General features: G+C 64.9%; 83 protein-coding genes and 9 pseudogenes (2 of these 92 running past the window's edge). 48 read left to right on the top strand and 44 right to left on the bottom strand.

Annotation, left to right across the window (positions count from 1 at the left end):
- The 4 genes from JVH1_RS02975 to JVH1_RS02960 all read right to left on the bottom strand — a co-directional run.
- Positions 1–258: the start of an FHA domain-containing protein gene (locus tag JVH1_RS02975; protein ID WP_009479841.1), read on the bottom strand. 672 nt of this gene lie to the left of the window's left edge; 258 of the gene's 930 nt are visible here — the first part of the coding sequence; it begins with the start codon at positions 256–258; the stop codon falls past the left edge of the window.
- 57 nt (positions 259–315) lie between these two features.
- On the bottom strand, positions 316–1,086 hold the full coding sequence (locus JVH1_RS02970; RefSeq protein WP_009479842.1) for a glycosyltransferase: 771 nt from the start codon (positions 1,084–1,086) through the stop codon (positions 316–318).
- Positions 1,087–1,214: 128 nt separating this feature from the next.
- Positions 1,215–1,910: an aquaporin gene (locus tag JVH1_RS02965; protein WP_009479843.1), complete on the bottom strand. Its 696-nt coding sequence runs from the start codon at positions 1,908–1,910 to the stop codon at positions 1,215–1,217.
- A gap of 241 nt (positions 1,911–2,151) precedes the next feature.
- On the bottom strand, positions 2,152–2,790 hold the full coding sequence (locus tag JVH1_RS02960; RefSeq protein WP_009479844.1) for an HD domain-containing protein: 639 nt from the start codon (positions 2,788–2,790) through the stop codon (positions 2,152–2,154).
- A gap of 273 nt (positions 2,791–3,063) precedes the next feature.
- On the opposite strand from JVH1_RS02960, the gene JVH1_RS02955 reads away from it, so the two are divergent.
- Complete coding sequence (locus JVH1_RS02955; RefSeq protein ID WP_043782326.1) at positions 3,064–3,558, top strand: cupin domain-containing protein; 495 nt, start codon at positions 3,064–3,066, stop codon at positions 3,556–3,558.
- Positions 3,559–3,594: 36 nt separating this feature from the next.
- Here JVH1_RS02955 and JVH1_RS02950 read toward each other — a convergent pair whose 3' ends face one another.
- The 3 genes from JVH1_RS02950 to JVH1_RS02940 form a co-directional block, all read right to left on the bottom strand.
- Entirely contained in the window at positions 3,595–4,086 is a 492-nt protein-coding gene (locus tag JVH1_RS02950) for a Dps family protein (RefSeq protein WP_009479846.1), read from the bottom strand.
- Positions 4,087–4,314: 228 nt separating this feature from the next.
- Positions 4,315–5,769 (bottom strand): catalase, encoded by a 1,455-nt coding sequence (locus JVH1_RS02945; RefSeq protein ID WP_009479847.1) that lies wholly within the window; start codon positions 5,767–5,769, stop codon positions 4,315–4,317.
- A gap of 61 nt (positions 5,770–5,830) precedes the next feature.
- Positions 5,831–6,484, bottom strand: a complete 654-nt coding sequence (locus JVH1_RS02940; protein ID WP_009479848.1) for an MIP/aquaporin family protein — start codon at positions 6,482–6,484, stop codon at positions 5,831–5,833.
- 676 nt (positions 6,485–7,160) lie between these two features.
- On the opposite strand from JVH1_RS02940, the gene JVH1_RS02935 reads away from it, so the two are divergent.
- Positions 7,161–8,063: an NAD(P)-dependent oxidoreductase gene (locus JVH1_RS02935; protein ID WP_009479850.1), complete on the top strand. Its 903-nt coding sequence runs from the start codon at positions 7,161–7,163 to the stop codon at positions 8,061–8,063.
- A 7-nt stretch (positions 8,064–8,070) separates the two neighbouring features.
- Positions 8,071–9,002, top strand: a pseudogene (locus tag JVH1_RS02930) (LysR family transcriptional regulator).
- Between the two features lie 8 nt (positions 9,003–9,010).
- Here the strand turns inward: JVH1_RS02930 and JVH1_RS02925 are convergent.
- Positions 9,011–10,597 (bottom strand): annotated as a pseudogene (locus JVH1_RS02925) (FadD7 family fatty acid--CoA ligase).
- A 333-nt stretch (positions 10,598–10,930) separates the two neighbouring features.
- Here JVH1_RS02925 and JVH1_RS02920 point away from each other — a divergent pair.
- Both JVH1_RS02920 and JVH1_RS02915 read left to right on the top strand, forming a co-directional pair.
- A pseudogene (locus JVH1_RS02920) lies at positions 10,931–11,749 on the top strand (YoaK family protein).
- 198 nt (positions 11,750–11,947) lie between these two features.
- Positions 11,948–13,570, top strand: coding sequence for a protein kinase (locus JVH1_RS02915; protein ID WP_009479856.1), 1,623 nt, complete (start codon positions 11,948–11,950; stop codon positions 13,568–13,570).
- Here the strand turns inward: JVH1_RS02915 and JVH1_RS02910 are convergent.
- The gene (locus tag JVH1_RS02910) at positions 13,548–13,979 is read right to left on the bottom strand and encodes a response regulator transcription factor (protein WP_043782331.1); all 432 of its coding nucleotides are present in this window, start codon (positions 13,977–13,979) and stop codon (positions 13,548–13,550) included. The two genes, JVH1_RS02915 and JVH1_RS02910, sit on opposite strands and share 23 nt — an antisense overlap.
- A gap of 263 nt (positions 13,980–14,242) precedes the next feature.
- Between JVH1_RS02910 and JVH1_RS02905 the strand changes: the two are divergent.
- The 5 genes and pseudogenes from JVH1_RS02905 (at position 14,243) to JVH1_RS02885 (ending at position 18,621) form a co-directional block, all read left to right on the top strand.
- A pseudogene (locus JVH1_RS02905) lies at positions 14,243–15,218 on the top strand (aldo/keto reductase).
- Positions 15,218–16,138 (top strand): NAD(P)-dependent oxidoreductase, encoded by a 921-nt coding sequence (locus tag JVH1_RS02900; protein ID WP_051033807.1) that lies wholly within the window; start codon positions 15,218–15,220, stop codon positions 16,136–16,138. The pseudogene JVH1_RS02905 and the gene JVH1_RS02900 overlap by 1 nt, the downstream one beginning before the upstream one ends.
- Positions 16,135–16,875: a VIT family protein gene (locus JVH1_RS02895; protein WP_043782334.1), complete on the top strand. Its 741-nt coding sequence runs from the start codon at positions 16,135–16,137 to the stop codon at positions 16,873–16,875. The genes JVH1_RS02900 and JVH1_RS02895 overlap by 4 nt, the downstream gene beginning before the upstream one ends.
- A 349-nt stretch (positions 16,876–17,224) precedes the next feature.
- Positions 17,225–17,431 (top strand): annotated as a pseudogene (locus JVH1_RS02890) (DUF4118 domain-containing protein); the annotation flags it as partial.
- Positions 17,432–17,736: 305 nt separating this feature from the next.
- On the top strand, positions 17,737–18,621 hold the full coding sequence (locus JVH1_RS02885) for a GAF domain-containing sensor histidine kinase (RefSeq protein ID WP_237735307.1): 885 nt from the start codon (positions 17,737–17,739) through the stop codon (positions 18,619–18,621).
- Between the two features lie 171 nt (positions 18,622–18,792).
- Here the strand turns inward: JVH1_RS02885 and JVH1_RS02880 are convergent, their stop codons facing one another.
- The 3 genes from JVH1_RS02880 to JVH1_RS02870 all read right to left on the bottom strand — a co-directional run bounded on the left by JVH1_RS02880 (position 18,793) and on the right by JVH1_RS02870 (position 20,934).
- On the bottom strand, positions 18,793–19,044 hold the full coding sequence (locus JVH1_RS02880) for a hypothetical protein (RefSeq protein WP_009479865.1): 252 nt from the start codon (positions 19,042–19,044) through the stop codon (positions 18,793–18,795).
- A gap of 470 nt (positions 19,045–19,514) precedes the next feature.
- Positions 19,515–20,078 (bottom strand): CoA transferase, encoded by a 564-nt coding sequence (locus JVH1_RS02875; RefSeq protein ID WP_009479867.1) that lies wholly within the window; start codon positions 20,076–20,078, stop codon positions 19,515–19,517.
- 94 nt (positions 20,079–20,172) lie between these two features.
- Entirely contained in the window at positions 20,173–20,934 is a 762-nt protein-coding gene (locus tag JVH1_RS02870) for an alpha/beta fold hydrolase (protein ID WP_043782337.1), read from the bottom strand.
- A 329-nt stretch (positions 20,935–21,263) separates the two neighbouring features.
- Between JVH1_RS02870 and JVH1_RS02865 the strand changes: the two are divergent.
- Positions 21,264–21,974, top strand: a pseudogene (locus tag JVH1_RS02865) (helix-turn-helix domain-containing protein); the annotation flags it as partial.
- Here JVH1_RS02865 and JVH1_RS02860 read toward each other — a convergent pair.
- A complete protein-coding gene (locus tag JVH1_RS02860; RefSeq protein ID WP_009479870.1) occupies positions 21,887–22,657 on the bottom strand; it encodes an SDR family NAD(P)-dependent oxidoreductase in 771 nt (256 codons plus the stop codon). The pseudogene JVH1_RS02865 and the gene JVH1_RS02860 sit on opposite strands and share 88 nt — an antisense overlap.
- Positions 22,658–22,899: 242 nt before the next feature.
- Positions 22,900–23,397, bottom strand: a complete 498-nt coding sequence (locus JVH1_RS02855; protein WP_371113084.1) for a nuclear transport factor 2 family protein — start codon at positions 23,395–23,397, stop codon at positions 22,900–22,902.
- A gap of 439 nt (positions 23,398–23,836) precedes the next feature.
- Here JVH1_RS02855 and JVH1_RS02850 point away from each other — a divergent pair, with 439 nt between their 5' ends.
- On the top strand, positions 23,837–24,052 hold the full coding sequence (locus JVH1_RS02850) for a hypothetical protein (protein WP_192817882.1): 216 nt from the start codon (positions 23,837–23,839) through the stop codon (positions 24,050–24,052).
- Positions 24,053–24,456: 404 nt separating this feature from the next.
- Here JVH1_RS02850 and JVH1_RS02845 read toward each other — a convergent pair whose 3' ends face one another.
- Positions 24,457–25,386 carry an aldo/keto reductase family oxidoreductase gene (locus JVH1_RS02845; protein ID WP_009479875.1) on the bottom strand — a complete coding sequence of 310 codons (930 nt, stop codon included), beginning with the start codon at positions 25,384–25,386 and terminating at the stop codon, positions 24,457–24,459.
- 61 nt (positions 25,387–25,447) lie between these two features.
- Here JVH1_RS02845 and JVH1_RS02840 point away from each other — a divergent pair, with 61 nt between their 5' ends.
- Complete coding sequence (locus tag JVH1_RS02840) at positions 25,448–26,044, top strand: hypothetical protein (RefSeq protein ID WP_009479876.1); 597 nt, start codon at positions 25,448–25,450, stop codon at positions 26,042–26,044.
- Between the two features lie 211 nt (positions 26,045–26,255).
- Here the strand turns inward: JVH1_RS02840 and JVH1_RS02835 are convergent, their stop codons facing one another.
- The 4 genes from JVH1_RS02835 to pabB form a co-directional block, all read right to left on the bottom strand.
- Positions 26,256–26,606: a hypothetical protein gene (locus JVH1_RS02835; protein ID WP_009479877.1), complete on the bottom strand. Its 351-nt coding sequence runs from the start codon at positions 26,604–26,606 to the stop codon at positions 26,256–26,258.
- Positions 26,600–26,854 carry an RES domain-containing protein gene (locus tag JVH1_RS02830; RefSeq protein WP_009479878.1) on the bottom strand — a complete coding sequence of 85 codons (255 nt, stop codon included), beginning with the start codon at positions 26,852–26,854 and terminating at the stop codon, positions 26,600–26,602. The genes JVH1_RS02835 and JVH1_RS02830 overlap by 7 nt, the downstream gene beginning before the upstream one ends.
- A gap of 320 nt (positions 26,855–27,174) precedes the next feature.
- Positions 27,175–46,851, bottom strand: coding sequence for a non-ribosomal peptide synthase/polyketide synthase (locus JVH1_RS02825; RefSeq protein ID WP_371112935.1), 19,677 nt, complete (start codon positions 46,849–46,851; stop codon positions 27,175–27,177).
- Position 46,852: 1 nt separating this feature from the next.
- The gene (gene pabB, locus JVH1_RS02820; protein WP_009479883.1) at positions 46,853–49,735 is read right to left on the bottom strand and encodes an aminodeoxychorismate synthase component I; all 2,883 of its coding nucleotides are present in this window, start codon (positions 49,733–49,735) and stop codon (positions 46,853–46,855) included.
- Positions 49,736–50,620: 885 nt separating this feature from the next.
- Here pabB and JVH1_RS02815 point away from each other — a divergent pair.
- Positions 50,621–50,839 (top strand): hypothetical protein, encoded by a 219-nt coding sequence (locus JVH1_RS02815; RefSeq protein ID WP_016885015.1) that lies wholly within the window; start codon positions 50,621–50,623, stop codon positions 50,837–50,839.
- A gap of 627 nt (positions 50,840–51,466) precedes the next feature.
- On the opposite strand, the gene JVH1_RS02810 is transcribed toward JVH1_RS02815, so the two are convergent.
- Entirely contained in the window at positions 51,467–53,173 is a 1,707-nt protein-coding gene (locus JVH1_RS02810) for a DEAD/DEAH box helicase (protein ID WP_009479886.1), read from the bottom strand.
- 706 nt (positions 53,174–53,879) lie between these two features.
- On the opposite strand from JVH1_RS02810, the gene JVH1_RS02805 reads away from it, so the two are divergent.
- Positions 53,880–54,662 (top strand): hypothetical protein, encoded by a 783-nt coding sequence (locus JVH1_RS02805; protein WP_043782446.1) that lies wholly within the window; start codon positions 53,880–53,882, stop codon positions 54,660–54,662.
- 533 nt (positions 54,663–55,195) lie between these two features.
- Here the strand turns inward: JVH1_RS02805 and JVH1_RS02800 are convergent.
- A complete protein-coding gene (locus JVH1_RS02800) occupies positions 55,196–55,864 on the bottom strand; it encodes an MFS transporter (RefSeq protein WP_009479890.1) in 669 nt (222 codons plus the stop codon).
- A 24-nt stretch (positions 55,865–55,888) separates the two neighbouring features.
- On the opposite strand from JVH1_RS02800, the gene JVH1_RS02795 reads away from it, so the two are divergent.
- The 4 genes from JVH1_RS02795 (at position 55,889) to JVH1_RS02780 (ending at position 59,582) form a co-directional block, all read left to right on the top strand.
- On the top strand, positions 55,889–56,821 hold the full coding sequence (locus JVH1_RS02795; protein WP_371112934.1) for a zinc-binding dehydrogenase: 933 nt from the start codon (positions 55,889–55,891) through the stop codon (positions 56,819–56,821).
- Positions 56,818–57,324, top strand: a complete 507-nt coding sequence (locus JVH1_RS02790) for a hypothetical protein (RefSeq protein WP_009479892.1) — start codon at positions 56,818–56,820, stop codon at positions 57,322–57,324. Before JVH1_RS02795 ends, JVH1_RS02790 begins: the two co-directional genes overlap by 4 nt.
- A gap of 2 nt (positions 57,325–57,326) precedes the next feature.
- Complete coding sequence (locus JVH1_RS02785) at positions 57,327–58,304, top strand: PDR/VanB family oxidoreductase (RefSeq protein ID WP_009479893.1); 978 nt, start codon at positions 57,327–57,329, stop codon at positions 58,302–58,304.
- Positions 58,305–59,297: 993 nt separating this feature from the next.
- Complete coding sequence (locus JVH1_RS02780; protein WP_009479895.1) at positions 59,298–59,582, top strand: YciI family protein; 285 nt, start codon at positions 59,298–59,300, stop codon at positions 59,580–59,582.
- A 226-nt stretch (positions 59,583–59,808) separates the two neighbouring features.
- On the opposite strand, the gene JVH1_RS02775 is transcribed toward JVH1_RS02780, so the two are convergent.
- Positions 59,809–60,051 carry a transposase gene (locus JVH1_RS02775; RefSeq protein ID WP_009479896.1) on the bottom strand — a complete coding sequence of 81 codons (243 nt, stop codon included), beginning with the start codon at positions 60,049–60,051 and terminating at the stop codon, positions 59,809–59,811.
- A gap of 1,077 nt (positions 60,052–61,128) precedes the next feature.
- Between JVH1_RS02775 and JVH1_RS02770 the strand changes: the two genes are divergently transcribed.
- The 4 genes and pseudogenes from JVH1_RS02770 to JVH1_RS02755 form a co-directional block, all read left to right on the top strand.
- Complete coding sequence (locus tag JVH1_RS02770) at positions 61,129–62,598, top strand: aldehyde dehydrogenase family protein (RefSeq protein WP_043782403.1); 1,470 nt, start codon at positions 61,129–61,131, stop codon at positions 62,596–62,598.
- 105 nt (positions 62,599–62,703) lie between these two features.
- Positions 62,704–64,320, top strand: a complete 1,617-nt coding sequence (locus tag JVH1_RS02765; protein ID WP_009479898.1) for an NAD(P)/FAD-dependent oxidoreductase — start codon at positions 62,704–62,706, stop codon at positions 64,318–64,320.
- Positions 64,321–64,365: 45 nt separating this feature from the next.
- Positions 64,366–65,271 (top strand): alpha/beta hydrolase, encoded by a 906-nt coding sequence (locus JVH1_RS02760; protein ID WP_009479899.1) that lies wholly within the window; start codon positions 64,366–64,368, stop codon positions 65,269–65,271.
- A gap of 173 nt (positions 65,272–65,444) precedes the next feature.
- Positions 65,445–65,876: pseudogene (locus JVH1_RS02755) on the top strand (enoyl-CoA hydratase-related protein); the annotation flags it as partial.
- A gap of 111 nt (positions 65,877–65,987) precedes the next feature.
- Here JVH1_RS02755 and JVH1_RS02750 read toward each other — a convergent pair.
- Genes JVH1_RS02750 through JVH1_RS02735 form a run of 4 tightly spaced genes read right to left on the bottom strand, consistent with a single transcriptional unit; the run spans position 65,988 to position 68,675 of the window.
- On the bottom strand, positions 65,988–67,016 hold the full coding sequence (locus tag JVH1_RS02750; RefSeq protein WP_009479901.1) for an acyl-CoA dehydrogenase family protein: 1,029 nt from the start codon (positions 67,014–67,016) through the stop codon (positions 65,988–65,990).
- Positions 67,016–68,161: an acyl-CoA dehydrogenase family protein gene (locus tag JVH1_RS02745; RefSeq protein ID WP_009479902.1), complete on the bottom strand. Its 1,146-nt coding sequence runs from the start codon at positions 68,159–68,161 to the stop codon at positions 67,016–67,018. The genes JVH1_RS02750 and JVH1_RS02745 overlap by 1 nt, the downstream gene beginning before the upstream one ends.
- A 14-nt stretch (positions 68,162–68,175) precedes the next feature.
- Entirely contained in the window at positions 68,176–68,505 is a 330-nt protein-coding gene (locus tag JVH1_RS02740; RefSeq protein ID WP_237735316.1) for a CoA transferase, read from the bottom strand.
- Positions 68,394–68,675 (bottom strand): hypothetical protein, encoded by a 282-nt coding sequence (locus JVH1_RS02735; protein WP_237735312.1) that lies wholly within the window; start codon positions 68,673–68,675, stop codon positions 68,394–68,396. Before JVH1_RS02735 ends, JVH1_RS02740 begins: the two co-directional genes overlap by 112 nt.
- Between JVH1_RS02735 and JVH1_RS02730 the strand changes: the two genes are divergently transcribed.
- The 3 genes from JVH1_RS02730 (at position 68,635) to JVH1_RS02720 (ending at position 70,171) form a co-directional block, all read left to right on the top strand.
- Positions 68,635–68,934, top strand: coding sequence for a hypothetical protein (locus JVH1_RS02730; RefSeq protein WP_237735317.1), 300 nt, complete (start codon positions 68,635–68,637; stop codon positions 68,932–68,934). The two genes, JVH1_RS02735 and JVH1_RS02730, sit on opposite strands and share 41 nt — an antisense overlap.
- 164 nt (positions 68,935–69,098) lie before the next feature.
- Complete coding sequence (locus tag JVH1_RS02725; protein ID WP_371112933.1) at positions 69,099–69,266, top strand: hypothetical protein; 168 nt, start codon at positions 69,099–69,101, stop codon at positions 69,264–69,266.
- 149 nt (positions 69,267–69,415) lie between these two features.
- On the top strand, positions 69,416–70,171 hold the full coding sequence (locus tag JVH1_RS02720) for an IclR family transcriptional regulator (RefSeq protein WP_011598510.1): 756 nt from the start codon (positions 69,416–69,418) through the stop codon (positions 70,169–70,171).
- A gap of 24 nt (positions 70,172–70,195) precedes the next feature.
- On the opposite strand, the gene JVH1_RS02715 is transcribed toward JVH1_RS02720, so the two are convergent.
- Positions 70,196–71,128, bottom strand: coding sequence for an alpha/beta hydrolase (locus JVH1_RS02715; RefSeq protein WP_009479906.1), 933 nt, complete (start codon positions 71,126–71,128; stop codon positions 70,196–70,198).
- 211 nt (positions 71,129–71,339) lie between these two features.
- On the opposite strand from JVH1_RS02715, the gene JVH1_RS02710 reads away from it, so the two are divergent.
- The 3 genes from JVH1_RS02710 to nudC all read left to right on the top strand — a co-directional run bounded on the left by JVH1_RS02710 (position 71,340) and on the right by nudC (position 73,457).
- Entirely contained in the window at positions 71,340–72,080 is a 741-nt protein-coding gene (locus JVH1_RS02710) for an alpha/beta fold hydrolase (RefSeq protein ID WP_009479907.1), read from the top strand.
- Positions 72,081–72,154: 74 nt separating this feature from the next.
- Positions 72,155–72,457 (top strand): Dabb family protein, encoded by a 303-nt coding sequence (locus JVH1_RS02705; RefSeq protein ID WP_005568216.1) that lies wholly within the window; start codon positions 72,155–72,157, stop codon positions 72,455–72,457.
- Between the two features lie 73 nt (positions 72,458–72,530).
- Complete coding sequence (gene nudC, locus JVH1_RS02700; RefSeq protein WP_009479908.1) at positions 72,531–73,457, top strand: NAD(+) diphosphatase; 927 nt, start codon at positions 72,531–72,533, stop codon at positions 73,455–73,457.
- 40 nt (positions 73,458–73,497) lie between these two features.
- Here the strand turns inward: nudC and JVH1_RS02695 are convergent, their stop codons facing one another.
- Together JVH1_RS02695 and JVH1_RS02690 are read right to left on the bottom strand one after the other, a co-directional pair.
- A complete protein-coding gene (locus JVH1_RS02695) occupies positions 73,498–75,144 on the bottom strand; it encodes a sigma-54-dependent Fis family transcriptional regulator (protein WP_371112932.1) in 1,647 nt (548 codons plus the stop codon).
- Between the two features lie 270 nt (positions 75,145–75,414).
- Positions 75,415–77,061, bottom strand: coding sequence for a long-chain fatty acid--CoA ligase (locus JVH1_RS02690; protein WP_009479910.1), 1,647 nt, complete (start codon positions 77,059–77,061; stop codon positions 75,415–75,417).
- A gap of 259 nt (positions 77,062–77,320) precedes the next feature.
- Here JVH1_RS02690 and JVH1_RS02685 point away from each other — a divergent pair, with 259 nt between their 5' ends.
- From JVH1_RS02685 to JVH1_RS02675, 3 genes are all read left to right on the top strand, one after another.
- Positions 77,321–78,220: an SMP-30/gluconolactonase/LRE family protein gene (locus JVH1_RS02685; RefSeq protein WP_009479911.1), complete on the top strand. Its 900-nt coding sequence runs from the start codon at positions 77,321–77,323 to the stop codon at positions 78,218–78,220.
- Positions 78,221–78,302: 82 nt separating this feature from the next.
- Positions 78,303–79,289 carry a nitronate monooxygenase family protein gene (locus JVH1_RS02680; RefSeq protein WP_009479912.1) on the top strand — a complete coding sequence of 329 codons (987 nt, stop codon included), beginning with the start codon at positions 78,303–78,305 and terminating at the stop codon, positions 79,287–79,289.
- Complete coding sequence (locus tag JVH1_RS02675) at positions 79,286–80,185, top strand: crotonase/enoyl-CoA hydratase family protein (protein WP_009479913.1); 900 nt, start codon at positions 79,286–79,288, stop codon at positions 80,183–80,185. The genes JVH1_RS02680 and JVH1_RS02675 overlap by 4 nt, the downstream gene beginning before the upstream one ends.
- Before the next feature lie 707 nt (positions 80,186–80,892).
- On the opposite strand, the gene JVH1_RS02670 is transcribed toward JVH1_RS02675, so the two are convergent.
- Positions 80,893–81,141 (bottom strand): acyl-CoA dehydrogenase, encoded by a 249-nt coding sequence (locus JVH1_RS02670; RefSeq protein WP_009479914.1) that lies wholly within the window; start codon positions 81,139–81,141, stop codon positions 80,893–80,895.
- Positions 81,142–81,550: 409 nt separating this feature from the next.
- Here JVH1_RS02670 and JVH1_RS02665 point away from each other — a divergent pair, with 409 nt between their 5' ends.
- A complete protein-coding gene (locus JVH1_RS02665) occupies positions 81,551–83,188 on the top strand; it encodes an NAD(P)/FAD-dependent oxidoreductase (protein WP_009479916.1) in 1,638 nt (545 codons plus the stop codon).
- A 346-nt stretch (positions 83,189–83,534) separates the two neighbouring features.
- Here the strand turns inward: JVH1_RS02665 and JVH1_RS02660 are convergent.
- From JVH1_RS02660 to JVH1_RS02630, 7 genes and pseudogenes are all read right to left on the bottom strand, one after another.
- Positions 83,535–83,870: pseudogene (locus JVH1_RS02660) on the bottom strand (hypothetical protein); the annotation flags it as partial.
- 55 nt (positions 83,871–83,925) lie between these two features.
- Positions 83,926–84,467, bottom strand: a pseudogene (locus JVH1_RS02655) (3-hydroxyacyl-CoA dehydrogenase family protein).
- Between the two features lie 264 nt (positions 84,468–84,731).
- The gene (gene fgd / locus JVH1_RS02650; RefSeq protein WP_009479921.1) at positions 84,732–85,745 is read right to left on the bottom strand and encodes a glucose-6-phosphate dehydrogenase (coenzyme-F420); all 1,014 of its coding nucleotides are present in this window, start codon (positions 85,743–85,745) and stop codon (positions 84,732–84,734) included.
- A 40-nt stretch (positions 85,746–85,785) separates the two neighbouring features.
- Positions 85,786–86,787, bottom strand: coding sequence for a class II fructose-bisphosphatase (gene glpX / locus JVH1_RS02645; protein WP_043782413.1), 1,002 nt, complete (start codon positions 86,785–86,787; stop codon positions 85,786–85,788).
- Positions 86,784–87,734 (bottom strand): phosphogluconate dehydrogenase (NAD(+)-dependent, decarboxylating), encoded by a 951-nt coding sequence (gene gnd / locus JVH1_RS02640; protein WP_272943950.1) that lies wholly within the window; start codon positions 87,732–87,734, stop codon positions 86,784–86,786. The genes glpX and gnd overlap by 4 nt, the downstream gene beginning before the upstream one ends.
- A gap of 56 nt (positions 87,735–87,790) precedes the next feature.
- On the bottom strand, positions 87,791–89,221 hold the full coding sequence (locus tag JVH1_RS02635; RefSeq protein WP_009479924.1) for an aldehyde dehydrogenase family protein: 1,431 nt from the start codon (positions 89,219–89,221) through the stop codon (positions 87,791–87,793).
- 82 nt (positions 89,222–89,303) lie between these two features.
- Positions 89,304–90,770, bottom strand: a complete 1,467-nt coding sequence (locus JVH1_RS02630; RefSeq protein ID WP_009479925.1) for an aldehyde dehydrogenase — start codon at positions 90,768–90,770, stop codon at positions 89,304–89,306.
- A gap of 283 nt (positions 90,771–91,053) precedes the next feature.
- Between JVH1_RS02630 and tal the strand changes: the two genes are divergently transcribed.
- The 8 genes from tal (at position 91,054) to JVH1_RS02590 (ending at position 98,734) form a co-directional block, all read left to right on the top strand.
- On the top strand, positions 91,054–92,331 hold the full coding sequence (gene tal / locus JVH1_RS02625) for a transaldolase (RefSeq protein WP_009479927.1): 1,278 nt from the start codon (positions 91,054–91,056) through the stop codon (positions 92,329–92,331).
- A gap of 7 nt (positions 92,332–92,338) precedes the next feature.
- Positions 92,339–93,982 carry a glucose-6-phosphate isomerase gene (gene pgi, locus JVH1_RS02620; RefSeq protein WP_371113083.1) on the top strand — a complete coding sequence of 548 codons (1,644 nt, stop codon included), beginning with the start codon at positions 92,339–92,341 and terminating at the stop codon, positions 93,980–93,982.
- A gap of 356 nt (positions 93,983–94,338) precedes the next feature.
- On the top strand, positions 94,339–94,794 hold the full coding sequence (locus JVH1_RS02615) for a hypothetical protein (protein ID WP_009479929.1): 456 nt from the start codon (positions 94,339–94,341) through the stop codon (positions 94,792–94,794).
- A gap of 7 nt (positions 94,795–94,801) precedes the next feature.
- Positions 94,802–95,326: a pyridoxamine 5'-phosphate oxidase family protein gene (locus JVH1_RS02610; RefSeq protein WP_009479930.1), complete on the top strand. Its 525-nt coding sequence runs from the start codon at positions 94,802–94,804 to the stop codon at positions 95,324–95,326.
- Between the two features lie 143 nt (positions 95,327–95,469).
- The gene (locus JVH1_RS02605; RefSeq protein ID WP_009479931.1) at positions 95,470–96,282 is read left to right on the top strand and encodes a glutamine amidotransferase; all 813 of its coding nucleotides are present in this window, start codon (positions 95,470–95,472) and stop codon (positions 96,280–96,282) included.
- A 7-nt stretch (positions 96,283–96,289) separates the two neighbouring features.
- Positions 96,290–97,321: a LacI family DNA-binding transcriptional regulator gene (locus tag JVH1_RS02600; protein WP_237735314.1), complete on the top strand. Its 1,032-nt coding sequence runs from the start codon at positions 96,290–96,292 to the stop codon at positions 97,319–97,321.
- A complete protein-coding gene (locus JVH1_RS02595) occupies positions 97,318–98,268 on the top strand; it encodes a PfkB family carbohydrate kinase (RefSeq protein WP_051033810.1) in 951 nt (316 codons plus the stop codon). Before JVH1_RS02600 ends, JVH1_RS02595 begins: the two co-directional genes overlap by 4 nt.
- A gap of 76 nt (positions 98,269–98,344) precedes the next feature.
- Positions 98,345–98,734 (top strand): nuclear transport factor 2 family protein, encoded by a 390-nt coding sequence (locus JVH1_RS02590; protein ID WP_009479934.1) that lies wholly within the window; start codon positions 98,345–98,347, stop codon positions 98,732–98,734.
- Between the two features lie 633 nt (positions 98,735–99,367).
- Here the strand turns inward: JVH1_RS02590 and JVH1_RS02585 are convergent.
- The gene (locus tag JVH1_RS02585) at positions 99,368–99,610 is read right to left on the bottom strand and encodes a hypothetical protein (RefSeq protein ID WP_192817884.1); all 243 of its coding nucleotides are present in this window, start codon (positions 99,608–99,610) and stop codon (positions 99,368–99,370) included.
- On the opposite strand from JVH1_RS02585, the gene JVH1_RS02580 reads away from it, so the two are divergent.
- The 7 genes from JVH1_RS02580 (at position 99,548) to JVH1_RS02550 (ending at position 108,523) form a co-directional block, all read left to right on the top strand.
- Positions 99,548–101,005 (top strand): nicotinate phosphoribosyltransferase, encoded by a 1,458-nt coding sequence (locus JVH1_RS02580; protein WP_009479936.1) that lies wholly within the window; start codon positions 99,548–99,550, stop codon positions 101,003–101,005. The genes JVH1_RS02585 and JVH1_RS02580 overlap by 63 nt on opposite strands.
- 95 nt (positions 101,006–101,100) lie before the next feature.
- Positions 101,101–101,721, top strand: a complete 621-nt coding sequence (locus JVH1_RS02575) for an HAD family phosphatase (protein ID WP_009479937.1) — start codon at positions 101,101–101,103, stop codon at positions 101,719–101,721.
- A 151-nt stretch (positions 101,722–101,872) separates the two neighbouring features.
- Positions 101,873–102,850 carry a ribose-phosphate pyrophosphokinase gene (locus tag JVH1_RS02570; protein ID WP_009479938.1) on the top strand — a complete coding sequence of 326 codons (978 nt, stop codon included), beginning with the start codon at positions 101,873–101,875 and terminating at the stop codon, positions 102,848–102,850.
- Between the two features lie 75 nt (positions 102,851–102,925).
- Complete coding sequence (cofH, locus tag JVH1_RS02565) at positions 102,926–105,397, top strand: 5-amino-6-(D-ribitylamino)uracil--L-tyrosine 4-hydroxyphenyl transferase CofH (RefSeq protein WP_043782422.1); 2,472 nt, start codon at positions 102,926–102,928, stop codon at positions 105,395–105,397.
- Positions 105,394–106,200, top strand: coding sequence for a 6-phosphogluconolactonase (gene pgl / locus JVH1_RS02560; RefSeq protein ID WP_009479940.1), 807 nt, complete (start codon positions 105,394–105,396; stop codon positions 106,198–106,200). The genes cofH and pgl overlap by 4 nt, the downstream gene beginning before the upstream one ends.
- A 41-nt stretch (positions 106,201–106,241) precedes the next feature.
- Complete coding sequence (gene cofC, locus JVH1_RS02555; RefSeq protein ID WP_083849901.1) at positions 106,242–107,150, top strand: 2-phospho-L-lactate guanylyltransferase; 909 nt, start codon at positions 106,242–106,244, stop codon at positions 107,148–107,150.
- On the top strand, positions 107,147–108,523 hold the full coding sequence (locus JVH1_RS02550) for a coenzyme F420-0:L-glutamate ligase (protein WP_051033811.1): 1,377 nt from the start codon (positions 107,147–107,149) through the stop codon (positions 108,521–108,523). The genes cofC and JVH1_RS02550 overlap by 4 nt, the downstream gene beginning before the upstream one ends.
- Before the next feature lie 68 nt (positions 108,524–108,591).
- Here the strand turns inward: JVH1_RS02550 and JVH1_RS02545 are convergent, their stop codons facing one another.
- From JVH1_RS02545 to JVH1_RS02520, 6 genes are all read right to left on the bottom strand, one after another.
- Positions 108,592–109,548: a nucleoside hydrolase gene (locus tag JVH1_RS02545; RefSeq protein ID WP_009479942.1), complete on the bottom strand. Its 957-nt coding sequence runs from the start codon at positions 109,546–109,548 to the stop codon at positions 108,592–108,594.
- 478 nt (positions 109,549–110,026) lie between these two features.
- Entirely contained in the window at positions 110,027–111,346 is a 1,320-nt protein-coding gene (locus JVH1_RS02540; RefSeq protein ID WP_009479943.1) for an MFS transporter, read from the bottom strand.
- A 122-nt stretch (positions 111,347–111,468) separates the two neighbouring features.
- The gene (locus tag JVH1_RS02535) at positions 111,469–112,107 is read right to left on the bottom strand and encodes a response regulator transcription factor (protein ID WP_007296717.1); all 639 of its coding nucleotides are present in this window, start codon (positions 112,105–112,107) and stop codon (positions 111,469–111,471) included.
- Positions 112,104–113,285 carry a GAF domain-containing sensor histidine kinase gene (locus JVH1_RS02530; protein WP_009479944.1) on the bottom strand — a complete coding sequence of 394 codons (1,182 nt, stop codon included), beginning with the start codon at positions 113,283–113,285 and terminating at the stop codon, positions 112,104–112,106. Before JVH1_RS02530 ends, JVH1_RS02535 begins: the two co-directional genes overlap by 4 nt.
- A gap of 58 nt (positions 113,286–113,343) precedes the next feature.
- Entirely contained in the window at positions 113,344–114,465 is a 1,122-nt protein-coding gene (locus JVH1_RS02525; RefSeq protein ID WP_009479945.1) for a glycoside hydrolase family 88 protein, read from the bottom strand.
- Positions 114,462–115,343, bottom strand: partial view of a zinc-binding dehydrogenase gene (locus JVH1_RS02520; protein WP_009479946.1) — the 3' portion only. Its footprint extends 285 nt past the window's final position; 882 of the gene's 1,167 nt are visible here — the last part of the coding sequence; its start codon lies beyond the right edge, outside the window; its stop codon occupies positions 114,462–114,464. The genes JVH1_RS02525 and JVH1_RS02520 overlap by 4 nt, the downstream gene beginning before the upstream one ends.

Here is a 115,343-nt window from a genome sequence, read left to right as displayed (position 1 = left end):
CCGTCTCCGTCCGTCCAGCCGTTCGCCGTTGACGAAGGTGCCGTTGCGGGACAATCCGTCGTCGACGACCGACCAGTGTGTGCCGATCCACTCGATGGCCGCGTGCAGCCGGGAGACCGTACGGTCCCAGGTCAACGCGAGGTCGGATCGGTGAGAGCGCCCTACCGTCACCCGCCGAATGTCGGCAGACAATGGCAGTTCTCGCTCATGCCCTTCCCCGTCGGTGTAGCAGAGGCGGGCTCCGTCAATGCGGTTCATCAGTACCCCGCTCGGCGGTGGCTGAGTCCGGCCGCTTCATTCCTCCGCTCCTGTCCGCTACGCCCGGCCGTTTCCATGGTCGAAGGTTCGCCGCCTCATGTCCTGACAGTGGTGCCGGTGGGCGACCTCCCGGGCACGAGCGGCCATGCCGTCACGGAGCGCGGGTGCGGTGAGGACCCGCAGTATCGCCTCGGTCATCCCATACACATCCCCGCGCCGGTACACCAGTCCCGCGCTGGTGGGTACGACCAGTCCTACGGTGTCCGGATGCTCGGGAGTGACCACCGCCCGGCCGGCGGCTAACACCTCCAACAGTCTCGTCGCGCCCGACGTGGTGCTGGGCACCACGAGATCGGCGGCAGCGAGCAATTCCGGCCAGCGTTGCCCGGATGAGTCCTCTACCAGGTGCAGCCCATTCCCTGAATTGTGGGGGATGGCCCGATCGATGGCGCCGCACCTCGATCCGGTCCCGACGAGGACGAGTTGTGCCTCGCATTGCCGCCGGACCCTGGTGAATGCGGCGGCCAACTGCTCGGCGTGTACATGGTCGTCGAATGGGCCGACCGCGACGATGGTCGGGAGGTCCGCGAGCCCGACCAGCGACCGCGCGGCCTTCGGATCCAGCGGCGAGGGCCGTCGCTGTTTTCCCGGTGGGACGGTGGTGACCGGTCCCCGAGGTGTGTGGTCACCGATTACCGCGGTCAGCTCCGCGGTCGCTGCAGTGACGCCGGCGGCGGTGACGACACGGGTCCGGTCGGGTGGACGATCGTCGCACCGCACCGGAATGCTGGCCTCGGTGGTTGTGGGATCGGGTTGCGTGGTGGTCATCGCCCTGCCTCCTGTGGTGGGTCGAGCCCCGGGCGTGTTCAGTGCGCCGGGCGTGGTGTGGACACTGCACGGCTCTGTCATCCGGCGAGGTACGGCGGCGTGCGGAACGTCTGGGTTTGGTTCGATGTTCATCGGTCGGTGATGGTTCTCAGTTCGGGTTGGCCGGGGCCGCGGTGCCGAAGGCGAGACCCGTTCCTGTGATGGGCAGACAGCGCAGAATCATGTGTCGGCGGGTTGAGTGTGATGAGGGCGAATCCGGCGGCGGTGCCTGCGCCGGCACCGACGGCGACCGCGGGGTGGAATGCGCCACCGGGGATGGCGCCGACCGCGAACGCGCCCGCCACCACGGTGACCCCGATCGCCAGGCCGGACAACGAGTTGTCTGGCTGAGTGCGGGTGGCTACTTCGAGCACGAGGCAGCAGAGGGCGAAGATGAATACCAGTTCCACCACCGACGCGGTCGCCGGTGTGTGACCGGTCATGGTCATCGCCGCCACCGCGAGCAGGCCGGCGCCGATCTGTGCGAGCCAGTAGCCGGCGGCATCGCGCAGGCCGATGCGGTGACGCGCCAGCGCCATCATCGTCGCGGCTGGGTTGTAGTGGCGGGCGGAACGGTGCCCCCAGGTGTAGATCATTATCATCAGGACCGCGCCGAGGGCCAGTGGGGGAAGTGGGTTGCCGCTGCCCTCGGCGGCGCGGACGGCGAACACCAGGAACAGTGTGCCGATCGACTCGACCGCATGTCCGATACTCGGCCGTGGGGCCGGGGCCGCGGCGGCCTCTTCGCCGGTGCTGCCCTCGGTGGACTGTCGAGGTGGGATCATGTCCGCACTCCTGCAATTGCTTTCGGGACTCTAAGAATCGCCGTACGGGGGGCCGATGTCGTCACCGCTGATGCCCATCTTCGCTACCGGCCAGCCCCATCCCTCGTGTACCTGCTGGCTGCCACCGCCCCGGTCCACGCGATCGGCACCGGCATGGTGCGCAGCGCCCGCTGGACCGCAGCGCACCGAGCGGCCGGAACGAGTCACACCCGTGGCACCGGTTCTTCTCGCCGGGATCGACCTATTCGGTCCAGCTCGAGTCTTGGACTACCTCGACGAAATCGATGTGGCGGTAGCCCGGAACGAAGTGCTCGAGAACATCTGCGTTGACGGTGCCGAAGGTACTGTCCGGGCGATGTTTGAAGCCGTCGGTGAAGGCCTGAAGGATCTCCCGCTTGAAGTTGGGCCGCGGGTGCGCCCGAGTGACCTCCGCGATGAGTTCCTCGGGTAGGTCGTCTCGTCCGATTCCGAGGACGTCGGTCTCCACTCCCGCGGTGACCAGCGCAATCTCCGGCTCGAGCCGGTACGGCACTTCCGGGGTGGTGTGCAGTGCGATCGCCTCCCACACCTTGCGGACGTCGGCTGCGCCGATGCCGTGTGCTGTGAGGAACCGCTCCGCTTCGTCGGCACCGTCGAGTTCGAATCGCTGGGTGTGGCCGCGGAACTTCTCTGTCAGGCCGAGATCGTGGAACATCGCACCCACGTACAGTAATTCGGGATCGGCTGTGCGCCCGAGCCGCTGGCCCTGGAGCGATCCGAACAGGAAGACGCGACGCGAATGGTGAAAGAGCAGCGCCGACGCCGTTTCCCGCACCAGTTCGGTAGCTTCGTTCGCCAGGGGCGAATCGGGAATTGCGATGCCGGCGATTACTTCGGTCATGACGACCTCCTGGGTTTGTTGGTATCAGTTCTTCTGGTGTGGCCCGGCGGGCGCTGCCGGTTTCCGGCCATACTGTCTACAGATCTGGGCCACGCACTACTGTTCTCAGGTGCGGTGATCGCCGACGGGACGCGGATCTGGCACGATCCTCGTGACTCAGCGGCCGGCGTATCGAGAACGCTGTGGTCCGCTCTAGGTGGGGGTTGTCCGGCGTGCCGCGGCGGGTAAACTCGTAACGGCTTCATCTTTCGTGGACGCGTGAGGTCGAGGATCATGAGCAGCGGTGACGAGTTCCATCCGGATTTGCAGTCGACGAGCGACGAGTACGCCCGTTCGTCGCTGCGTACACGGGTCCACCACGTCAAGGCTTCTGAGCTGAGTTCCGGGACGGCCCAGACCGCGGGAATGCAGAGGTTCGCCGCGATCAGTGGCCGCTCGGTCGGGTCGGAGAAGATCTGGATGGGGGAGACCGTGGTGTCGCCGGAGACGGTGTCGGACAACCACCATCATGGGGAGTCCGAAACGGCGATCTTCGTGCGAAGCGGGCATCCGCAGTTCGTGTTCCACGACGGCGTCGGGGAAGTGCGGATCGCCACGAGTCCCGGCGACTACATCTTCGTCCCGCCGTATGTTCCGCATCGCGAAGAGAATCCGGATTCCGACACTCCCGCGGTGATCGTGATCGCACGTAGCACTCAAGAAGCCATCGTGGTCAATCTTCCTGAACTGTACGCACTTACGGAATCGAAATTCCCGAACACCCTCTGATGTATTCGATCTCCCACCCATCATCGGTTGACCACCTCAGATCTTCCGGTTCTCGGATTTGAGCATCCACGCGGCCTTCTCCAGGTCGTTGACGATGCTGTGCAGCAGGTCGGCGCTGGAGGGATCGGCGGCGTCGACCTCGTCGTGGACCAAGCGGATGGTGTCGACCGCGCCGTAGATCCGGGAGGTGACGAGGTCGACCGCGTCGGTGGTGCTGAGGTCGGCCGGCGGTAGGGCGGGCAGTGTCGTGGACGCTGTGACGGTGTCGGATCGTCCGTCGGGGACCGCATCGAGGGCGCGCATGCGTTCGGCGATGGTGTCGCTTGCTTCGCGTGCGGTGTCGACGATTTCGTCGAGTTGGAGGTGCAGATCGCGGAAGTTGGTGCCGACGAGATTCCAGTGGGCCTGTTTGCCCTGCAGGTGCAGTTCGATGAGATCTACGAGGATCTTCTGCAGGTTCTGCGGCAGGCTGGGCGGGGCACTGAACTCGCGGACCTCAGTGTCGGGCCGGCGGTGTGACGTGGTCATGGTATTTCCTTTCTTCGGGTGCAGCTGTCTGATGCGGCGGTGCACCATGTTTTTGGTTGAAATCTGCGCCGGCGACTGATTCGTGGGCGCTGGTGTTCTGGCGCGGCTCGGTACGATCGCGTCCCGCGCCAGGGCTTGTGGTGGGGTGGACACTTGCTTGGTGGGTCGGCACTCGGGCGGCGGGTGATCTGTGGTGACGACGCCGCTCCGTTGTCGGTCCGATCGGGGCTATTTTCCGCGGACGCCCTTCTGGACCCGGTCGCCCAGGTCCTGGTCGACGTTGCGCCAATACTCGAAGGCGCGTTGCAGGACCTGCTCGGTGACGCCGTCCTGGAGGTGTCCGACGATGTTGTTCACCAGTCGCTCTCGCTCGGCGTCGTCGAAGACGTCTCGGACGAGGGTGCCGGCTTGTCCCCAGTCGTCGTCCTCGGCGCGGAGGGTGTAGGCGGTGCGGACCATGTCGCCGTCGGTGTGCCAGCCCGCGGGTTCACCGTACCGCTCGGTGTCGGCTTTCGGTCCGCCCTTGGAGTTCGGCGCGTATACCGGGTCCGAGACGGTGTGATACCGCATTGCGCCGTCCTTGCTGTAACTGTGTACGGGCGTGGTGGGTGCGTTCACTGGCAGTTGGTTGTAGTTCGCGCCGATCCGGGCCCGGTGCGCGTCGGGGTAGGCGAACATCCGGCCCAGCAGCATCTTGTCGGGGCTCGCCCCGATGCCGGGAACGAGGTTGCTGGGTTCGACGGCCAACTGCTCGATCTGGGAGTGGTAGTCGGTCGGGTTTCGGTCGAGGGTCATCCGGCCGACGTCGATGAGCGGGTAGTCGGCGTGCGGCCACACCTTGGTCAGGTCGAACGGGTTGAACCGGTAGGTCTTGGCGTCCTCGAACGGCATGACCTGCACCTTCAGTGTCCAGCGGGGGTGATCGCCCCGCTCGATCGCTTCGAACAGGTCGCGGGTGTGATAGTCCCCGTCTGTGGAGGCCAGTGTGTCGGCCTCGGCCTGCGTGAGGCACTCGACGCCCTGATCGCTGATGAAGTGGTACTTCACCCAGAACCTCTCACCCGCCGCGTTGACCCACATGTACGTGTGAGAGCTGTACCCGTTCATGTGCCGCCAGGTGCGGGGAATCCCGCGGTCACCCATCAGCCAGGTCACCTGGTGCGCCGACTCGGGCGAGAGGGTCCAGAAGTCCCACTGCATGTCGTGGTCGCGCAGGTTGTTGTCGGCGCGGCGCTTCTGGGAGCGGATGAAGTGCTGGAATTTCAGCGGGTCGCGGAGGAAGAACACCGGGGTGTTGTTGCCGACCATGTCGTAGTTGCCCTCGCTGGTGTAGAACTTCAGCGCGAAGCCGCGCGGGTCACGCCAGGTGTCGGGGCTGCCACGCTCGCCGGCCACCGTGGAGAACCTGATCACCAGGTCGGTGGTGACGCCCGGCTGGAACAGTGCGGCCTTGGTGTAGGCGCTGACGTCGTGGATGACCTCGAAGCGGCCGAAGGCGCCGCTGCCCTTGGCATGTGGTTGGCGCTCGGGGACGCGTTCGCGGTTGAACTGCGCGATCTGCTCGATCAGGTAGTGATCGTGCAGCAGGATCGGTCCGTCCGGGCCGACGGTAAGCGAGTGCTCGTCGCTCTCTACCGGGATGCCGGCATCGGTCGTCGTCGGCGTGAATTCTGTGTTGGTCATGGTTCTGTCTTTCGGCTGGTTGTGGATTGGGGAAGCGGGGAGGGCCCCGGTCGCGGGGCGATCATGTGTCGTCGGGGTTGATGGCGAGGAAGGCGGCGCCGGCGGCGGCGCCCGCGACGAGTTGGGCCACCAGGTACACCCACAGGGTCGGCCAGGCGAACATTCCCATCACCGCCGCGCCGAAGGTGACCGCCGGGTTGAACGCGCCACCGGAGATCGCGCCGACCGCGAATGCCCCTGCCACGACGGTGAATCCGATCGCGAGCCCGTAGAAGGAGTTGTTCGGGTGGCTGCGGCTGGTGGCGACGTTGAGCACCACGTAGCACAGGGCGAAGGTGAACAACAGCTCCACCACGAACGCCGCCACCAGGGTGTGACCGGACAGGTGCAGCGTCGCCGAGAGGGTGGCCTGCGCGGGATCGACGACCTCGCGTACCACGACCGCGGCGAGCACACCGGCAGCGAGTTGCGCGACCCAGTATCCGGCGGCATCGCGCAGCCCGATCCGGTGCCGTACCAGCACCGCCAATGTCACGGCAGGGTTGTAGTGCCCACCGGAGACGTGGCCCCCGGCGTAGATCATCACCATCAGGGCCGCACCGATTGCCAGCGGGGCGAACGGGCTGCCGCTGCCGGCGGCAGTCCCCACCGTGAACACCAGAAAGAACGTTCCGATCGCCTCGACCGCGTACTTCGTAATCGGCCGTGGGGCCATGGTCGCTCTGCCGCCCTCCGATGCGGCACGCGTGGGGACTGCGGTGGCTTCTTGGGAGGTGGCCATGTCGGAACTCCTCGAATTACTCTGCGGGACTGTCCGAATTGGCTTTTAGTAAATAGTCCAGGCCCCAACGGGCCCGCCGGTCACCACCCACGGTGGCCGCCGAAGTCGCCGTGCGAATGATTGGCATACGGACGGCCAGGCTCAAAAGGTCCGGACGGCCAGGGCCAGGCCCACGGGAAGCCGGTGTCCGCCACATCCGTGACAGGCCCGGCAGAGCCGGGGACGACTCGGGCCGCCGGCACCGCCCCACCATTGACGGTTGGTGCGGCGGCGGCGGTGCCGGCGCAGAGGGCGGTCAAGGAGGCGATTGCGGCAGCGGCAACCGCCGCGCGGGCAGTGATCCACTTCATCGTTCTCACCTCTCGTATTGATGGTTTGTCACGGAGCGAGATCGGTTGACGTCCGATCGATCGTTCGAGTCAATCGTTCGCCGCACCGGGCGCGACGTCTGCACCGCCAGCAGGACACCTCGGGTGCAGCTAGCAGGAATCCCGATCTTCCAGGTAGCGGCGATCACACGGCTGCGCAGTGTGGGAGAGGCTGGGGCGGTGCGACCGGCGCGGACCGGCGCGCGCGAGAACTCGATACGACAGCGACGCAGGAGGCCGCGATGAACATCGCAGTGTTGGGCATGGGACGGATGGGGCGTGCGCTCGCCGGGAGGCTACTCGAGGGAGGACACCGGGTGACGGTGTGGAACCGCTCGACAGGCAGGGCCGGGGAGATCGTGTCCGCCGGCGCCAGGCAAGGGCAGACCATCACCGACACCGTCGACGGAGTCGATGTCGTGGTCACCATGCTGGCCGACGACGAAGCGGTCAGGACCGTGGCGTTCGGGGAGCTACGGTCGTCGATCGGTGCGCAGACCATCTACGTCGACTGTTCGACGGTGTCACGAAGGCTCAGTGGGGAACTTGCCGAGGTGTTCTCTCCTCGGTACCTCGCCATGCCCGTGGTCGGCAGCCCTGCCGCGGTGAGCGCGGGGCAGGCGACGGTTCTCGTCGGCGGCGATACCGGCGTCGTGGACCGTATGGGCCCGGTGATCTCATCGCTGACCGACAACGTGCGGCGATATGACACGGCGCCGCTGGCCGTCACCGCCAAGCTGGCGACCAACCTGTTGCTGCTCTCGGAGGTGGTCGCCCTGGCCGAGTCGATCGCCGTGGGGCGTTCGGGAGGCCTGCGGGACGACCAGTTGCGGGAGCTGCTCGGCACCAGCCCCCTGGTGGCACCCGGGTCGAAGAATCGGTTCGAGGGTGTGCTGACCGGCTCGCAGGACGGGTGGTGGACCACGGTGCTCGGCGCCAAGGACGCCGGATTGGCGCTTGCCGTCGCCCGTGACGCCGACCTCGAGCTTCCGGCGGCCGCAGTGGTGCGGCACCTCTACGACACAGCGGCATCGTCCGGACTGGAGGACGCCGACATCGCCGCCGTCACCGACCTCTACCGCAGCCCGGTACGCACCACCGCGCCCACGCGATTGGGTGTCAACGGGGCGCGCAGGACGAGGTGATCAGCACATGCTGTTCCGTCAGTTGGAGTACTTCGTGGCGGTGGCGCGCGAAAGACACTTCGCGCGGGCGGCGGACACCTGCTATGTATCGCAACCCGCGCTCTCGCGTCTGTCGCCAAGCTGGAGCGGGAGCTGAACGTCACCCTGATCAACCGGGGACGTGACTATCAGGGACTGACCCCGGAGGGCGAACGACTCGTATCGTGGGCCAAGCGGATCCTCGCCGAGCAGGAGGCGTTCAAGGCAGAGGTTGCTGCTGTGCAATCGGGTATCGCGGGGCGGCTGCGGCTGGGTGCGGAACCCACGGCCTCGACGACCCTGTCGCTTCGCGTGGCCGCGTTCTGCTCGGCGCACCCACTGGCCACAGTGCTGGTTGACTCCCGGGTGTCAACGACAGAGCTGCGTCGCCGATTGCTCGACTTCGCCCTCGACGCTGCGATCGCCCATTTCGCTCCCGAGGACCGGGCGGGCTTGCACGTGGTGCCGTTGTACGAAGAGAGGTATGTCGTGCTGGCCTCCGCCGACCAGCCGATGCCCGAGGGCCCCGACATGACCTGGGCGGAGGCGGCGCAGCTACCGCTGGCATTACTGACGCCCGACATGCGGATTCGTCAGGTTATCGACGGCGCGTTCGCGGAAGCCGGCGTCGGGGTGACCCCGAAGGTGGAGACGGACTCGGTTGCATCCCTCTATGCGCACGTGGGCCTCGGCGGCTGGGCGAGCATCGTGCCGCACACATGGTTGCGGGCCATGCCAGTGATTGGCAGGACAAGAGCCGTCCGCCTGGTCGTCCCTGACGCCCGGGCGCAGATCTCGGTGGCGACCCACGCGGCCACGCCCGGTTCGGTGACGGCCCGGGCGTTCGTAACCGCATTACAGAGCCTGTCGCTGGACGAGTTCTTCGACCAGCCACTGCCGACCGAGTCCCTCGTCAGGTGACCCCTGCGTCAGCGCGCGAACTGGTCCCGTACGGCCCGCCGGTCGAGTCCGCCCTTTGCAGTATGAGGCAGAGCAGGAACGACCTCGACGCGGTCGGGTATTTCGAAGGGGGAGAGCCGATTGCGGCTGTACCGCAGAACCTCCTCCGCCCCGACGCCCCCTGCCCGGGATACGACCACGGCGGCGCCGACACGTTCCCCGTAGATGGCGTCGGGGATGGCGAACACGGCAGCCTCTGTGACAGCGCTACACCCGCCGAGAATGGCCTCGACGTGCTCGGGCGAGATCTTCTCGCCACCGACGAGGTTCTTGATGCGCCCGGTCAGAAACAGGTACCCGTCCTCGTCCAGTGAACCCAGGTCACCCGTGCGAAACCACCCGTCGACGAAACTGTGCGCGGTCTCGACCGGGTCGGCGAGATAACCGCGGGAGACCGTCGGACCGCGCACCCACACCTCGCCCACGGTGCCCGCTGGACACGTGCGCCCGTCGGGGTCGACGACGCGAAGACCCACCCCGGTTGCCCGGCCAACCGATCCGAGCTTCACGCGCCCGCGTCGGGGCAGCGGCTTCGCTGGTCGCCTGGTGCGTGGTTTGGGTCATCCCGTAGGCCGCCAGCACCGGCGCTCCGAACGTGCGCCCCATTGCCTGCGCCGTGGCCGTATTGAGCGGGGCGCTGCAACTGCGCACGAACCTCAACGGCACGACCTGTGGGCCCGGGTACTCACGCGCCGATCGCTGCACAAGAATCTAATGGATGGTGGGAACCGCGGTGAACCACGTGGCGGCTACGGCCGCATGTCGTCCCAGAACGTGCGCGCCGAGAACCGTCCCCGCGCCGGCAGCAGCACACATCCTCCGCTGGCCAAGGAGGCCAGCAGCACCGCGAGCAAACCATGACCATGGAACAACGGCATGACTGCGACCGTCGCGTCTTCGGGTCCCAGCTCGTAGTTCGCGCAGATGCCTCGCACCGAGGCCGCCACGTTGGTGTGCGTCAGCGGGACCATTTTGGCCCGGTTGGTGCTGCCCGACGTGAACAGGACAAGGGCGTCGTGGTCCGAGAGTCCGGATGCCGTCCCCGGAGGGTGCCGCACCACACCCGCGCCGGTTTCGAGGCTGGCCGTCGCGTTCCCGCCGACGGAGATGTCCACACGGAGTTCCCATGTGGGGATGTCGAACTGTGCGACCGGAGCGGCGTCGACGGCGGGTGGACCGGTGAGGATTGCCTGTGCCCCCAGCCCCTCGAGCCGGGCGGACATCTGCGGGCGGGGAATTGTGGGGTCCATCGGAGCGACCACCAGCCCCGCGCGCGCCGCCCCCAGGAGCGAGACGACGAACTCGGCAGTGTTGGCACAGACAAGGCCGACCGCATCTCCTCGGCGCAGTCCTGTGGGGCCCAGGTGCGTGGCCACGTCGTCGACCAAGGCGGCGAGGGCACCATAGGACACGGGTATCCGATCTCCGGTGACCACCAGCGCCCGCGCGTCCGGAGGATCACGCACGTGCTGATCGAGAACATCGAACAGTCCCGAAATCTCCGGGCGCCGATACTGATTCGACTCGCGAACGGTTCCGCTGGACGGATCGGCCATGACAACCACCTCCTTGCATTCTTTCGATGCAGTCGCTACCTGTGAGCCTGCCGGAGCGTGGTGGGCACGTCCAATACGCGCTGGCGAACGTTCGATAACCGGAATTTACCGACGGCTGCCGCCTCGCCGCCCACCACCCTGGGCCTGGATGCGGGCAGGTATGGACAATTCCGGCTGGCCGGAGGCGCGAATGGGCGCCAGCGGTGACGACATGGGGGCGCCGAAACGAGATTCTGCTGTAAGGGCACTCGCGACGACCGGAAGACGAGGACTCCCACGACCCATCGACAGAACGGACAGCGGCGTATTACCAAGACTGCGCGATGTGCAAACGTGCCCACCTACGCTGCGTCGCAACCGATTTGTGCACGATCGGCGACTATCGCACAGGGCATCGAAGCCGAAATAACCGAGAATGGTATCCACTGTCGCGACGTGCTGCTCGTAGCGTTGACAGTCGAGTCGGGAGCGGTCGACGCTATCAGCTATTTCGGCTTGGGAAAGATATTCTCGGCGTTCATGACCGGGAACATGGTGTTCCTGGGGTTCGGAATAGCGAACCTCGAGGGACCCTGCTTGCCTGTCGTTCTCGCGCTGTCGATCTAGGCTGCGGGGGCGTATCCGGGCTGGCGGATCACGGCTTGGCGCTCCCCGGAATCTGGTGAGTGGCCCCGACGTATGTCGGTGTTGTTAGCCGTGGTGGCGATCGCCGAGGCCGGATTCCTCGCCGTGTGGGTTGCCACGGCCGGGCAATCGTCGACTGCCATCACCGATGTTCTCATTGTCCTGTTCTCGTTGGCTATGGGGATCCAGACCGCGGCGGTCCGTTCTCTCGGGGTCCAGGGGGTGTTCACGACAGCCGGGACCTTCACGCTGGTCGCGTTCGCGGAAACTCTCGCAGGGTCGCGGCCGAGGTCCGAGATTCCCCGCCTGGTCGGCGTGCTCGTGAGGTTGGTCGCAGGCGCCATCGGGGGAGGACTGCTCGTCGTGCACGTGCGCAGCTACGCCCCTCTACTGCCGCTCGTGATCACTGTCCTGGTGATCGTGGCGGGGCGGACCATGCAGGCGCCGTCGCGACGCTCGGCTCGCCGCGCGGAACACCGCCGGCAGGAGCGGGTTGTTCTGGCACAATCCCGCCGCGATCCGAGCTGAACAGGGCTGACTTCATGATCGCGGCGGTCAGTTTTGCGTCATACTTGTTCATAGGGCTCTGCCGTCGTGACGGGACTGTCGAGGCCCCTAGCTTTCGTGTGGAACCACGAGGAGTGGAGGGCCGCCCTTCATCGCTTCGAGAGGTGAGTGCATGGGTGCGCGATTGCGAACATGGAGTACGGGGCTTTGAGGTCGCCGATGGCCGAGTTGGATCCACCGGACACTCGGGGTGATCCCGCGCCACCGATCGCGGCGGAACTGGCCGCGGCCGGGTTCGACGATGCGCACGAGGTCGGGCGGGGCGGCTTCGGAACCGTCTACGGGTGCCGGCAGCGCTCACTCGACCGCACCGTGGCCATCAAGGTCCTCACCTGTGCGCCCGACCCGGACAACCTCGAACGATTTCTCCGCGAGCAGCGGGCCATGGGCAAACTGTCCGGACATCCGAATATCGTCAACGTTTTTCAGGTCGGCGTCACCACATCGGGTCTGCCCTACATCGTGATGCAATATCACCCGCACGACTCCCTGGCCGCACTGATCCGCAAAGCGGGCCCACTGCGTTGGCAGGACACCTTGCACCTGGGGGTCAAGATGGCCGGCGCCCTCGAAACGGCGCACCGCCTCGCCACGCTGCACCGCGACATCAAGCCCGCGAACATCCTGCTCACCGACTACGGCGATCCGCAGCTCACCGACTTCGGCATCGCCCGAATCGCCGGCGGCTTCGAGACCACCACGGGCGTCATCACGGGTTCACCCGCGTTCACCGCCCCCGAGGTACTCGAAGGCCAGGCCCCGACTCCAGCGTCGGACGTCTACAGTCTCGGCGCCACGCTCTTCTGCGCCGTCACCGGGCACGCGGCCTTCGAGCGTCGCGTCGGCGAGCAGGTGGTGACCCAATTCCTGCGCGCGACCGACACACCCCATCCGGACCTGGACCGAATACACATTCCCGACGACGTCCGGTCCGCCATCGAGCATGCGATGGCGACCAGTCCTATGGAGCGGCCCGGGACCGCCGCCGAATTCGGGGACGAGCTCAGACAAGCCCAACGCCGCCACGGACTGACCGCCGACGACATGGCCGTGCCCACACACATCGGCGAGGATCATGCCGACGGCGGACACCAGACCGCCCGGTTGGAAGGTGGTGAGAGCCCGGTGACGGCTCGGCCGCGGGTAATCCTGGCCGACGACGACGTTCTGCTCCGCGAAGGCGTGGCCAGCCTGCTCACACGCTCGGGGTTCGACGTCGTGGGGCAGGCCGGCGACGCCGTCCAACTCCTCGATCTGGTACGTGCCACGACGGTTGACCTGGTGGTGGTCGACGTGCGGATGCCTCCGACGCATACCACCGAGGGTCTGGACGCGGCCCGGTTGGTCCGTGAGGAGTTCCCCGAGGTCGGCATCCTGGTCCTGTCGGCGCACGCCGACGTCGAGAATGCGATGGAACTACTGGCCAGTGGCCGCGGGATCGGCTACCTCCTCAAGAGCCGGGTCACCGACGTGGAGGATTTCATCGACACCTTGCAGCGAATTGCCAAGGGGGCATCGGTGATCGACCCGGCACTGGTGCAGGAGTTGGTCTCGGTCCAACGTCGTGATGATCCGCTGGCCGTGCTCAGCGTGCGGGAGCGGGAGGTGTTGGCGTTGATGGCGGAGGGACGTTCCAACGCGGGTATCGCCCGCCGTTTGTGGGTCGCGGAGGGGACCGTCGAGAAGCATGTGCGCAGCATCCTCACGAAGTTGAGCCTGCCGGGGACCGGTGACGATCACCGCCGGGTTCTGGCGGTGGTCACTTTCCTGGAGGCCCGCTGACGCGCACGGCGGGATCGCCGTCGTCGCCGTCTCGGCTCGCGAGCAGGTCATAGATGGCGCCGGCCGACAGAGCGGACTTGGACAGGAATCCCACCACCGGGCTGGCGTCGATCAGGTCGGCGAGGTCCTGTTCGTCGAGGGTGGAGATCAGGATCACCGGTGACGATGCACATCGCCCGACGTGGTGAAACTGCTCGGCGAGTGTGAAGCCGCTCTCCTCGCCGAGGTTGACGTCGACCAGGGTGACGTCCGGTCGCAGTTCCTCGACACCCCGGAGCGCCTCGGCGCTCGTCGACGCCACGCCGACGACGGTGATCCCCTCCTGTTCGAGGAGATTCCGAGCGGCGTCACGGAAACTCGGGCTGTCATCGACGATGAAGCAGCGCAACAGCGTAACTCGCGGAACCATAACGTCAGTGTGCCCCAGCGCGCTACCGGTACACATCCCGGCTAACAGGAATTCTGTGCGGCCACAGCGCAGCACCGACGCATCCGGCCACACCCGATCGGATCCGCCGCCGCCAGAGTCCCCGCCGGGACCAGATTTCAGGCGCTGACGATAGACGTATTCCCGATAGCAGGAAGGGCTGTTTGGGGGCTGGCCGTGGCGACAACTGCTCGCCGGCGCGCAATCGTGGCAGGGACGATGTTCACCGAAACTTGGAGAGTGACATGAAGACCACGACATTGGGACGAAACGGGCTGCACGTCTCACGTATTGCGTTCGGCACCTGGCAGCTCGGCGCTGAATGGGGCCGGTTCGACGAGGATGCGGCGATCGCGGCGATCCACCGTGCCCGCGAGCTGGGGGTCAACTTTTTTCGACACCGCGCAGGCATATGGTTTCGGCGCGTCCGAGCGGATCCTCGGCAAGGCACTTCGCCGTGAACTGAGCACCGAGCGTGACGAGCTCGTGATCGCCACGAAGGGCGGCTTGCGCAGGACCGACTCGGGGCTGGTCCGCGACGCGAGCCCCGACTGGTTGCGGCGGGGGGTGGATGCCAGCCTGACGGCGCTGGGGGTCGATCACATCGACCTCTATCAGGTGCATTGGCCCGACCCGGCGGTGCCGGCGGCGGAGACGGCGGGTGCGCTGGCCGAACTAGTCGCCGAGGGCAAGATCGGGCACGTCGGGGTGTCCAACTATGACACGGCGCAGATGGAGGAGTTCGCGGCGACCCTGCCGGTGGAGACCGTGCAGCCGCCCTACCACCTGTTCCGCCGGGATGTCGAGGCGGAGTTGCTGCCCTATTGCCGTGCCCGCGACATCGGTGTGTTGGTGTACGGGCCGTTGGCGCACGGTTTGCTGACCGGAACGCTCACCGCGGACGCGACGTTCGCCGCTGATGACTGGCGTGGGGCGAGCAGCGTTTTCACCGGCGATACTTATCGGCGCAATCTGGCGACGGTGTCCGCGTTGGAGAGGTTCGCTGCGGCACGGCGCATGACGGTCAGTCAGCTGGCGATTGCCTGGACGTTGGCGAACCAGGCCGTGCACGTCGCGATCGTCGGTGCCCGGCAGGCGGACCATGTCCAGGACAGTCTCGGGGCCACCGAGGTGTGGCTCAGCGATAGGGACCTCGCCGAGATCGACACGATCATGGCGGCGGCAACGCCGGTCGCCGGGCCCTCCCCGGAGGGTATGTGATGAGCGAGATTTCGCGAAATGTCGCAGTGTTGGGCACTGGGACGATGGGTGCCCCGATCGCGCGCAATCTGATCCGCGCTGGTTACCGGGTGAGGGTGTGGAACCGCACCACCGCGAAGGCCGCGGAGTTGGCCGCGGCGGGGGCGCATCTCGCGTCCAGTCCTGCGACCGCCACCGACGGCGCCGACGTGGTGATCACCATGCTCAGCGACGGCGCCGCCGTCGAAGAGGTGATGACCGGCCCTGCGGGCGCGTTGCCCACATTCTCTTCGGATGCGGTGTGGATCCAGATGAGCACCGTCGGCGTCGAATCCTGCACCCGTCTCGTGGACCTCGCGGGCAGGAACGGCGTCGTCTTCGTCGACGCCCCGGTCTCCGGAAGCACCGCCCCGGCCGTGGCGGGGGAGCTGGTCGTCCTCGCCGCGGGCGCACGCCCGGTCCGGTCTCGGGTGGCGCCGATCTTCGAGGTCCTCGGCCGGCGGACTCTGTGGCTCGAGCGTGCCGGTGACGGCAGCCGGCTCAAACTCGCTCTCAACAACTGGCTGGCGGTGCTGGTCGAGGGAATGGCCGAAACCCTCACGCTCAGTGAAGCTCTCGGAATCGCCCCCGAGCGGTTCCTGGATGCCGTAACCGGGGGTCCGATGGCGTCGGACTACGCGATGAGCAAGGGCGCGGCGATGCTCGGAGCCGACTTCACCCCGGGCTTCCCGTTGCGGCTCGCCGTCAAGGACGCCGAACTCGTCTCCTACGCCGCACACCAGCTCGGGGTGGAACTGGCCCTCACTCAGGCGCTGCTGCCACGCTGGCACGATGCTGTCGCCGGGGGACATGGGGACGACGATGTCTCCTCGGCGGTGACCGCCCCCGGCGACCACCACCTCAGCCGCCAGGCGAGGACTGACGGCCGGAGCGTGACGTGACGCCCGCCGAAAACGCCGACTTCCGAGGCGAGGCGACGCATCCTGCGACGGAGCCACACGACCCCCACCTGACGGGCCGCCTGAATTGGCTGCGCGCGGGGGTGCGCGGGGCCAATGACGGGATCGTGTCCACCGCGGGTCTGGTGGTGGGTGTGGCTGCGGCCACGACGGCTACCTCGGCGATCTTCACCGCTGGATTCGCCGGCCTCGTTGCCGGCGCGGTCTCGATGGCGCTCGGCGAGTATGTTTCGGTGAGTGCGCAACGCGACACGCAGCGGGTGCTGTTGCAGCAGGAGCGACGGGAGCTCGAGGAGACCCCCGCTGACGAGCTCGACGAGTTGGCGGGGTTGTACGCGGCGAAGGGACTGAGCGCGCAGACCGCGTGGGAGGTGGCCGAGGAACTCACCGAACACGACGCCTTCGCCGCCCATGTCGATGTGGAGCTCGGCATCGACCCCGACGATCTGCCCAACCCCTGGCAGGCCGCCCTGTCGTCGGCGGTCGCGTTCACCCTCGGTGCGGTGATTCCGTTGATCGCGATTCTGCTGCCCCCGGTCGGCCTCCGTGTCCCCGTGGCGTTCTGTTCGGTGTTGGTCGCGCTCGCGCTGACCGGGACGGTCAGCGCCGTCCTCGGCGGTGCCCGGAAGACGCGCGCGGTGTTGCGCGTGGTGCTCGGTGGAGCGGTCGCGATGGGCGTCACCTACGCCGTCGGTCAGATCGCCGGAACGACACTCTGAGAAGCTGCCAGGTCAGCGCATGTTCCGTCGCCGGTGCTCTTGCCGCCCGCCGCAGGGGTCGACCAATAACGTGTCCCGGCCGGGTTACGATGGAAATCGAGATCGAGGCCTTCGTCGAGGCCCGTCAAAGATCGATGTGAGCTCTGCGGCATGATGCGGAAACGACGGTCACCGGTGCGCGGTGGGCCAGCGAGCACGTCAGGTCCCCCGTCTGCATGTCGAAATGGCGATGTGCGACCTCCATCCGTGCGCACGCGCGTGCTGTCGTGGTTGATGCGTCCGGCCCCCGCGTCTCGCGCTCGGTCTCGCGGTTGCAGCGTCCTTCATTGCGGCGGAGTCACTTCTCGTTATGCTGCTCGAGCAGATCGCCCCCAACGAGGCTTTCGGTGTGGTCTATCTGCTCGGCGTGTTGGTGGTCTCGATGGTGTGGGGACTCGGGCTGGCGATGGTGACCTCGGTTGCCAGCGCCATCGCCTTCGACTACTTCCGCAACTGGCCCGAGGGCTTTCTTGCGGCCGGCGCCCAAAACTGGGTAGCCATTGCCGTGTTTCTGGCCGTTGCACTGTCGGCCAACACCCTGGCCGGGATGGCACGATCGCGTGCCGACCAGCTCCGCGCGCTCGGCGACCAACAAGCGGCGTTGCGGCGGGTGGCGACGCTCGTCGCGCGTGGTGCGACGTCGTCGGAAGTGTTCACGGCGGTGACGGAGGAGCTGGCCCGAGTGCTGGGTGTGTTCAACACAGCCCTGTTCCGCTTCGAACCCGACGGTGAGTCCACCCTCCTCGCGTCGCGCACCGAGCCCGGTGTGCAGAAGACACCGGTCGGCACACGCCATCCGCTCGAGGGCGAAACGTTGTGGCGATGGTGTTCCGCACCGGCCGTGCCGCCCGGATGGACAGCCACGACAATGCTGCCGGTCTGGCCGCCGCGTACATACGCAAGCTGGGCGTCCGGTCAGGGGTCGGAGCGCCGATCGTCGTCGACGGCCACCTGTGGGGCGCGGCCACGGCCGGATCCACGCGACGCGAGCCCCTGCCACCCGACACCGAGCCGCGCATCGCCGACTTCGCGGACCTAGTCGCGACCGCGATCGCAAACGCCGAGACCCGCGCCCAACTCACCGCGTCTCGCGCCCGGATCGTCGCGGCCGCCGACGAGGCACGGCGCCGTCTCGAACGCGATCTGCACGACGGGGCACAACAGCGCCTCGTCTCGCTGGGGCTTGCGCTCCGCACAGTCGAGGCGTCGGTGCCGTCCGAACAGGTCGGGGTCAAGGAGCAGATCTCCGACATCGTGCTGGGTCTGGTGGGAGTTTCGGCTGACCTGCAAGAGATCTCGCGGGGGATTCATCCGGCGATCCTGTCGAAAGGTGGACTCGGCCCGGCGCTCAAGTCGCTGGCACGCCGCTCCGCGGTCCCGGTCGATCTCGACGTGGACCTGGGCCTGGATGCGCGAGCGCCGGAGTCGACTGAAGTGGCCGCGTATTACGTTGTGGCAGAGTCGCTGACGAATGCGGCCAAGCACGCACGCGCGTCCGAAGTTGACCTGCGCGTCAGAACCGCCGGTGGGAACCTCGAGCTCTCGATCCGGGACGACGGAATCGGCGGAGCCGACCCAGCCCAAGGGTCCGGACTCATCGGTCTGCGAGACCGCGTAGAAGCCCTCGGCGGCCAGATAGAGATCACGAGTCACGCCGGAAACGGGACATCGCTTCTCGTTACGATCCCATTATTCGCGGACGAGTAACCGCGAAGTGGTAGACGATCTGGGACGTGTCGCCCCAGTCCGGCGGAGTGGAAGTAGCAGACGGATCAGGAGTCATCTTCGGTCGGTGTTCCCGTGGGAATGGCTGCCGGTGCGGTGACAGCCGGGGTGACCTCGACGATGAGGTGTTTGGTCAATGGCTGGCCGCTCTGCTCACTGCAGTCCGCGATCGCGCCATAGGCCATCGGTTCGGTCAGCCGGCCCCGGTCCTCCGAGCGCAAAATCCGTCCATCCCATCAGTTCGGTCACGGTGTGGCTGGCGAAGAAGTCACGTTCGACCTTCTTGCGGGTCATATCCCGGGTGACGTGTTTGATGCCGTTCTCGCAGAATTCGAGGTGCAGGCCCGTGCGGTCATCGGGCCATGCGTACCCGGGGCAGTCGAAGCCTCCGTTCGCGTGATTCATCCGCTGGATCGCATGTGGGCCGGCAGACGGCTCCCTCGTCTGCGCCAAGACCTTTGCCACGCTGCGAGCCGCTCCCCACCCGGCGGATGGGTGGTGATAGTCCTCCTGGGAGAATTCTCCACCGGCGTTCGGAACGCGCCCCACTGCGGGACGGCCCGGTGCACCCTGCCCGAGTAGGTACCGACGAGATCCTCGCGGACCTCGGGTACGACACGGCCACCATCGCCGAGATGCGCGCCAACCAGGTCGTCTGACCTCGCTGGGCAGCCGTCGAAACCCGTGGGCTGCGGGGAAAAGTTCCTCGCCGGGCTCCGGTGCGTGCAGATACGCGCTAGCCATCACGACCTCGGGCCTGCGAGGCTGAGAGCGTCTGGAAATGATCCCCTCTCGAGGAGCCTCGCGGTTCGGCGACCTCTCCCCGACACTCCCGTGTGCGGTCGGTTCCGGCCGACGCAGCATCCTGTCAAAGGTCATCGGTGCGTCGCCGGTTCGACCGCGGAGGAAGGACATCCCGACGACGGACGACAAGACACCTGATGCCGGTGGTGTTCGCCGAGCAGCGGTGCACCGGTAATCACGGGGGTGAAGTCGGAGAACTTGACCGGGCTCCCGTCGATCAGGTAGCTGCCGCGTTCCTTCTGTTCGACCTCGACGACGGCGCCGCTCTCGCGCAGTGCAGGGTCGTCGGCGATTTCCTGCATGCTGAGCACGGGCGCGCAGGGCACCTCGAAGGTGCGCAGCACGTCGACCGCCTGGTATTTGGTCTTGTCAGCAAGCCATTTCTCGATCTCGTCGAAGATGTCGAAGAGGTGCGGTTGACGGGCGGCGGCGGTGTTGTAGGCGGGGTCGTCGATCCACTCGAGCCTGATGGCCGAGGTGGGTCGCAGGACGGCCGCAGGCTCGACCGGCTCCGCGCCGTCGGTGGTCCGAAGGACCGCAAGCTGGGGGAGGTCGCCGTGAAGTTGGTCGACGAGGTCGAGATCGAGGGGTGGCCCGGTGGGGGTTCGACAACCGTGACAGCACGGCGAGGCCACCGACGATGAGGGCGCTTGGCCGATGAGTGCGCGAACCCTCGATGACAACCTTGGGATAACGGCTGCCATCGCTTCGCCGACGAACACGGCGTTGCTACCAGATACGGGTCTCTCGTCCCACTCCTGCCCAGAAGTCATTGATCGTCGCGGCACCCAGTTGTGGGTCTTGCGTGAACCACCAGTGGCCGAGTCCGTCGAGCTCTGTGATCTCAGCACCAGCGCGCGCGCTTGCGCGGCGACGCTGCTCGTCGCTGGCGTAGGAGTCTTCGGTCGCGATGATTGACAGGCCTGGCCGCGTGGCGGCTCGCTCGAGATTGCGGCCTAGCTCGGCCATGGTCGGCTGGGCGGCGTCGCGGTACAGGCGAAGGATGCACTCGCCCATGGCGGCGTTCTGCCCCTCCGCGACAGGTAAGGCAACGTCTTGGTGCATTCCCTTATTCGCCAGTGCCGCAGCACGTTCGGTGACCGGCGGGTCGATCATCGCCGCTACCGCCTCCTCGCCGGCTCCCGGGGTCGCCCACACCTGCACCCGATCGGGCCACCGGAAATCCTGGTCGAAGAGGCCGATGACGTCGCACACCCAACTGCGCACCAGTTCTGGCCGTGTCATAGCGACGTTTACCACGTGGGCACCACCCCAGTCGTGACCCACCAGGTGGACCGGCCGCCCGAAGCGCTCCAACTCGGTGACCAGCCAACGGCGGTACTCCTCCACCGTCGCCGTAAACCGCGGGGGCACCCGGGCACCGAAACCCGGTGGGGACAGACGTACGACGGGTCCCCGATCGAGGAGCGGAGCCAATCTGTTCCAGACGGCGGCGGTCTCGGGGTTGCCATGGACGAGGCACACAGTCACGCGCTTGCCCTTCCATCAAACTCGAATATCGGTGGCCGCCGACAGCTGAATGACTTTGTTGAAATGGTACCCGGGGCCCCCACCCGGTGGAAGCCACGATGTAGTGAGTGGAGTCGTGCGTGCTATCGGCATCGCTCATACTCCGACGTCCGATACCGGTTCGTCGTCACCACCACCCTGAACCAACCCCACCACGAACGCCGCCGACAGGCTCCGGCGTGCGTTCAGCCACACCACACAAGTGCACGGCGGGAATCAATTCGGATCCCACGGCAATCGGTTCGAGACTGCCGAGCTCATCGAAAACCTGAGGCTCTTCTGACCCTTTGATGGGTGATCTCCGCGAGCCTGATAGACGCAACGCCCTCCCTCACATAGGTTTTGGTTTGCGAAGACAAGACCTAAGGGAGAAGGCGTTGCGCGCTGCCAGAATACTGCAGAAACTGCTGGGAATCGACAGGGCCCGGATAATCGATGTCGCATTCACGGATGACGAACGAGGGCCCGCGATCGTGGTGACCCTCGAGCCACACGCGTCGGTGCGGTCCCGCTGCCCGCATTGTGAACAGCGCTGCCCTGGATACGATCGCCCGAATCGACCTCGACAGTGGCGTCACCTGGATATGGGCGGCATGCGGTGCTTCGTACGAGCTTCGGTATCGAGGATTCGATGCCCCGACCACGGCGTGGTGACCGAGATGGTGCCGTGGGCACGGCCGGCTGCGAACATGACCAGGGCGTTCGACGACAACGTGGCGTGGTTGGCCGCACACAGTCCGGCTACGTCGGTGTGCGAGTATGCCCGAGTGGCGTGGCGATCTGTGACCAGGATCGTCACCCGTGTCGTCGGCGATGCTGTCGGGCGTACTGATCGGCTCCAGGGATTGCGGCGCTTGGGGATCGACGAAATTGCCTACCGGAAAGGTCACCGATACCTCACCGTGGTGGTCGATCATGACACAGGCCGACTCGTATGGGCAGCCGAAGGGCACAACGAGAGCACCTTGAATCGATTCTTCGACGAGTTGGGTGAAGAACGCACAGCTCGTCTGACACACATCAGTGCTGATGCTGCGAAGTGGATCGCCTCGAATGCTCGCAGTCGTGCCGAGGCTCTCTTCTTCGATCCGGAATAGACATGTTGCAGTTGTTCTTTCATGACATAGCCTCGACACAGTTCGCTGTTTCTGTTCTTGAGGATCTTTGCTCGGACTGATATCTGCGCGGGGTTGAGATTCTCGACGTTCTTCAACAATGCCCACCGCAGGTGCCGTCGATCCCGGTCGGTGAATCCCCACAGCCGCGACAACACACGCGACCGCAGTCGGTCCAGAGCCCGCGTCATCCACTGAATAACATGAAACGGATCCATACACCGCTTCACCTGCGGCGCCCTACTGCGCACGGTGAAGAAGGTGTGGGCTTTCTGTGGTGTGTAGTCCTCGAGCGGTGTGTTGGTGAGGGTGTCTGCTGCGGTGTAAGCGAGGTGGTCGAACGTGCCGATCTCGTCGAAGAAGGTGCGCAAGGAGTCGGTCGACGATGCATCCACAGCGAGCCCGACCGCGTTGTCGGGCAACTTCGTCAGTGCGGCTGTGACCGAGTTGGGGTTGCGTGAAGCGACGACAACAGCCGCCCCGGCTTCCGAGGCCGCTTGGGCGACTGCGAGTCCGATGCCGCTGGTGCCGCCGAGGACGACGACACGGCTCGCGGAGTTGAGTGACATCAGGGTTCCTTCTCTCGATCGCTCGATGCTGCTTGGATTTGTTCACCGGCAGAAGCTGCTGCGTTTCGGCTTGATGCGGTCAGTGGATCGGAGGTTTCGAGGCGCAGGCTGGCTGTGCGGGCGGCGTCGGCGGCGAGGACGACCACTTGGCGGGCTTGGTCGGAGAATCTCTCGAACACCACGGACTTTCTCCCCGGGCGTCGCCGCATGACGCGAACCGCTGCAGCTGAAGTCCCTAGTGTTCATTCGGGGTCCTGTGCCGGTGCGTAGGTGGTTATGGGTAGTACGGCAACGCGATGTCGGTCTTGGGGGGGGTGATGGCGTTGTGACCTGGGGTGATGGCATGTACCAGGGTGGCATCTTCCAGTCTGGGTGTTGTGAGGTGGGTGGGGTGGTGCTCGGTGGGGTGGTGTCTGAGGGTGCCCGGGCGGCGGGAGGTCAGTGTGGTGGCCAGCCGAGGGCATCGAAGATGGCGATGGGTCGAGGTAGTCCCGCCAGTGTGTGATTTCGCCTTCGTGGAGCGTGAGTACGGAGATGTATCGGTTGGCGTATCGATGTCCGGTGCCGACCGCGTGGCCTTCGGAGGCGTACTCGAGCACCACGACTCCGGTGGTGGTGTCGTGGTGGACGGTCAGATCGAAGCAGCGGTCGAGAACGAAGGTGGTGCCGTAGGGGCGGTATAGCTCGGCGACTGCGGAGCGGCCCTCGATGTGCCGCGGGTACGCAGGGACGGTTATCACGTAGTCGACGGTGATGTCTTCTGCGAGGAGGTCGAAGAAGTGACCGGGCTCGACCAGTCCGTCCAGTCCCTGTTCGATGATCCGAAAGAACGGTCCTAGTGCGGCGAAGTCCGCGAGGTCGGCAATGGGCGCCTTCACGATGTCAGTCTACTTACACACCGGAGCTGTCGTAGACGCGAATTCGGTGAAGCTGGTGGTGCCACGGCGGTGGCGTAGCGGCTTCCGCGTCAGTCACCGTGCGGTGTCGATCGTGTCCCACCAGCCGCGCCGCGGCGACGACAGCGGTATACCTGTAGCCTCGGGCGGGGTGGGGTGTCTGCCCCAGGTAGGTCCAGTGCCCGTTCTCAGCCGTGGTGCGATGCGGTGTCAGTGACTGTTCGTAGCGGTCACGATGGTTCGGTGACCGGATTCGGGCCGGGAGAGCGCCCTGAAGAGCAGCATGAGCAGTGGCAACCGCGTGCAGAACCAGCATCACCATCGTGACCACGAAACTTTCCGCCGAGCTCAGTCCGCCGGCGTCGCGCGGACCGACCTCGATGGCAGCGATCTCTATGCGCTGATCGGAGCGCTCGCGTGGCTCACTGACCAACCCTCGACGGCGCCACCCGTCGACCATCTCCTAGACGTCATCGCGGACGCGCCCCTCAGGGATTGAACGCGCGGAGTCGGCACTCACATTGGGCCACCGTGAATGGAAGCCTGCGATCCCGGGCCTGACCAGCACCCGGTCGTGCGGAGCGGAGACGCCGCTTGGCTCGATCCCTCTCGTCGGGCCGGATCTGAATGAACCGAAGCGTGTGGCGGTCGTCGCAGATGTGATGGCGGGTCAGCCCAGCACGCGTCCCATCTGTCCAAAGACGGCACTGTTGCGCCCCGACTCTGGCGGAGGCTTCATCACACGAAAACGATGAAAGTCGTGGTTGCACCGAAGATGTACTCGGACGAGTTGCGGGAACGGGCGACGAGGATGGTGAGCGAGGTGCACACATGCAGTACCGGGGCCATCGTCGAGTGCGCGACCTCCCTGCAGTGCTTCCTCCTGCTCGGGCCGGTCGGGGTTCAGGGAAGGGTATGGCCGGCCGCGCGGTAGATCCGATACCACTGTTCGCGGTTGAGTTCGATGTTCGAGCCGGCGGCGGCTTCGGCCACGCGGGACGGGTTGGTCGTTCCGAGTACCACCTGAATGTTGGCCGGGTGCCGGGTAATCCAGGCGGTGGCGATGCCGGTCGGTGTGACTCCATACTCTGTTGCGAGTTCGTCGAGCACGTTGTTCAGTCCTGCGTAGTTCTCGCGGTCTCCGAGGAAGACTCCATCGGAGAATCCTTTCTGGAAAGGGGACCATGCCTGCAAGGTGATGCCGTTGATACGGGCGTAGTCAAGCAGACCGTTGTCTCGGACAACGGACTGATCGAGTCCGCCCATGTTCACGGCGAGCCCTGTGGCGATGAGTGGCGCGTGGGTGACGCTCAGCTGCACCTGGTTAACGACAAGTGGCTGGGTGACTGCGGTTTTCAGGAGTTCGATCTGGCCCGGTGTGTGGTTGGAGACGCCGAAGTTCCGTACTTTGCCCGCCGAATGCAGTGCGTCGAAGGCTGCGGCGACCTCCGCCGGTTCCACGAGCGTGTCTGGTCGGTGCAGCAGGAGCAGATCGAGGTAGTCCGTGCGTAGGGCGGCGAGCGACTTATCAACCTCATGCAGGATGTGCTCCGTAGAGAAGTCGAAGAAGCCGGCACGGATTCCGACCTTGCTCTGAATAATCACTTGCTCGCGTTCGGACGACGAGAACGACACTGTCTCACCGAATCGCCGCTCGCAGGCGTGTAACTCGCTGCCGTATATGTCGGCGTGATCGAATACCGTCACGCCTGCATCGCGCGCGGTCGCGACGAGGGTGTGAATCTGCTCATCGTCGAGCGCCTCGACCCGCATGAAACCAAGGATGATGCTCGAGGCTTGCAGGGTGGTGTTGGGGAGGTCGTACGTCTTCATCTCTGATTCCTTTGCCAGTGGTTTCGGTGGCCGGGGTGCCGCGGCGCGTCGTGGTCGATGAGTGGTTGTTGATGGGAAGATTGCCGGCGACATCGAGGATGTTAGCGAGCGGGTGGCGATGTTCGACATCGACGGCGGTGTGGCGGACCTGTCGGCATTCGCTCACCTCTTGGCCTTCGGTGACTCGGGTGCGAGCCGCCGGCGGGCGTGGCAGAGGTTCTTCGAGCATGTCGGGCAGGCGGCGGTCATTGAGCCGGGCCGGGATGTGGTGGAGGCGGTGGCCGGTCTCGGGTTTGTGCCGGTGTATTCGACGACCCGGCCCATCCCGTACGCGGGGCAGACCCGGCTGTGGCTCGGCGAGTACGGATTTCCACCGGGTCGGGCGTTGCTGTGCCGGGCTCGTGGTGATCATCGGGCGGCGGTCGAGGTCAAGGCCGGTCATTGTCGGGCCGTCGGGTCGTGGTTGTCGGGATTCGTCGACGACCAATCCGAGATCGTGGATTCACGGCGGACAGGTGGTCTGCCGGTACATACCTTCGAAGAATTGTGTGATCTGGGGGTGCGAGAACTTCGGACAGTACTGTCCACGAGGAGTTGGACGTCGACTGGACCGCGGGGCGAGTCGATCACGGTGCCACTCCGGTACTTCGCACCGTAGATTGTCTGCCGGGGTACGGGCGATCGAAGTGAACCGGCGCCGACCCGCAGCGCCCGGGATCGAGCGGTAGTCAGTCGTGGACCGCGTACGGTGCCGCGGCGCTGTCCACGTCCCGGATTTATCAGCCCACCGCCGGGCCACCTCGGTCGTCACCGTGATGTTCGCCGGACACCCCTGCGAGCTTCGAAATCGGCGAAGTGCGCGTAGTCGATCAGGCCGTGGAGGGGAGGGTGGCGTTGTAGTGCGCCAGGATCCGTTCGACGAGAAGTAGACCCGCGGGGCTCTGGAGGTTCACCGAGGCTGCGGCGACGTCGAGAGCCGGATGGGTGGGTTTGCCGGATCGGTGGTGAGCATCCAGGCGAACTGGTCCTCGTTGGGGCGGCACCGATACACGATCCGTTGGCCGAGGGGCCCGCGGCGAAGGGGTTCGGGCCCAGGTCTGGGTGCACAGGTAGTCGGAGGGATCGGGTTTGGTGAGCGTGTCCTGTTCGACCGCGGACAGGTGCGGTCCGTGCAGGGCGATCACGGTGACGTCGATGGTGACGGTGAGCCCGCTCAGCACTCGGCCGGAGATTCGGGCGCGCGGCACCACCAGCCGGTCACGGCGACGTCCCGGCACAGGGTTTCCGCGACCGCCGCCTCGGGTGGGTCCCCGAGGTAGGTGTAGGCGTAGTCACCGGTGAGGCTGTCGAAGCGGGCGCCGCCGGGAACGGTGGACTGCGCGGTCGGATTCACCGCGTTGGCCGCATAGGTTCCGTGGCGGATCCGCCAGAGTTCGGTGCCGCGGGGCAGTTCTCCGATACAGGGCAAGCAGACGGCCGCCGGATTCAGCTCCCGTTGGGGCTCGAGCGTATACGATCTGCTGATGTCGCAGTGGCTTCCCGCGGATGTAAGCGGCTCTGACCATCCGCCGCCCGGCCGAGCGGCCGGTGTGACACTCGGGGTGGTGCGGCTGGACATGGCCGGCTCGGCGTTGGCTTTTGCGGCGAATCGGCTCGGGATCAACCAGGTTCTGGCCTCTTGTACGAGATAGTGGTGGATTTCCCGATCATGGCGCCGGTCATCTGCCGCTCCTGGTGGGCGCGCTAACGAACCCGGCAGAGCTGGCGCTCGCCGATGCCGAACCGCAACTAACCGGCAGGGTCGACGAGGTAGGTGTTGAGAACTCGTGCAATCTCTGCCAAGGCACGTGGCGTGGTCATACGAATATGCGTGGCATCGATGGGATAGTAGTCGATTGAACCAGTTATGTATGGTTTCCAACAACTTTCGGCAACGTCCTGGGTCATCTCGCCAGCTGCGGCGGCGAAGAAAACCATGTCTCCGTCGAACACGGCGGGGCGGTAGTCGGCGACCAACCGTGGCGCGTCATTGAAGGATTCGACGATCCGCTTCACGTGTGATGGCTGGAGAAACTCGAATGCTCCGGTTCGCAGATGAATCAGTTCGGTCGCTTGTTCAGCCGACATGGTTTCTCCCGCGGCATCGAAGTCTTCGGCACCGAATCCAAACAGATCGGCTAGCTCGACCAGGATGTCTTCAACAGTGAATTCCTGGTTTGCAGTCGATTCCGCTTCGCGGAACCGGCAGTCCAACATCGCCAGCATCGAGACCTGCTTCCCGAGAAGGCGGAGTCGTGTGGCTACGGCGTGGGCAATAACTCCGCCCAAGGACCAGCCGAGCAGGTGATACGGCCCATCTGATTGCACGGCCTGGATCTCCCTGACGTATTGCTCCGCCAACTGCTCGATCGAACGGGGATGCGGGTCGTCTTCGACGAGTTCGGGGGATTGCAGCCCGTAGATTCGCCGTCCCGGTTCGGTATATCGAGCCAAACCTGCGTAGCACCAGGCCAATCCGCTAGCCGGGTGTATGCAAAATATCGGGTCGGAATCCCCAGCTGATGTGATCGGGAACAGGACGTCGAATGCCGAAGGTCCGGTCGGCGCGATACGTGTCGACCCGTCGGAGACCGCCTCGACTCTACTGGCGATCGCTTCCACTGTGGAGTCGGTGAAGAGCCACATTACTTGGATCTCGACGCCGAGAGCCTCTCGCAGCCGCGACACCGCTTGTGTGGCGAGCAGCGAGTTGCCTCCCAGGGTGAAGAAGTCGTCGTCGAGTCCGATTCGGTCACGGCCGAGGACGTCGGCGAACACCCAGGCAACGACCCCCTCCACCGCCGTGACCGGCGCCCGGTACTGCGGTGTCGGGAGCACCGGGGTGGGTAGTGCTTGCCGGTCGATCTTGCCGTTGGCGGTCAGCGGTAGTCGGTCGAGGACGGTGATGGGGTCGGGCAGCATGTAGTCGGGGAGGCGGTCGGCGGCGAAGGCGCGGACCCGAGCGGGGTCGAGGTGGGCGCCCGGGGTCGGCACCACGTAGGCCACCAGTTGCTCGGTGACTGGGCCCTTGTGTACGGCGGCGACGGCGTGGGTGATGTCGGGGTGGGTGGTGAGGGTTGCTTCGATTTCGCCGAGTTCGATGCGGTGGCCGCGGATTTTGACTTGGAGGTCGCGGCGGCCGAGGAATTCGAGGGTGCCGTCGGGGTGCCAGCGCACCAGGTCGCCGGTGCGGTACATGCGTTCGCCGGGTGGGCCGTAGGGGTTGGCGACGAACCGTTCGGCGGTCAGTGCGGGCCGGTTGTGGTATCCGCGGGCCAGCTGGACCCCGGCCACATACAACTCGCCCACCAACCCCACCGGTACCGGATGCAAGCGATGATCCAGGACGTAGGCGTGGCAGTTGATCTGCGGTGTGCCGATGGGCACCACCGACTCTTCGTGCTGGGTGCAGCGGTGACAGATGACGCTGACGGTGGTTTCGGTGGGCCCGTACTGGTTCCACACCGTCGCAGGACCGAACTCCGCCAACCGCGCGACCGTCTGCCCGGACAGTGATTCACCGCCGAGGTAGACCACCTTCAACCCATCGAGAGCGTCCGACGACCGGCTCGCCATGAGACTGGTTAGCACCGTCGGCACCGACGCCACGTGAGTGACCTTCTGTGCCCGGATGAGTTCGGCGAGGTAGTCGGGGTCGCGTTGGCCGTCGGGCCCTGCCAACACCACGCATCCGCCGACCTGCAGCGGAGCGAAGAGATCGGGGGTCGACGCGTCGAAGGTCACCGCGTTGCTCTGCAAAAGACGGTCACCGGCACGGTGATCGAACGCCTCGACCACCCACCGCACCTGATTGACGATTGCGGTGTGCGCAACGGCCACCCCCTTCGGGCGGCCGGTCGATCCCGAGGTGAACATCACGTAGGCCGTGTTCTGCAGGCGTAGTGGTGCGCGACGGTCCGCGTCGGTGACCGGCGCCGCGGACAGCGGTGACAGATCGATGGTGTCGAGGTGGAGGACCGGTACCGGGTCGGGCAGATCGACTTGCTCGTCGTGGGTGGTGGTCAGAATGCAGGTGGGTTGTGCCACTGCGAGTATGAAGTGTGTGCGCTCGGCCGGGTGGTGGGGGTCGATGGGCAGATAAGCTGCACCGGCGGTGAGGGTCGCGTAGACGCCGACGACGAAGTCGAGGGAGCGGCGCATCCGCAGTGCCACGATGGTTTCCGGGCCCACTCCCTGGGTGATCAGGTGTCGGGCGAGGCGATTGACGCGTGCATCGAACTCGGCGTAGGACAGTGTTCGGTTTCCGTCCACCACCGCGGGCGCGTCGGGTGTGCGCGCGACCTGCGCACCGAAGATCGACACCAGTGTGTCGGTGGTTGTCGCATGATCGGTGTGGTTCCAGTCCTCGAGGATCAGCTGTTTTTCGGTGGGGTCGAGGATGTCGATGTCGCCGACCGGGCTGTCGGGATCGGCCACCCCTGCCTCGAGGAGCCGGGTGAATCTGTCGGCGAAGCCGCGGATGGTGTCCTCGTCGAACAGGTCCTGCGCGTATGTCAGTGCGGCGGTCAGACCGCGAGCGGCACCATCGCGATCGACGCGTTCGCTCACCATCAGCGTGAGGTCGAACTGGGTGGCGGTGTGGTCGATGTCCTCGACACGGGCGGTCAGCCCCTCCAGTTCGAGCTTCGGGTGCTCCTGGTTCTGGAAGACGAGCATCACCTGGAACAGGGGGTGTCGGGCGGTCGACCGTGCCGGGTTGAGGGCCTGGACCACCCGTTCGAACGGCACGTCGGCGTGCTCGAATGCGGCCAGGTCGGTTTCTCGCACCGTCGTGAGCAGTTGGGTGAAGCTGCTGGCACCGTCGACCGGGGTTCGCAGTACCAGGGTGTTGACGAACATGCCGACCAGGTCGTCGAGGGCCGGGTCGCCGCGGCCGGCGACGGGGGTGCCGATCGCGATATCCCCGGTTCCCGATGTCCGGGCCAGGAACACCGCGAATGCGGTGTGCAGCACCATGAATACCGTCGCGGTGTGTTGTCGTGCGAGTTCGGCTGCCGCGCGGTGGGTGGGCGCGTCGATGGTGAACGTGTGGGTTCGTCCACGGTGGGTGACGGCGGGCGGCGTTCGGTTCCCGGGCAGTTCGAGCTGTTCCGGTTGCCCGTCGAGTGTGGAACGCCAGTAGGTCAGCTGCCGGGCGAGCAACGAGTTCGGGTCGTCGTCGGAGCCGAGTAGTTCGCGTTGCCACAGGGTGTAGTCGGCGTACTGCGCCGCCAGTGGTGGCCACGATGGCGTGTGTCCGCCGGTTCGGGCCGTATAGGCGGCCATGAGATCCCGGGCCAGCGGGGCGATCGAGGAGCCGTCGGCGCAGATGTGGTGCAGCACCACGGCGAGCACGTGCTCGTTTTCGGCCGTCTCGAACAAGGCGGCCCGCACCGGCACCGATGTGGTGACGTCGAACTCGGACGAGGCCATCGACAGCAGTCGCGTGGCGAGCTCGTTCTCGGTCACCGAGGCGGTAGCGAATCCGCCGCTGACCTCGGCCGCCGGGACAACCACTTGGTGCGGGCCGGCCTCGGATTCGGGGTAGATCGTCCGGAGGGTCTCGTGCCGGTCCACGACGTCTGCGATCGCTGCCAGCAGTGCGGCCGTGTCCAATGGTCCCGACAGGCGCACGGCGAATGGAATGTTGTAGACCGGTGAGTGTGGGTCGAACCGGTTGAGGAACCAGATGCGTTGCTGCGCATACGATAGCGGGATGTGTTCGGGTCGGGTCCGCGGAACCAGGGGGGTGTGTGCACCCGCAGCGGCCCGGGACTCGAGCCACGTCGACAGTGCCTGCACCGACGACGCCTCGAACAACACCCGCATCGGTACCCGCGCATCCATTGCTGCACCCAGCCGGGACACCACCTGCGTGGCAAGCAGCGAGTTGCCGCCCAGGATGAAGAAGTCGTCGTCGAGCCCGACGCGGTCGCGATCGAGGACGTCGGCGAACACGCCGGCAACGACCCCCTCCGCCACCGTCACCGGCGCCCGGTACTGCGGCACCGGAAACACCGGTGCCGGCAACGCCCGCCGATCCACCTTCCCACTGGCCGTCAACGGCAAACGATCCAACACCGTAATCGGTGAGGGCACCATGTAGTCGGGGAGGCGGTCCGCGACCAACGCGCGGACACGAGCCGGGTCGAGGCGGGCGCCGTCGCGGGGGACGACGTAGCCGACCAACCGGTCGCCGGTGTGGTGGTCGTGGTGGACTGTCACTGCGGCGTGGGTGATGTCGGGGTGGGTGGTGAGGGTTGCTTCGATTTCGCCGAGTTCGATGCGGTGGCCGCGGATTTTGACTTGGAGGTCGCGGCGGCCGAGGAATTCGAGGGTGCCGTCGGGGTGCCAGCGCACCAGGTCGCCGGTGCGGTACATGCGTTCGCCGGGTGGGCCGTAGGGGTTGGCGACGAACCGTTCGGCGGTCAGTGCGGGCCGGTTGTGGTATCCGCGGGCCAGCTGGACCCCGGCCACATACAACTCGCCCACCAACCCCACCGGTACCGGATGCAAGCGATGATCCAGGACGTAGGCGTGGCAGTTGATCTGCGGTGTGCCGATGGGCACCACCGACTCTTCGTGCTGGGTGCAGCGGTGACAGATGACGCTGACGGTGGTTTCGGTGGGCCCGTACTGGTTCCACACCGTCGCAGGACCGAACTCCGCCAACCGCGCGACCGTCTGCCCGGACAGTGATTCACCGCCGAGGTAGACCACCCGCACGCCGCGGAGGACGTCGGGTGATCGGCTGGCCATCAGGGCGGTCAGTACCGTCGGCACCGACGACATGTGGGTAATCGCTTGGGTGCGGATGAGTTCGGCGAGGTAGTCGGGGTCGCGTTGGCCGTCGGGCCCTGCCAAGACCACGCATCCGCCGACCTGCAGCGGTGCGAAGAGATCGGGGGTCGATGCGTCGAAGGTCACCGCGTTGCTCTGCAGAAGACGGTCACCCAAGCCGTAGTCGAACGCAACCCACTGCACCTCGTTGACGATCGCGCTGTGCGCCACGGTCACCCCCTTCGGCCGGCCGGTCGATCCCGAGGTGAACATCACGTAGGCCGTGTTCTGCAGGCGTAGTGGTGCGCGACGGTCCGCGTCGGTGACCGGCGCCGCGGACAGCGGTGACAGATCGATGGTGTCGAGGTGGAGGACCGGTACCGGGTCGGGCAGATCGACTTGCTCGTCGTGGGTGGTGGTCAGAATGCAGGTGGGTTGTGCCACTGCGAGTATGAAGTGTGTGCGCTCGGCTGGGTGGTGGGGGTCGATGGGCAGATAAGCTGCACCGGCGGTGAGGGTCGCGTAGACGCCGACGACGAAGTCGAGGGAGCGGCGCATCCGCAGTGCCACGATGGTTTCCGGGCCCACTCCCTGGGTGATCAGGTGTCGGGCGAGGCGATTGACGCGTGCATCGAACTCGGCGTAGGACAGTGTTCGGTTTCCGTCCACCACCGCGGGCGCGTCGGGTGTGCGCGCGACCTGCGCACCGAAGATCGACACCAGTGTGTCGGTGGTTGTCGCATGATCGGTGTGGTTCCAGTCCTCGAGGATCAGCTGTTTTTCGGTGGGGTCGAGGATGTCGATGTCGCCGACCGGGCTGCCCGCATCGGCAATGATGGCTCCGAGAACGCGCAGGTATCGGTGCAGCAGGGCCTGGACGTATGGTTCGTCGAACAGATCGTGGAGGTATGTCAGGCTTAGTCGGATTTGGGTGTCGACGGTGATTTTCAGGGCGAGGGGGTAGTGGGTGTTGTCGTTGGCGCTGACACCGGCGAGGGTGATGCCGTCGAGTGCGTCGGCCTGTTCGGTCAGTGTGGCCTGCTCGACGGGATACGACTCGAACACCGTCAGCGTGTCGAAGAGGGTGTCGGTTGTTCCGGCGGATTGCTGAATCTCGGTGAGCCCGAGGTAGAGGTGGTCGAGCAGGTCGGCCTGTTCACGGTGCATCCGCGTCAGCAGTTGGGTGATCGTCTCGTCCGGATCCGCGCGCACCCGGACCGGCACCGTGTTGATGAACAGCCCGATCATCGATTCCACGCCTGCGAGCTGGGGTGGCCGTCCTGACACGGTGCTGCCGAAGACCGTGTCGTCGCGGCCGGTCATCCGCATCATCAGAATTCCCCAGGCCGCCTGCATCACCGTGTTGACGGTGACATCGAGCCGGGCGGCCAACTCGGACAGGGCACGTGTCCTTTGCTCGCCGAGATCGGCGGCTACTTCACCCGCCCGCGAGGAGATCTCTCGGCCCGGGTCGGCCGGGGCGAGCAGAGTCGGGCCGTCGACACCCTCGAGCGCCGCCGCCCACGCCCGCCGCGACGCCGCCTCGTCCTGTTCGGCGCGCCACTCCAGATAACTGCGATACGGACGGGCGGGAGGCAACGCCGACGCCTCGTCGCCGGCGGCATAGAGCGCGAGCAAGTCCGTCATCAGCAGTGGCATCGACCATCCGTCGAGCAGGATGTGGTGGTTGGCGACGACCAGTTCGTACCGGTCCTCAGCTGCCGTGACCAGTGTGAACCGGATCAACGGCGGTGCGGTCATGTCGAAATGCCTGGCCTGGTCCGCGGCCAGCAGTCGCGTCAACGCGTCCGGGCGAGCGGCGTCGTCGACGTCGCGTAGATCGACCTCGCGCCACGGCACCGGCAACTTGTCGAGCACCAGCTGCACGGGTATGCCGTCGGCTCCCCCGACGAACGCCACCCGCAGATTCGGGTGCCGATCCAGTACCGCCTGCGCCGCCGCATGCAACCGTGTGGCGTCCACCCGGCCCGTCAGGGTGAACACGACCTGCATCGAGTACACGTCGACCGACGACGCGGCCAACAGCGCATGGAACAGCAGACCCGACTGCAGCGGCGTCAGGGGCCACACGTCCGTCACCGCCGGATACGCCGCTTCCCAGCGGTCGATGTCCGATTGCCGTGTGGTGACCAACGGTAGATCCGACGGTGTCAGCCCGCCGGCGTCGGGGGTCTGCGCATGGGTGGCGAGCGCGGCGAGCGCAGCACACCATTCTCCCGCCAAGTCCTGCACCTCGGTCCGCCCGATTGCACCCGTCGGGAACGTGAACGTGGCGCCCAGCACCGGACCCTCGCTGCCGTCGGTGACGATCGCATTGATGTCGACGACGCCGTTCGCCGGCATGTCGGCATCTCCCGGAGCGGCGATGTCGCCGAGATGGCCGCACGGTGCCCACTCGGCCCCCGGCACCTCGTTCGGTGAACCACCGCCAGACACCCGGCCCAGGTAGTTGAAGCTGATCTGGCCGACCGGCAGCGACCGCAACTGCTCGGCTGTCTCGTGATTGAGGTAGCGCAGGAGCCCGTAGCCGATTCCCCTGTCCGGTATGGACCTCAGCTGCTCCTTGATCGACTTGACCACCACACCGGCCGCGGCGCCACCGGCGAAGGCCTCGTCGAGGTCGGCGGCCCCGATATCCAGACGCACCGGAAACACTGTGGTGAACCATCCCACCGTCCGAGACAGATCCGCTCCCGCGGCAATCTGCTCCTGACGGCCGTGTCCTTCGAGTTGGATCAGCGTCGAGGATTCGGAGACCTGTCGTGCGCGCCGCCACCGGCAGACGGCCAATGCCAATGCCGCCAGCAGTCCATCCTCGACGCCGCCGTGGAACAGTGTCGGCAAGGTCGTCAGGAGTGATGCCACCGCCGGCGCCGGTACGCTCACCTCGACCCGGTCGAGGGTGGATCCCACATCGATAGCCGCGTTGAACGGGCGGAGGCCCAATACCGGGTCGGGCGCCTGCAGCAGCGTCTGCCACATCGGCAACTCCGCCAGCCGCGCCGGGGCCGACGACTCCTCGACCAACGCGTGCGCCCACCGACGCATCGACGTTCCGGCGGGATCCAACACCGGAGTGTGCCCAGCGGACACCTGCGCCCACGCGGAGGCCAAGTCCGGCAGGATTATCCGCCACGACACCCCGTCGATCACCAGGTGGTGCGCGACGATCAGCAGCCGGCCCGGCCGCTGCGCGGTGCTGCATTCCGACCGGAAATCGAGCCACACGAACTGCACCATCACACCCGTCGTCGGCGCCAACCGCCCCAACGCCGCATCCAATTGCGCCGACGCCAACGCCGCCGCGGCTTCCTCGTCGAGATCGGCGGTGACCTCCACCCGACGAACAAGGCCGTCCACATCGATGGCATCCGACCCACCGACTTCGAGACCCCACCCGCGCTCGTCGCCGACGAGTCGTGAGCGGAAAATGTCGTGGTGATCGAGGACGGCCTCGATCGTCGCCACCAACTCACCGCGCTCAATTCCGGGCGGCAACTCCACCAACATGTGTTGCGAGAATCGACCGAAGCCACCGCCCCGCTCGATCAGCGCCCGCGCGACCGGGGTCAGCGGCATCCACCCGATACCGCCACCCGGCAACTCCTCGAGGGCCACCGGTAGTCCCGAGTCCTCGGGACGCTGCGCGACTTCAGCCAAGCCGCTAACAGTCCTGCGCTCGAAAACATCGCGTGAGGAGAACACCACGCCCCGGGCTTTCGCGCGCGACACCAACTGAATCGCGACGATGCTGTCGCCACCTAGAGCGAAGAACGACTCGTCAACCCCGACGCGGTCGAGCTCGAGGACGTCGGTGAAGACGTCGGCGATGGTCTGTTCGGTGGGGGTGACCGGTGGTCGGAACTGTCGGTTCAACGGTGCTGGTGCGGGGAGTGCTCGCCGGTCGATCTTGCCGTTGGGGGTCAGCGGTAGTCGGTCGAGGACGGTGATGGGGTCGGGCAGCATGTAGTCGGGGAGGCGGTCGGCGGCGAAGGCGCGGACCCGAGCGGGGTCGATTTGGGCGCCCGGGGCCGGCACCACGTAGGCCACCAGTTGTTCGGTGACTGGGCCCTTGTGGACTGTCACTGCGGCGTGGGTGATGTCGGGGTGGGTGGTGAGGGTTGCTTCGATTTCGGCGAGTTCGATGCGGTGGCCGCGGAGTTTGATTTGGAGGTCGCGGCGGCCGAGGAATTCGAGGGTGCCGTCGGGGTGCCAGCGGACGAGGTCGCCGGTGCGGTACATGCGTTGGCCGGGTGGGCCGTAGGGGTTGGCGACGAACCGTTCGGCGGTCAGTGCGGGTCGGTTGTGGTATCCGCGGGCCAGTTGGATCCCGGCGAGGTGTAGTTCTGCGGTCACGCCGGTGGGGACGGGGCGGAGTCGGTCGTCGAGGACGTAGGCGTGGGTGCCGCGGATCGGGCCGCCGATGGTGATGGGGCCGCCGGGGGGCAGTGGTCCGCTGCAGTTGCTCATCACGGTGGTTTCGGTGGGGCCGTAGCCGTTGAAGAAGCGGCGGGGGGTGTGGGTGGGGGAGGTGTCGGTGTGTGTGGTCCAGCGGGTGAGCAGGTCGGGGGTGCAGGCTTCGCCGGCCGAGAGGACGGTGTGCAGGGTGTGGAGGTGGGTGGGGTCGATGGTGGCCAGTGCGGCGGGTGTGATCACGGCGTGGGTGATGTGGTTGGTGTGGAGGAGGTGGGTGAGTTCGTCGCCGCCGAAGACGGTGGGTGGGGCGATGACCATGGTGGCGCCGGCTCCGGCGGCGAGGAGCAGTTCGAAGACCGAGGCGTCGAAGCTCGGTGATGCCACGGCCAGGGTGCGGGAGTGGGGGGTGGTGGTGAATCGTTCGTGTTGTTCGGCGGCGAGGTTGGCCAGCCCCTGGTGGGTGACGACGACGCCTTTGGGGGTGCCGGTGGAGCCGGAGGTGTAGAGCAGGTAGGCGGTGTTGGTGGTGTGCAGGGGTCGGAGTCGGTCGGCGTCGGTGATGGGTCCTGGATCGATGGTGTTGCAGCGGGTTTGGATGTCGGGGGTGTCGATGGCGAGCCACGGCAGTGGTCCGGGCAGGGTGGTGGCGTGCTCGGCGGTGGTCAGCCCGAGTGCGGCTCGGGAGTCCGAGAGCATGTGGGTGATGCGGTCTTTCGGGTAGTTCGGGTCGATGGGGAGGAATGCGGCGCCGGTTTTGGTGGTCGCCCAGACTGCGAGGATCGCGTCGGGGGAGCGGGGGAGTGCGATGGCGACTGTGTTTTCGGTGCCGATGCCTTCGGCGATCAGGATCCGTGCGAGTTGGGAGGATGCGGTGTCGAGTTGTTCGTAGGACAGGTGGTGGTCTCGGTATATCACCGCCGGTGCGGTGCGGTCGTGTGCTGCGGCGGTGGTGAGCAGTTGTGGCAGTGTCGTTGCGGGGTGTTCGGGGCCGCCGGTGCGGTCGAGCAGGTTCCGTCGTTCGTCGGCGTCGAGGATGTCGATGTCGCCGACCGGGCTGTCGGGATCAGCCACCACTGCCTCGAGGAGCCGGGTGAATCTGTCGGCGAAGCCGCGGATGGTGTCCTCGTCGAACAGGTCCTGCGCGTATGTCAGTGCGGCGGTCAGACCGCGAGCGGCACCATCGCGATCGACGCGTTCGCTCACCATCAGCGTGAGGTCGAACTGGGTGGCGGTGTGGTCGATGTCCTCGACACGGGCGGTCAGCCCCTCCAGTTCGAGCTTCGGGTGCTCCTGGTTCTGGAAGACGAGCATCACCTGGAACAGGGGGTGTCGGGCGGTCGACCGTGCCGGGTTGAGGGCCTGGACCACCCGTTCGAACGGCACGTCGGCGTGCTCGAATGCGGCCAGGTCGGTTTCTCGCACCGTCGTGAGCAGTTGGGTGAAGCTGCTGGCACCGTCGACCGGGGTTCGCAGTACCAGGGTGTTGACGAACATGCCGACCAGGTCGTCGAGGGCCGGGTCGCCGCGGCCGGCGACGGGGGTGCCGATCGCGATATCCCCGGTTCCCGATGTCCGGGCCAGGAACACCGCGAATGCGGTGTGCAGCACCATGAATACCGTCGCGGTGTGTTGTCGTGCGAGTTCGGCTGCCGCGCGGTGGGTGGGCGCGTCGATGGTGAACGTGTGGGTTCGTCCACGGTGGGTGACGGCGGGCGGCGTTCGGTTCCCGGGCAGTTCGAGCTGTTCCGGTTGCCCGTCGAGTGTGGAACGCCAGTAGGTCAGCTGCCGGGCGAGCAACGAGTTCGGGTCGTCGTCGGAGCCGAGTAGTTCGCGTTGCCACAGGGTGTAGTCGGCGTACTGCGCCGCCAGTGGTGGCCACGATGGCGTGTGTCCGCCGGTTCGGGCCGTATAGGCGGCCATGAGATCCCGGGCCAGCGGGGCGATCGAGGAGCCGTCGGCGCAGATGTGGTGCAGCACCACGGCGAGCACGTGCTCGTTTTCGGCCGTCTCGAACAAGGCGGCCCGCACCGGCACCGATGTGGTGACGTCGAACTCGGACGAGGCCATCGACAGCAGTCGCGTGGCGAGCTCGTTCTCGGTCACCGAGGCGGTAGCGAATCCGCCGCTGACCTCGGCCGCCGGGACAACCACTTGGTGCGGGCCGGCCTCGGATTCGGGGTAGATCGTCCGGAGGGTCTCGTGCCGGTCCACGACGTCTGCGATCGCTGCCAGCAGTGCGGCCGTGTCCAATGGTCCCGACAGGCGCACGGCGAATGGAATGTTGTAGACCGGTGAGTGTGGGTCGAACCGGTTGAGGAACCAGATGCGTTGCTGCGCATACGATAGCGGGATGTGTTCGGGTCGGGTCCGCGGAACCAGGGGGGTGTGTGCACCCGCAGCGGCCCGGGACTCGAGCCACGTCGACAGTGCCTGCACCGACGACGCCTCGAACAACACCCGCATCGGTACCCGCGCATCCATTGCTGCACCCAGCCGGGACACCACCTGCGTGGCAAGCAGCGAGTTGCCGCCCAGGATGAAGAAGTCGTCGTCGAGCCCGACGCGGTCGCGATCGAGGACGTCGGCGAACACGCCGGCAACGACCCCCTCCGCCACCGTCACCGGCGCCCGGTACTGCGGCACCGGAAACACCGGTGCCGGCAACGCCCGCCGATCCACCTTCCCACTGGCCGTCAACGGCAAACGATCCAACACCGTAATCGGTGAGGGCACCATGTAGTCGGGGAGGCGGTCCGCGACCAACGCGCGGACACGAGCCGGGTCGAGGCGGGCGCCGTCGCGGGGGACGACGTAGCCGACCAACCGGTCGCCGGTGTGGTGGTCGTGGTGGACTGTCACTGCGGCGTGGGTGATGTCGGGGTGGGTGGTGAGGGTTGCTTCGATTTCGCCGAGTTCGATGCGGTGGCCGCGGATTTTGACTTGGAGGTCGCGGCGGCCGAGGAATTCGAGGGTGCCGTCGGGGTGCCAGCGGACGAGGTCGCCGGTGCGGTACATGCGTTGGCCGGGTGGGCCGTAGGGGTTGGCGACGAACCGTTCGGCGGTCAGTGCGGGTCGGTTGTGGTATCCGCGGGCCAGTTGGATCCCGGCGAGGTGTAGTTCTGCGGTCACGCCGGTGGGGACGGGGCGGAGTCGGTCGTCGAGGACGTAGGCGTGGGTGCCGCGGATCGGGCCGCCGATGGTGATGGGGCCGCTGGGGGGCAGTGGTCCGCTGCAGTTGCTCATCACGGTGGTTTCGGTGGGGCCGTAGCCGTTGAAGAAGCGGCGGGGGGTGTGGGTGGGGGAGGTGTCGGTGTGTGTGGTCCAGCGGGTGAGCAGGTCGGGGGTGCAGGCTTCGCCGGCCGAGAGGACGGTGTGCAGGGTGTGGAGGTGGGTGGGGTCGATGGTGGCCAGTGCGGCGGGTGTGATCACGGCGTGGGTGATGTGGTTGGTGTGGAGGAGGTGGGTGAGTTCGTCGCCGCCGAAGACGGTGGGTGGGGCGATGACCATGGTGGCGCCGGCTCCGGCGGCGAGGAGCAGTTCGAAGACCGAGGCGTCGAAGCTCGGTGATGCCACGGCCAGGGTGCGGGAGTGGGGGGTGGTGGTGAATCGTTCGTGTTGTTCGGCGGCGAGGTTGGCCAGCCCCTGGTGGGTGACGACGACGCCTTTGGGGGTGCCGGTGGAGCCGGAGGTGTAGAGCAGGTAGGCGGTGTTGGTGGTGTGCAGGGGTCGGAGTCGGTCGGCGTCGGTGATGGGTCCTGGATCGATGGTGTTGCAGCGGGTTTGGATGTCGGGGGTGTCGATGGCGAGCCACGGCAGTGGTCCGGGCAGGGTGGTGGCGTGCTCGGCGGTGGTCAGCCCGAGTGCGGCTCGGGAGTCCGAGAGCATGTGGGTGATGCGGTCTTTCGGGTAGTTCGGGTCGATGGGGAGGAATGCGGCGCCGGTTTTGGTGGTCGCCCAGACTGCGAGGATCGCGTCGGGGGAGCGGGGGAGTGCGATGGCGACTGTGTTTTCGGTGCCGATGCCTTCGGCGATCAGGATCCGTGCGAGTTGGGAGGATGCGGTGTCGAGTTGTTCGTAGGACAGGTGGTGGTCTCGGTATATCACCGCCGGTGCGGTGCGGTCGTGTGCTGCGGCGGTGGTGAGCAGTTGTGGCAGTGTCGTTGCGGGGTGTTCGGGGCCGCCGGTGCGGTCGAGCAGGTTCCGTCGTTCGTCGGGGTCGAGGATGTCGATGTCGCCGACCGGGCTGCCCGCATCGGCAATGATGGCTCCGAGAACGCGCAGGTATCGGTGCAGCAGGGCCTGGACGTATGGTTCGTCGAACAGATCGTGGAGGTATGTCAGGCTTAGTCGGATTTGGGTGTCGACGGTGATTTTCAGGGCGAGGGGGTAGTGGGTGTTGTCGTTGGCGCTGACACCGGCGAGGGTGATGCCGTCGAGTGCGTCGGCCTGTTCGGTCAGTGTGGCCTGCTCGACGGGATACGACTCGAACACCGTCAGCGTGTCGAAGAGGGTGTCGGTTGTTCCGGCGGATTGCTGAATCTCGGTGAGCCCGAGGTAGAGGTGGTCGAGCAGGTCGGCCTGTTCACGGTGCATCCGCGTCAGCAGTTGGGTGATCGTCTCGTCCGGATCCGCGCGCACCCGGACCGGCACCGTGTTGATGAACAGCCCGATCATCGATTCCACGCCTGCGAGCTGGGGTGGCCGTCCTGACACGGTGCTGCCGAAGACCGTGTCGTCGCGGCCGGTCATCCGCATCATCAGAATTCCCCAGGCCGCCTGCATCACCGTGTTGACGGTGACATCGAGCCGGGCGGCCAACTCGGACAGGGCACGTGTCCTTTGCTCGCCGAGATCGGCGGCTACTTCACCCGCCCGCGAGGAGATCTCTCGGCCCGGGTCGGCCGGGGCGAGCAGAGTCGGGCCGTCGACACCCTCGAGCGCCGCCGCCCACGCCCGCCGCGACGCCGCCTCGTCCTGTTCGGCGCGCCACTCCAGATAACTGCGATACGGACGGGCGGGAGGCAACGCCGACGCCTCGTCGCCGGCGGCATAGAGCGCGAGCAAGTCCGTCATCAGCAGTGGCATCGACCATCCGTCGAGCAGGATGTGGTGGTTGGCGACGACCAGTTCGTACCGGTCCTCAGCTGCCGTGACCAGTGTGAACCGGATCAACGGCGGTGCGGTCATGTCGAAATGCCTGGCCTGGTCCGCGGCCAGCAGTCGCGTCAACGCGTCCGGGCGAGCGGCGTCGTCGACGTCGCGTAGATCGACCTCGCGCCACGGCACCGGCAACTTGTCGAGCACCAGCTGCACGGGTATGCCGTCGGCTCCCCCGACGAACGCCACCCGCAGATTCGGGTGCCGATCCAGTACCGCCTGCGCCGCCGCATGCAACCGTGTGGCGTCCACCCGGCCCGTCAGGGTGAACACGACCTGCATCGAGTACACGTCGACCGACGACGCGGCCAACAGCGCATGGAACAGCAGACCCGACTGCAGCGGCGTCAGGGGCCACACGTCCGTCACCGCCGGATACGCCGCTTCCCAGCGGTCGATGTCCGATTGCCGTGTGGTGACCAACGGTAGATCCGACGGTGTCAGCCCGCCGGCGTCGGGGGTCTGCGCATGGGTGGCGAGCGCGGCGAGCGCAGCACACCATTCTCCCGCCAAGTCCTGCACCTCGGTCCGCCCGATTGCACCCGTCGGGAACGTGAACGTGGCGCCCAGCACCGGACCCTCGCTGCCGTCGGTGACGATCGCATTGATGTCGACGACGCCGTTCGCCGGCATGTCGGCATCTCCCGGAGCGGCGATGTCGCCGAGATGGCCGCACGGTGCCCACTCGGCCCCCGGCACCTCGTTCGGTGAACCACCGCCAGACACCCGGCCCAGGTAGTTGAAGCTGATCTGGCCGACCGGCAGCGACCGCAACTGCTCGGCTGTCTCGTGATTGAGGTAGCGCAGGAGCCCGTAGCCGATTCCCCTGTCCGGTATGGACCTCAGCTGCTCCTTGATCGACTTGACCACCACACCGGCCGCGGCGCCACCGGCGAAGGCCTCGTCGAGGTCGGCGGCCCCGATATCCAGACGCACCGGAAACACTGTGGTGAACCATCCCACCGTCCGAGACAGATCCGCTCCCGCGGCAATCTGCTCCTGACGGCCGTGTCCTTCGAGTTGGATCAGCGTCGAGGATTCGGAGACCTGTCGTGCGCGCCGCCACCGGCAGACGGCCAATGCCAATGCCGCCAGCAGTCCATCCTCGACGCCGCCGTGGAACAGTGTCGGCAAGGTCGTCAGGAGTGATGCCACCGCCGGCGCCGGTACGCTCACCTCGACCCGGTCGAGGGTGGATCCCACATCGATAGCCGCGTTGAACGGGCGGAGGCCCAATACCGGGTCGGGCGCCTGCAGCAGCGTCTGCCACATCGGCAACTCCGCCAGCCGCGCCGGGGCCGACGACTCCTCGACCAACGCGTGCGCCCACCGACGCATCGACGTTCCGGCGGGATCCAACACCGGAGTGTGCCCAGCGGACACCTGCGCCCACGCGGAGGCCAAGTCCGGCAGGATTATCCGCCACGACACCCCGTCGATCACCAGGTGGTGCGCGACGATCAGCAGCCGGCCCGGCCGCTGCGCGGTGCTGCATTCCGACCGGAAATCGAGCCACACGAACTGCACCATCACACCCGTCGTCGGCGCCAACCGCCCCAACGCCGCATCCAATTGCGCCGACGCCAACGCCGCCGCGGCTTCCTCGTCGAGATCGGCGGTGACCTCCACCCGACGAACAAGGCCGTCCACATCGATGGCATCCGACCCACCGACTTCGAGACCCCACCCGCGCTCGTCGCCGACGAGTCGTGAGCGGAAAATGTCGTGGTGATCGAGGACGGCCTCGATCGTCGCCACCAACTCACCGCGCTCAATTCCGGGCGGCAACTCCACCAACATGTGTTGCGAGAATCGACCGAAGCCACCGCCCCGCTCGATCAGCGCCCGCGCGACCGGGGTCAGCGGCATCCACCCGATACCGCCACCCGGCAACTCCTCGAGGGCCACCGGTAGTCCCGAGTCCTCGGGACGCTGCGCGACTTCAGCCAAGCCGCTAACAGTCCTGCGCTCGAAAACATCGCGTGAGGAGAACACCACGCCCCGGGCTTTCGCGCGCGACACCAACTGAATCGCGACGATGCTGTCGCCACCTAGAGCGAAGAACGACTCGTCAACCCCGACGCGGTCGAGCTCGAGGACGTCGGTGAAGACGTCGGCGATGGTCTGTTCGGTGGGGGTGACCGGTGGTCGGAACTGTCGGTTCAACGGTGCTGGTGCGGGGAGTGCTCGCCGGTCGATCTTGCCGTTGGGGGTCAGCGGTAGTCGGTCGAGGACGGTGATGGGGTCGGGCAGCATGTAGTCGGGGAGGCGGTCGGCGGCGAAGGCGCGGACCCGAGCGGGGTCGATTTGGGCGCCCGGGGCCGGCACCACGTAGGCCACCAGTTGTTCGGTGACTGGGCCCTTGTGGACTGTCACTGCGGCGTGGGTGATGTCGGGGTGGGTGGTGAGGGTTGCTTCGATTTCGGCGAGTTCGATGCGGTGGCCGCGGAGTTTGATTTGGAGGTCGCGGCGGCCGAGGAATTCGAGGGTGCCGTCGGGGTGCCAGCGGACGAGGTCGCCGGTGCGGTACATGCGTTGGCCGGGTGGGCCGTAGGGGTTGGCGACGAACCGTTCGGCGGTCAGTGCGGGTCGGTTGTGGTATCCGCGGGCCAGTTGGATCCCGGCGAGGTGTAGTTCTGCGGTCACGCCGGTGGGGACGGGGCGGAGTCGGTCGTCGAGGACGTAGGCGTGGGTGCCGCGGATCGGGCCGCCGATGGTGATGGGGCCGCCGGGGGGCAGTGGTCCGCTGCAGTTGCTCATCACGGTGGTTTCGGTGGGGCCGTAGCCGTTGAAGAAGCGGCGGGGGGTGTGGGTGGGGGAGGTGTCGGTGTGTGTGGTCCAGCGGGTGAGCAGGTCGGGGGTGCAGGCTTCGCCGGCCGAGAGGACGGTGTGCAGGGTGTGGAGGTGGGTGGGGTCGATGGTGGCCAGTGCGGCGGGTGTGATCACGGCGTGGGTGATGTGGTTGGTGTGGAGGAGGTGGGTGAGTTCGTCGCCGCCGAAGACGGTGGGTGGGGCGATGACCATGGTGGCGCCGGCTCCGGCGGCGAGGAGCAGTTCGAAGACCGAGGCGTCGAAGCTCGGTGATGCCACGGCCAGGGTGCGGGAGTGGGGGGTGGTGGTGAATCGTTCGTGTTGTTCGGCGGCGAGGTTGGCCAGCCCCTGGTGGGTGACGACGACGCCTTTGGGGGTGCCGGTGGAGCCGGAGGTGTAGAGCAGGTAGGCGGTGTTGGTGGTGTGCAGGGGTCGGAGTCGGTCGGCGTCGGTGATGGGTCCTGGATCGATGGTGTTGCAGCGGGTTTGGATGTCGGGGGTGTCGATGGCGAGCCACGGCAGTGGTCCGGGCAGGGTGGTGGCGTGCTCGGCGGTGGTCAGCCCGAGTGCGGCTCGGGAGTCCGAGAGCATGTGGGTGATGCGGTCTTTCGGGTAGTTCGGGTCGATGGGGAGGAATGCGGCGCCGGTTTTGGTGGTCGCCCAGACTGCGAGGATCGCGTCGGGGGAGCGGGGGAGTGCGATGGCGACTGTGTTTTCGGTGCCGATGCCTTCGGCGATCAGGATCCGTGCGAGTTGGGAGGATGCGGTGTCGAGTTGTTCGTAGGACAGGTGGTGGTCTCGGTATATCACCGCCGGTGCGGTGCGGTCGTGTGCTGCGGCGGTGGTGAGCAGTTGTGGCAGTGTCGTTGCGGGGTGTTCGGGGCCGCCGGTGCGGTCGAGCAGGTTCCGTCGTTCGTCGGCGTCGAGGATGTCGAGGTCACCGACCCGACTCCCCGCATCGGCAGAAAGGAAGCGGTCGAGAAATAGGAACAAGCGGTGGTGATGACGATCGAGAACGTCGTCGTCGTACAGGCTCGGGTTGGCCTGGAAGTCGATGTGTGTGGTGGTGCCCCCCACGCTCGGGTAGATGTTGACGAAAAGATCGTCGACGAGCCCGGACGTCAACACGTGCAGTCGGCCGAGGTGCGGGCCCAGCCGGATCTCTCGGTCGGCCGGCATGATGTTGAGAGTCGGGCCAAACGAGCGATTGCGGCTGATGTCCCTGCCGAGATCACGGCAGATGTCCTCACGGCGGTACCGCTGCCTCCGCAGCGCCCCGGTCAACTCGAGCTGTGCGGACTTGATCAGGGCCCCGATCGTCGCGTCCGCGCCCACCTCGAGTTGCAACGGCACGACATTGGCCACCATGCCGCCTGACCGCCGCAGCGGTGCGGTCGTTCGGGCCGACACCGGCAGACTGAGTACGATGTCCGATCTGCCTGTCATCCGGCACAGGAAGCCGGCAAGCGCAGCGACCAAGACCGGTGCCGCACTCGAGTTGTGCTTCGAGACGACCGAATCGAGCATTGAGGCTACGTCGGGTGACAAGGCCGCGCTGGCCACTCGCGGATGCGCCTCGACGGGTGCCGACCGCCCGGCCAGGCTCGCAGGCTCCGGCAGTCCCGAGGTCCGTTCCGCCCAATACCGCCGATCCGCTTCGAAGCGATCCGAGTTCCGGTAGGCAGCATCGATTTCAACGATCTGCGCGAGGTCCAGCACGTGGAGCGGCGGGGCCTCGACACCGGCACCTGCGGCCGTATACAACTCGGCAATACGCTGCATCAGCGTCATGGCGCCGTAGCCGTCGAGGGCGATGTGGTGAATGCGTGAGTACCAGTAGTAGTGCCGGTCACCGACCCGGAGTATCGCCGAGACGGCGAGCGCATCGTGGAGGAGGTCTATCGGGGTGCTGAACTCGCGGCGCATCCACTGCTGCGCGGCGACGCTCGGGTCGTCCTCCGCGCGAAAGTCGATTCGCCGGATCCCGCTGTCGGAAGAATCGTCGACCAGTTGATACAGCTCACCGTCGTGATCGACCAGGCGTAAGAACCCGGAACCGAACTCCCTCGCCGCCACGCGGCTGGTCGCCTCGAGCAAATCGATATCCAACTCGCCGAAGACCTCGACGTACTGCGCGATCGTGATCGGGAGCTCGCCGGCCAGTTGCTGGGCGAACCAGATTCCCTTTTGCGCGGCAGATAAACGGCACGCCCCCGACGGAAGGCAGGTCCCCGAGCGCATTTCAACTCCTGGAATCCGTGGCGGGACGGCGTCCACGACTCTTCTCCGATCTTCTCCTTGCGTCAGGAGGTGTGCAAGGGTTGGACTCGGACCCGACCTCGGTGTGCTGGGGCCGCATGGAGGTCCGCGCGCATGTGGTGTAGGCCGCTTCTCCCGCCTGATCGAAATGTGTTGCCACGTTGCCGAATAACTTGTTCCCTTCGAGTAGTGCGAGCACTGTCGTGTAGCGGTCGGGACGATGCTCGACGACGAGGCTGCCGCCCGCGTGCAGGAGCCGGGCCGCCGCAACAATCGTTTGCCGGGCGAGCTTCAGCCCATCTGTGCCACTGACCAAAGCCCGTCGGCAGTACTCGCCGCACTGAGAGGGAAGGTCTTCGTCGTCGGGAATGCACGGTGGACGGGCGAGGACAAGATCGGCCGTTCCGTCGAGGCCGGACAGTAGATTGGGCGTGGTGACGGCGGTTTCGTGAAGCACGATCGGGCTCTCGCCGAGGCGGATCTGACGTTCGATGTTGCGTCGAGCCACGTTCAGGGCCGTCGGATCCGCATCCACGGCGTGTACACCGGCATCGGCTCGGGCATGCGCGATTGCCAGGGCGATTGCTCCCGAACCGGTGCACAGATCCACGACCACTGGAGTCGTGACATGTGAAATATCGGCGAGGGCCTCGGCAAGTACAAGTTCGGTGTTGGCCCTGGGTGCCGGCACACCTGGGCAGACCCACACCTCTACACCGCCCAGTTCGGCCCGCGAGAGTCGTCGCCCAGCCCGATCGATGGTGTCACTCGAGGTCTGCGGACCAACGCTGTGGGCGAGGGCGGGGGACCTGCCGGCGCTGATCGTGAGGGCCCTGCGCATGGCGGCTGCCTTGACCAGGGTCTCGGTGAACTCTTCGTCGGGGTCGGATAATGCGACGATGGCGCCCCCGATCCCGAAGCTCACTGTCCCGTGCCGGGACACCATGGTTCGGATGACGATGCTGAGGTCGGCGGTGCCGTTGATGGACAGCCAGCCGAGGGCGCCCGAGTACACGCCTCGCGGCCCCTCCTCCAGCCGATCGATGATTTCCATGGTGCGTATCTTCGGTGCTCCGGTCATCGAGCCACCCGGGAAGCAGGCGCGCACACACCCGACCGCAGTCGCGTCACTGCGTAGCGTCCCCCGCACCGTTGACACGAGTTGGTGGACCGGTGCGTAGGTTTCGACGTCGAACAATCGTGGTACGTGCACCGAACCGGGAGTGCAGACCCGTGAGAGATCGTTGCGCACGAGGTCGACGATCATGAGGTTCTCGGCCCGGTCTTTCTCGCTCGTCAGCAGGTCCTGGCGGAGCGCGTCGTCCGCCGCAGCGGTTGCACCCCGCGGCCGGGTGCCCTTGATCGGTTTGGACTCCACTACCCGGTCGGCGTCCACGCGCAGAAACCTCTCGGGGGAGGCGCTGAGTATGTCCGCTGCCTCGAACCTCAGGAGTGCTGCGTAGGGCACTGGAGTGATGGATCGGAGGTAGGCGAAGGTTTCGACGGGGTCTATCTCGACATCGATCTGGGCGTGGTTCGTCAAGCACACTTCGTACGTTTCGCCGACCCGAATGTTCTCCAAACAGGTACGGATCTTGTTGAGGTAGGTTTCACGGTTGTGGCGCAGCGTCATGCGCGGGTCTGCCGCCGACCGGATGAGCGGCCGCGCGGGAAGCGCATCGTCGGTCGTGACGGGCAACCGGTTGATCACCTGGGCCGTACGGCGCATCCAGTCGCGGGTTCCGGGTTCGTGGGCCTGCTCGCTGAGCGCCAGCAGGTAGCAGCTGCCGTCGACGTGGTCGATCACGACGGCGCGGTCGGCGAAGACCAGGGCCGCGTCCGGTGTGTCCGCGGAGTGTTGCGCATTGCCGTCGGCTTCGGCCTTCAACTCGTAGCCCAGGTAGCCCACGTAGCCGAGATTGAACGAGAACGGCAGGTCCGGCGATGGCGGCACAGCGCGGGTCCGCAACTGTTCGTCGAGATAGTCGAAGAATCGCACGCGTCGTTTGTCGGCCGGAACGCCGGAACGGTGCACCAGGACGGTGCCGTCCGCAACGTCGTACGTGACGTACTCGGCGCGTGGGCCAGATGCGTCGCCCATGATGGTGAAGCGGGCGTCCGACTCCACTGTGGAGCTGCCATCGAGCCAAAAACTGTTGGGGCCGTCTGCGAACAGGCGCTCATACACCGTCTGTGGGTCGACTCGCCGATCTATCCGTCGTGTTTCCACCACGTATGGCGATAAGGTCCGCGGCCGACGTCGAGGCTTCGGGGCGGATCCCTTCCGGCGAGTCGGGGTGAGGTCACGGAAGTTGGCGAGGAGTTCGTGTCCACGATCGGTGCAGACCGACTCCGGATGAAATTGCACCCCCCACAGGGGGCGCAGGCGGTGCCGTACCCCCATTAGGATCCCGTCGGATGTCCACGCAGTCGGCTCCAGCTCGTCAGGGAGATCTTCGACGGCGAGAGAGTGGTAGCGGACGACCGACAGGGGCGAGGGGAGGCCCGCGAACAATTCTCTTCCGTCGTGGAATACCTCTGAGTTGCGACCGTGCCTCGGCTCTGGTGCCAAGACGACATGTGCACCGAACAGTTGGCATAAACCCTGATAGCCGAGGCACACTCCTAGTGTCGGAAGCCCACCCAGCAGAATGGCCCGCGAGCTGATGCCGAAGTCGCGTTCGCTTGCTGGACGACCGGGCCCCGGAGAGATCACGATATTGTCGAACTCTGTCAGTTCGATCGCACGCCAGTCGACGTCGTTGTGTACCACCGTTGGCGGGCACCCGTTGACCTCGCTGAGGAAGCTGTAGAGGTTGTATGTGAAGGAGTCGTAGTTGTCGATCAACAACGTCTTGGTAAACATCGTTTGCCCGGTTCTCGGCGTGTGAGGGATGCGACACTGCGTTCTCTCTCTCGCCGGTGCATCGACTTGATGAGGTCCCTCGAACTTGTTGCAGGAGCTTTCGTCTGAGCGCGCACCACCCGTGGCGCCCTCCTCCAGGACGGGGAGCTCGTGTGATTCATTGACTGGGGCGAAACGGCCGACGTTGTGCGAATGAGGCGCCAAGCCATGAAGTCCGCCCGTGCCAGCGATGGTGCGGATGGTTTTCACCAAGACCTCTCGACGTGTCGGCCCCGTCGAGAGGTTCCGCCGACCTGAGGAAACTGACTAGCTGCGCCTGAGTGCCGGCGATGCCCGCTGGTGCATTCTTGGTGACGAGCCGGCCGAGGGGCAACTGGTTACTTGGACCGTCGATCCGGTGGGCCTGGTGGACATGATCAATCCTTAGAAGGGCTATTTAGCCTGTCTATCAGCGCAACCCGCCCAGACCCCGACACGCCGCGCGATGCGCGCACTCCACCTTAAGTCACGAAAGTCTGTGGAAACAAGGTCACCCCGTCGGCAGTGGTCCACAGAGCAGGTGGTCGGTTTATACATCGATACGTCACTTTCGCTAAATAATCACCGTCGCGGAATAGCCGTCGACAGCAGCCGCTTCTGTGCTGCCCGCGCTTCTTCGGGCTGCGCCGGAGTGGTGTCCAGCCGACGAAATAGGGGATCGAGGTGGAACCGGGCAGTGGGCGTTCTCGGGTGACTGAGCGGGGATCTCGAGGTGTCGTCGGAGGGCCTCACGCTGCGCTGACCGTGTCCTGCCCCGCCCGCAGATATTCACAGAACGGCTCCCGCGCTTGCCGCCCGATCGGCGGCCGACCCTTGAACACCGTCCACAACACCATTCCTCCAGGAATGTTGAGTCGACCGACTGAATACGCCGTCGGGAAGACGGTCATGCTCAACGCGGCGGAGGCTCGGGCCCGCAGCCGTGATTGGCTCGTCGTGTCCGAGACCGCCACGCCCGGTCTGGGCGACCGGCTCACAGGAGAACACCTCCCGCGGTTGCTGCTCGAGCACGGCGGCAGCGGGGCGCAAAGCGCCGTCGGTCCGGGATCACTGCCGGCGGGGTAGGCGGTACCAACTGGACCACGACCGACACACCGTCTCCCTCGGCGGGGTGGCACAGGCCATCCGTGAGCCGATCGAGGGGACCGGACGCTCGATCGGCGATCAGGACTGCCAGACTGCTGCGAGGCCACGAGTGGGCGCCTATTTCAGGGATGTTGTCCGCCGGGTCCAGTTGCCGTATCCGCCGGAAGATTCATTGCCAGTTTCTACCAGGGGGAATTGGACAAATCGGCAAGGGAGCGCGGGTGGCGCTCAGGTGACCCCGAACGGCGGCGCCAGGTTGACTCCCTCAGCTCACCCGCAGTGCTGACGAGCCGCTTATCGAGGACCGGCGCCGCCCGTGGTGGCGTCGCCGTCCGGACCTGCCCGTCAATCTGCTGACTCGCGGAAAGCGGCCAGCGCTTGCCGACGCGGGTGGTTCGCTGAGTTCCATGCCTTCCACCTATTGCGTCCGTCGGAGCCTGGTGCGCAGACCGTGGGTGTCCCCGTGCTGGTGACGCTGGTGCCGCCGCTGGCGGCGGGCGTGATGCACGGTGCATCACGCCTGGGCGCTGATGCTGACGATCCGTATGCGCCCTGGTGTACATCCGCTCACTTTCGATTGCAGAGATCCCTGGTCAGGCATCATTCCTACTCGAACATGCTTTCGGGAAGCCAGTCTGCGTCGAACAGCCGCGCGAGCTTCCCGAACGCCCCGAGATCGCCATCGACACTGGCTGATGTCACCATGAGCCGATTGATCATGATCCGAGCCGCGTGCTCCTCCACCGTCCCGGCGGCGAACAGGAGTGACCATGAGCAAACCTGCCCGTCGCGGTGCGCACGACCCATCGTTTGGCGTGCGGCAATTCCGGAGTAGCGAGGCTGGTGGAAGAAGCCGATGCGACGTGCCGATGAGGCGCGGGAACCGTCGACCATCAACTCGGACGCCTGCAGATTGATCGCAGATGCGGTGTTGAACACCACCACCGGGTTGTGGCCGCGCTGAAATCTCATGCGTTCCGTCTCGAGATCGCCCCCGCCGAAGATGCGTGAGACGCCAATGCCGTGCTCCTCCAGGAGGTTGGCTACCGGGTCGGCGGCCGTGGTGACCAATTCGACGGCGACGAGTACCTGGTAGCCGCGCTCGACGTGTGCGGCTACCAACTCGGCGGTCTGCGGGGCTCTCAGCATGCCTGCCTTCTGCCGGAACCGCATCAGAGCGGCACGGCCGCGGGCGGTGTCGTTCCCCTGGCGGGCGATCCTCATCGCGCTCCGGAACTCACTCCAGTCCTGGTGGTACGCAGCCCATTGGGTGGCGGTGAAGTCGAGTGGCAAGCCGTCGATCGGTGGCGGCCCCCAGGGCGCGTCGCGATGCACCATGACGGGCGGGTCGCAGTCGGTCATCCACTTCCGGACGCGGGTGACGGCCTGACGCTGCAGCCTCTGAGAATCTTTTGCTTGGTCGTTCCAGTCCCATTTCCCCTTGTCCCACCCGGGAGCCAGGGGAAGTCCATGCTCGACCAGCTTCTTACCGAGATCGGCCCACTCGCCCGGCGGGTCATCGTGCAGTTGCGCGAAAAGCGAAGACAAGTAGGTGTATTCGCCTGGGTGATGACCCGGCGTCGCCGTCACGGTGATCACGAACGGCGCCTTCTCCGGTGATGCGGAGAGGCGGTTGATACGCCGTTGGTACTGGGTGCGCTGGGCCGTGAGGTGCCTGAATTGCTGTGCCTCGTCATTGATGATGAGGGAAAAGGAGTACTTCGGTTGGCCGTTGCGTCCGAGCAACTTCTTCAGCTGGTCCGGGGAGATGATCAGCCACCGATAGCCCCCGTCGCCGAACGCAGCGAGGGCGTCGCGCCACGCGGCGATGGTGATCTGGGCCGGCCGGTCCACGGTGATGAGTACGGTGTCACCGCCCCCTGATTTCAGCGCAGCCTTCGCGCCGATGATCGCGCTGCCGGTCTTGCCTACACCGGGCTCGTCGGCCAACAAGAATCCGCGCTTGCCGTGGTGACAGGCCGTCGCGATCGCCTTCGCGGCGTCCACCTGTTCTGGCCGCGGCGTCTTGTGGAAACCGGTGGCGCCCGGTTGCCGCACGCCGTTGAGGTCCTCTTCGACCCAGCGAGCGTACGAGTACGGTTTCGACGCGTAGACGGCGAGTTCGTCGGGCAATTGAGTGCCGATGTAGGCATACGCTGTGAGCGCTTTGTAGTACTTGGCGCCGGGCGCGGATGCCCGGTAAGGGACATCGAGGATCCAGATCTGCTCCCCGTGCCCCGGGGTGGGTGTCAGCGGCGCGGCGCTGGCTCGTCTGGGACTGGAGCGTCGCTGGGTGGTCTTCCGTGCGGCCATGAGCGTCGGCTATTCCCAGGGCGAATCGACTGCGGCCGGTGTGGCGGCGACGGCTGGCGCCGACGAAACGCGGGCTGTCGCAGGGGGCGCGGGGGCCGATGCAACGGCAGGTCGATGATCTACGTCGATAGTCTCCACAACCTCAGGTTCGGCCGATGGTTCCAGTTCTGTCGACTCTATATTGGTTTGCGGCGCATCCACGAAGTCTGGCGGGTCGATCTCGATCAGCAGTTTCGATGACAATCCGAGGATCATCGCCCGGTCGTAGCACAGCGCGACCGCGAACAGCGCATCGAAAGACCGCCCACGCTGCGCGGGGACCCGCGGCCGCTGCCTTCATCGCGTCCGCGACGGCACACAGCGTATCCCGAGCCGGCTACCGCGTGCGCGCATCGTTGGGTTCGGTTAGGCCACACCGGCGGAGCTGCGCTCCCGCATGGGGAAATCGCGGCCGCCTGGGCCGGCACGGCCGTCACGGGCTGACGGGGTTCCGGACGTCGTGGGCCGTGCCGCTGGGCATCGCTGCCGATGTGCGGCAACGGGATGATCGACGGCATATCACCGCGGTGGTGCCACAGGAGTGCCGGCGAGATTCGCGTCGAGTGTTGTTTGCTCTCGGACGGGAATCGGATCAGTCCTTGTTTGTTATGTGGGTCGGCTACCGTGGGGGTTTGTGACAGCAGGTATTCCGGTGCCGTCGGACAAGATGACGCCCAGCCCCGAGGTTGCGCTCGACTTCGCCCGGGAATGGGTGGAGTTCCTCGATCCCGACAACGCCGAGCACCTCATCGCCGCGGACATGACGTGGCTGCTCTCGCACTGGACTTGCGTGTTCGGCACCCCGGCCTGCCAGGGCATCATCGCGGGCCGTCCCGACGACGGCTGCTGCTCGCACGGCGCGTTCTTCTCCGACGAGGAGGATGTCGAGAGGTTGCACGAGTCGGTGAAGCTGCTCAGACCTGAGGACTGGCAGTTCATGAAGCAGGGTCTCGGGAAGAAGGGGTACATCGAGGAGGACGAGCTCGAGGGCGAGCCCGCGCTGCGTACCCGCCGCTACAAGGGCGCGTGCATCTTCCTCAATCGTCCCGGATTCGAGGGTGGCATCGGGTGCGCGCTGCACTCGATGGCGCTCGAGCGCGGCATCGAGCCGCTCGAGGTGAAGCCGGACGTGTGCTGGCAGCTGCCGATCCGGCGCACCCAGGAATGGGTGGAGCGACCCGACGGTGAGCAGGTCCTGAAGACGACGATCACCGAGTACGACCGCCGCGGCTGGGGTGAGGGCGGCGCGGACCTGGACTGGTACTGCTCCGGCTCGCCGGACGCGCACGTCGGCGCCAAGGCGGTGTGGCAGTCGTATGCGCCGGAGCTCACGGAGTTGCTCGGTGAGGCCGCGTATCGGGAGCTGGCGCGGCTGTGTAAGCGACGCCAAGGTCTCGGCCTGGTCGCCGTGCACCCGGCGACCGCGGTCGCCGAGAAGAAGTCCCGGTAACGATGGGGCGGTCCCGGACGACGTCGACACCGGTCACTGGCCGAACCCCCCATCCGATGTGAGGGTCGGGCCTGTCGCGACGGGCGGGGGTCAGCGCGATCTGTCGGGAACGGTGCTGTGATCCGAGGCGGCCCGGACGGCGCCCCACTCCTGAAGTCGGGCGTGTGCCAGGCGCACACCCTGCTCGGTACCTGAGTACTGAATGCGTCAAAGCCGACGAGATTGAATACCGCAGCCACGGTAAGCAGTTGGGGCAGGCCTGTCCGCCGTTGCATGTGGTGTACTGCAGCGCATTCCTCGGTGTGATCCTTCTTCGGCGCGACAACACGAGTAGTGAAGTGGCAAAGTACGGTTGGCGCTTCTCGTTACCCTGAACCGCGCTCTATCTCGATTGAGAAGGCGAGGATCACGGATTGTTTGGAACGAGAGGGCTGCGGATATCGAAGACATTGCGGGCTTGGATCCGGTTGGTGCATGCAGTACAGGAACACGACCCCCTCCGGCGGGGGGCGGTCGTGTCGTTGGGGTCAGGGTTAGGTGGTCGTGTCAGAAGGTTCCGGCTCTTCGATTGCGCGATTGCCGCCGTCCTCGTTGACGAAGTAGAGGACGGCCGCGCCGATGATCGGTCCGACGGCCAGAGCGGTGAACGCTGCCAGGAACGAGCCGGTGGCAGAGAAGGCTGCGCCGATCGCGAGGGGAACGAGGGTGCTTGCGATCTGCCAGAAGGCGTTGGAGGCGCCGGCGGCGGTACCGGTGACCTCGCTCGAGACCAGGCGGGGAATCATCGCAACGATCAACGGCAGGTATCCGTATCCGACCAGGCCGAGGATGGGTGCCGCGATGAGGAGTGCAGGGACGTTGTCCAGCGTGCCGAAGAAGATCAGGATGACGGCGAATAGCGCGAGAATGACGATTGCGGGCTTTCGGGCGCTGCCTACCCGGTCGCCGAGCATTCCGATGAGGGGTTTGCTGACGACCGCCACGCCCGCGAAGATGGCCACGATGAATCCGGCGGTGGTGCCGGAGACTCCGTGTCCTTTGATGTGGAGGGCGTTAGACCAGGTGACGAATCCGTAGGTGCCCCAGAAGCCGCCGAACCCCGCGAGTGAGAGCAACATCAGGTCACGGTTGGTGGTCAGTGTCTTCCAGGCGGAGGGGCGCTTGCCGTCGCCGGACTGGACTCGCCCACCGTGCTCGGCCATCACGTCGTCGGGACCGTCGTGTCGGTGGGGGAGACCCAGTCGACCGCGTGGGACGTGCGGCCCGGCGACCGGGTCGCGTTGGAGGAATACCTGCCGTGTCTGCGGGAGGCCTGCACGGCGTGCCGCATGGGGGACTACCGCATGTGCCCACACACCGATCTGTTCGCGGGAAAACGGAGAGTGGGCCTTCTCTCGGCGGACGACGGGGCCGGTCTGCACGGCGGCAACGCCGAATACATGCAGCTCAGCGCGAACGGTCTCGTGTATCGCCTACCGGTGGATCTCGACGCGGATCTCGCGGCGTGGACGCAGCCCTTCGCCAACGCACTCGACTGGACGGTTGACGCCGGCGGAGCCACGGAAGGCTCCACAGTCGTCGCCATCGGCCCCGGCTACCACGGCATCGCCGCGATAGCCGCGGCCCGAGCCGTCGGCGCCGCCCACATCGTCGTGATCGGCGTGCCGGACTCGGTCGGCCGACTCGAGATCGCCGAATCACTCGGTGCGGTACCGGTGATCAACAACAACCACAGCCTCCCCGAGCTGATCCTGCGAGCAACCGGCGGCGAGGGAACCGACGTACTACTCGACACCGTCGGACTCGGGGGAGAGGCCGTTGCCGCCGCCGCCCGCGTGCTGCGCAAGCGGGGCCGGCTCGTCATCGGCGGACTGGGCTCGACCCCGGTCTGCGAACTCGATCTCAAATCCCTGGTACGCGGCGCCAACACGATCGTCGGTGTCCGCGGCCGCTCCCCCGATGCGGTCACACGCAGCATCGAACTCCTCGCCGACGGGCGATCAGGCTTGGAAATCGTGCCCTCCGTCGACGTGGACCTGGACCAGGTCGACAACATGCTGGGACGGATGGCCACCGGACAGGGGCCGGTGAGTCCGCACGTCGTCATCCGCCCGCAGCCGCGCCGTAAGACCGATCAGAAACGAGGAACGTTGTCATGAGCGAGATGACACCACGCCGACTGTCCTACATGGCACGAATTATACTGGTGCCCTTAGGTGAATCGGGTCACAGACTCGTCGACCAGATGGCTGCGGCGGGGCTGACCGAGGTGCAGGTAGTCACCGAGCGCGCGCCGAACGAGGTGGCCGTGCGCGACATCAACGCCGACACCACCACCACGCGCCGTATCGACGAGTTGGCTACCGAATCGGACATGGTCATTCTCATCGGCTCGGTACTGCCCCAAGTCCCCGTCGGTTTCGCCACCACGATGGCCGAATCAGCCCGCCAGTCGGGCAACCTGCTCGCCGGCGTACTGGTCGATCAGCAGGACTGGGACAGCCAGCAAGGCGCCGAAGCGGTAGCAGTACTGAGGATGGAACTCGACATGCTGGTGTCCATCACCCAGGTCGATCTCGCCACGGCCTTCGTCGATGTTCTCAAGGGGGGATTCCGCACCGCGGGTGCATACGCGCCAGTTCTCACGACCCCGCGGATCTGAAAATGACACAACAGACCAACCACCTCCTGGTCCGGCAACAACGACTCGAATCCGATGGCGTGTTGTCGCTGACCCTGGAACGACCGGACGGCGCCGCCCTCGGCGAATGGGAGCCCGGAGCACACATCGACATCGTGCTGCCCTCCGGGACCGTTCGGCAGTACAGCCTCTGCGGTGACCCCACCGACAAGACCGCCTACCGGATCGCCGTCCTGAGAGAAGACGAGGGACGCGGTGGGTCGAAGGAAATCCACGACAGTGTCCGGGTGGGGGATCTCCTGGCGGTGCGTGGCCCCCGCAACCACTTCGCCCTCGAGCCCGCACCTCACTACCTCCTGATCGCCGGTGGAATCGGGGTCACTCCCATTCTTTCGATGGCACGGCAACTGTCGCGGGAGAACGCCAGCTGGTCCGCACTCTACGGTGGCCGCAGCCGCGCCACGATGGCATTCGTGGAGAAGTTTTGCGGTCTCGGCGAGGTGAACGTCTCTCCCTCAGACGAATCCGGAAACCTCGACCTGGCAGCCGCCCTGGCCGACGTTCCGTCCGGCACCGCCGTGTACTGCTGCGGCCCCGAAGGCCCATTGCAAGAGGTGGAGTCGGTGTGCGGTCCGGTGCTCGGTGACGAGGCGATTCATTTCGAACGGTTCGGCGCTCCCGTCGTGGGGGCGGACCCTGCCGCGGCAGCCGGAGTCTCGGACAGGCAGTCGCCCACCGAATTCGACGTCGAACTGCGCCGTACCGGCTGCACGTTGAAGGTACCCGCCGACCGCACCCTGCTCGAAGTCGTCCTCGAAGCGAACCCGGACATCCTGTACTCCTGCGAGGACGGCTTCTGCGGGTCCTGCGAAACCCGCGTTCTCGACGGCATTCCCGAACATCACGATTCGATCCTCTCTCAGGCAGATCGTGAGAAGGGCGAGACGATGATGATCTGCGTCGAACGTTCCCGCACAACCACACTGGTACTCGACGCTTGACGTCGAAGGAACCGCGGCGAGGTGAGGGCCGTGGAGTGCGACGGTGGTGAGGGTGTGGGTGACGGTGAGGGCGGTCAGGGGGGGCGGAGGCGGGCACGATCCGGGCGTTGGTGGGTCCAAGGGGAGGTCCCGGCAGATGGATTCGGCGAGCGCCCCGTCGGGGCTGTCGGCGATCTCGAAGCCGTCCCCGACACTCTGATCGACTACCTTCGGGGCCCGGGATCGCCCGGCGCTACGTGCTGATCGGCTGGGACGCCACCGGGAACTGGTGTGCTCGACAGCTGGGCCGCATCCCCCCGAGCGACACAGTCTGCTCACCCCGCCGGTGCCAACGTGGTCGAGTCGCGGCCAACAGGGCTGACGGCACACAGGTTCACTCACTTCGTCAACAAATCACACCGTGACCACCACGCACGCCTTCCCCCTGGAGCCCACACCGATCCATGTGTCCGGCAAGGTCCTCGATGGCCTGCGCGTCCGTCTCACACTGACCCGTCCGCCGCTGGACGAGGGGAATGGGGACTGGTCTTACGGTCTTACCCGAGCCTGTTGATTCTCACCCACGGCTGGCGGTGGACGTTCTGGCACTGGTCAAAGGTGATCGACCCGCTCACCGACCCGGCCGTGTTCGGTGGTGACCCCGCCCGCGTCGATGAACGTGGGACAACAAACTCCGCAGCAGATCAGGGCTGGCGTCGGTGAGGCGATCGGTCAGGAATTGGTGCAAGTCGATAACGTGGACATCGGCCATCGCGTGGTCCTTCCTCGAGTGACTTTGGTAGGTCTTACGAGGAGTCACGCGATGCTGCCTTCATTGGGTTACGACACGATGGTCAGATCCGACTCCGTTTCCTACACCATCTTCATGGAGCAACCAGTGTTGCGAAATGGGACACGAGTCATCTCATCCGTACTTCTACCCTTCTCAGGTGCGCACTCCATGTGCATAGTCGGAGCCGTTTCATGTCCCATCCCCCCGCTTGAGGAGTAACCATGGCCTTGTTCGCAGTGATCTGGTCGTATACCACCGATGCCTCGGTCAAAGAGGCCGCGCATGCCGAACACCTGATTTTCGTCAAGGATGCCGCTGCCCGAGGCGTGCTGCAGGAGGCCGGCGCCTGGGCCGACGGCGCCGGAGCCCTACTGGTGTTCCAAGCGGTCAGCGAGGACGCCTTGCGTTCCCTGCTTGCGGAGGATCCTTACGTCAAGCGGGGCGTCGTCGTAGAGCAGCACATTTACCAATGGAATCCAGTCATCGGCCCTCTCGTCGGCATCTAACGACACTGCGGCACGCTCAGTCCCTAGGGGCTCGTGGTTGAAGTATCTTTACGCTTTGCCATGGTAAGAACTTGGTTGGCGGTGTTGGTTCAGACGAACGGCCCACAGCGGGCGTTCCATCCGTTGATCAAGGCGCGGATCTTGGTGGTCAGGCCCCTTCACGGAGCCGAAGGTCCGCGGTGGATGGCCTGCTGTTCGAATCTTCTGAACCACACCTCCGCAAGGTTCATCCATGAGATGACTTGGGCGTGAAATACACATGAATACGAGGATTTTCGCCAGCCACGCCCGGACTTCGGCCTTCGGCGCGGGCGAGGTGTTTGAGGAAGAGAAGGAACTCCTGATGGCGATGTCGCGGTTTGCGCAGCCCGGTAACCTTGCCGGTGGCGATATCCGGGGCGGCGAACAGGGTGGAGGTGCCGTGCCGGGCGTAGTCGTGGGTGCGCTGCCCGAGCGAGCCGATCCGCATCGACAGGATCGGTGCGGTCCGGCCCAGCGCCCGAATCTGCGATTTCTTCGCCCACGCATCGCGCGCCTGTGCGGCGCGAAAGATGGCACTCTACTTACGCTCTCGACCCGTGCTGTAGTTCCATCCACAGTCACAGCTACCAACCCGTAGCCGTCTCGCTCAACAAATGACGTCGGGACCGGGGCGACGGTCACGCCTGCTTACGAAGGCCGGGTTTGAAGTCTTTGCGGGCAAAACAGATTGGACGTGACTTTCCCATGAGTATGTTACGCAGGTCGTGAGTGGAGCTCAGGTGTGCCGGCGAGATCGCTCGTCTATGCCGTGGAGCCCGATTCGACCATTCACCGGAATCAGTGTGGAACTCAGCGACCGCTCAGTTTATTTGCCCTGTTGGACAGGTCTATTCGGCGCCGGTCAAAGCCGTCGACTCCAAAATTGGGGCGGCGAGATCGACCATCTATACTGCCCACCTCCTCGATCTCGCCAGGTCTCGTCGCGGCTCTACTTCGCTCGACAAAAGCGCATATTGCTTATATAAGTAAATTATTGTGTTTTCAGGATTCGGGTGTCATGCTTGCCCGCAAGGTGTTCCAGGTCACTTGGGGTAGTCATTGCTGGATCGGTTTGTAAGGTGGCCGAGGCGTTGGACGGTCCACTAGCTATCGTCCTCACACGATCCGACGCCCTCCTTACGCCACAGTAGATTTGCGAACTGGGAGCGGATGTCGAGAAGGTCGAGTCGCTGGGCGGACGACGCCAGTCCGGGTGCCGGCTAGAAGCGCCAGGCAGCAGCGAGTTGTGATGCCTGCGATTCTTCAAAAAGTGTTGAGTGCAGGTCGTTTGGGGACAAGTGAGCGATTGTCCCAGTTATTTTGACTACCGTCGCTCTACTGCACTGAGCACGGAAAGTCCGACATCGGCCCGCCCGCGGTGAAACTACAGACTACAGAGTAGTCGAGAAGATTTTCGTACTGGCACGCCTGCCGCGTTGCGCGGAAGGGTGATTCGGCAATTCAAGTCCGCGCCGGGTGGTGAACTTCCAACCATTTCTGCGCCTACACAGATCGGGGAACAAAGATGTCCATAAACGTGGACCACCCAGCGTTGCCGTCAATCGCTGACGGGAGAACGTTGTACATCGCAGGTCGATGGAGTACCACCACCGACACTTTCGAGCGTGTAGATCCCTCTGATCTCCGCCGCGTGACGGGAATCTACGCTTCGGCGACTCCCGGCAATGTCGAGAGTGCGTATGCGGCCGCCGGCCGTGCTCAACCAGCGTGGTCCGAGACGACAGCGATTGAGCGGTCGGACTTTCTTCGTTCTGCCGCTGACCTCTTGGAAAGCCGCGTTCATGACGCTGCCCTGACGATCACCGCGGACATGGGGAAGGCGATCCGCGACGCACGCGCCGAGGTTCTGCGAAGTGTCGCCATTCTCCGCTACTACGCCGGTGAGATCCTGCAGCCCAGTGGAGAGACGTACCCCAGTGCTGATCCACACACGATGCTGATGACGGTAGAGGAGCCGCTCGGCGTCGTCTGTGCAATCACACCGTGGAACTTTCCCTTCGCGCTTCCGGCATGGAAAATCGCGGCGGCAATAGGTTTCGGGAACGCAGTTGTCTGGAAGCCTGCAGAACCGGCCTGCGGATCCGCAGTGTTTCTGACGCGGATCCTCGCAGAAGCCGGGTTGCCCGCGGGGGTCCTCAATCTGGTGACGGGCAGCGGTAGAAAGCTTTCGGCGGCACTCACCGGGAACGCGCGACTCGCAGCCTTGACATTCACCGGTTCGGGTGCAATCGGGTCTCGACTACGTCAGGCTGTCGCCGATCGCAATGTCAAGGTCCAGCTCGAGCTGGGTGGCAAGAACCCGTCCATTGTTCTCGCCGACGCCGATGTCGAGGATGCAGCGCTACAGATCGTGAAGAGCGCGATGCTCCACACGGGACAACGCTGCACAGCGACGAGCCGGGTCTACGTGGACCGCGCCGTCGCTCCCAGACTACGAGAACTGCTGGTGAAGCACGCTGACGCGCTCGTCGTCGGTGATCCGTACGACGAAGCCACCGACATCGGGCCCCTTGCCTCGGTGGAGCAACGTGACACGGTGGCCGGATACCTGCGACTCGCCCGCGAAGAGAACGCCGAGTTCCTTACGGGTAGGGAGTTCGATTCCGACACTTGCTATATCGCACCAACAGTCCTGGCCGGGGTGTCGGAGACGAGCAGGCTCGTCAGGGAGGAGGTCTTCGGGCCAGTCGTGACCGTGCAGGAGGTCGATGGATTCGACGGTGCGCTGAAGGCCGCGAACGACACGGACTACGGCCTGTCCTCTGGAGTGTTCACTAGAGACATTGCGACGGCGATGACCTTCATCCGGCGCACACAATCGGGGTTGGTGCATGTCAATCGCGAGACGAGCAGTGTCGAGCCACATGTGCCGTTCGGTGGCCTCAAAGGCTCGAGCAGCATGAGCAGAGAACAGGGCAAGGCCGCACGTACTTTCTTCACAACCACCAAGACTGCGTATGTCCGCTGGACCTAGAAGCTGCACCGGACGAGCTTTCCCGCAATCAGCTCTTCACTTTCTGCGGCACAGAGCGCAATCGACAAACCCCGAAGTAGCCCTTGGCATCAAGAGGAGGCCAACATGAGCACTGCCGCACCAGCAGTGACCGAAGTACTCGACGTTCTCGTTGTAGGAGCCGGATTCGCCGGATTGTACCAGCTCGAAAATCTGCGGAGTCGAGGCTATTCGGTGAAAGTAGTCGAGGCAGGTGAGGGTCTGGGCGGAATCTGGCACTGGAACCGCTACCCGGGTGCCCGAGTGGACAGCGAAGGTCCCATCTACCAGTTCACGCGCCCCGACCTATGGGATGAATTCGCGTTCTCCGAGCTCTATCCCGGAGGTGACGAACTGCGCCGCTACTTCAAGTACGTCGACACGAAGCTCGATCTGAGCAAGGACATCTACTACAACACCCGAATCATTTCCGCCGAGTTCGACGATACGGCGAACACTTGGACCGTGACCGCAGAGAACGGAAGCAGTTTCGTCTGCAAGTACTTCGTTCTGTGCACCGGATTCGCGGCAAAGCCGATCTTCCCGAAGCTCCCGGGAATGGACAGCTTCACAGGGATCAACCACCACACCGGTCTGTGGCCCGAAGGCGGAATCGAATTCGCAGGAAAGCGAATCGCCATCATCGGTACCGGCGCCAGCGGTGTGCAGGTCGCTCAGGAGGCGTCGAAGAAGGCCGCACAGCTGACCGTCTTCCAGCGCACCCCCGTTCAGGCGCTCCCGATGCGACAGCGCCAGCTCACCGACGAGGACAACGCGAAGATCAAGTTCGATCTGGCGGACAGATTCAGTCGTCGTTCGGCGTCATTCTCCGGCTTCGACTTCGACTTCATACCCAAGTCAGCCCTCGGAGTGAGCGATGAGGAGCGAATCACCACTTATGAGCGACTGTGGGAGTGCGGTTTCGAGTTCTGGCTCGGAACCTACCAAGACGTCTTCGTCGATGATGACGCAAACGACACGGCCTACGAGTTCTGGCGTGACCGGACGCGTGCCCGGATCAAGGACCCGGTCATCGCCGAGAAGCTGGCGCCGACGAAGAAGGCGTACCCCTTCGGCGTGAAGCGTCCCTCGCTGGAGCAGACGTACTACGACATCTTCAACCAGGACAACGTGCGCCTCGTCGATCTGCACGAGGACCCGATCGAGACGATCACGCCCACCGGGCTGAAGACCACATCGGAAGAGCACGAGTTCGACATCATCGTCTATGCAACGGGCTTCGACGCCGTCACCGGTGGCCTGACCGCCATGGACATTCGCGGCACCGACGGTACATTGCTCCGGGACAAGTGGTCGAATGGTGTGCGGGCAAACCTCGGGGTCGCAACGGCAGGATTCCCCAACCTGCTGTTCCTCTACGGACCACTGAGCCCGTCGGGCTTCTGCAACGGGCCCAGCTGCGCCGAGATCCAAGGTGACCTCATCGTCAACACCATCGACTACATGCGGGACAACGGATTGAACCGTATCGAGTCCGAGGCGGACGCGGATGCTGCCTGGTCCGATCACGTCGCCGAGCTGACGGCCGAGGCGCTCTACGACAAAGCCGACTCCTGGTACATGGGTGCCAACGTCCCGGGTAAGCCGCGGCAGTTGCTGAACTACCCCGGTGGTCTTCCCCTCTACCTGGCCAAGTGGGACGAGACCGTGTGTGCGGGATACAAGGGCTTCACGCTTTCCTGAGCAGTCAATTTGCCTCCCTCGAGTAGTGATGAAAGTGAACAACACATGTCCGTGAGCAAAGAATCCCTGTTCCTCAACGACCTGTACGCTTCGTGGCTTACCCGGTCCGAAGGAATGGACCTCGCCAGTCAGCGAGATATGTTCGAAGAGTGGCATCTTCCGACCATCGAACCCATCGACGTCACCTATGAGGAAGTGACAGCCAACGGTGTGCCGGCAACGTGGGCGAAGCCTTTGGGGGCCGCCGAGGACCGCGTGATCGTCTTCACCCACGGTGGCGGGTTCGTGACAGGTTCACGGTTCTCACACCGCAAGCTCGCAGCACACCTCGCCAAACTGGCGGGTGTTCACGCCCTGATCGTGGACTATCGGCTCGCGCCGGAGTACAAGCACCCGGCCCAACTCGAAGACTGCATGGCCGTCCACAAGTGGCTCCGCACGCAGGGTTACAAGGCGGAGTACACGGCGACTGTCGGCGACTCGGCGGGTGCCAATCTCGCGATCTCGACAGCGTTCGAACTCGCGAGCTTGGAACTACCCACTCCTGCTGCCGTCATCACGCTCTCGCCGTGGCTCGATATGGAGATCAAGGGGTTGACGGTCGAATCGAACGACGCGGTCGACGTATTGGCCAAGAGGCCGGTTCTGGAAATGATGCGGGAGATGTTCCTCGCCGAACCCGCAGATGCAACGGACCCGCGCGCGAACCCACTGCTCAACGACTTCACCGACTTCCCTCCGGTGTACGTATCGGTCGGAGGCTATGAGACGCTGCTGGACGACTCACGTCGGTTGGCCGAATTGATCGAGAAGGTGAGCGGCGAGGTCGTGCTCGACGTGGCCGATGAGCAACAGCATGTATTTCACTTCAACGCGGGACGGGCACCCGAAGCGGATCAAGCGTTGAGCCGGATTGCCCAGTGGCTGCGCCCCAAGTTGTGCCTCGCCTGAATTCCGCCCGCGCCGCGTGTGTATCAACGCGAAGGCTCTCGGCGGCAAGAGGTGAACGTGCCCGTCGGCAGCGCTCTACACGGGTCTGGACCGCGCCACCGAGTTCGTTTGCGTGCCGGTCGGGCACCAGTCGAACGATCGATCCGCAGTGAAGACAGGGGAGATACACCCACATGTGCGACCTCCGCATTGCCAGTGGAAAGGCATTCTTTGCAGAGAGCTTCGTCAAGCTGGGAATCATCCCGGGTGACGGTGGCGCGTGGCTGCTGCCCAAGGCCGTCGGGATGGCGCGGGCGGCAGAGATGATCTTGACGGGCGACCGAGTCGACGCGGTCAAGGCACTCGAGTGGGGATTGGTCTCCAGTGTCGTTGCGCCGGACAAGCTGCTCGACGAAGCTCGCGCGCTCGCCGGCCGGGTGGCCGCCAATCCGCCACACTCGGTACGGATGGCCAAGAGGCTCCTCCGCGAGGGACAGCACCAAAGCCTGGACAGTCTCCTCGAATTATCCGCTGCCATGCAGGCGCTGGTTCAGCAGACGACCGATCACACGGAGGCAGTCAACGCCTTCATGGAGAAGAGAACTGCCGCCTTCACCGGCGAGTGACGTGCCCGAGAAACCGAAGAACTCCGTGGATGCGAATTGGATGCTTCCACGGAGTTCTTCTTTCAGGTCTGCTCGCGAAACTGGTGCCCCTTCTGGTGGCGCCTGGGCACTTCAGCGGGTGATGAGGCCCCAGATATTCTCGCAACCTGCTTCGAGAGCGGCGGTAGTCAAGGTGTCGTCCCAGTAGTGGACGGATCCGAATTCCGAGCGCCACGCCAGGGCGGGTTGGGTGAATTCGTGCAGCCTGTGCTCGCGGGTGGTGCCGATCGCACCGTGCACCTGGTGGGCGTTACGGACGACGACCGATGCCGCGTGTCCAGCACACGACCGGGCGACGGCAATGAGGAGTTCGAGGTTCTCACTCGACCACTGCGTGCGGACCGCTTCCGTCAGTGCTGCTTCGGTCGCTGTTCGGGCGAGGGAAGCTTCCGCTGCCATGTCAGCCACCAGGTTCTGAACGGCTTGAAATCTGGCCAGTGGGCGTCCGAATTGCACTCGCTCGGTGGTGTGGGCGACGGAGAGATCGAGGATGCGGTCGAGGGCGGCACACACCTGCAGCGCTCGGATGAGGGCGCCCCGCAGAAAGAGTTGTCGGATCGCCGCGTCCGACACTGGGGTGCCCGACAATGCGATCGTGTCGGCGGAAACGACGTCGCGGGGTTCGTCGGCGAGGTTGGACCCGGAGGTGATGTCGAAGAAGGTTGACTCGAGGTCGGCGACGACGTACGTGTCGTTCTTCCGCCAGACCGTGACGATCTTGTCTGCCTGGGATGCCCACGGCACGCCGCGGGCGACGCCTTTCTCGTCTAGTACGCATGCGGTGAGGCGCGCTTTGTCCATCGGTAGGCCGGCTTCTTCGAGGAGCCAACCGGCGAGCAGGTCGTGTTCGGCGAGAGGAATCCGGACCCTGTGCGATGCCGCGGCGCGCAAGAGTTCCGCGGCCTCGTACCAGCCTCCGCCGCTGCCGCCGGTCTCTTCGCGGCCGGTCAGCCGGACAAGACCCAGTTCGTCGAGTTGTGCCCAGAGGGAGGGATCGCACGTGGCCATCCCGTTCTCGGGCCCGTTTCGTTCCCGGTGAGCGGAAAAGACCGCGGACATCATGTCGGTGAGGTCCGCGTCGACCGTGGTTGGTGCGTGCATCAGCGCATTCCCAATCCCCGCGCGATCACGCCGCGCAGAACTTCGTTGGTGCCGCCCCGCAGAGTAAATCCCGGGCGTTGGACGATGGCGTCCTCGAGCATCGAGGTGTAATGAGTAGCCGAAGATTCATCGGTGAGGAGGTCGGCAAAGTCGGCTATGTCGCCTTCGGTGGACGTCCCGAGGACCTTGACCACGGCTGCGGCGGTGTCGGCGGGCTCGTGGCGCTCGAGTGCGCCCGCCACTGCGGTCGACATCTGGTGCAGACCGGCGATCCGTCCGAAATACCGGCCCAGATTCGAATGCCGCGGCAAGGTTCCCTGCTTCATCTGTTCGGCGGTCTTCGCGAGCAGGACGAACGTCGACAGGAATCGCTCCGGGCCGCTGCGTTCGAAGCTGAGTTCCGAGGTGACCTGCTGCCACCCGTTGTCGATGGTGCCGAAGACCATCTCGTCCTCGACGAGGACCTCGTCGAGGAGGACCTCGTTGAAGTGGTGCTGCCCGTTCATCGACACGATCGGCCGGATGTCGACTCCGGGGGCGTGCAGATCAACGATGAACTGGCTGAGGCCATCGTGTCGATGTGCCGGATCGAGTTGGGCGGTGCGAGCAAGGCAGATGAACGCGTCAGCGCGATGAGCACCTGAGGTCCAGACCTTGGCTCCGGTAATAGACCACCCTCCGTCCACTCGGGTGGCCTTTGTGCGCACACTGGCCAAGTCGGATCCGGAATCCGGCTCGCTCATACCGATACCGAAATAGCATTCTCCGCGCGTGATCGCCGGCAAGAACTTGTGCTTCTGGACCTCGGTGCCGTACTTCAGCAGCGACGGGACGATCTGCCGGTCGGCGATCCAGTGGGCGGCGACGGGGGCGCCAGCGGCGAGCAGCTCTTCGGTGACGACGAACCGTTCGAGGTGGCGGCGATCGTGGCCGCCGTACTCGGCCGGCACGGTCATGCCCAGCCATCCGCGGGCGGCCAATGCACGTGTGAAGTCTTCGTCCCAGCCAGTCAACCACGAGTCGATCTGTCGGCCGATCTTGCCTTCGCTGAGCTGCTCGGCAAGAAACTCACGGACTTCGGTCCGCAAGTCGTCCATGGCGTGTGGGTCACTGGAGACCGGGGGCACCAATCTGAGGTTGGTCATGATGTTTCTTCCATTCAGGAGGAGGTGGCCTGAGGCGACGTCGCCGTCACGACGGATGTATCGGCCAGCGCATGGACGCGGTCGGCGGAGTAACCGAGATCTTCGAGGATCGTGAAGGTGTCCTCTCCAAGCAAGGGAGCGTGTCGGCTGAACGAAATCGGTGTGCGCGACATCGCGAACGGAGTGCGGGTGGCGTAATACTTGCCTTCGGTGGGATGTTCACGCTTGGTGATCAATCCCTGGTCGAGGACGTAGGCGTTCTCGTGTGCGTGTGCGTGTGCGTGTGCGTGTGCGTGGGCGAGATCGAGTAGGTCGGACGCGGGAATTCCCTGTGTCTGACACAAGTCCAACCATTCCCGCGTGGTCCGGCTCGGGACGGCCTCACGGATCGCCGAGAGAGTTCGCCCATGTGGGTGTGGCGGTCGTTCACCGAGGCGTAGCGGGGGTTGTTCACCAGATCGGCGCGGCCGGCGATGATGAAGAAGTCGTTCCAGTTCTTCGCCGAGTTCGGCATGATGCAGATCCAGCCGTCCGCCGTCTGGTGCGGGACTCGTTCCGGTGTCAGCACGCGCGCCCATCCGAAGTTCACCGAAGTGCTCGACGAGATTGAAGCCGATCATCGCGTCGACCATCGGCACGTCGACCTCCTGGCCGAGGCCGGTGTGATTCTTCTCCATCGCGGCGGCGAGGACGGCGATGACGATGTAGAGCCCGACGACCTTGTCGGCGATGACGTATGGGGCATAACGAGGGTCTCCGAGAGTCGCTCGTAGGTGATGCCCAACTTCTGCCGGGAGCGCGGCCGTAGATTCGTCACCAACACATCCGCGTTGCGCACCAGATCGTCGAGGATCTCACGGCCCTCCGCGGAGGCGAGGTCGATCGCGTTGCTGCGCTTGTTGCGCTGAAGGTTGAGTGTCAGAGCGCTCATACCTTCATGGCGGCGGGCACCTATATCTCGGCTCATGTCACCGTCGAGGCTCTCGACCTTGATGACGTCTGCGCCCATGTCGGCGAGGGTTGCGGTGGCGAAGGGGCCCATGATCACGGTAGTCAGATCGATGACGCGCAGACCATGAAGAGCGCCGGGTGTGAGTTCCACTGAAACCTCTTTCACTGCGACAGGAAGCACTTCAAGGACTATGTCAGCCTGAGCGGGTTTCCGCAATAAAGGAGTGTTTTACAGATATAAGTAAGATAGAGTAGGTGGTGACCACTCGGATGGAGCAGTGCCCGTAGGGAGAATGTGCCGTGATGCAATCAGATGACGCCCTGAATGTTCGAGGCCGCAGTCGCCATCGAACCGTGGACCGCATTGCTGCGATTCTCGAGCTCGTAGCCCGATCCCGCACCGGACTCACCTTGAGTGGGATGGCCAAAGAGCTTGACGCGCCGATCAGCTCGACGCAAGGTCTCGTCAACGGCCTCGTTGCGACGGGTTATCTCGAGGAGCACGAGCGACGGTACTCGCTCGGCAGTGCCCCGTATCTACTCAACCGCCTCGCAGGGCGGCAGCCCGTCTCGACGGTCACGCACGCCGACCTCGAAGACGTCCACGCGAGTTCCGGCTTGACGACCGTGCTGTCGATCGCCGTCGGTCCGAACATCTTCTACGTCGACTACTGCTCTTCCGACCCACGGTTCGCGTACCTCGCCGAGAATTACGTGAGGCGATCGCTCATCCGTACCTCCGGCGGCTGGATACTGCTTGCCGGGATGGAGAAGCGCGACCTCTGGGCGTACATCCAAACTCTGCCCGACGAGGATCGCGACACTGTCGAGCGGTTCTTCGCTGCCCTACCGGAGATCGAACAGACCGGAATCTGCGCCTCCCCCAACGAGTCGACCGACGGCGACGGTGTCTCGATCGCGGTTCGTGAGAACGGCAAGACCGTCGCCGCCGTCGGTGTCATCGCACCACACACCGTGATCACGAAGGAGCGCGACAGGCTGGTCGCCCTCTTGGAGCAAGGTGCCCGGAGTTGGTCCGATCGCAGCGTACGACCGTAATGCAGCCGACCCGGGACACCGTGGTCAGCCGGCGAACTGCTTGCCGAGGAATTCGACGACGGCACCGTGCAGTTCAGCGCTGCGCGGAATGGCGCCGGTCATCCAGTACACGGCATGGACAAGGCCTTCGTACAGTTCGACCTGCACGGGGACGTCCTGGTCGGCCAGCCTCCGGCCGTAGTCCACGCCCTCGTCCCGAGTGACCTCGTATTCGTTGAGCAACAGCAGGGTGGAGGGAAGCCCCGCCAAATCCGCGGCCTTGGCCGGGGAGGCGTAGGGATTCTCGGCGTCTTCCGGGGTGGCCAGATACTGCTCCCAGAACCAGTCGATGGCTGCCGTGGTGACCAAGTACCCCTCGGCGTTCTCCTCGCGCGACGGGAATCGTGCCGTGCCGTCGATGACCGGATAGATCAATACCTGAGCGCGCAGTGCCGGGGCGCCGGTGTCGCGTGCCCGGAGGGCTGTGACCGCGGCCAGGTTGCCTCCGGCGCTGTCACCCATGACGGCTACGCGCGTGCCGTCGCCACCGAAGTCGGCTGCGTGCTCGACCACCCAGTTCAGTGCCGCGAACGCATCTTCGGGTGCGGCAGGAAACTTGTGTTCGGGAGCAAGCCGGTAACTCACTGCAGCCACGATGACTTTCGCATCGGCGGCGAGCGCGCGACATGGCTGCTCGGTGACGTCGAGGCTGCCGGCGACCCAGCCACCGCCGTGGATGTACACCACGATCGGCAGAGGTGTTTCGGACTCCGGGATGTAGAGACGCACTGCCTGGTCGCCACCGGGGCCGGGGTAGACCGTGTCGACGACACGAGCGACGTCCGCCTTCGGTGCCTGGAGGCCGCTGAAGGACTCGACGACCCCACGGACTTCAGCAATGCTCATCTGCTCGAACGACTTCAGTCCCTGCTCGTTCAAAGTGTCTATCAAATTCTTGACCGCAGGATCGAGTGCCATGGTGTTCTCCTTCATGTCATGAGCATGTCTGTTCAGCCGACAGGTGGAGCCACCCTACGGGTGCGTTCGGCGCGGGGAGTGTCCGAAAATCACACACGCATCCGCGCGTGTGTTTCACAATCGGACACGCCGACGCCCTGCGGTTCTAGTTTGATTCGGAGTGATCAACAGACGGCTGGAATATCAGCGTCGCCGACAGAGAGGAACGGCAGTGAATGCGATTGCAGCGATCGAAGGAAGCGGTGACCATCGGATCCTGGTGTTGCACGGCTGGGCGCTGGACAGCAGCGTATGGCTCACCGCCCGCGCCCGGACGGATCAGTCCCGCTTCACCTACGCGTACCTCGACTTTCCGGGATACGGGGTCAACCGGCCCGAAGCACCGGCCGACGGAATCGACGGGATGGCCGCGGTCGCACTCGACGCCGCCGATCAGCTCGGATGGTCGACCTTTTCCGTTCTCGGACATTCGATGGGGGGCACCACAGCGCTTCGGGTGGCGACCCTCGCACCAGAACGCGTGACCTCGGTCGTCGCACTGACGCCCGTCTCCCCGGCAGGTACCCCTCTCGACGAAGCGGCCTACGGGTCCTTCGCCGGGGCCTGGGCAGACCCGGGTGCGGCCATCCGTGGCGCACTGGCACCACACATCGACGAGACAGATCTGAAGAACCTCGTCGACCGCAACCGCTCGACGATGGACCAGGCAACCTGGGAGTCCTACCTGAAGAACTGGACCAGTCCCGACTTCCTCGACCGGATGGGCACCTACGAAGGGCCTACCACCCTGATCGTGGGTGAGAGCGACCCGTTCGTCACCGCCGAGTACCTCGGGGACACGTTGGCGGCCTTGAAGAACGGGAACCTGAAGACCATTCAGGGCAATGCCGGGCACTACCCCATGGTGGAGAACGCTCCGGAGACGGTGGCGTTGTCGGAGCAATCTCTGTAGTGATCTGACCGGGAACGCAATCCGGGTTCCGACCATGCCACGTTCGAATCGCGAATCCAGGGAGGATTCTCACCATGTTGAATCACGTTGTGACATTCAAATGGAAGCAGGACATCAGTGACGAGCACATCGAGTCCTTTCACGAAGCTCTGAGCGCAGTCTCGGAGAAGATTCCGGAGGTCGTGGAATACCGTTACGGAAGGGATCTGGCCCTCAAGCCCGGCAGCGGCGATTACGCAATCTCCGCGACCTTCGAAGACGTTCCCGACTTTCGCACATACCTGGCACATCCCGATCATGTGCGCCTCGTCCAGGAATTCATCTCGGTGATGGCCGAATCGTATTCGTCCGTTCAGATCGAATTCGCCTCGCGATAGACGCGACCGGACCGTCGTTCGTCGAACGACGGTCCGGTCGACAGTATCGCTCGTTTCCGAAAGTTGTGATCCAGTGGTGAGTGTCGAACACACCGGGCAGACCCCGTCACGTGGTGCCCTGAGCCGTCCCGTCTCGGTACGTGACGACGCGGCTGCGTGGGTGGAGGCGTGGCCGGATGCCCGAATACTTCGCGTGAACGGTCGCGGTCAGGTCCGGCTTGTCGACAGACAACTGAGGCTGGAACCGGCCGCCGACCTCTACTCCGAGCCTCCCGCGCGCGCCGTGCTGCTCGGCGTCTGTGGCACGGTTCACGAGTGGGCGGTGCGGGACGAGTTCCTCGCTGACAATTCCTCTGCGGGAACCGAGGTCGAGCTCGGTGACCTGCGCTCACACGGAGCACTCCTCGATGCTGCTGACGCCGACCGGTATGTCACAGCGTTGGCATTGCTGACGTGGCAGGACGACGCCCATTTCTGCGCGAGGGATGGGGCGCCGACAACGATCACCTCGGGTGGTTGGATGCGCGTGTGCACGACGTGCGGCCGGGAGGAATATCCGCGTACCGATCCGGCGATCATTTGTCTGGTGCACGACGGGGCGGACCGAGTACTGCTGGCGCGTCAGGCGAACTGGCCGGCACGGAACTTCTCGACGCTGGCGGGCTTCGTCGAGGCGGGTGAGTCTCTGGAAAGCTGTGTGGCGCGGGAAGTTGCGGAGGAGGTTGGTCTCGTCGTCTCCGACGTGGTCTACGTCGGAAGTCAGCCCTGGCCCTTCCCACGCTCCCTCATGCTCGGATTCCATGCCACGGCCGATCCTCGAGACGAGCTCGTCTTCATGGATGGCGAGATCGGCGAAGCTCTCTGGTGCACCCGCGCGGAGGTACGGGAGGCTCTGGCTGCAGGGGATTGGACGAGCTCGGCGGATACGCACGTGTTGTTGCCCGGCGCAGTCTCGATTGCGAGGCGCATGCTCGAGGCCTGGGCGCGAGCCGGTGATTGACGCTCTGTCTCGATCGGCACGGTCCCGTCATCGATTGGCACTACTGCGGAAGGAACCGGCTTCCGTCGATTCCCAGGGCGCGCATTTTGCGGTAGAGGGTGGAGCGAGCTACCCCCAGGCGTTGCGCAGCCAGTAGTTTGTTGCCGTCGGTCTCGACGAGTGCCCTGAGCAACGCGTCACGCTCCGCCAATTCGAGTGAGGTCGAGGCATTTCGGCGGCGTAGATCACCGTCGCGGTATCCGTCGGGCAGATGCTGCACTCCGATGTCGGAGCCCATCGACCGCAGGAGCGAGGACGCCAGAACCGATTCGAGCTCTCTGACGTTTCCCGGCCAGTCCCGCGCGACCAGCAGCTGCAGAGCAGTGGGTTGCAGTCGCAGGCCGTTGCGGTCCGGAGAGTGCTTACGTAGTAAGGCGACACTGATGTCGGCGATATCTTCGGACCGAAGTCGCAGTGGATCGATCTCGATGCGGCGCATGAAGTGATCGCACAGTCGTCCGGCGGGGCCTTGACGGACCCCCTCGCCGGCGGTGGCAATGATGTGAGCGCGATTGTCGACGGCCTCGCTGAGGATCGCGCAGACGTTGGAGACCAGTTGTTCCGGCAGGAGATCGAGATGCCGGATGATGAGGGCTCCGGCGACCTTGTTCCAATTGACCAGTCCGGCAATCCACGCGTCGGGGTCGACGGAGGCGGTACCAGCGTCGAACACGGTGAAATGGCCGTCGGCATCCTGCATCCGGTGGAGGGCGCTCGCGGCAAAGAACTTGCCGGCGCCGGGTTCTCCGGTGACGAGCACAGGTGCGTCGATCGCGGCGAGTCGCTCGAGTTCGGTCTGCAGTCGCTTCGTCGACAAACTGCGGCCGGGAATCTTGACAGTCTCCGTGCGCCTTTCGACCGGGGAGGCCGACACCAATTGACGGGCGGGCGACTTCTTCGTATCGCGGGGATGTGGCCTCATCTCGATGACGATGCCCGCCGGCGTTCGGGAGTCTCCGACTCTACGTGCAGTTGCGGAAACCGTGACGTTGTCGGCGAGCCTGACTTCCCCGATGAACTCGTCGCGGCCGGCCAGCATTCGGCATGCCCAATCCCACAGGAGCGCCTGGTCGGACGTGTCGACGATCTGTGCGGCCATCGGAGTGGTCATGATGACATCTTGATTCAAGGACACCACTGCAGAGGAGCCACGTCGAGAGGCCTGCAGGAAGGACTGGAGAAGCAGTTGCTCGCGATCGGAGGACTCGGCGTAGAGGCGCGACTGAATTTCGCGAACGGCTGATTGCGCCAGGGCACCCATCAGCGCGTTGGAGTCCGACAGGTTGGAGGTGATGTCGAGGATCCCCTCCACGGTGCGGGTGATCGGATGGATGATAGGAACACCGACGCACGCCAGGCTCTGCAGCGCCTCACGGAAGTGCTCACCACCGCTGACCTGGAACGGTCGTCGCTCCTCCAACGCGGTGCCGATCCCGTTGGTGCCGGTATCCTCCTCGGCATAGCGGAAACCGGGTGCCACGTAGGCGCGGTCCAAACGCGCTCGCAACCCTGCGTCGCCCGCCCTGCGGTCGACGATCTGAGCGGCGGAATCGGCCAGCAGGATGGTCGCGGGTGCGTCCTGCAGGTGCAGGACGAGGTTGTCGATCACCGGATCGGCGGCTCTCCTCAACCGGCTGTCACGATCCACGTCCGGCGTATAGGGAAGGTCGCCATCGCCGGCCGAGACGCCGATAACTTCACACCGCCGCCATGACGCCTCGATCTCGGGTCGGAGGGTGCTCAACTCCTGGCTCTCTCGTGATGGCACTGATGTCCAGAATCGTTCACGTTCATTCAATGGCTCGCGGCCCGCCTTGTCGATACTCATAGCCACCTTACATCACTGGTCAGGGGATTTTCCGAGCTGACCCTCCTTGCAATGTAACCTGGCTCACACCTTTGTGTGTGTCCCGTTTTGCTACAGTCCGCTCGTTGTATCGGACCTGGTGGGGATGACTGCAACGTTGTGGTCGCGACCATCGGAGACTGTGCTCGCCTGGTCTGTCGATGTGGGCTGACCTGTGTTTTCCCGATGCTGTCGTCTGATGTCGGCTTTGTCGATCTTGCCCATTGCAGTCTTGGGGATCTCGTCGACTCTCACGAAACGATCGGGCAGCCAGAATCGGGGGAGTGTTGTCGCCAGGAACGTCCGGAGCTCCTCGTCGGTCACGTCGGCGTCCAGCCGGAGCCACGCGAGGGGGCGTTCCTGCCATGTGTCGTCCGGTATGGCGATGACGGCGGCCTCCGAGACAGCAGGATGAAGCATGAGCGCATTCTCGAGGTCTACCGAGGAGATCCACTCCCCACCGCTCTTGACGAGGTCCTTTTCGCGGTCCTTGATCTGCAGGCCGGCATCTGGGTGAACGGTCGCCACATCGCCGGTGCGCAGCCAGCCGTCTCGAAAGCTGTCCGCCGTTCGTGGATCGTCCAGGTATTCCCGGGCGACCCACGGCGAACGTACTTCCAGTTCGCCGACGGTCTGACCATCCCAGTGTTGCGGTGAGCCGGATTCGTCCACGACGCGGAGCTCGAACAACGGCAGTGGCCTGCCCTGCATCGAGCCGCCGGGGGAGAAGGTGCCCATCGGAGATGTCTCGGTCATTCCCCATCCATTTACGACGCGGGCGCCTTGCTCAGCCCACCACCGCGCCAGAGCGACCGGCGGCACCTGCCCTCCGAGCCACATCGTCTTCAGCTCCGAGAGATCGTAGCCACAGTTTCGGCGAAGGTGCTCGTCGCGCATGAGGGCGGCGACCGTTGGCGAGCCGACGAAGGTGTCGGGCCGTTCGCCATGGATCAAGTCCAGGAACCGCTCGGGTGTGGGGTGCGGTCCGGGCAGCACCAGACGTGCGCCCTGGAGCGCCGCCGCGTAGGGGACACCCCAGCCGTTGACGTGCGACATTTGGGTGGCGAGCAGGTAGGCCCGCTCCGCGTCGATCTCGACTCCGCCCTTGGTGCTGATCGCCATGGCGTGGAGCACGATGCTCCGGTGGCTGTAGACCACGCCCTTGGGTGACCCGGTCGTGCCCGAGGTGAAGCAGATCGACGCCGCAGTGTTTTCGTCGACCTCCTGGAAGGTCCCGTGGGTGGATGCACGTGAAACGAACTGATCATAGGGAATGACCTGGTCGAAGTCATCGATCGCACCGGGTTCGCCCACAACGATGAGGTGGCGAACCGTGGGAATCCGGCCACGCATCGCCTCTACCGACGGGAGGAGATCCTCGTCGACGATCAGAACCTCATCTGAAACATGGTTGATCGTATAGGCCATGTGTTCGACCGGCATGCGGTGATTTACCGTGTGCAGGACGGCCCCGAGCGCTGGAACCGCGAAGTATGCCGCCAGGTGCTGACGGGTATTCCACGCCATGGTTGCGACTCGGGACCCGCGTTTCACGCCGATCGATGCGAGCGCACCGGCCAGATCCCGCACGTCGGAGACCAGGTCCCGGTACGTGAAACTGCGAACCCCGTCCGAAGTCCAGGCCGTGTTGATCCGAGCGCCATTCACGTTCTCGGCGCGCCACAGCAGCCTCGCCACCGACAATTGACTACTCATCATGAGCCCATCCACCGGTCCTACCGCCTTTCATCAGATTGCTCCAAGTCGGGTCCTCGATGGATGCCAACTCTGCGACGACGTAATAGGCCGATCCTGTACCCCCCGTCGGGCACAAGGTGTCCTATAACGAGTCATCGCTCGCCCCAACGTGGTGTTGCATTTTCGGACATTCGTTTGATCACTCAGCGGACAACAGTGGTAGAAACGCGGGTTTGAAATGCCGAGCCCGAAACGACTCCAAATCTAAAGGGGCACAACCATGACCGAATACACGCTGCGAACCATTGTCGACGGTTACTCGTACCTCGAGGGCCCCCGCTGGCATGACGGACGTCTCTGGTTTGCGGACTTCTACACCCACACCGTGAATGCCGTGAACGCCGACGGCAGCATCGAACTTGTCGCGACGGTCCCGCACCAACCCTCTGGGCTCGGCTGGCTACCGGACGGGCGGCTGCTGATCGTGTCGATGAAGGACCGCAAGGTGCTGCGTCAAGAGTCGGACGGCACACTCGTCGAGCATGCCGACATCCACGACCTATGCGGTGGCCACGCCAACGACATGGTCGTGGACGCCCAGGGCAGGGCCTACGTGGGCAACTTCGGATTCGACCTCATGGGTGGGGCGCCACACGAGCACACAACTGTCGTCCTCGTCGACACCGACGGAAGCGCCTCGATCGTCGCCGACGGACTGTCATTCCCCAACGGCATGGTCATCACTCCCGATGGTTCAACCCTGCTGGTCAACGAATTGTTCGGCAATCGGATCTCGGCATTCGACATCCACCCGGACGGCACGCTCGGCGAGCGAATCGAATGGGCCGGCTACGGAGACCTCGGTGCCGAGCCCGACGTCGGCACACGACTCGAGGCCGCCACGATCGTGCCCGACGGTCTGACCCTCGACGCCGAAGGCGCCGTGTGGATTGCCGATGCCGCGAACAACCGAGCGGTGCGGATCGCCAAGGGCGGCGAAATCCTCGACGAGGTCAGCACCGCACCCGACGGGGTGTTCGCCGTCGCGCTCGGCGGCGACGACGGACGCACCCTGTTCTTGTGCGTCGCACCGAATTTCGACGAGACCGAACGCACCGCAACCCGTCTGGGGCGCATGCTCGCCACCGAAGTGGACGTACCACACGCCGGCCGCCCCTGACCCTCCGGATCCCGCTGTGGAACCCTCTCCCGCAGCGGGTCCGGCGTTGATCTCACATTTCAACTGACCAAGGAGCCCCGGGGTGTTCACTACCTCCTTCACACGGATCTTCGACGTGGAGCATCCCGTCGTCTGTGGCGGCATGACTGCGGTCGGCACTGCCGACCTCATCGCCGCCGTCGCAAACGCGGGTGCTCTCGGATTCCTCTCCGCTCTCTCCCAGCCGACACCCGAAGCCTTGGCCGAGGAGATCGCAAGGTGTCGGTCCATGACCGACCGACCCTTCGGTGTCAACCTGACGATCCTGCCAACCCTCAAACCTGTTCCCTACGAGGACTACCGCGCTGCCATCATCGACTCCGGCGTGGGCGTCGTCGAAACGGCAGGTAGCAACCCCGCTCCCCATCTGCACGCCTTCGCCGCCGCCGGCATCAAGGTAATCCACAAGGCCGTCTCCGTGCGCCACGCGCTGAAGGCGGAGAAGCTTGGAGTCGACGCGGTAAGCGTCGACGGGTTCGAATGTGCCGGCCATCCCGGCAACGACGACGTCCCCGGTCTCGTCCTGATCCCTGCCGCCACCCGCAAACTGTCGATCCCCGTCATCGCCAGCGGCGGATTCGCCGATGGTGCCGGCCTGGCGGCGGCTCTGGCATTGGGGGCCAGCGCTATCAACATGGGAACCAGATTCGTCGCCAGCACAGAGGCGACGGTCCACGAGAACGTCAAACGCCAGATCACCGTCAACGACGAACGATCCACGCAACTGGTGTTTCGAGAGTTCAACAACACCGCCCGCGTCGCCCGCAACGCCATCTCGGAGAGAATTTCCGAGATCTCCGCGCTTCCGAACGCAACATTCGACGACGTCGCCGATCTGGCCTCCGGGGTGCGCGGTCGCCAGAAGGTTCTGGCCGGCGGTGACGTGGATGCCGGCTTGTGGTGGGCCGGGCAATCACAGGGACTGATCGACGAGATCCTCACCTGCGAGGAGATCGTGACCGGCACGGTCAATCAAGCCCATGATCTGATCGTGAACAGACTTCCCCAACTTGCGGGTGCCGTCCGATGATCCGCACCGTGGATGTCGAGTACGACACGATCGCCCTCGAACTGCGCGACGGCGTGCTCATCGTGACGCTGAATCGACCGGAGTCGCTCAACGCCTTCACCATCTCCATGGCTGATGAGCTCGAGCACCTCTTCCGGGCCGTCAATGACGACGACGACGTCAATGCCGTGGTGGTGACCGGCTCGGGCCGTGCGTTTTGCGCCGGTATGGATCTCACGACCGACGGCAACGTGTTCGGCCTCGACGAGACATTGGAGCCGACCCTCCACGATATGGGTGACTTGCAGGACCCGGTCGTTGCCCGCGGCGTCCGCGACACCGGTGGTCGGGTCACACTTGCGGTGTTCGACTGCCTCAAACCCGTGATCGCCGCCGTAAACGGCCCCGCCGTGGGCATCGGAGCCACCCTGACATTGTCCATGGACGCCCGACTCGCCTCCACAGCAGCACGATTCGGGTTTGTCTTCGGCCGCCTCGGGATCACACCCGAAGCAGCCTCGACCTGGTTCCTGACGAGGATCGTCGGACTCGATACCGCACTCGACCTCGTGTACTCCGCCGACATCCTCGACGCGGCCGACGCGGCCGAGATCGGCCTGGTTCGCTCGGTCCACTCGCCGGACGAACTTCTCGATGCCGCGCTTGCACTGGCACATCGCTTCACTCGCGATCGGTCGCGTGTCGCGACCGCCCTGACCCGGCAGATGATGTACCGCAACGCGCTTCTCGATCACCCCGCCGAGGCTCACCGCATCGATTCACTCGCCATGTTCTACACCAGTATCGGAGATGGAAGAGAAGGTGTCCAAGCATTCCGAGAGAAGAGGAAGCCCCAGTTCAAGGGACGCGTATCAACCGACCTTCCTGACTTCTACACCGACTGGATAGAGCGGTAGCGTCGCTGAGGCATAGCTGTGATGTCCCTCGCGGAATACGGGTAGCACCTTTCATCGTCACTGCCTACCGGCCAATGAAATCCCATCAGTGTCGACGAGCCCACGGTTGGCCGATCAGTTTGATCGGGGCAGTTCCACAGTCCGATGGCCGCGTGAACCCGGCGTTTCTCTCTTGCGGTCGAGGGTGCTGGTTCGGGGGTGCCCGCCGAGATCATCGCCACACCTGCGCGGCCGGCCAACTGAGCGACGGCTGCGCAGGTGGAAGAAAGTGCACCGGCACCTTCCTCTAGATGCGATGCGACGCACCTCTCAGTTCTGGGGTGGGGGACCTCAGCCACGAGTTATTCGCGCAGAGGAATTTCGCGATGACCGGGCCATGAGACCGCTGGCCACGGCCCTCCCCGTGTTGCGGGTCCCAGATCTTGGTGACGCGAGCATCACGCCAAGCGCGGGCCAACCGGTACTCGTTCAAATAGCCCTGCCGCCTTGGACTTGGACGCAGTGGGCGATCACGTCGTTCTGCACCTGCGAGGACCACCATGTGGCATTGGCAGCGTCAATCGGCGTCAACTCAGCGCCCACGTGGGCAATCGCGTACTGATCGATGACTGCTCGGGCGACTTCGATCGAGTAACGAGATCGGCGAGGGGCAACCCATTGTGCTGAAACTGACCGATCGAATGACCAAAAGCTTTGTGGTTCTTGCTTTACACCACGGTCTCGTCGAGGATCTGCGCTGCGCTGGCGAGGTTGCTGATCGCGCACTCGAGCCGCTCCTGTTGCGAGTATGTCATCAGGTGGAAGAAGCGGTAGTCGAGCTCACCGATAATGTTATCCGAGGGAACCTGGACGTTCTCGAACAACAGGTCCGCAGCAACTGACGCGTCTGGACCGACCTGGTCAGGCTTGCGACCGCGGAAGTAGCCCTTCACATCGGGTTCGATCGCAGCGAGCACCTCGCCACTCCATAACCTGGCGGGAGCCAGCGCTGTTCTGCTCCTCACTGTGCGTAGGACAGGGGTACGGTGCCACGCCGTCGGCGTGGATGCCGACACCGGAGCCGGGCGCCATGCTCAACGTGCAGAGTTATGCAGGAGTGCCCGGACTCCTGCAGGCCGTTCTTCCGACCAAAAATGTTGCTGCAGTTGAATGGTGGATGCCGGTGATGAACTGACCGTTCGCCACGCGAGGCATGCGTGCACGTGTGCCCGGTGCCCGCCGCGTGTCCGGTGGATCGATATCGGACAGTCCCGGGTTCTCGAACGGCCCTAGCGTATGTGATGTCGGTCATACGAACGGGCCGGCTTGGCACACATCGATCTGCTCCTCGGCGCGGGTCCCAGACATTTCACTCAAGGAGGCAGCATGACCACGGCATCGATCGATACGAGGGAGCTCGACGAGGCGAACGGCGTCTTGGACGTTCTCGTCGTCGGAGGCGGCTTCGCGGGTCTGTATCAACTCGATCAACTTCGTTCACGCGGATTTTCGGTGAAGGTCGTCGAAGCCGGTGACTCGCTTGGGGGCATCTGGTACTGGAATTGCTACCCGGGTGCTCGAACCGACAGCACCGGGCAGATCTATCAGTACTCACGGGAGGACCTGTGGAAGGACTGGAGTTACGATGAGCTCTACCCGTCATGGTCCGGTGTGCGCGACTATTTTGCCTATGTCGACCGCAAGCTCGATCTGTCTCGAGACATCATCTTCAGTACGCGGGTGACGTCTGCGGACTTCGACGGCGAGCGAAACCAATGGACAGTGCGCACCGACACGGGCCGGATGCTGCGTGCCAGGTCTGTAGTGATCTGCACTGGATTCGGCGCCAAGCCACACATTCCCAGCATCAACGGGCTCAACAGCTTTGCAGGCGAATCTCACCACACCGCATTGTGGCCCCAAGAAGGTCTGGACATGGCCGGCAAACGCGTGGGGATCATCGGCACCGGGTCGAGCGGCGTTCAGGTCACCCAGGAGGCCGCCGCGGACGCCGAACAGATCACCATCTTCCAGCGGACACCCAACCTTGCGCTTCCGATGCGGCAGCAACAGTTGACAGGCCAGCTCAAAGAGAAGCTGAAGGAAAACCTTCCCGAGCGATTTGCCCAGCGCCGGAGGTCGTTTGCCGGGTTCGACATGGACTTCATCCCGAAGAGCGTGTTCGAAGTCTCGGACGAGGAGCGAGCTGACACCTACGAACGGATGTGGGCTACCGGCGGTTTCGAGCTGTGGCTCGCCAACTATCAAGACATCTTGCTCGATGAACGCGCGAACCGCATCATGTACGACTTCTGGCGCGACAAGGTCCGTCAGCGCGTCACCGATCCGGTCAAGGCTGAGAAGCTTGCCCCGATGGATCCGCCCCATCCGTTCGGGACGAAGCGACCCTCGCTGGAGCAGAACTTCTATGATGTGGTGAACCAGGAGAACGTCGACATCGTCGATGTGAACGAGGATCCGATCGAGCGGATCACCCCGGCGGGTGTCCAGACCAAGTCCGGTCTGCACGAGTTCGACATCCTGGTGTTCGCGACAGGTTTCGACGCGAACCGCGGTGGCATCACGTCGATCGATATCCGAGGAACCAATGATCAACTGTTGAGCCACAAGTGGTCCGAGCGGCTCGATACCTTCATGGGACTCACCACTGCGGGATTCCCCAACCTGATGTTCGTGTACGGCCCGCAGAGCCCAGCCGGATTCTGCAACGGGCCCACTTGCGCGGAGGTACAGGGTGAGATCGTTGTCGACTTCCTGACCCACGTTCGCGACGGCGGATACCAGCGGTTCGAGACCAGCGAGGACGCTGAGCAATCATGGACGGCGCACGTGGAGGAAGTCTTCCATATGTCGCTCTTTCCGCGGGCCAAGTCTTGGTATCACGGGGCAAACATTCCCGGTAAACCGAGCCAGATGCTCAACTACTCCGGCGGCCTTCCTTCCTACTTCGACCACTGGGAGGAAAACGTCGCGGCCGGGTACAAGGCCTTCACACTGTCCTGATGACGTGCGCGAACGGCGGACAGGTCGACCTACAGCGGATCGCGCGGAAATCGTCAGGCGCAGGGCCTGGCGGCCCTCACATCCTGTCAACGAGTTCCGATGATGGCGGTCGTCGCGGCATCCGACCTGTTCGCCCTCGACGCGCGCGAGCCGCCGGCCCGACGACCGTCCGGCGGCCGCTCGTCGACACTGGCCCAAAGCGGCGCAACTGCTGCTAGAGCTTGTGTCAATGGTGAGTGGCGGGGTATCGCGAAGGCGCCGACCGGGATGCGATGAAGGCGTCCAAGCGTGGCCGCCTCGGGTTGCGACTGTCGCAGGGTGAGTATCAGACGGTGCCGGGGGAGTCGATCTCGGAGGCCTCGGAGGTGACGCCCTCCTCGATGTCGCCGACGGAGGCGATGACGTAGATGTGGTGGTCGAACGGGCTGTCGCCGAGCGCGGTCTCGGGGTCGAAGAGGCCGCGCTCACGGCGGGCAGCCATGGCCATGCCCACGTCGGAGACGAGGCCCTGACCGAGCGGTCCGGTGGTGATCTCGACGCCGCGGGTGTGGCCGTGTTCGGGGTGGCCGTTACCGACCTTCTGCACTGCGTCCGCGGTGAGCACCCGGATGGTGTCGACGGCCTTGGTGTCCAGTTCGGTCCAGTCGGCGGGGTGAACCGGTGGGGAATATGGGCACACGATTGCTGCCGGTGCCGGGGCTGATTGTGGCCGCCCATTTCTCGACGAGCCGTCTGGACTATGTGTAGGAGTAGAAACCCTGGCCCGTCTTCTTGCCGAGACGACCGGCTTCGACCATTTGCTGTAACAACGGCGGCGGGCTGTGCTGTTGCTCCCGGAACTCAGCGTGCAGCGATTCGGTGATCGCGAGTACGATATCGAGGCCGATTCTGCCGCACAGTGTCAGAGGTCCAATAGGATGGGCACAGCCAGAGCTGAGGCTGTCGTCGATATCCTCCAAGCTGGCGGATTCGAGCATCCTGATCGCATTGACCAGGTATGGAATCAGCAGGGCATTGACCAGGAATCCTGCCTGGCCTCCCGAGCGGGGTCTTCGATACCGAGTGTGACGTTGATTCTCGCGAAGATGTCTGCCGAGGCGTTGTTGTCGAGTCGTCCCGACTTGACGGCACGGGCAAGGGACGACTGGATAGGGCCCGTTGCGGCATTGGCCGAGGTGATGTCGCGCTCAAGGATGGTCACTGTATCACCTGCTCGTGCAACTACTTCCGCTATCCCCGCCCCCATTGTCCCGCCGCCGATGACGCCCACTCTCTTCAAGTGATCTCCTTGGTCTTCAGGCTGGTCGAGCGACTGTATCGGCGCTGGGGGCATAGGTAGTTGGGTGCCGGTGAAAAAGTCGTACAGCGGCACACCAGGCGATGGTGACGTACGGCCCAGGTGAGTTGTGGGAATTTCCAGTCACTCCGTAGGGCCGCACTCCTGGTGCGCCGCCGACGGTCATCGCACTGTCTGTGGCTGGACGTGTGCGAGGACGGTCACCGCGGTGTCTGGCTGGACGGTGCGGTGACGGGCTGGGGTGAGTTAGCCGAGCCCCCGCAGCCGGGGCGCCAGGTCGCGCTCGAACAACTCGAGGAAGCGTTTCTGATCGTGACCGGGGGCGTGGAAAACCAGGTGGTTCAGCCCTGCGTCGATGTAGGGCTTGATCGCCTCGACCACTTCGTCCGGGTCGGCACCCACGATCCACCGCTTCGCGACCTGCTCGATGGGGAGCGCATCCGCGGCGGCCTCCATCTCGATAGGGTCGGTGATGTCATGTTTCTGCTCGGGTGTCAGGGACAGCGGTGCCCAGAATCGTGTGTTCTCCAGTGCTTGTGCGGGGTCGGTGTCGTAGGAAATCTTGATCTCGATCAGGCGATCGATGTCCTCGACCTTCCGTTCGGCTTTCTGCGCGCCCTCGGCGACGGCTGGCATCAGCTTGTCGTTGTACAGCTCCATGCCTTTACCGGAGGTACAGATGAATCCGTCACCCGCACGACCGGCGTAGCGGGCGACGACCGGACCACCTGCCGCGATGTACACCGGAATGCCCTCTACAGGAACGTCATAGATCGAGGCGCCGGTGGTGCGGTAATACTGACCTTCGAAGTCGACCCGGCCGCCCTTCCATAGTTCGCGCATGAGTTGCACGGATTCGCGCAGGCGGGCAAAGCGTTCCTTGAAGTCGGGCCAATCGCCTTCGAACCCGGTCGCGATTTCGTTGAGCGCTTCACCGGTGCCGACCCCAAGCATCACCCGGCCGGGATAGAGCAGTCCCATCGTGGCGAAGGCTTGAGCTATGACTGCGGGGTTGTACCGAAATGTCGGTGTCAGAACCGAGGTGCCGAGCTGGATCCTTGTGGTCCGCTCACCGACTGCTGTCATCCACGCCAGGGAGAACGGGGCGTGGCCACCCTTGTGCCGCCACGGTTGGAAGTGGTCGCTCACCATGGCGCTGTCGAGTCCATGACTTTCGGCGAGCACTGAAAGTTCGACCAGTTCACGTGGGCCGAACTGTTCCGCCGACGCCTTGTACCCGAGCTTGAGTTCTGCGGTCATGTGCGTTTCCTGCTTTTCTGTGTGTGTACGAAGTGGTTCGTCAGCCGTGGAAGTCCACCGCGGAGTACTCACGGAGTTTGTTCAGACTGTGTCGTCCGTCGATCATCCGGACCGTGCCGGACTTGGAGCGCATGACGATTGACTGGGTGGACGCTCCGCCGGCGGCGTATCGCACCCCGCGGAGCAGGTCACCGTCGGTGACGCCCGTCGCGCAGAAGAACACGTTGTCTCCGGAAACGAGATCCTCGGTATGAAGCACCCGGTCGAGGTCGTGGCCCGCGTCGATCGCTCGCCGGCGTTCGGCCTCGTTGGTGGGTGCGAGCCGGCCCTGGATCGCGCCTCCCATGCATCGCAGGGCCGCTGCTGCGATCACGCCCTCGGGGGTGCCGCCGATCCCCAACAGCATATCCGGTGCCGAACGTGGATCCGCGGCCGCGATGGCGCCGGCGACATCTCCGTCCGCCAGCAGTTGGACCCTGGCTCCGGCGTCTCGCACGGTATTGATGAGGTCGCCGTGGCGGAGCCGGTCGAGTACGGCCACTGTCACGTCCGAGACCGACGACTTCTTCGATCGTGCCACCCGACGGATGTTCTCGTGGACCGGCGCGGTGATGTCGATGACGTCGGCGGCATCGGGACCGACCGCGATCTTCTCCATGTAGAACACCGCAGACGGATCGAACATCGTTCCGCGCTCGGACACCGCGAGCACGGCGATGGCATTGGACATTCCCTTGGACATCATCGTCGTGCCGTCCACCGGATCGACCGCGACATCGCACTCGGGACCGTCGCCGGTTCCGACGCACTCACCGTTGTAGAGCATGGGGGCGTTGTCTTTCTCGCCCTCACCGATTACGACGACTCCGCGCATGGTCACGGAATTGATGAGCTGCCGGATTGCGTCGACGGCGGCGCCGTCGCCGCCGATCTTGTCGCCGCGTCCCACCCAGCGTCCGGCCGCCATCGCGGCTGCTTCCGTTACGCGGACCAGTTCGAGGGCGAGATTACGGTCCGGCTTCTCCCGGCGGCTCACTGTCATCGGGCCGCTGCCTTCACCTGATCGAGTGCAGCGTCTGTCCTGCTCGTTGAGTGTCCACCGAACTGATTCCGCAGGGCGGAGACCGCCTTCATCGACGGTGAGGTCTCCTGTCTGCTGGCGAACCGGGCGAAAAGTGCAGCCGAGATGACCGGTACCGGAACGGCATTGCGGATGGCCTCTTCGACGGTCCACCGGCCTTCTCCGGAGTCTTGGGTCCAGCCGGAGATCCCGGACAGCTCGGGATCGTCTTTGAGGGCGCGCACGAGGAGGTCGAGGAGCCACGATCGCACCACGGTGCCGCGGCTCCAGGCCTCGATCACTGCCGGGACGTTCTCGACGAGTTCCGTGGCCTCGAGCAGCTCGAAGCCCTCCGCGTACGCCTGCATGAGGCCGTACTCGATCCCGTTGTGCACCATCTTTGAATAATGGCCTGCTCCAATGGGTCCCGCGTGTACGAATCCTTCGCTACGCGGGCCTTCCGGGCGGAGGGCGTCGAAGAGCGGCATCGCCCTGTCGACGTGCTCCTCGGATCCGCCCACCATCAGTGCGTAACCGTTCTCGAGACCCCAGATTCCACCGGACACACCGCAGTCGATGTACCCGATTCCCCGCGCGTCGAGCGCCTTCGCGTTGTGGATGTCCTCGCTGAAGCGGGAGTTGCCTCCTTCGATGACGAGGTCGCCCGGAGAAAGCGCCTGTGACAGGTGCGTGATCGTCTCCTGTGTCGGCGCACCCGCCGGAACCATCACCCAGACGATGCGCGGTGCGGTAAGTGCCTCGACGAGCGCGTCGATGGACGAGACGTCGGAGCTGTTGACGTGCGGGTCGTAACCGAGGACTTCGGTGCCCGAACGGCGGAGTCGTTCGCGCATGTTGAAGCCCATCTTTCCCAGCCCGATAAGCCCGATCTGCATAGCGTGGAGCCTTTCCGAATCGACAGAGCACAACCAGTGGGGGGAGGCCGAGCCCCGTGGGCGCGCGTGCTCGACCCCCCGTGGGTGTGTCAGTTCTGGTTGTCCCCGAAGATGGCCTTCACCTCGAGGAAGTCCTCCAAACCGAACTTGCCGAATTCACGGCCGTTGCCCGACTGCTTGTATCCACCGAACGGTGCATTGGCGGCCAGCGGGGCGCCGTTGAGGTGCACCATTCCGGTCCGCATCCGCCGAGCGACCTTCCGAGCACGTTCGGGGTTTCCGGAAGACACCATGCCGGCGAGCCCGTATTGCGTGTCGTTGGCGATGCGGACCGCGTCGTCCTCGTCTTCGTAGCCGATGAACATCATCACCGGCCCGAAGATCTCCTCCTGCGCGATCGTCATGTCATTGGTGACATCGGCAAAGACGGTGGGCTTGACGAAGTAACCCTCCTGCAGCCCGTCCGGGCGGCCGGTACCACCGACAACGAGCGTGCCGCCCTCGTCGATGCCCTTCTGGATGAGTCCCTGGATCTTGTCGAACTGTGCCTGCGACACCACGGGCCCGACCGTCGTGCCCTCCGCATCCGGAGCTCCGACGACGATGGTGGCCGCGGCCTTCTTTGCGATTTCCACAGCCTCGTCCATGCGATTCGAGGGGATGAGGATGCGGGATCCGGCGTTGCAGGACTGGCCCGAGTTCACCACCATTCCGGTGACGTCGCGGGTGATGACGTCTTCGAAGTCGGCGTCGTCGAGCACGATGTTCGCCGACTTGCCGCCGAGTTCCTGGGCGACGCGCTTGACCGTCGGTGCCGCGTTCTTGGCGACCTCGACGCCGGCCCGCGTCGACCCGGTGAACGAGACCATGTCGACTTCGGGGTGCGCGGACAGTGCCGTTCCCACGGTCAGGCCGTCACCGTTGACGAGATTGAACACGCCTGCGGGAACCCCGGCTTCGTCGAGGATCTCGGCGAAGATGATCGCGTTCAGCGGCGCGATCTCCGACGGTTTGAGCACCATCGTGCATCCGGCTGCGAGGGCGGGTGCCACCTTCGCCACGATCTGGTTGAGCGGCCAGTTCCATGGGGTGATGAAGGCGCAGACGCCGACCGGCTCGCGCACCACGGTCGTGGTGTCGATCTTTTCCTCGAACGTGAAGGTCTCGAGGGCGTCGAGCGTCGCCATGAAGTGCCCGAGACCTGCAGGTGCCTGAGCGGCCTCCGCGAGGCCGGTGGGCGCTCCCATCTCGCTGGTGACGGCGGCCGCCAGGTCCTTCATGCGGCGCTGGTAGACCTCGATGATCTTCTTCAGTAGGACGATCCGCTCGGCCGGGGTGGTCGAGGCGAAACTGTCGAAGGCCTTGCGCGCGGCGGTGACGGCGAGGTCAACGTCCTGTTCGTTGCCCATCGCGATGGTGGCGATCGGCTTCTCCGTCGCCGGGTTGATCACCTCGAGCGTCTTCGAGCCGATCGGGTCTACCCAGGTGCCGTCGATGTAGAACTTCTGAGTGTGGTCCATCGTTTTCCTCCGTCGAAGCGTTGGTTGTTCTGAAAAGTGCTGGGGCCAAGCGATTGAATTCGAAAATGTGCGATCGCCCCCGTCAGTTCGGCGATCTGAGATAGACCGTTTTGGTGGTGGTGAAGAACGTGCGGGCAGCCTTTCCCTGCTCACGATTCATGCTGCTCGAGGCCTTGACCCCGCCGAACGGGACGTGCGGCTCCACACTCGCCGTTTCCCGATTGACATGGACCAGGCCGGAATTGATCCGGTGCACGAACTGCATGGCTTTGGAGATGTTCGATGTGAACAGCGAGGCCGACAGGCCGAACTCGGTGTCGTTCGCCGCGGCCAGCGCTTCGTCGAAATCCTCGACCTCGGTCAGGACGAGTACCGGGCCGAAGATCTCCTCCCGCACGAGTCGGCTGGACGGTGCCACACCGGTCAGTACCGTCGGTTCGAGGAAGCAGCCCTCACCGTCTGCCTTGCCACCGAGAAGTATGTCCGCACCCTCCTCGTGTGCGAGCCGAAGATACTCGACCACGGTGTCGCGTTGCTCCGGTGAGGACATCGGCCCGATATCGGTGGCCTCGTCGTACGGGTTGCCCACCACCAGCCGGTTCACCTGGGCGAGCAGCAGTTCGCGGAATTCCGTGGCCACCGGGCGCTGAACATACACGCGACTGGTGGCCGTGCACCGCTGCCCGGCGGCCAGCATGGCTCCGCGAACGACCTGCACAGCCGCGTCCTCGAGTTCGGCGTCCGCCAACACGATGGCAGGGTTCTTGCCGCCGAGTTCGAGTTGCACCTTGACGTTGCGGTCTGCGACCGCCTCACGGAGGCGGACACCGACACCGTTGGATCCGGTGAAGGTCAACGCCGCCACGCGGTGGTCCCCGGTCAACGAACCGGACAGGGAACGGCCCTTGCCGGTGATCAGATTGAGCACACCGGTGGGCAGACCCGCCTCGGCGAAAATTTCGGTGAGAAACACCGCGCTGCCTGAGGCCACTTCGGCCGGTTTCCACACCACGGAGTTGCCGAATGCGACTGCGGGAGCGATTTTCCACGTGGGAATCGCGAACGGAAAGTTCCACGGCGTGATGGCGCAGACGATCCCGAGGGGTTGCTCGACGGTGAGCAGAACGGTCTCGGGGTCTGCGCTCGGGTAGGTCTCGCCCGAGGGCTGCAGCAGATCGCCGGCGTAGTAGCGCAGGATCGCAGCGCTGCGCAGCACCTCGCCGCGGGCGTCGCGGATGGCCTTGCCCATGTCGGCGGTGAGCCGGCGAGCGGCTGTCTCGACCCTGGCCTCGAGCAGGTCGGCTGCTCGGCGCAGGACGTCGGCGCGTTGGACGGCAGATGTGGCCGCCCATGCCGGCTGGGCCTTCTCGGCCGCGTCGTAGGCGCGGCGGACGTGAGCGGGAGTCGCCGACGCGAAGGTGCCCGACAGGCGATCTGCCTCGTACGGATCGAATCGTTTAAATGTCTGTTCCGAGGTGCACCACTCGCCATCGATGAAGAGTGTCGCGGCGTCGTCGAGGAGCGTTGCAGACGCAGAGGTGTTGGACATGGTCACCTGACCTGGGGCATGGAAGGAGTTGAACGTGGGATTTCGGTTCTTTCACCTGCGGTGATTGAGCGTGAAAGCATCGGAGTGAGTGTGTCGCGTCCGGGAATCCTGCCGGGGTGTCCGAGCCGGAGCGTCATCGCGGCGATCAGGCCGGTCGAGGCGCTCGAGGAATCGTGGGGCGTGAGGTTGTCAGGGGCATTCGGCATGTGATGGGATGACCTCCCGAGTAGAAACGTTTACATGACAATAAGTGCCCATGCCGGAACGGTCAAGGAGACTTCGAATGAGAAACGATCGAGGGCGCACTGTTCGCCCCCACGAGTACCTCGGCACCGACGAAGGGCCGGCGGGGGAGGAGCGCAACTCCGCGGAATCCCCGGCCGCGTCCGGCCCGCTCCAGCGGTTGTCCGCCGCCGGCGTTGCCGTGTGGCTCGACGATTTGTCTCGTCACCGCCTGGCGTCGGGGAGCCTGGACGCACTCGTGCGGAACTGGTCGGTGTGCGGCGTGACCACCAACCCGTCGATCTTCGAGAACGCCCTGCGGTCGGGTGAGGCCGCCTACGGTGAGCAGATCGTCGACCTGGCGGTCGCGGGGGCGAATGCCCCCGAGGCCGTACGAGCGTTGACCACCACCGACGTTCGCTGGGCCTGCGAGATTCTGCAGGAGACGTACGAACGATCCGGCGGTTCCGACGGATATGTCTCGATCGAGGTGGACCCCTACCTGTCGCGCAACGTGCCGGGCACCGTCGCCGAGGCCCGCGACCTCTTTCGATCGATCGGTCGCTGCAACGTCTTGATCAAGGTTCCGGCGACGGCCGAGGGCCTTCCAGCCATCACGCAGACGCTCGCGGCCGGCATCGGCGTCAACGTGACGCTGATCTTCTCTCTCGAACGTTACGAAGGCGTCCAGGACGCGTTCATGGCCGGTCTCGAACAGGCCCGCGCGAACGGCCACGACCTGTCTCACATCCATTCTGTGGCATCATTTTTCATCTCCCGAGTGGACACGGAAGTAGACCGCCGCCTGGGCGAGGACGCTCGCGACTACCTGCGCGGGGCGGCAGCGATAGCAAACGCCAGGCTCGCCTACGAGAAGTTCGAGACGATGCTGCACACTCCTCGATGGCGCGCGCTCGAGGCCGACGGCGCCCACCCGCAGCGCCTCCTGTGGGCATCCACCGGGGTGAAGAACCCCGCGTACTTCGACACCCGGTACGTCACCGAGTTGATCGCCCCCCGAACGGTGAACACGATGCCGGAGGAGACGCTACGCGCCGTGGCCGATCACGGCGTCGTGGACGGCGACAGCATCTCCGGAACATACGACACCTCGCGCACGGTCCTCGACAAGCTCAGGCTCGCCGGAGTCGAGTACGACGATGTCGTCCGTGCGCTCGAAGCGGAGGGACTGCAGAAGTTCGAGGTCGCCTGGAACGAACTCACCTCGACCGTCGCGCTGCTTCTCGACGACGCCCGCGCGCAGGTCGACCGGTGCCGTAACCCAGCACAGGTACCACCGCCGTTCCCCGTCTCGGCGGTCCAGGCTCGAGAAGCGTGAGGCGATGATGGGATTCCTTCAGACCCCGGTCGATCAGTTGCCGCAGTGGGCCGCGCTCGTGAAACACCGAGCACGCCTCGACGAAGTATCGCTTCGCCGACTCTTCACCGAATATCCGGGTCGCGCTGCCGAGTTCACCCGCGGTGTCGACGGACTGCTATTGGATTACTCGAAGAACCTCGTCGACGCCGAGGTGATCGGCGAGTTGGTCGACCTCGCCTACGCCGCCGGGGTGGACCGGCGGATCGAGGCGATGTTCGCGGGGGAGCGAATCAATACGACCGAAGACCGCGCCGTGGCACACGTGGCATTGCGCGCCGCACGCGGTGAGCGGACGGTGATCGACGGAGGTGACGTCGTCCCGGGGGTGCACCGCGTGCTCGACGACATGGCGGCCTTCGCGACCCGGATCCGGTCGGGGGCGTGGCTGGGATACACGGGTAAGGCCATCAAGAACGTGGTGAACATCGGGATCGGCGGGTCGGATCTCGGTCCCGTGATGGCCGTCGAGGCGCTGTCGGCCTATTCGGATTCGGGACTGAACGTCCGCTTCGTCTCCAATGTCGACGGTTCGGACATCGTGTCGGCGGTCCGGGATCTCGATCAGAGCGAAACGCTGTACGTCGTCGTGTCCAAGACGTTCACCACTGTCGAGACACTCACCAATGCGCGCACCGCGCGCCGGCTTCTGGTGGACGCGCTCGGCAACGAGGATGCGGTTCGCAGACACTTCGTCGCCGTCTCCACCAATGCGGAACAGGTGCGTCGCTTCGGGATCGATAGCGAGAGCATGTTCGGTTTCTGGGATTGGGTCGGTGGTAGGTACTCCGTCGAGTCGGCGGTCGGACTGTCGTTGATGATCGCGATCGGGCCGGAGAACTTCGCCTCGATGCTCGACGGCTTCCGTGCGATGGACACTCATTTCCGCGAGGCACCGTTCGCCCGCAACATGCCGGTGCTCCTCGCGCTGATCGGACTCTGGTACAACAATTTTCACGACGCTCAGACTCATGCCGTCCTGCCGTACAGCAAGTACCTTGCGCGCTTTCCGGCGTACTTGCAGCAGCTCGACATGGAGAGCAACGGCAAATCGGTGGACACCGAGGGGCGGCCGGTCCGGGTCCGTACCGGCCCGGTCGTGTGGGGTGAACCCGGCACGAACGGTCAGCACGCCTTCTATCAGCTGCTGCACCAGGGCACCCACCTCGTCCCCTGCGACTTCATCGGCTTTCTGCGTCCCGTCGACGGTCCTGACGAACACCACGATCTGTTGATGGCGAACTTCTTCGCTCAGACCGAGGCTCTCGCCTTCGGTCGCGGCGAGGAGGAAGTGGCGGCTGCAGGGGTGCGGGCCGACCTCGTCGCACACCGAAGTTTCGCGGGGGACAGGCCGTCGAACACGCTGCTGGCGGGCAGGCTGAACCCGTTCGTGCTCGGTCAGCTGGTGGCTCTGTACGAGCACAAGGTGTTCACCCAGGGGGTTCTGTGGGGGATCGACTCGTTCGATCAATGGGGTGTGGAGCTGGGCAAAGTGCTCGCCCACCGCATCGTCGACGAGCTCTCTCAGGACGAGCCGCCCGCGCCCGGTCACGATGAATCGACCAATGCTCTGGTCTCGCTGTACCGGAAAGCCGCGGCTCGGCGGGTGTAGTCACGGACCGGTGGAGACCGAAACGTTGCTCGTGCGCTGGGGAACAGCGCTGTCCGGGGCGCGGTATGTGCAGGTCCCGGGCCTGGGGACAGCGTCCGCACCAGGCACGCGAGAATCCTCCAGAACACTTGACGCTCCAGAACCGCTCTTGTAGATTAGAAACGAATCCAGTCGGCATTACATCAGGTTGAATGCCAGATTTGATCCAAAAGTGGAAACGTTTCACACCGGCGAGCAATCCCGGTGGTCATCGCGGGACTCACCCGAAGATCCAGCACGAGCCAACTGCGCTCAGTCTGCCTGGCCACCATTGTGGATGTTCTCGGAAACCGACTCGAAATGAAGGGAAGACCCGGATGGCCGACTTCGATCCGTCAGCGCCGAACGCGCGACGTTACCCGCGGGTGATCACCGAAGACGAGATCAGCAGCATGCCGCGCCTGCAGTTCAACACCGGCATCGACACCGCGATCTTCCTGTCACGGGAGCGCGACGATGCACGCTACTTCCGCCAGGGCTACTGCTACCAGGAGCCCGACCACGCCCCCTACAACTGGGAGCAGCCCAACTTCGACGAGACGCACTACTGCCTCGAGGGGCACATCAAGCTGCGGGTCAAGGATGCGAACGACCGAGAGGTCGTGCTCGAAGCCGGTCCGGGAGAGCACATCTACCTGCCGGCCGGATACACCTACACCCTCGAGAACACCGGTGTGCGGACCGTCTTCTTCTGGACCAGCGGACCGTCCCCCCGTGTGGGACTCGTCGAGGTGCCGGATTACCACAAGACCCTCCAAGAACTGAGGAAGTGAGAGAGCAATGGCCGTGACCGCAAGCCAGACCGCCCCTCTGCGGGGCGACAAGAGGTGGGGTTACCTCGACAGGGCCAAGAGCATCCGCGTGGCGAGCGTGAATGCCGACGGGAGCATCTACCTGACTCCCCTGTGGTTCGTCGTCGACGAAAAGAGGATCTTCCTCCCGATCGACGCCGGTAGCCGCCACGGTGCGAACTCGCAGGCGGGCCGGAAGATCGCCGCGCTGGTCGATTCGGGCGACGAGTACGCCACCGTCAGCGGTGTACGCATCCTGGGAACGCTGGTCGAAGCCACAGATGACGTTCTCGTGAAGAAGCTCCAGGACAAAGTGTTCGAGAAGTACTTCGGCACGGGTCACCCCTACGCCGAGCAGTACTTCGAGTTCGGTGAATTCGCCGACCGCCGCTACCTGGAATTGTTGCCGGACAAGATGATCGGCTGGGATTCACGCGAGACGACGATGCCGCAGGTTCCGGAAGCGCGTGTGCTGCCGGACTTTGTAGGAGATCGGCCGCTCCCCAAGAGCTGACCGATCCGTTCATCGCCGCAGATCACGGCGGACCGGCATCTCCTCGTCACTGACGAGCACGCCGGTCCGCCCGCTCCCGACAACGACGACCGCGGGCGACGGCTCGAGTTGCACACACACATTCTTTGAAATTTGGAGTAGGTATGACTTCGACTAAGGACGGCACCACCCGGGCGCTCGTGGTCGGCGAATCGTGGATCAAACACACGGTGCACATCAAGGGCTTCGACGAATTCCGCACAGTCGAGTACGAGGAAGGCGGCGGCGTCTTCCTGGACTCGCTGGAGGCTTCCGGGCTCGACGTGACGTACATGCGCGCCCATGAGATCTCGGGGCGGTTCCCGAAGACAATGGAAGAGTTGCAGCAGTTCGACGTCGTGGTCCTCAGCGACATCGGAGCGAACTCCTTCCTGCTGGCCGACGAGACGTTTCTGCGATCCGAACGTAGCGTCAACCGCTTGTCGCTGCTCGCGGACTTCACCGAAGCAGGCGGAGGCCTGATCATGGTAGGCGGTTACATGTCGTTCACCGGGATCGACGGCAAGGCCCGCTACGGGATGAGCCCGCTGGCACCGGTGCTTCCGGTCACCATGCTCGACTACGACGACCGCATCGAAGTTCCCGAAGGCCTCGACGCCACGTTCGACGAGCCGAACCACGAGATCCTCGGCGGGACCCCCGCGGAATGGCCGATGCTTCTCGGCTACAACCGGGTCATCGCCAAGTCCGACGCGACGGTTGTCGCGCGCTTCGGCGAGGACCCGCTGCTGGTCGTCGGTACCTTCGGCGTCGGCCGCACGGTGGCCTTCGCGTCCGATCTGGCACCCCATTGGGCGCCGCCGGAATTCGTGCAGTGGCAGCACTATCAGGCGCTGTGGACTTCGATTGTGACCTGGGCTGCGGGCCTCGACACGAGCCTTGTGTCGCCGGTGCACGCAATTGCTGCGGTAGATTGAGAATTTTATGAGCAATGGTCAGCCCCCGACGATGAAAGACGTGGCCCGGCACGCGGGCGTCTCCGTGAGCACCGTCAGCTATGTCTTGAACGACAGCGGACCGGTTGCGCCCGCACGTCGAGCCCGCGTGCTCGACGCTGTGCGGGTCCTTAACTACGCACCCAACGAGGCTGCACGGGGGTTGAAGAGACGTTCGGCGCCCACGATCGGACTCGTGGTCCCCGAACTGTCGAACCAGTTCTTCGCGCTCCTCGTGGAAGGCGTCGAACAGGCCGCAGCTGCTCGTGGAGTGCTCGTCGTGTTGTGTGCCCCCGAAGCCACCGACGGCGGAGAGTCGCTCAACGGCCGGCTGCTCCGAAGTCAGAGGCTGAACGGGATCATCTACCTGTCGGGGGCGTCGACGTCACCGACGTCGCTTCTCGAACTCACCCGGCTCGGTCCGATCGTTCTGGTGGACGAGCAGGTCCCCGGATTCGACCTGCCGGCCATCGTGTCGGACAACCGCCGCGGTGCCCGGGAAGTCGCTCAGCATGTGCTCGAAGCAGGCCATCGCAAGATCGCCGTCATCGGCGGTCCCGAGGGCCTGTGGACAGCCCAACAGCGACTCGCCGGTTATCGGGAAGCGTTGGCAGCCGCAGGAATCGAACCCGACACCGTTCCGGTCTTCGGTGGAAGCTATCGGCAGGAGTCGGGTACGGAACTCGCGGCGAAGGCATTGTCCGGGCCGTCGTCGGAGCGCCCTACAGCGTTGTTGTGCGCGAACGACCTGATGGCCATCGGCGTGCTCGAATACTGCCGATCCGAGGGCATCCAGGTGCCCGAAGAACTCAGCGTCGTCGGCTTCGACGACCTACCGCTGGTCTCGCTCCTCACACCGAGATTGACCACAGTCCGCCAACCGGCTCGGGACATGGGTGCGCGAGCCGCGAACCTGCTGTTCGAACTCATCGACGACAAGGTCGACGTTCCCGCACCCGAGCCGTTTCCGACCCTGCTACAGATAAGAGATTCCGTGGCCACACCCTTAGGTAGCTCATGAGTACGTCGCTGGACGCGGGTACACCCCGGGGGCGAGTGATCGTCGTCGGAGCGATCAATGTCGACCTGGTCGTGGCCGCTGAGAGACTGCCCGGTCCGGGCGAGACCGTCGTGGGAAGGCGCGTCGAACGGTACGGCGGCGGCAAAGGTGCCAACGCCGCGGTCGCGGCCGCGCGGGCAGGCGCAGACGTGTATCTCGTCGGCGCGGTAGGCGCGGACGGCAACGGCACCGAGGCGCTGGACGAACTCACCGCCGAGGGCATCTGGGTGGATGGCGTCACCGTCCTCGAGCACGAAGCTACCGGGGTCGCGTTGATCGTCGTCGACCCGGGCGCCGAAAACCAGATCGCAGTCGGCGCGGGTGCCAATGCCGCAGTGAGCGCCGAACACGTGACGCGCGCCCTCGCTTCCCGCCTGAGACCGTCGGATTCGGTGCTGGTCAGCACGGAAATACCCGATGCCGCGGTAGAGGCTGCGGTGATCGCCGCCGCCTCGGCGGGTGCACGCTGTGTCCTGAATCCGGCCCCTCCCATTCCCGGGGTTGCCGATCTCCTCGGGTACGGGCCGATCCTGACGCCCAACGCGGGTGAGTGTCTCGAACTCGCCAAGATGCTCGGCGACGAGCACACCCACGCCCGCGAGGCGGCCGCCGCGATCGTGGCACGCACCGGAGCGCCGGTCGTTGTCACCCTGGGACGTGACGGTGTCCTGGTACTCACGCCCGACGGGAACGTCGACCACGTTCGGCCACGGCCGGCCGTGGCCCGCGACACCACCGGCGCAGGCGATACCTTCAATGGCGTTCTGATCACCCGGCTGGCAGCGGGAGACGAACTCGACGACGCGGTCCGAGCCGCGAATGTTGCTGCCGCGCTGTCTGTTGCACACGTCGGGGCCCGCGCCGGGATGCCTCGCGCCACGGACATCGAGGCCGGCAGTCGGGTGTAGCCACCCTTCGAAGCCCCCTGTGCGGCGATCATCAGCGCAGCCGGAGGCTTCCCGAACCGGAGCATATGGAGCAACCATGACTATTGACGACCGTGCAACGTTGATCGACCAGTTCGTCTACGCCTGGAACATCAAGGACGTCGACGCACTGATGAACCTTATGACCGACGATTGCATCTTCCACTCTTCGGTCGGCCCCGATCCAGGAGTCCGGTTCGAAGGTCATGCCGATGTTCGTCGCGGATTCGAGATGTATCTTCGACCAAGCGGTTCGGCGACTGAAACCGTGATGGAGAAGCCGCTTGTAAGTATGGATTTTGCTGTAACCCGGTGGACTACCTTCCAGAGGCACGAGGACGGTACTTTTCTGGAAACGCGTGCGTGCGACGTTTTCGAGTTCGGAGGCGACCGCATCAGGCGTAAGGACACCTACCGCAAGATTTCCACTCCCGTTACTGCTTCCTAGAAGTACCAACGCAGAGAAATAACTGTGGGCTTGCGGTCGAACCCGGAACGTGATCACTCTGACGCCAATGACAGGTGTCGGAGCGCGGACCTGCCCGGGGTTGGGATAGATAGAGCGACCGTCCCGCAATGAGCGGGAGAACCGCATGGTTGCTTCGTTGAGTCGGCACCGACCGATCGCCTCACCGTGCCGGCGCTCGGCCACGGCGCCCTCGACTCCGGCTGCGAGAATACGGCCATTCACTCGTGTGGATGGCCGTATTCGTCTGTGCAGGTGCTGTTTCATCGCCGCTGCAGGTCGGTCACGCGGCCGGTCGGCAACGCGTTCGCGAGTAGTTCAGGCCTCCGCGACCCGAGTAGAACCCTTTCTAGTTTCTGGTAGTTCTACCGGGTCTTCGGGTTCGGCGGCATCCGTACGCGGAGCGCGGACTCGAGAGTCGACCGGCTGGTCGTTTACGGAGGATTATCCAGGCCAGTGGCTACGCGACCCGGTTTCTCGAGCAGGGGCGCGCGCTGAGAATTGATCTCTGCGAACCTCTTGACTGCGAGACTATAAACGTTAATAGTGAGTGTGATGCAGCGCACTGAGGGAGCGAACCCGCTGTATGTCGCCCGCAGGACGGGTACCGGCTCGCTAGATGTAATGAGCCGAAACATGTTGGTAACCAACGTCATAGAGGATCAGGTACTGGATCGAACGCAGCACCTCGAAGGCGAAGGTTCGGGCCGCATTCGCGGCAACTCTCCTGGACTTGGAGAATCCAGACAGCAGAGAAGTAGCAACGATCACACCACGAGAAAAGGCGAAATTGCGATGGCATTGGGCCGGAGTTACGACAACATCATCATCAACACCGACAGTTACAAGCATTGTCATTACCCGTTGTATCCGGCTGGGACGGAGTATGTGTCCAGTTACATCGAGTCGCGGGGTGGGGAGTTCCCGGTGACGATGTTCGTTGGCTTGCAGGCCTTCATCCGGGAGTATCTGCTGCGCCCGATCACGCTCGGGGACATCGATCAGGCGGAGTGCATCACCCGTGAGCAGGGGATGCACTTCAATCGGGAGAATTGGCTGGGGATCCTCAACGATCACGATGGGTTCTTGCCGGTGGAGATCGAGGCGGTGCCCGAGGGTCTGGTGATGCCGACCCGCAACGTGCTGGTGCAGATCATCAACACCGACCCGAAGTACTTTTGGGTGACGAGCTTCTTCGAGACCTCCCTGCTGCGTGGGGTGTGGTACCCGACCACGGTTGGCACCATCAGCTGGCTGGCCAAGCAGGTCATCAAGGAAGCGTTGGCCCGGACCTCCGATCACCCCGAAATTCTGCGGCACTGTCTGCACGACTACGGCGCCCGCGGGGTGAGCTCGCAGCAGTCGGCCGCGCTCGGTGGGTTGGCGCACCTGGTCAATTTCAACCAGAGTGACACCGTGCCAGGGATTCTCGCGGCGAAGGAGTACTACAACGCGGTCGCGCCGGCGAATTCCGGCCCGAACTCCGAGCACGCCAGTTTCTGTGCGTGGGGGCGTGAGAACGAGGCCGCGGCTATGCGGAACATGCTCGAGGTGCACGCACCGAGCGGGGTGGCGTTGCTGCTGACCGACACCTACGACCACGAGAACGCGGTCAAGAATATTATCGGCCGCGAGCTCGCCGAGGTAGTCCGGAACTTCCCCGGACTGGTCGGGGTGCGCCCGGACTCGGGTGACGTGGTACAGGTAACCGCGGACACGACAGAGTGGTTGATGGACAGCTTCGGGTACACCACCAACAGCAAGGGTTTCAAGGTGCTGCCCGACTATGTGCGGGTAGTGCAGGGTGACGGGGTCAATCGTGACAGTCTCCCAAGGGTGTATGCCGAACTCGAGCGCCGCGGTTTGTCGGCGGAGAACGCGATCTTCGGTATGGGCGGTGGCCTGTTGCAGCACTGCAACCGGGACACGATGAATTTCGGGCAGAAGGCATCCGCGGTGTGTGTCAATGGTGAGTGGCGGGGTATCGCGAAGGCGCCGACCGGGGATGCGATGAAGGCGTCCAAGCGAGGCCGCCTCGGGTTGCGACTGTCGCAGGGTGAGTATCAGACGGTGCCGCGGGAGTCGATCTCGCCGGAGGAGAACATCCTGCAGCCGGTGTTCCGTAACGGCAAGTTGCTGCGGAAGTGGGATTTCTCCGAGCTGATCGAGCGTAGTGAGCGGGAGGTGCCGGAAAGCTACTACGCCGACGCCATCGCACCCCTGCACAACGACGCTGAACTCGCACTCTCCTGAGAGCTGCCGGCGGCCGGGCGCAACCTTCACAGCGCCCTGCTCGTCGGCCCCGGGCAGGCTTGTAACTCGTTCCACACACACAGTTAGGTTCACAGATGACTAAGCTGCACGTCTTCGACATGGACGGCACCCTCCTGCAGTCCACCGCTTCGATCGAGATCTCGAGAGCGGTTGGAGAACTCGCTGCGGGCGAGCTGATCGAGCAATCCTGGCTCGAGGGCGAGATCAGCGATGTGCGTTTCTGGGAACTCTGTCTTCCACTGTGGGAAGGGCTCAGCGAGGCAGACATCGATGGCGCGTTCGCCGCCTCCCCGTGGATCGGCGGCGTGGTCGAAGTATTCGCCGATATCCGCAACCGTGGCGAATACAGCACCGTCATCTCTCAGTCACCCCAGTTCTTCGTGGAACGTCTGACCGGGTGGGGTGCTGATTCGGCGTTCGGCGCGCAGGTGGCCTTGAGGAGCGAGGTCGGCCCTGAGAGTCTCCTCAGCGCCGAAGACAAGATCTCGATCGTCAGCAAGTTACTCGCGGAATATGGGCTCGCCGAACGGGACTGCGTCGCTTACGGCGACTCCACGTCCGACATCCCGCTGTTCGGAATGCTTCCGAACACGGTGGCCGTCAATGCGAGCCCCCGGGTCCGTGAGCTTGCAACGATCGAGTACGAGGGGTCCGATCTCCGCGGTGCATACATCCTCGGCCGAGGACTGCTCTGACCGGCGTCGCCGCGCGTCGAGGACATGCACATCAGTACTACCTTCCACCAATACGACAGTGAGGTCCTTAACGGTGGCCGCCTTGAGAAGCATCCCGACAAGGAGTGGTGCGGACAGCGCTACGTCCATGGGTACCGCAACGAGCATGCCGATGAGTTACGGCAAGCGGTTGAAACTGTTTTCCGGTCGGGCCAACCCCGACATCGCGAAAGCGATCGGTGCTGAGCTGGGCGTGGGGCTGAGTCCGGTTGTGCTGAAGACCTTCTCGAACGGGGAGGTGTACTGCCGGTTCGAGGAGTCGATCCGCGACGCCGACGTCTTCATTGTTCAGCCGACCTGTACCAATGCTGATACCGGGGTCACCACCAACGACGCACTGATGGAGCTGATGGTGATGATCGACGCCGCGGTGGCTGCCAGTGCACACCGCGTCATCGCCGTCACGCCGTGGTACGGGTACTCGCGGCAGGACAAGCAGAGCGCCCCGCGAGAGCCGATTTCCGCGCGGATGGTCGCCCGGATGCTCGAATCGGCGGGAGCAGACCGACTCCTGGCGATGGACCTGCATGCCGGACAGCTCCAGGGCATGTTCAAGATCCCGGTGGACCACATGACGGCGATGAGGTTGCTCGCTCAGCATTTCATCGATCTCGAGATGGAGGACCTCGTAGTGGTGGCGCCCGACGCCGGACGGGTGAAGCTGAACAAGAGTTTCGCCAAGTGCGTCGGCGCCGATCTCGCGATTCTCGACAAGGAACGCCCGAGGCATCAGGTCGCCGAGATAGGTCACGTGATCGGAGATGTACGCGGCAAGACCGCGATCATCGTCGACGACATGATCGATACCGCCGGCACGCTCCGTGCTGCGGGGGAAATGGTGATGAGGGCAGGAGCGTCGAGGGTGTTCGCCGCAGCGACCCACCCGGTGTTCAGCGGCCAGGCCTACGACAACCTCGCCGCATCGCCGTTCGACGAGATCGTCGTGACCGACACGATCGCGCTGTCGCCCCAGGCACCGGCCAACGTCCGCGTGCTGTCCTGCGCCGGCGTCCTCGCCGACTCGATCAGCCAGGTCTTCCGAGGCGGATCCGTCAGCGAAGTGTTCGGCAGTGAGTACCAGTTGTTCTGATCGATCGAAGTGGGAGCCGCCGAGCGCGCTCGAGGGGTTTCCATCACACGGTAGAGGCGTAGAGAGCATCCCACCATGAGTCCCGATATAGGTACGAAGTCAACAATCCACCAGCGCGGCACCACGAGGTGCGCCCTCGACGCACCGTCCGTCGATGATGCGACCGTCCTCACCCGTCCCCTCTCGGAGTTGATGGAACGGGCAGCCGCACTACGCGATGCACTCTTCGGCACGAGGGTGACGTACTCGCCGAAGGTCTTCATTCCGTTGACCACACTGTGCCGCGACGGGTGTGGTTACTGCACCTTCTCCCGCTCACCCGCACGCGTGGAAGCGCCGTACCTCACGCCCGATCAGGTGCTCGCGATCGCGATGCGGGGAGCGCAGGCGGGATGTCACGAGGCGCTGTTCACGCTGGGGGAACAGCCCGAAGACCGATATGGCATCGCGGCCCAATGGCTGGCCGATCACGGCTACGGCTCCACCGTCGAGTACCTGGCCGCAATGTGCCGGCTCGTGACCGCGGAGACGGGATTGCTGGCGCACTCCAACGCAGGAGCCCTCGCACCGGATGCTCTGTCGCTGCTGCGGACTGTCAGCCCCGGCCAGGGCATGATGATCGAGTCGTTGAACCCGACGCTGATGGCCCACCGCGGTGCGCCCGACAAGACACCGGAACGCCGGCTGGCCACGCTGGAGGCCGCGGGCGAACTCGCGATCCCTTTCACGACCGGGATCCTCGTCGGCATCGGAGAGTCTGCGCAGGACCGTGTCACGGCGCTGCGGGCCATCGCTGACCTACACAGACGTTACGGGCACGTCCAAGAAGTGATCGTGCAGAACTTCATGCCCAAACCGGACACCGTGATGCGCAACGAACCCGCCTGCCCGCAGGACGAGTTCCTCCGGACGATCGCGATAGCGCGGTTGATCCTGCCGCCGGATGTGCACCTGCAGGCACCCCCGAACCTGTCGGAAGACTTCGGTCCGCTGCTCGACGCGGGGATCGACGACTTCGGGGGGGTGTCCCCGGTGACGGTCGACCACGTCAACCCGGAACGGCCGTGGCCCTCGCTTTACCGGCTCCGTGAGGTGACCGAACGTCACGGCAAGTTCCTCGCACCCCGCCTCACCGTGTACCCCGAGTTCGCGCGCCGCCCCGACCAATGGATCGACCCCGGTCTGCGCTTCGCGATCATGGACCGGTCGGACGCCGAGTCGCTCGGCCGCGACGACCCGGGTGCGATGTTCCCCGAGAGTCACGCCGACGCGAAGAACGTCGGCACCGGGGCGGAAGTCGTCCAGATCGGTCGACGCTCGACGGTGTGGAGCTCCGGGTCGGAGTTCGCGCCCACCGATCTGGTGCCGAGCCGCAGGCGAGGGTTCGGTGGGCCCGTCACGGACGTCCTCGACAGTATCGCCTCGGGGCAGGAACCGGGAGTGGACGAGATCGTCACCCTGTTCGAGGCTCGTGGGGGAGAGGTCGCCGAGGTCGCCGAGTTCGCCGATCACCTCCGCTCCAGGGCTGTCGGTGACGACGTGACATTCGTGCGGAACCGAAACATCAACTACACCAATGTCTGTACCTTCAAATGCACCTTCTGTGGGTTCTCCAAGGGGCCGTTGTCGCTGAACCTGCGAGGCAAGCCGTACCTGCTGACCCTTCAGGAAGTCGCCGCCCGTGTCCGGGAGGCGTGGGATCTCGGGTGCACCGAGGTCTGCCTGCAGGGCGGCATCCATCCGTCCTTCGACGGCGACTTCTACATCGACGTCTGCCGCGCGGCTAAGGAAGCAGTACCAGATATCCACGTGCACGGCTTCACAGCCCTCGAGGTCACCGAAGGAGCCAAGCGGCTCGGGGAGCCGCTCGAGAAGTACCTGCAGCGATTGGTCGACGCAGGACTGAAGTCGCTCCCGGGCACCGCCGCGGAAATCCTCGACGACGACGTCCGGGCGATCCTCTGCCCGGACAAGATCGGCACCGAGGAGTGGCTCGAATGTCACCGCGTCGCCCACTCGATGGGCCTGACGTCGAACGTGACGATGATGTTCGGAACCGTCGAGGAGCCCGTGCACTGGGCGCGCCACTTCATCCGCACCCGAGAACTCCAGCGTGAGACCGGAGGGTTCACCGAGTTCGTCGGTCTTCCGTTCGTACACATGGCGGCTCCGATCTACCTCAAGCGAGGTGCGCGTCGTGGTCCGACCTGGCGAGAAGTAGTGCTGGTCCATGCGATTGCGCGAATCGTCTACGACGGGCTCATCGACAACGTGCAGGCGTCGTGGGTCAAGCTCGGACTCGACGGGGTCCGTCAACTGCTCCAAGCCGGCGTGAACGACGTCGGTGGGACGTTGATGGACGAGAACATCAGCCGCGCCGCCGGCGCAGCCCACGGCCAGCAACTCGACGAGACAGACCTGGACGCGGTGGTGCAGGGAATCGGCCGCCGCCTGCGACGGCGCACGACCAACTACCTGACGCCGCCCACCCACCCGCTCGATCTGCACGGTGCGCCCACACACTCACCAGAGGTGATCCTCAGATGACAACAACAAGAACCGCTTCCGCTCCCACCAAGCCGATCCCCTATATCTACGACGACGGCGAACAGCTCGCCGGTGACGTCGCGTCGAGGTTGCTTTCGACTCTTGCCCAGGCGCAGGAAGAGCGCGCCTACGCGTCGTTGGTGCTCACCGGAGGACGCACCGGGACAGCGGTGCTCGAGAGACTATGCACCGCCCCGAATCGCGACATCGTCAACTGGCATCGAGTGAACTTCTTCTGGGGCGACGAACGCTTCGTGTCCCGACATCACCCCGACCGTAACGAGAAGCAGGCGCGCGAGGCCCTACTGGACCACCTGCCCGTGGACCCGAGCCGTGTCCACGTCATGGCGCCCTCCGACGGCGGCTTCGGCAACGACGCCACCGCAGTTGCAAACGCCTACCAGGCGCTACTGTGCGCGTACGGTCGCCTGGACAGGACGCCTCTGTTCGACATCTGCCTCCTCGGGATGGGCGAGGAAGGTCACGTCGCCTCGATCTTCCCGGACTCACCGGCAGTGCTGGAGAAGCAACGTGAAGTGGTGGCGGTGTACAACTGTCCGAAGCCGCCGAGCACCCGGATTTCGCTGACCCTGTCGGCGATAACGCGCTCCCGCGAAGTATGGCTGATGACTACCGGCGACGCCAAGGCGTCTGCAGTCGCGACGCTGATGGAGCAGGGGCCGACCCCCCAGCAGCTACCAGCAGCGGGGGTGCTGGGTTCGCACGCGACCCGGGTGTTCCTGGACGCGGCCGCAGCGAGCCTGCTCTCCAGCTGCGAAGACCTCCCCGCCTCCGCGCGGTAACCGACAATGTGAAAGACCCACCCGAGAATCCGAGTCTTGTAATGGCGAATCCGTATCCTGTTGACCTGATAATTCCGGTCAAGTCACTCTCCGAGGCGAAAACACGACTCCGGGGCGCGGCTGACGGCGGTACCGGAAAGATGAACGCGCACAAGAGGCTGGTCCTGGCGATCGTGCTCGACACGGTTTGCGCTGCGCTGCGGGCACGAGCGGTCGACTCGGTGCTCGTCGTCACGCCGGACCCTGTCGTGGCGCGCAGCGTCGAACGGCTCGGTGCACGCGTACTGGGAAACGAGCCGGCCGGCGGGGTGAACGCGGCATTGAACCACGGCGCGGCCCTGTTGGACCGGGAGCGCCCGGGCCGAGTAGTAGGGGCGTTGCCCGCCGATCTTCCAGCGCTTCGGGATCGCGAATTGTCCGCATTCATCTCGGCTGCCGACGGCAGGCGTGCGTTCTGCGCCGACCGGGATGGAAAGGGCACAACGTTGCTGCTATCGGCGGCGGGCGAAGGACTGTTCCCGGCCTTTGGCATCGGTTCGGCGCTCGCTCACCAGGCGTCGGGCGCCATGATTCTCGAGGGTGAATGGCCTTCGCTGAGGTCAGACGTGGATACCGCCTCCGACCTGCGCACGGTCCGGGGGTTGGGGTTCGGCGCCCGCATGGCTGCTCTGGGGTCGGCGCGTGAGTTCGCGTTCATGGACAAACACGAGGTTGCGATGATCGATTTTGCCCGCCGCTGGCTGCCATTCGGTGGCGGAACCGCGGATGACATATTCGCTACCTTCGGGGTACCTCCGCGACCGTACTTCAAGCAATTGACCGCACTGTTGTCGTCGAACGTGACTCCTGAACTCGTGGAGAGACAGCGGGAAAAACTACTGCGACAGGCGAAGTTGCGACTTGTAGAAGAGGATCGGATTGTCCGAACTCCTCGATTGCAGAACCGATGAAGTCGGCCCCTCAGACTTCGGGAGCCCAGGACGTCCCCGACCACGGCTCTGTTAGCGGACTCCATGTATTTCCGGTGACTGGCCTTCCGGAGTTCCGGTCGGGAGACGACGTTGCCGAACAGATCGCTCACCAGGCGCCTTGGTTGGTTGACGACGACATCGTCGTGATCACGAGCAAGATTGTGTCCAAGGCCGAGGGACGAATCGTCGATGCGCCGACACGAGCTCAGGATCGTGAGGCGTTCCGGGCGCTTCTGGTCGAGCAGGAAGCCGTTCGTGTCGTTGCCCGCAAGGGGTCAACCGTCATCACTGAGAACCGTCTGGGGATTGTGCAGGCCGCTTCGGGAATCGATGGGTCCAACGTCTTCTCGCACGAATTGGCACTACTACCAGAGAACCCCGATGAGAGCGCGCAGTCGATTCGGTCGGGGTTGCAGCATCTGCTCGGTGTCAGCGTGGCGGTGATCATCACGGACACGATGGGCCGCGCGTGGCGCCGGGGGCAGATCGACGCGGCGATCGGTAGCGCAGGCATCGCGGTTCTCCACGGCTACGCCGGCACCAAGGACGCACAGGGCAACGTGCTGGAGGTGACCGAGGTGGCGATAGCCGACGAACTCGCGGCCGCCGCCGATCTGGTGAAAGGCAAGGTGGCAGGAATCCCCGTCGCTGTAGTGCGGGGACTGAAATCATACGACGACGGGTCAGGTGCGACCGATTTGTTGCGTTCCGGCCACGAGGACTTGTTCGGGCTCGGCACCGCCGAGGCGCTGGCACAGGGCCGCCGTGAGGCTCAATTGCTGCGGCATTCGGTTCGCGCTTTCAGCGACAGGCCGGTTGACCCAGAGCTGATCACGCAGGCGGTTGCCGAATCCCTGACCGCACCAGCCCCGCACCACACACATCCTGTGCGATTTGTATGGTTGCGGTCGCACGAGGTACGCGCGAGACTCCTCGCCGCCATGCGCGAGCAGTGGCGGATCGATCTGACCGCTGACGGCTTGCCCCCGGAGCAGGTGGAGCGGCGGATCGCCCGCGGCGGCATTCTGTTCGATGCTCCGGAAGTTATCGTCCCGTTCTGTGTGCCGGACGGCGCCCACGACTACCCGGACGCGCACCGTCGGCGCGCCGAGTCGACGATGTTCACTGTGGCGGTCGGCGCGGCGGTACAAGGACTTCTGGTTTCCCTCGCCGCAAGGGAAGTGGGCAGTTGTTGGGTCGGATCCACCATCTTTGCGCCGGAGATCGTGCGCACGGAGTTGGGTGTGCCGTCGGACTGGAAGCCGCTCGGCGCCGTGGCGATCGGTTACCCCACACGACCTCGGCACGTCCGTCTGCCCGCCGATGTGGCGGGGGCGCTCGTAGAAGTGTGAGTTCGCACGAACGCCTGGCCCAACGGCACCCTTTTGCAGTGTCCGCTACGCGCCGTCGTTCGGCCTCTTCAGGCCGGTGCCACAGCGAGACCGGCGACGCGGGTGAGCACGAGGGCACGGAATCGGTCGACATCCAGATCGACCGCCAAACGGGTACCCGGCGTGGCACACCCTCCGGAAGGGATGGCGGAGCCGGACAGCGTGCACACCGTCTGTCCGCGACCGACACCGACACCGGTCTCGACTTCGACTGTCGCGGTCTGCAATCGAACGATCGCAGGGTCGACAATCGCTGCGATCACCAAGGCGTCGTGCATGGGCCAGCCGTCCGCCTGAATGTCGCCGTAGCCTCGGATCATCGTTGCGAGGAGTGACCCGGTATGTGACCGCGCCTCGAGCATTGCGAGCGCTGTCTCGTCCAGAGTCGAACGTCGCGTGACATCGAGTCCCAGGAGCCAGGTTTCGAGATGCGAACACGCGAAGACACGTTGCGCCGCCTCGGGGTCGGACCAGATGTTGAACTCTGCAACCGGTGTGATGTTGCCCCGGCCGGTGCTCCCTCCCATGATCACCAGCTTGTCGATCCGGTCGATCAACTCGGGGTGTATGGCGACGAGCAGGGCGATGTTGGTCAACGGACCGATCGCCGCGATCGTCACGGACCGCGGTGCGGCCTCACGGAGCACCGACGCGAGGAGTCCGACGGCGTGTTCCTCGGACAAAGCACGGGTCGGCGCAGGAAGTTCGACCCCGCCCAGCCCGTTCTCGCCGTGCGGTGAGGGCTGGTTGTGCATTCCGATGCGGACGAGCGCTCGGTTTGCGCCCGCCGCGACTGGAATGTCGTCCCGCCCGAGTGCACGCAAAAGCCGAAGCGCGTTGTCGGTCGCGTCCTCGACTGGAGCGTTTCCCGCGACCGTGGTGACGGCAATCAGATCGACCTCTGGGCTCGCCACCGCCAGAGCCAGCGCCAGCGCATCGTCAATTCCCGGATCTGTATCGATGATCAATCGCGCAGGCGCAGCCACTGTCGGTTCTCCTCAGGCTTCTCGGGGTCGGCGGAATGCGACCTTGGTAGAAACGATACAATGTTGTCCGGCGATCTGCCGCTAAACCCAAATCGTTACCTATGGGGAAGATCTGATCGTCTTTTCTCTCAATGTTACGCATTGTGCGTTACCAACCATAAGCGTTTCCACTTGAAAGAGGTGCCGCAGATTATCCGAGAAGCTCAGACTGCTGGAGTCCGGAATGTGATCGTTCCGGTAGCTTCGTGACAAGCTACGGCCCGGGATGGCGAACTGCACGCATTTCTTAGTTGTGGGCTGTGGAGCTTGCTCTCGGATCTGGTCTCGGCGCGGTTCGCCGAAGCCCGACACTGCGGGCCCCACGCCCCCGAGGTCGGTTATCGCGCTCGCGACACTCGGCCTCGGGGTGACCACAGTTACCCGACCGGACCCGACCTACGGAGAGACACCAAATGAGGTGTACGGGTGGCGAAGCCGTCTACGTGGAAGTCGGTGACAATCGCTCCTGGCCCGCGGCTTCGTCGTTATCGGACAGATCTTGCCGGTAGGTCTCCCGCATGGAGATCACACAGACGACGGAGATGGCGCACATTGCGACCATGAACAGCGCGACGGCGACGTAGGAGCCGGTGCGATCCAGCAGGTACGTGGCGACGATCGGCGCGGGAGCGCTCGAGGCAAGGGTGCCGATCGTGTACCCGAAGGAGATTCCGGTGTAGCGGATGCGGGTGTCGAAAGCTTCGGCGAAGAAGGCTGCGAGCGGGCCGTAGGAGGTCGAGAAGGCGAGACAGAACGCCACGAACCCGACCATCGCCAGCAGGAAGGATCCACTGTTCACCAGCCAGAACCACGGAAAGGTGAACAGCAGCATTGCGACGACTCCTGCCAGGAACACCGGCTTCCTGCCGTAGGAGTCCGACAGTTTGCCGAAGAACGGCAGCGCGACGAACGTGACCGCCATGGCGACGAGGACGAGTGTCAGCATCTGGTTCCGCGTGTAGCCGACCTGCGCGACGCCGTAGCTGAGACCGAATACCGTGGTGCCGTAGAAGGTGACCCCGATGGCGAAGTAAGCACCACAGGTCAGGAGGACCTGCGTGGGGTAGTGGCGAAGGACCACCCCGATGGGCAGCTTCTCCAACTTTGCGTTCTTCTTGACGCGATCGAAGTTCGGGCTTTCGCCGACGTGCAGTCGGACGAAGAGGCCGATCGCGACGAACGCACCCCCGATCAGAAAGGGAATTCGCCAACCCCAGGATTCGAACGCTTCGGGAGAAAGTCCGGCCATCAACAGGAAGACCGTGTTGCCCAACATCAATCCCGCCGGCACCCCCATCTGCACCCAGCTGCCGTAGTAGCCGCGTTTGCCGGCGGGCGCGTGTTCGACGGCCATGAGAATCGCCCCGCCGATCTCGCCACCGAGCGCGAGGCCCTGCACGAAGCGCAGGGTCACGAGAATGATCGGCGCGGCGACGCCGATGGACTCGTAGCTCGGGAGCAGCCCGACTCCGAGGGTGGTGAAGCCCATGATGGTCAGGGTGATGACGAGCATCGACTTCCGTCCGATCCGGTCACCGAAGTGGCCGAACACCACTCCGCCGATCGGACGCGCAACGAAGGCGGCGGAGAACGTGGCGAAGGCGAGCAAAGTGCCGATCAGGGAGTCGAACTCGGGGAAGAAGATCTTGTTGAACACGAGTCCGGCCGCGGTGCCGTAGATGAAGAAGTCGTACCATTCGACTGTCGTACCGACACCGCTGGCAAATCCGACTTTCGAGGTTTGGGACATTGTGAACATGTATGGCCTCCGTTGCCACGATTGCGGAATGATTCCTGTGGCTCGAATGTATGGGTGATCCAGGACACACAACATCTCCAGGTGGAGAGGTGGGGATGTGTCGCCTGGTGAACGAATTACGTTCAGAGCAAGCGAAGTTCGTGGGCACGCGCAATGGCTTCGACACGATTTCGCGCGTTCAGTTTCTGCATGGCGCTCTGCAAATAGGTTTTTACGGTGTTCCGCGCAAGGGACAGTTCCTGAGCGATTTCGGGGTTGCTGTTACCCATTGCCGCGAAACGCAGCACCTCGTACTCGCGCCGAGTCAGGCCGGCCCGGTAAAGAGCCTCGGATGTCACGACTCTTCGCGATCCGGCCAGTCTTGGGTCGACAACCCGGATTCCGCCGGACACGCGGTGAATGGCCGTGGCGAAGTCCTGCCCGCTGATGTCCTTGACGAGGCATCCGTCCGCACCCGCCTCCATCAACAGATCGATGGCGCCGTGATCGGCGAACGCGGTGAACAGCAGTATCCGCGCGTGCGGCGCGACCCGCCGTAGTCGCGGAATGAGTTCGGGTGCAGGGATATCGGGAAGTCGCAGATCGAGGAGGATGACGTCGACGGGGAGGGTGCGGGCCAGCTCGACCGCCGCGGCGCCGGTCAGTGCACCTCCTACGACTTCGAGGTTCTCGTCCTCTCGCGCGAGAAGTTCGACCCCCCCGCGCACGATCGGATGATCGTCGACGACGAGGATGCGGATCGTCTTCGACGGCTCGGTCATGCACCCGACCCGTCGATTGCGTCTACCCAGCCGCGCACGGTGGTGCCGTTTTCGTCGTCGCTGACTACGGACATGCCGCCACCGAGCCGCTCGAGCCGTCCTGCGGCCAGCCCGAGCCCCAATTGGCTCCCTCGCACCGGGTCGTCGGCCCCGTCCACGCCCCGGCCGTCGTCGCTGATGACGACCGTCACTCTGCCCGACCGAACCGACAGGCTGACCACCACTGTGGATGCGTCGGCGTGCTTTTCGACGTTGACGAGCGCCTCCCGGACCAGTCGCTGGAGGGCCTCGACGCGGCTCACGTCGAGATCCGGAGATTCTGTCAGTGGTACGAAACGGGCCGGGATACCGGTCCGAAGCGCGAACGACTGGCAGTCCTCCTCGATGCCGACTGGGAGTTCCCGCTCGGGGGGTCGCGCGCTGAGGTCGGTCAGTGACCTGCGAATCGACGCATTGACGGCGTGTACCTGATCAGTGATCTCCTCCAGCCGATCGTGGATCGCCTGAGCGTCGCCCAGTGCACGCAGACTCTGCAGTTCGGCACCGATCCGGAAGAGGACCGGGCTCACGGAATCGTGCAGGGATTCGGCAAGCCGATTCCGTTCGGCCTCGATCGCGAGCTCCGTCTGAGCTGCGGCCCTCTGTGCGCTGACGAGAGTGACGGCGGCCGTCGCGGCGGTCGATTGGATCTCCGCGATGACTCGATCACCGAATGACGAATATTCGCGGGTGCCTACGTACACGGCACCGAGGACACGACCTTCGTACACCATGGGCACTGCGAGCATTCCTCGCAGTGACTCCTGCGCCACGAGCGCGTCGAAGTCGTGAGTGATTCCGGCGTCGGACAGGTAGTCCCGGACCCAGACAGGTTTCTGCAGCATGATGCTCTTTCCGCCGAGTCCGACCCCCTCCGGCACCACCAGTCGGTGCAGAGCGTTGCTCTTCGTCCCCTGCCAACTGCGGTGAACCATCGCGCCGTCGACCTCGATGCGCCCTACGAGCGACATGTCGAAGTCGCCGATCTCCCGGATGCGCTGACCTGCCGTGGTCATGGCCGACGCTTCGTCCGTCAGGACGAGCAGTTCGGCACGCGAGAGCGCGAGGTCGTCGAGGATGGACGTCCTGACATCCGAGTGCTTGAACTCGTGAGCTGCGGTATGCGTACTTTCCGACACCGGCTTTCCTCGATCTTTCTTCCCCCCGGCGTTGGGCAACCCGTTCATGTCGGCTGGGTCACAGTGTCAGAGTATCGGACCGGCCGTCCAGGCTGATCAGGCACTCGAGCAGGAAGTAGTCGCCCCAGATCAGCTCGTTCCGCGTAGCGAAGTCCCGGCGTTTGTCGAAGCAACCGTCCATGAGGATCCCTGCCGGTCTGTCGTCGTGCGGTCCGGTCGGGGTGAGGTGGTCGAGGAGCGCATCCACATGGGCGACGGCCCTGTCCCGGAAGTCGGTCCGGTCGGGAACCAGCCGGGCGAGCTTGAGCAGGGCGGCAGCGGCGATGGCAGTGGCGGACGTGTCGATCGGGACGTGCGGTCCGGTGCCGGCGTCGAAGTCCCATGACACGATTCCGGCAGTCGGCGTGCCCAGCCACCAGTCGGCAAGCCGTACGGCGGTCGGCAGGAAGGACGGCGACGCCCACTGCGCGGCCTGGGCGTACGCCACCATCGCCCACGCCTGCGCCCGCCCCCAGGTGCTGTCGTCGTTCATGCCCTTGTGGGTGTAGCGGCGCAGGAGCGCACCGTTTGTCGTGTCGAACAGCGCCGACTGACAGACCGAACCATCCGCCCGGATGCAGAGCTCGATGTGCCGCTCCGCGTGACGGATCGCGGCGTCGAGGAACCGCGGGTCGCCGGTCTGCGCCGACGCCCACGAGAGCAGCGCGACGGTGCCCGGGACGGCGTCGATGTTCGCGGCGCCCTCGCCGACCGCTTCTGCTTCCTCCGCTTCCGCGCCGAGCGGGATCACGCCCGCTCGATCGTTGAAGCTTGCGAGCAGCCCGCGGGCACCGGCCAGAGCAGTCTGCGCCGCGCAGTCGCTTCCGGTGACGAGGTGGTTGACCGCCGCGCCATACCAGAAGAGGAAGCCGCGGAAGGCGGTGTCGGAGCTCTCCCGGGGCAGGACCTGCTCGGTGATCTCGTCGGCGAGTCGCGACAGGCGCTCCTCGCCGGACGCCACGAAGCCGAGTGCGGCGAGGCCGCCCCAGAATCCTCCCGTCCAGTTTCCGTCGGCGGTGGTCGTCCATTCGCCGGACTCAGGGTCACTGTAGTGCGGGAACTTGCCGCTGGTCTGCTTGGCGGTCGAGTCGATACGCTCGAGCATCGCGTCGATGGCGGCGGTGTACCGGGAGCCGGTCACAACTGACCTCCGGTCACGAGAACCGACTTGAGTGTGCGCCCGTCCCGCATGTCACCCATGGCCTCTTCCGCCTTCCCGAGCGGGTACTCGGTGACCATCGAGGCGAGGTCGAACCGTGCTGCCAGCCGAGGTAGCGATTCGACGTATTCGAGGTGGTTGTGCGGGGAGAACGCCCAGCTTCCCAGCACCTGCAGCTGCTTCTTCGTGATGTAGTGGGGGTTGATCGGAGTGGTGCCGTGGTCCGTGTACTGCCCGACGACGAGGTACTTGCCCCCGCGCCGGGCGATGTCGATGCCCTCGGACACCGCCGTCGGTACGCCGGCGGCCTCGATGACGACGTCGGCACCCCGCCCGCCCGGCGTTTCCGCGAGAATTCGGTCCAGGCGGGCCGCTCGATCCGTCTCAGCGAAGATGTCGATGTGGATGTCGCCGATGCCCGCCGTCCGCGCGACCTCCAGACGGTTGGCCGGTCCGCCGACGATGATCACCTTCGCCGCCCCGGCGAGCGTGGCGTACATGGCGCACGCCAGTCCGACCGGTCCGCTGCCCTGTACCACGACGACATTGCCTGCGTCAGGCTTGGCGATACTGTTCACCGCGTGGACGGCAGTCGGTCCGGCACAGCCGAGAGCGATCACCTGCTGCGGTGTCACCGAGGACGGGATGCGGACGATCGTCGAGCCGGGCTGGAGGTAAATCTGCTCGGACCACCCACCCGACAGGTGGGGCCAGTCGGCCGAAGACTGATTGATGCCGTACACCTTGCGGGTCTCGCACAGTGACGGTTCCTGCTGATCCTCGCAGTAGTAGCAGTGCCCACACGGGATGTTGGACGCCCACGACACCGCATCTCCGACGCGAAGCTCCTCGCCACGCGC

This window comes from Rhodococcus sp. JVH1 (assembly GCF_000280725.2).
In the GTDB taxonomy this organism is placed as follows: Bacteria; Actinomycetota; Actinomycetes; order Mycobacteriales; family Mycobacteriaceae; genus Rhodococcus_F; species Rhodococcus_F jostii_A.
This window is presented reverse-complemented; position numbering and strand designations above follow the sequence as displayed.

What these genes read in the sequence shown, in the direction of transcription:
- JVH1_RS02970 (WP_009479842.1), bottom strand. Translation starts at nt 1,086, where the DNA reads ATGACCACCACGCAACCCGATCCCACAACCACCGAGGCCAGCATTCCG.
- JVH1_RS02965 (WP_009479843.1), bottom strand. Translation starts at nt 1,910, where the DNA reads ATGATCCCACCTCGACAGTCCACCGAGGGCAGCACCGGCGAAGAGGCC.
- JVH1_RS02960 (WP_009479844.1), bottom strand. Translation starts at nt 2,790, where the DNA reads ATGACCGAAGTAATCGCCGGCATCGCAATTCCCGATTCGCCCCTGGCG.
- JVH1_RS02955 (WP_043782326.1), top strand. Translation starts at nt 3,064, where the DNA reads ATGAGCAGCGGTGACGAGTTCCATCCGGATTTGCAGTCGACGAGCGAC.
- JVH1_RS02950 (WP_009479846.1), bottom strand. Translation starts at nt 4,086, where the DNA reads ATGACCACGTCACACCGCCGGCCCGACACTGAGGTCCGCGAGTTCAGT.
- JVH1_RS02945 (WP_009479847.1), bottom strand. Translation starts at nt 5,769, where the DNA reads ATGACCAACACAGAATTCACGCCGACGACGACCGATGCCGGCATCCCG.
- JVH1_RS02940 (WP_009479848.1), bottom strand. Translation starts at nt 6,484, where the DNA reads ATGGCCCCACGGCCGATTACGAAGTACGCGGTCGAGGCGATCGGAACG.
- JVH1_RS02935 (WP_009479850.1), top strand. Translation starts at nt 7,161, where the DNA reads ATGAACATCGCAGTGTTGGGCATGGGACGGATGGGGCGTGCGCTCGCC.
- JVH1_RS02915 (WP_009479856.1), top strand. Translation starts at nt 11,948, where the DNA reads ATGGCCGAGTTGGATCCACCGGACACTCGGGGTGATCCCGCGCCACCG.
- JVH1_RS02910 (WP_043782331.1), bottom strand. Translation starts at nt 13,979, where the DNA reads ATGGTTCCGCGAGTTACGCTGTTGCGCTGCTTCATCGTCGATGACAGC.
- JVH1_RS02900 (WP_051033807.1), top strand. Translation starts at nt 15,218, where the DNA reads ATGAGCGAGATTTCGCGAAATGTCGCAGTGTTGGGCACTGGGACGATG.
- JVH1_RS02885 (WP_237735307.1), top strand. Translation starts at nt 17,737, where the DNA reads ATGGTGTTCCGCACCGGCCGTGCCGCCCGGATGGACAGCCACGACAAT.
- JVH1_RS02880 (WP_009479865.1), bottom strand. Translation starts at nt 19,044, where the DNA reads ATGAATCACGCGAACGGAGGCTTCGACTGCCCCGGGTACGCATGGCCC.
- JVH1_RS02860 (WP_009479870.1), bottom strand. Translation starts at nt 22,657, where the DNA reads ATGTCACTCAACTCCGCGAGCCGTGTCGTCGTCCTCGGCGGCACCAGC.
- JVH1_RS02850 (WP_192817882.1), top strand. Translation starts at nt 23,837, where the DNA reads ATGAGCAGTGGCAACCGCGTGCAGAACCAGCATCACCATCGTGACCAC.
- JVH1_RS02845 (WP_009479875.1), bottom strand. Translation starts at nt 25,386, where the DNA reads ATGAAGACGTACGACCTCCCCAACACCACCCTGCAAGCCTCGAGCATC.
- JVH1_RS02825 (WP_371112935.1), bottom strand. Translation starts at nt 46,851, where the DNA reads ATGCGCTCGGGGACCTGCCTTCCGTCGGGGGCGTGCCGTTTATCTGCC.
- pabB (WP_009479883.1), bottom strand. Translation starts at nt 49,735, where the DNA reads ATGTTTACCAAGACGTTGTTGATCGACAACTACGACTCCTTCACATAC.
- JVH1_RS02815 (WP_016885015.1), top strand. Translation starts at nt 50,621, where the DNA reads ATGTTGAGTCGACCGACTGAATACGCCGTCGGGAAGACGGTCATGCTC.
- JVH1_RS02810 (WP_009479886.1), bottom strand. Translation starts at nt 53,173, where the DNA reads ATGGCCGCACGGAAGACCACCCAGCGACGCTCCAGTCCCAGACGAGCC.
- JVH1_RS02805 (WP_043782446.1), top strand. Translation starts at nt 53,880, where the DNA reads ATGACGCCCAGCCCCGAGGTTGCGCTCGACTTCGCCCGGGAATGGGTG.
- JVH1_RS02800 (WP_009479890.1), bottom strand. Translation starts at nt 55,864, where the DNA reads ATGGCCGAGCACGGTGGGCGAGTCCAGTCCGGCGACGGCAAGCGCCCC.
- JVH1_RS02790 (WP_009479892.1), top strand. Translation starts at nt 56,818, where the DNA reads ATGAGCGAGATGACACCACGCCGACTGTCCTACATGGCACGAATTATA.
- JVH1_RS02785 (WP_009479893.1), top strand. Translation starts at nt 57,327, where the DNA reads ATGACACAACAGACCAACCACCTCCTGGTCCGGCAACAACGACTCGAA.
- JVH1_RS02780 (WP_009479895.1), top strand. Translation starts at nt 59,298, where the DNA reads ATGGCCTTGTTCGCAGTGATCTGGTCGTATACCACCGATGCCTCGGTC.
- JVH1_RS02775 (WP_009479896.1), bottom strand. Translation starts at nt 60,051, where the DNA reads ATGCGGATCGGCTCGCTCGGGCAGCGCACCCACGACTACGCCCGGCAC.
- JVH1_RS02770 (WP_043782403.1), top strand. Translation starts at nt 61,129, where the DNA reads ATGTCCATAAACGTGGACCACCCAGCGTTGCCGTCAATCGCTGACGGG.
- JVH1_RS02765 (WP_009479898.1), top strand. Translation starts at nt 62,704, where the DNA reads ATGAGCACTGCCGCACCAGCAGTGACCGAAGTACTCGACGTTCTCGTT.
- JVH1_RS02760 (WP_009479899.1), top strand. Translation starts at nt 64,366, where the DNA reads ATGTCCGTGAGCAAAGAATCCCTGTTCCTCAACGACCTGTACGCTTCG.
- JVH1_RS02750 (WP_009479901.1), bottom strand. Translation starts at nt 67,016, where the DNA reads ATGCACGCACCAACCACGGTCGACGCGGACCTCACCGACATGATGTCC.
- JVH1_RS02745 (WP_009479902.1), bottom strand. Translation starts at nt 68,161, where the DNA reads ATGACCAACCTCAGATTGGTGCCCCCGGTCTCCAGTGACCCACACGCC.
- JVH1_RS02730 (WP_237735317.1), top strand. Translation starts at nt 68,635, where the DNA reads ATGATGAAGAAGTCGTTCCAGTTCTTCGCCGAGTTCGGCATGATGCAG.
- JVH1_RS02735 (WP_237735312.1), bottom strand. Translation starts at nt 68,675, where the DNA reads ATGCCGAACTCGGCGAAGAACTGGAACGACTTCTTCATCATCGCCGGC.
- JVH1_RS02725 (WP_371112933.1), top strand. Translation starts at nt 69,099, where the DNA reads ATGGCGGCGGGCACCTATATCTCGGCTCATGTCACCGTCGAGGCTCTC.
- JVH1_RS02720 (WP_011598510.1), top strand. Translation starts at nt 69,416, where the DNA reads ATGCAATCAGATGACGCCCTGAATGTTCGAGGCCGCAGTCGCCATCGA.
- JVH1_RS02715 (WP_009479906.1), bottom strand. Translation starts at nt 71,128, where the DNA reads ATGGCACTCGATCCTGCGGTCAAGAATTTGATAGACACTTTGAACGAG.
- JVH1_RS02705 (WP_005568216.1), top strand. Translation starts at nt 72,155, where the DNA reads ATGTTGAATCACGTTGTGACATTCAAATGGAAGCAGGACATCAGTGAC.
- JVH1_RS02690 (WP_009479910.1), bottom strand. Translation starts at nt 77,061, where the DNA reads ATGATGAGTAGTCAATTGTCGGTGGCGAGGCTGCTGTGGCGCGCCGAG.
- JVH1_RS02685 (WP_009479911.1), top strand. Translation starts at nt 77,321, where the DNA reads ATGACCGAATACACGCTGCGAACCATTGTCGACGGTTACTCGTACCTC.
- JVH1_RS02675 (WP_009479913.1), top strand. Translation starts at nt 79,286, where the DNA reads ATGATCCGCACCGTGGATGTCGAGTACGACACGATCGCCCTCGAACTG.
- JVH1_RS02665 (WP_009479916.1), top strand. Translation starts at nt 81,551, where the DNA reads ATGACCACGGCATCGATCGATACGAGGGAGCTCGACGAGGCGAACGGC.
- fgd (WP_009479921.1), bottom strand. Translation starts at nt 85,745, where the DNA reads ATGACCGCAGAACTCAAGCTCGGGTACAAGGCGTCGGCGGAACAGTTC.
- glpX (WP_043782413.1), bottom strand. Translation starts at nt 86,787, where the DNA reads ATGACAGTGAGCCGCCGGGAGAAGCCGGACCGTAATCTCGCCCTCGAA.
- JVH1_RS02635 (WP_009479924.1), bottom strand. Translation starts at nt 89,221, where the DNA reads ATGGACCACACTCAGAAGTTCTACATCGACGGCACCTGGGTAGACCCG.
- JVH1_RS02630 (WP_009479925.1), bottom strand. Translation starts at nt 90,770, where the DNA reads ATGTCCAACACCTCTGCGTCTGCAACGCTCCTCGACGACGCCGCGACA.
- tal (WP_009479927.1), top strand. Translation starts at nt 91,054, where the DNA reads ATGAGAAACGATCGAGGGCGCACTGTTCGCCCCCACGAGTACCTCGGC.
- pgi (WP_371113083.1), top strand. Translation starts at nt 92,339, where the DNA reads ATGGGATTCCTTCAGACCCCGGTCGATCAGTTGCCGCAGTGGGCCGCG.
- JVH1_RS02615 (WP_009479929.1), top strand. Translation starts at nt 94,339, where the DNA reads ATGGCCGACTTCGATCCGTCAGCGCCGAACGCGCGACGTTACCCGCGG.
- JVH1_RS02610 (WP_009479930.1), top strand. Translation starts at nt 94,802, where the DNA reads ATGGCCGTGACCGCAAGCCAGACCGCCCCTCTGCGGGGCGACAAGAGG.
- JVH1_RS02605 (WP_009479931.1), top strand. Translation starts at nt 95,470, where the DNA reads ATGACTTCGACTAAGGACGGCACCACCCGGGCGCTCGTGGTCGGCGAA.
- JVH1_RS02600 (WP_237735314.1), top strand. Translation starts at nt 96,290, where the DNA reads ATGAGCAATGGTCAGCCCCCGACGATGAAAGACGTGGCCCGGCACGCG.
- JVH1_RS02595 (WP_051033810.1), top strand. Translation starts at nt 97,318, where the DNA reads ATGAGTACGTCGCTGGACGCGGGTACACCCCGGGGGCGAGTGATCGTC.
- JVH1_RS02590 (WP_009479934.1), top strand. Translation starts at nt 98,345, where the DNA reads ATGACTATTGACGACCGTGCAACGTTGATCGACCAGTTCGTCTACGCC.
- JVH1_RS02580 (WP_009479936.1), top strand. Translation starts at nt 99,548, where the DNA reads ATGGCATTGGGCCGGAGTTACGACAACATCATCATCAACACCGACAGT.
- JVH1_RS02585 (WP_192817884.1), bottom strand. Translation starts at nt 99,610, where the DNA reads ATGACAATGCTTGTAACTGTCGGTGTTGATGATGATGTTGTCGTAACT.
- JVH1_RS02575 (WP_009479937.1), top strand. Translation starts at nt 101,101, where the DNA reads ATGACTAAGCTGCACGTCTTCGACATGGACGGCACCCTCCTGCAGTCC.
- JVH1_RS02570 (WP_009479938.1), top strand. Translation starts at nt 101,873, where the DNA reads ATGAGTTACGGCAAGCGGTTGAAACTGTTTTCCGGTCGGGCCAACCCC.
- cofH (WP_043782422.1), top strand. Translation starts at nt 102,926, where the DNA reads ATGAGTCCCGATATAGGTACGAAGTCAACAATCCACCAGCGCGGCACC.
- pgl (WP_009479940.1), top strand. Translation starts at nt 105,394, where the DNA reads ATGACAACAACAAGAACCGCTTCCGCTCCCACCAAGCCGATCCCCTAT.
- cofC (WP_083849901.1), top strand. Translation starts at nt 106,242, where the DNA reads ATGGCGAATCCGTATCCTGTTGACCTGATAATTCCGGTCAAGTCACTC.
- JVH1_RS02550 (WP_051033811.1), top strand. Translation starts at nt 107,147, where the DNA reads ATGAAGTCGGCCCCTCAGACTTCGGGAGCCCAGGACGTCCCCGACCAC.
- JVH1_RS02540 (WP_009479943.1), bottom strand. Translation starts at nt 111,346, where the DNA reads ATGTTCACAATGTCCCAAACCTCGAAAGTCGGATTTGCCAGCGGTGTC.
- JVH1_RS02535 (WP_007296717.1), bottom strand. Translation starts at nt 112,107, where the DNA reads ATGACCGAGCCGTCGAAGACGATCCGCATCCTCGTCGTCGACGATCAT.